At 70.3% G+C, this 83,733-nt stretch carries 66 protein-coding genes and 1 pseudogene; 43 read left to right on the forward strand and 24 right to left on the reverse strand.

What is annotated here, in order from left to right; genetic code table 11:
- Nucleotides 1–133: 133 nt before the first annotated feature.
- The 5 genes from ABZ490_RS40735 to ABZ490_RS40755 form a co-directional block, all read right to left on the reverse strand.
- On the reverse strand, nt 134–1,483 hold the full coding sequence (locus tag ABZ490_RS40735; RefSeq protein WP_359002374.1) for a pitrilysin family protein: 1,350 nt from the start codon (nt 1,481–1,483) through the stop codon (nt 134–136).
- Nucleotides 1,483–2,715 (reverse strand): pitrilysin family protein, encoded by a 1,233-nt coding sequence (locus ABZ490_RS40740; RefSeq protein WP_359002505.1) that lies wholly within the window; start codon nt 2,713–2,715, stop codon nt 1,483–1,485. Before ABZ490_RS40740 ends, ABZ490_RS40735 begins: the two co-directional genes overlap by 1 nt.
- 154 nt (nt 2,716–2,869) lie before the next feature.
- Complete coding sequence (locus ABZ490_RS40745) at nt 2,870–5,956, reverse strand: ATP-binding cassette domain-containing protein (protein WP_359002376.1); 3,087 nt, start codon at nt 5,954–5,956, stop codon at nt 2,870–2,872.
- On the reverse strand, nt 5,956–8,328 hold the full coding sequence (locus ABZ490_RS40750) for an ATP-binding protein (RefSeq protein ID WP_359002379.1): 2,373 nt from the start codon (nt 8,326–8,328) through the stop codon (nt 5,956–5,958). Before ABZ490_RS40750 ends, ABZ490_RS40745 begins: the two co-directional genes overlap by 1 nt.
- A 67-nt stretch (nt 8,329–8,395) precedes the next feature.
- On the reverse strand, nt 8,396–8,902 hold the full coding sequence (locus ABZ490_RS40755; RefSeq protein WP_359002381.1) for a hypothetical protein: 507 nt from the start codon (nt 8,900–8,902) through the stop codon (nt 8,396–8,398).
- A 290-nt stretch (nt 8,903–9,192) separates the two neighbouring features.
- On the opposite strand from ABZ490_RS40755, the gene ABZ490_RS40760 reads away from it, so the two are divergent.
- From ABZ490_RS40760 to pgsB, 4 genes are all read left to right on the forward strand, one after another.
- The gene (locus tag ABZ490_RS40760) at nt 9,193–11,043 is read left to right on the forward strand and encodes a thioredoxin family protein (RefSeq protein ID WP_359002383.1); all 1,851 of its coding nucleotides are present in this window, start codon (nt 9,193–9,195) and stop codon (nt 11,041–11,043) included.
- On the forward strand, nt 11,043–12,386 hold the full coding sequence (locus ABZ490_RS40765; protein WP_359002385.1) for a hypothetical protein: 1,344 nt from the start codon (nt 11,043–11,045) through the stop codon (nt 12,384–12,386). Before ABZ490_RS40760 ends, ABZ490_RS40765 begins: the two co-directional genes overlap by 1 nt.
- Before the next feature lie 174 nt (nt 12,387–12,560).
- On the forward strand, nt 12,561–14,792 hold the full coding sequence (locus tag ABZ490_RS40770; protein ID WP_359002387.1) for a HAMP domain-containing protein: 2,232 nt from the start codon (nt 12,561–12,563) through the stop codon (nt 14,790–14,792).
- 15 nt (nt 14,793–14,807) lie between these two features.
- Nucleotides 14,808–16,091, forward strand: a complete 1,284-nt coding sequence (gene pgsB, locus ABZ490_RS40775) for a poly-gamma-glutamate synthase PgsB (protein WP_359002389.1) — start codon at nt 14,808–14,810, stop codon at nt 16,089–16,091.
- A 67-nt stretch (nt 16,092–16,158) separates the two neighbouring features.
- On the opposite strand, the gene ABZ490_RS40780 is transcribed toward pgsB, so the two are convergent.
- From ABZ490_RS40780 to ABZ490_RS40790, 3 genes are read right to left on the reverse strand one after another with little or no spacing between them, the layout of a single operon-like run.
- The gene (locus ABZ490_RS40780; protein WP_359002391.1) at nt 16,159–18,087 is read right to left on the reverse strand and encodes a glycosyltransferase family 39 protein; all 1,929 of its coding nucleotides are present in this window, start codon (nt 18,085–18,087) and stop codon (nt 16,159–16,161) included.
- A 40-nt stretch (nt 18,088–18,127) separates the two neighbouring features.
- Nucleotides 18,128–19,198, reverse strand: a complete 1,071-nt coding sequence (locus ABZ490_RS40785) for an NlpC/P60 family protein (RefSeq protein ID WP_359002393.1) — start codon at nt 19,196–19,198, stop codon at nt 18,128–18,130.
- Nucleotides 19,199–19,237: 39 nt separating this feature from the next.
- The gene (locus ABZ490_RS40790) at nt 19,238–19,720 is read right to left on the reverse strand and encodes a poly-gamma-glutamate biosynthesis protein PgsC/CapC (RefSeq protein ID WP_359002395.1); all 483 of its coding nucleotides are present in this window, start codon (nt 19,718–19,720) and stop codon (nt 19,238–19,240) included.
- Nucleotides 19,721–20,004: 284 nt separating this feature from the next.
- On the opposite strand from ABZ490_RS40790, the gene ABZ490_RS40795 reads away from it, so the two are divergent.
- The 3 genes from ABZ490_RS40795 (at nt 20,005) to ABZ490_RS40805 (ending at nt 26,015) form a co-directional block, all read left to right on the forward strand.
- The gene (locus tag ABZ490_RS40795; RefSeq protein ID WP_359002397.1) at nt 20,005–22,275 is read left to right on the forward strand and encodes a LuxR C-terminal-related transcriptional regulator; all 2,271 of its coding nucleotides are present in this window, start codon (nt 20,005–20,007) and stop codon (nt 22,273–22,275) included.
- 655 nt (nt 22,276–22,930) lie between these two features.
- A complete protein-coding gene (locus ABZ490_RS40800; protein WP_359002399.1) occupies nt 22,931–23,857 on the forward strand; it encodes a hypothetical protein in 927 nt (308 codons plus the stop codon).
- Nucleotides 23,858–23,933: 76 nt separating this feature from the next.
- Nucleotides 23,934–26,015 (forward strand): RICIN domain-containing protein, encoded by a 2,082-nt coding sequence (locus ABZ490_RS40805; RefSeq protein WP_359002401.1) that lies wholly within the window; start codon nt 23,934–23,936, stop codon nt 26,013–26,015.
- A 359-nt stretch (nt 26,016–26,374) separates the two neighbouring features.
- Here the strand turns inward: ABZ490_RS40805 and ABZ490_RS40810 are convergent, their stop codons facing one another.
- Nucleotides 26,375–27,340 carry an NADPH:quinone oxidoreductase family protein gene (locus ABZ490_RS40810; RefSeq protein WP_359002403.1) on the reverse strand — a complete coding sequence of 322 codons (966 nt, stop codon included), beginning with the start codon at nt 27,338–27,340 and terminating at the stop codon, nt 26,375–26,377.
- 195 nt (nt 27,341–27,535) lie between these two features.
- Here ABZ490_RS40810 and ABZ490_RS40815 point away from each other — a divergent pair, with 195 nt between their 5' ends.
- From ABZ490_RS40815 to ABZ490_RS40870, 12 genes are all read left to right on the forward strand, one after another.
- Nucleotides 27,536–28,204 carry a GntR family transcriptional regulator gene (locus ABZ490_RS40815; protein ID WP_359002406.1) on the forward strand — a complete coding sequence of 223 codons (669 nt, stop codon included), beginning with the start codon at nt 27,536–27,538 and terminating at the stop codon, nt 28,202–28,204.
- Between the two features lie 44 nt (nt 28,205–28,248).
- A complete protein-coding gene (locus ABZ490_RS40820; protein WP_359002408.1) occupies nt 28,249–29,490 on the forward strand; it encodes a cytochrome P450 in 1,242 nt (413 codons plus the stop codon).
- Complete coding sequence (locus ABZ490_RS40825) at nt 29,487–30,347, forward strand: SDR family NAD(P)-dependent oxidoreductase (protein ID WP_359002410.1); 861 nt, start codon at nt 29,487–29,489, stop codon at nt 30,345–30,347. Before ABZ490_RS40820 ends, ABZ490_RS40825 begins: the two co-directional genes overlap by 4 nt.
- A gap of 181 nt (nt 30,348–30,528) precedes the next feature.
- Nucleotides 30,529–31,665 (forward strand): thiolase family protein, encoded by a 1,137-nt coding sequence (locus tag ABZ490_RS40830; protein WP_359002412.1) that lies wholly within the window; start codon nt 30,529–30,531, stop codon nt 31,663–31,665.
- Nucleotides 31,666–31,673: 8 nt separating this feature from the next.
- Nucleotides 31,674–32,087: an OB-fold domain-containing protein gene (locus ABZ490_RS40835; RefSeq protein WP_359002414.1), complete on the forward strand. Its 414-nt coding sequence runs from the start codon at nt 31,674–31,676 to the stop codon at nt 32,085–32,087.
- On the forward strand, nt 32,084–32,875 hold the full coding sequence (locus tag ABZ490_RS40840; protein WP_359002416.1) for an enoyl-CoA hydratase/isomerase family protein: 792 nt from the start codon (nt 32,084–32,086) through the stop codon (nt 32,873–32,875). Before ABZ490_RS40835 ends, ABZ490_RS40840 begins: the two co-directional genes overlap by 4 nt.
- A complete protein-coding gene (locus ABZ490_RS40845) occupies nt 32,875–35,160 on the forward strand; it encodes a CoA transferase (RefSeq protein WP_359002418.1) in 2,286 nt (761 codons plus the stop codon). The genes ABZ490_RS40840 and ABZ490_RS40845 overlap by 1 nt, the downstream gene beginning before the upstream one ends.
- Before the next feature lie 46 nt (nt 35,161–35,206).
- Complete coding sequence (locus tag ABZ490_RS40850; RefSeq protein ID WP_359002420.1) at nt 35,207–35,530, forward strand: 2Fe-2S iron-sulfur cluster-binding protein; 324 nt, start codon at nt 35,207–35,209, stop codon at nt 35,528–35,530.
- 18 nt (nt 35,531–35,548) lie between these two features.
- The gene (locus tag ABZ490_RS40855) at nt 35,549–36,793 is read left to right on the forward strand and encodes an FAD-dependent oxidoreductase (protein ID WP_359002422.1); all 1,245 of its coding nucleotides are present in this window, start codon (nt 35,549–35,551) and stop codon (nt 36,791–36,793) included.
- 24 nt (nt 36,794–36,817) lie between these two features.
- Complete coding sequence (locus ABZ490_RS40860; RefSeq protein ID WP_359002424.1) at nt 36,818–38,353, forward strand: aldehyde dehydrogenase; 1,536 nt, start codon at nt 36,818–36,820, stop codon at nt 38,351–38,353.
- A gap of 34 nt (nt 38,354–38,387) precedes the next feature.
- Nucleotides 38,388–39,830 (forward strand): aldehyde dehydrogenase family protein, encoded by a 1,443-nt coding sequence (locus ABZ490_RS40865; RefSeq protein ID WP_359002426.1) that lies wholly within the window; start codon nt 38,388–38,390, stop codon nt 39,828–39,830.
- Complete coding sequence (locus tag ABZ490_RS40870; RefSeq protein WP_359002428.1) at nt 39,827–41,296, forward strand: CoA transferase; 1,470 nt, start codon at nt 39,827–39,829, stop codon at nt 41,294–41,296. Before ABZ490_RS40865 ends, ABZ490_RS40870 begins: the two co-directional genes overlap by 4 nt.
- A gap of 338 nt (nt 41,297–41,634) precedes the next feature.
- On the opposite strand, the gene ABZ490_RS40875 is transcribed toward ABZ490_RS40870, so the two are convergent.
- From ABZ490_RS40875 to ABZ490_RS40890, 4 genes are all read right to left on the reverse strand, one after another.
- Nucleotides 41,635–41,853 carry an NAD(P)-dependent oxidoreductase gene (locus ABZ490_RS40875; protein ID WP_359002430.1) on the reverse strand — a complete coding sequence of 73 codons (219 nt, stop codon included), beginning with the start codon at nt 41,851–41,853 and terminating at the stop codon, nt 41,635–41,637.
- Nucleotides 41,854–42,459: 606 nt separating this feature from the next.
- On the reverse strand, nt 42,460–43,404 hold the full coding sequence (locus ABZ490_RS40880) for a hypothetical protein (protein ID WP_359002432.1): 945 nt from the start codon (nt 43,402–43,404) through the stop codon (nt 42,460–42,462).
- A 105-nt stretch (nt 43,405–43,509) separates the two neighbouring features.
- On the reverse strand, nt 43,510–44,997 hold the full coding sequence (locus ABZ490_RS40885; RefSeq protein ID WP_359002434.1) for an APC family permease: 1,488 nt from the start codon (nt 44,995–44,997) through the stop codon (nt 43,510–43,512).
- An 81-nt stretch (nt 44,998–45,078) separates the two neighbouring features.
- Entirely contained in the window at nt 45,079–46,734 is a 1,656-nt protein-coding gene (locus tag ABZ490_RS40890; RefSeq protein WP_359002436.1) for an amidohydrolase, read from the reverse strand.
- Between the two features lie 152 nt (nt 46,735–46,886).
- Between ABZ490_RS40890 and ABZ490_RS40895 the strand changes: the two genes are divergently transcribed.
- Together ABZ490_RS40895 and ABZ490_RS40900 are read left to right on the forward strand one after the other, a co-directional pair.
- Nucleotides 46,887–47,498 (forward strand): TetR/AcrR family transcriptional regulator, encoded by a 612-nt coding sequence (locus ABZ490_RS40895; RefSeq protein WP_359002438.1) that lies wholly within the window; start codon nt 46,887–46,889, stop codon nt 47,496–47,498.
- 262 nt (nt 47,499–47,760) lie between these two features.
- The gene (locus ABZ490_RS40900; protein WP_359002440.1) at nt 47,761–48,264 is read left to right on the forward strand and encodes a hypothetical protein; all 504 of its coding nucleotides are present in this window, start codon (nt 47,761–47,763) and stop codon (nt 48,262–48,264) included.
- 71 nt (nt 48,265–48,335) lie between these two features.
- On the opposite strand, the gene ABZ490_RS40905 is transcribed toward ABZ490_RS40900, so the two are convergent.
- A complete protein-coding gene (locus tag ABZ490_RS40905) occupies nt 48,336–49,373 on the reverse strand; it encodes a LacI family DNA-binding transcriptional regulator (protein WP_359002442.1) in 1,038 nt (345 codons plus the stop codon).
- Between the two features lie 334 nt (nt 49,374–49,707).
- Here ABZ490_RS40905 and ABZ490_RS40910 point away from each other — a divergent pair, with 334 nt between their 5' ends.
- The 4 genes from ABZ490_RS40910 to ABZ490_RS40925 all read left to right on the forward strand — a co-directional run bounded on the left by ABZ490_RS40910 (nt 49,708) and on the right by ABZ490_RS40925 (nt 55,960).
- Complete coding sequence (locus ABZ490_RS40910; protein ID WP_359002444.1) at nt 49,708–50,601, forward strand: sugar ABC transporter permease; 894 nt, start codon at nt 49,708–49,710, stop codon at nt 50,599–50,601.
- Complete coding sequence (locus tag ABZ490_RS40915) at nt 50,598–51,419, forward strand: carbohydrate ABC transporter permease (RefSeq protein ID WP_359002446.1); 822 nt, start codon at nt 50,598–50,600, stop codon at nt 51,417–51,419. The genes ABZ490_RS40910 and ABZ490_RS40915 overlap by 4 nt, the downstream gene beginning before the upstream one ends.
- A 61-nt stretch (nt 51,420–51,480) precedes the next feature.
- Nucleotides 51,481–52,752 (forward strand): extracellular solute-binding protein, encoded by a 1,272-nt coding sequence (locus tag ABZ490_RS40920; RefSeq protein WP_359002448.1) that lies wholly within the window; start codon nt 51,481–51,483, stop codon nt 52,750–52,752.
- Between the two features lie 229 nt (nt 52,753–52,981).
- A complete protein-coding gene (locus ABZ490_RS40925) occupies nt 52,982–55,960 on the forward strand; it encodes a family 78 glycoside hydrolase catalytic domain (protein WP_359002450.1) in 2,979 nt (992 codons plus the stop codon).
- A 33-nt stretch (nt 55,961–55,993) separates the two neighbouring features.
- Here the strand turns inward: ABZ490_RS40925 and ABZ490_RS40930 are convergent, their stop codons facing one another.
- A complete protein-coding gene (locus ABZ490_RS40930) occupies nt 55,994–56,635 on the reverse strand; it encodes a TetR/AcrR family transcriptional regulator (RefSeq protein WP_359002452.1) in 642 nt (213 codons plus the stop codon).
- Nucleotides 56,636–56,858: 223 nt separating this feature from the next.
- Here ABZ490_RS40930 and ABZ490_RS40935 point away from each other — a divergent pair, with 223 nt between their 5' ends.
- Nucleotides 56,859–57,629, forward strand: coding sequence for an NAD(P)-binding domain-containing protein (locus tag ABZ490_RS40935; protein WP_359002454.1), 771 nt, complete (start codon nt 56,859–56,861; stop codon nt 57,627–57,629).
- A 119-nt stretch (nt 57,630–57,748) separates the two neighbouring features.
- Nucleotides 57,749–58,645: an alpha/beta hydrolase gene (locus tag ABZ490_RS40940; protein WP_359002456.1), complete on the forward strand. Its 897-nt coding sequence runs from the start codon at nt 57,749–57,751 to the stop codon at nt 58,643–58,645.
- Here the strand turns inward: ABZ490_RS40940 and ABZ490_RS40945 are convergent.
- The 3 genes from ABZ490_RS40945 to ABZ490_RS40955 all read right to left on the reverse strand — a co-directional run bounded on the left by ABZ490_RS40945 (nt 58,582) and on the right by ABZ490_RS40955 (nt 60,269).
- Nucleotides 58,582–58,947: a hypothetical protein gene (locus tag ABZ490_RS40945; RefSeq protein WP_359002458.1), complete on the reverse strand. Its 366-nt coding sequence runs from the start codon at nt 58,945–58,947 to the stop codon at nt 58,582–58,584. The genes ABZ490_RS40940 and ABZ490_RS40945 overlap by 64 nt on opposite strands.
- A 318-nt stretch (nt 58,948–59,265) precedes the next feature.
- Nucleotides 59,266–59,661 (reverse strand): SRPBCC domain-containing protein, encoded by a 396-nt coding sequence (locus ABZ490_RS40950; protein WP_359002460.1) that lies wholly within the window; start codon nt 59,659–59,661, stop codon nt 59,266–59,268.
- A 5-nt stretch (nt 59,662–59,666) separates the two neighbouring features.
- Complete coding sequence (locus ABZ490_RS40955) at nt 59,667–60,269, reverse strand: CGNR zinc finger domain-containing protein (protein ID WP_359002462.1); 603 nt, start codon at nt 60,267–60,269, stop codon at nt 59,667–59,669.
- 21 nt (nt 60,270–60,290) lie between these two features.
- On the opposite strand from ABZ490_RS40955, the gene ABZ490_RS40960 reads away from it, so the two are divergent.
- Complete coding sequence (locus tag ABZ490_RS40960; protein WP_359002464.1) at nt 60,291–60,743, forward strand: VOC family protein; 453 nt, start codon at nt 60,291–60,293, stop codon at nt 60,741–60,743.
- Nucleotides 60,744–60,821: 78 nt separating this feature from the next.
- On the opposite strand, the gene ABZ490_RS40965 is transcribed toward ABZ490_RS40960, so the two are convergent.
- The gene (locus ABZ490_RS40965; protein WP_359002466.1) at nt 60,822–61,001 is read right to left on the reverse strand and encodes a hypothetical protein; all 180 of its coding nucleotides are present in this window, start codon (nt 60,999–61,001) and stop codon (nt 60,822–60,824) included.
- A 221-nt stretch (nt 61,002–61,222) separates the two neighbouring features.
- Between ABZ490_RS40965 and ABZ490_RS40970 the strand changes: the two genes are divergently transcribed.
- From ABZ490_RS40970 to ABZ490_RS40980, 3 genes are all read left to right on the forward strand, one after another.
- Entirely contained in the window at nt 61,223–62,293 is a 1,071-nt protein-coding gene (locus ABZ490_RS40970; protein ID WP_359002468.1) for a LacI family DNA-binding transcriptional regulator, read from the forward strand.
- 108 nt (nt 62,294–62,401) lie between these two features.
- Nucleotides 62,402–63,868 carry a cellulose-binding protein gene (locus ABZ490_RS40975; RefSeq protein ID WP_359002470.1) on the forward strand — a complete coding sequence of 489 codons (1,467 nt, stop codon included), beginning with the start codon at nt 62,402–62,404 and terminating at the stop codon, nt 63,866–63,868.
- Nucleotides 63,869–63,944: 76 nt separating this feature from the next.
- Nucleotides 63,945–65,456, forward strand: coding sequence for a glycoside hydrolase family 43 protein (locus ABZ490_RS40980; RefSeq protein ID WP_359002472.1), 1,512 nt, complete (start codon nt 63,945–63,947; stop codon nt 65,454–65,456).
- A gap of 161 nt (nt 65,457–65,617) precedes the next feature.
- Here ABZ490_RS40980 and ABZ490_RS40985 read toward each other — a convergent pair whose 3' ends face one another.
- Nucleotides 65,618–66,394 carry an alpha/beta fold hydrolase gene (locus ABZ490_RS40985; RefSeq protein ID WP_359002474.1) on the reverse strand — a complete coding sequence of 259 codons (777 nt, stop codon included), beginning with the start codon at nt 66,392–66,394 and terminating at the stop codon, nt 65,618–65,620.
- Between the two features lie 207 nt (nt 66,395–66,601).
- Between ABZ490_RS40985 and ABZ490_RS40990 the strand changes: the two genes are divergently transcribed.
- The 5 genes from ABZ490_RS40990 (at nt 66,602) to ABZ490_RS41010 (ending at nt 72,946) form a co-directional block, all read left to right on the forward strand.
- Nucleotides 66,602–67,609: a LacI family DNA-binding transcriptional regulator gene (locus tag ABZ490_RS40990; RefSeq protein ID WP_359002476.1), complete on the forward strand. Its 1,008-nt coding sequence runs from the start codon at nt 66,602–66,604 to the stop codon at nt 67,607–67,609.
- A gap of 248 nt (nt 67,610–67,857) precedes the next feature.
- Nucleotides 67,858–69,414 carry an ABC transporter substrate-binding protein gene (locus ABZ490_RS40995; protein WP_359002478.1) on the forward strand — a complete coding sequence of 519 codons (1,557 nt, stop codon included), beginning with the start codon at nt 67,858–67,860 and terminating at the stop codon, nt 69,412–69,414.
- A gap of 9 nt (nt 69,415–69,423) precedes the next feature.
- The gene (locus ABZ490_RS41000; RefSeq protein WP_359002480.1) at nt 69,424–70,365 is read left to right on the forward strand and encodes an ABC transporter permease; all 942 of its coding nucleotides are present in this window, start codon (nt 69,424–69,426) and stop codon (nt 70,363–70,365) included.
- A complete protein-coding gene (locus tag ABZ490_RS41005) occupies nt 70,362–72,110 on the forward strand; it encodes a dipeptide/oligopeptide/nickel ABC transporter permease/ATP-binding protein (RefSeq protein ID WP_359002482.1) in 1,749 nt (582 codons plus the stop codon). The genes ABZ490_RS41000 and ABZ490_RS41005 overlap by 4 nt, the downstream gene beginning before the upstream one ends.
- Nucleotides 72,107–72,946: an ATP-binding cassette domain-containing protein gene (locus ABZ490_RS41010; protein WP_359002485.1), complete on the forward strand. Its 840-nt coding sequence runs from the start codon at nt 72,107–72,109 to the stop codon at nt 72,944–72,946. Before ABZ490_RS41005 ends, ABZ490_RS41010 begins: the two co-directional genes overlap by 4 nt.
- 59 nt (nt 72,947–73,005) lie before the next feature.
- Here ABZ490_RS41010 and ABZ490_RS41015 read toward each other — a convergent pair whose 3' ends face one another.
- Nucleotides 73,006–74,004: a LacI family DNA-binding transcriptional regulator gene (locus tag ABZ490_RS41015; protein ID WP_359002487.1), complete on the reverse strand. Its 999-nt coding sequence runs from the start codon at nt 74,002–74,004 to the stop codon at nt 73,006–73,008.
- A 198-nt stretch (nt 74,005–74,202) separates the two neighbouring features.
- Here ABZ490_RS41015 and ABZ490_RS41020 point away from each other — a divergent pair, with 198 nt between their 5' ends.
- The 3 genes from ABZ490_RS41020 (at nt 74,203) to ABZ490_RS41030 (ending at nt 77,567) form a co-directional block, all read left to right on the forward strand.
- On the forward strand, nt 74,203–75,519 hold the full coding sequence (locus ABZ490_RS41020; RefSeq protein WP_359002507.1) for an MFS transporter: 1,317 nt from the start codon (nt 74,203–74,205) through the stop codon (nt 75,517–75,519).
- Nucleotides 75,520–75,812: 293 nt separating this feature from the next.
- Nucleotides 75,813–76,376, forward strand: a complete 564-nt coding sequence (locus ABZ490_RS41025; protein WP_359002489.1) for a DinB family protein — start codon at nt 75,813–75,815, stop codon at nt 76,374–76,376.
- A gap of 363 nt (nt 76,377–76,739) precedes the next feature.
- Nucleotides 76,740–77,567: a class I SAM-dependent methyltransferase gene (locus ABZ490_RS41030; RefSeq protein WP_359002491.1), complete on the forward strand. Its 828-nt coding sequence runs from the start codon at nt 76,740–76,742 to the stop codon at nt 77,565–77,567.
- On the opposite strand, the gene ABZ490_RS41035 is transcribed toward ABZ490_RS41030, so the two are convergent.
- Both ABZ490_RS41035 and ABZ490_RS41040 read right to left on the reverse strand, forming a co-directional pair.
- Complete coding sequence (locus tag ABZ490_RS41035) at nt 77,528–77,821, reverse strand: hypothetical protein (protein WP_359002493.1); 294 nt, start codon at nt 77,819–77,821, stop codon at nt 77,528–77,530. The genes ABZ490_RS41030 and ABZ490_RS41035 overlap by 40 nt on opposite strands.
- A 107-nt stretch (nt 77,822–77,928) precedes the next feature.
- A complete protein-coding gene (locus ABZ490_RS41040) occupies nt 77,929–78,192 on the reverse strand; it encodes a hypothetical protein (protein WP_359002495.1) in 264 nt (87 codons plus the stop codon).
- 391 nt (nt 78,193–78,583) lie between these two features.
- Between ABZ490_RS41040 and ABZ490_RS41045 the strand changes: the two genes are divergently transcribed.
- The 4 genes from ABZ490_RS41045 to ABZ490_RS41060 all read left to right on the forward strand — a co-directional run bounded on the left by ABZ490_RS41045 (nt 78,584) and on the right by ABZ490_RS41060 (nt 83,444).
- Entirely contained in the window at nt 78,584–79,678 is a 1,095-nt protein-coding gene (locus ABZ490_RS41045; protein WP_359002497.1) for an alcohol dehydrogenase family protein, read from the forward strand.
- Nucleotides 79,679–79,692: 14 nt separating this feature from the next.
- Nucleotides 79,693–80,817 carry a mandelate racemase/muconate lactonizing enzyme family protein gene (locus ABZ490_RS41050; protein WP_359002499.1) on the forward strand — a complete coding sequence of 375 codons (1,125 nt, stop codon included), beginning with the start codon at nt 79,693–79,695 and terminating at the stop codon, nt 80,815–80,817.
- 53 nt (nt 80,818–80,870) lie between these two features.
- A complete protein-coding gene (locus ABZ490_RS41055) occupies nt 80,871–81,974 on the forward strand; it encodes a mandelate racemase/muconate lactonizing enzyme family protein (RefSeq protein WP_359002501.1) in 1,104 nt (367 codons plus the stop codon).
- Nucleotides 81,975–82,145: 171 nt separating this feature from the next.
- Entirely contained in the window at nt 82,146–83,444 is a 1,299-nt protein-coding gene (locus ABZ490_RS41060) for an NAD(P)/FAD-dependent oxidoreductase (RefSeq protein WP_359002503.1), read from the forward strand.
- 24 nt (nt 83,445–83,468) lie between these two features.
- On the opposite strand, the pseudogene ABZ490_RS41065 reads toward ABZ490_RS41060, so the two are convergent.
- A pseudogene (locus ABZ490_RS41065) lies at nt 83,469–83,618 on the reverse strand (hypothetical protein); the annotation flags it as partial.
- Between the last annotated feature and the right edge of the window lie 115 nt (nt 83,619–83,733).

The raw sequence follows: 83,733 nt of genomic DNA on the forward strand, positions 1-83,733 counted from the left end.
GGGGGCGGGCATCCGGGGCGGTGGGGGGCTCGCGTCCGTGGGTCTGGCTCACCCGGGGGGGGGTTGGTTGCGGGGGGGGGGACCGGAAATGGGGCTGACACCCCATTTCCGGTCCCCGCCCCTTCCTTGAGCGTCACGCCTCGATGATCTGGATGTCCTCGAAGCCGGCGACGACCAGCTCGGCCTGCAACCTGGCGGCGTCGCCGACGATGACCATGTGCAGCGATTCCGGGATGAGAGAGGTGAACGCCGCGGTGGCGCCGGCCGCGGTCGTCTCCGCGATCCGCCGTCGCCGGGCGTTGATCCAGCCGACGGGCATGCCCATGGCCACCTCCCGACCCATCTCGTGCGCCAGGGAGCCGGTCGTCTCGTACGACAACGGTTCGCCGCCGTTGAGGTGATGCACGGCGTCTTCGCATTCCGCCGCGGTCAACCCGTGCGCACGGAACTCGGCGAGGATGCGGCGGATCTCCGACAGGGCCGGCACGGTCACCTCGGCCGCGACGGTGGTGTCGACGATGAACATGCCACCACGCACGCTCGGGGTGATCCGCGCCGAGATGCCGTAGGTGTAGCCCTTTTCCTCGCGGATGACACTGCTCAGCCGTGACCCCATCGACCCGCCCAGCACATGGGTGGCCACCAGCAGGTCGCAGAAATCGACATGGCGGGCGTCCACCGTCGGTGCGCCTAGGAGCAGGGCGCTCTGCACCGAGCCGGGACGATCGACCAGCCGGACGGTGCACACCGCGGCCTCGGGCTCCTGCGGTTGGCTGACGGTGTGTTCGCCGTCGGCCCAGCCGCCGAAGTATTGCCCGGCCAGTTCCTCGACGCGTTCCAGGGGCAGGTCACCCGCCGTGATCAAGGTGATGTTCGACGGGTGGGCGATGCGCGTCCAGTGGGCCGCGAGTGCGTCGCGTTCGATCCCCTGGATGCTCTCCCCGGTGCCACCCGGTGGGCGCGACATCCGGGTCTCGGCGGTGAAGCACCCCCGGAAGAACTCCACCGTGGCGCGCGCCTCGGCATCTGCCATCGCTCCATTCCAGTAGTCGAGGTGCTGAGCGCGCACCCGCTCGACGGCGTCCGGGGCGAAGGCCGGTCGGCTCATCGTCTCGGCCAGCAGGGCCAGGCCGGCCTCGGCGCGCGAGGCGGGCAGCGACATGCCGACCGCGGGGCCGGCCCACGTCAGCCCCGACTCGAAGTCGGCACCGAGATCGTCCAGATACTCGGCCGACTGTGTCGCGTCACGGCTGTCCGTGCCCTCCTCCAGACAGGCCACCAGCAGTGCCGTGATGCCGTCCTGACCGGCCGGCTCGCCGGACAGTGGGGCTCTCACCTGTGCGGACACGGTGAACAGGCCGCGCCCTGCGACCTCGATGTGGTGGCCGCGCAGACCGTTGGGCAGCTGCCACGACGTCGATTCGGGGAACGCCCACGGCGGAGACGCGGCGACGGACGGGCGAGGGGCGAATCCAGTGGACATCAGTACGAACCCCCGGGGACGTAGACGATCGTGTTGGCTGCCTGCGGGTCCAGCCACTTCCGGGCTGCGGCAGAGATCTGTTCGCCGTCCACGGCACGCATCCGATCGAGGTACTGGTCGGCTCGGTCCACGTCATCGAACAGACAGATACTGCGGGACAGCGCTTCGGCGCGGCCGGCGACGGCCTCCGCCTCACGCAGGTGGTTGTGTTCCAGCCGGGCCTTGACCCTGCGCAACTCCGCCTCGGTGGGGCCGTCGGCCGCCAGCCGGGCGATCTCGGCATCGATGATCGCCTCGCACCGGGCCGGGTCGACGCCGTTGTGCGCGAAGGCCGTGAGAGTGGCGATCGAGTTGCCGTCCTTGAGCCGCAGGACACCGCCGTCGACCCCACCGGCGAGATCGTCCTTACGGACCAGCCGCTCCATGAGACGGGAGCTCGCTCCCTCGGTGAGAACGCTGAGCGCCAGTTCCAGTGCGTCACATTCGGGCATCCCGTCGGCGGGGGCCCGCCAGCAACGCATGACCTGGGGCATCGGTACCGGTTCCTGGTCGACGACCCGGCGCTGTGGGTGTGTCACCGGCCCTGCCGACTCCGCCGCTCCGTGGTCGAACACCACCGGCGGCTGCGCCGGGATACCGCCGAAGTACCGCTCGGCGCTGGAGAGCGCCAACTCCGGCTCGACGTCGCCCACCAGGGTGAGGAAGGCGTTCGACGGCCGGTAGAACCGGCTGAAGAACTCCTGCGCGTCCGTCAGGGTGACCGCGTCCAGGTCGGCCATCGAGCCGATCGGCAGATGGTGGTACGGGTGTCCCGCCCCGAACGTGACCGAGGTCAGCCATTCGAAGGCCGTGCCGTACGGCACGTTGTCCATGGTCTGGAGCCGTTCGTTCTTGACGACATCCCGTTGGTTGTCGAGGCTTGCCTGGTCGAGCGCCTCGAGCAGGCCACCCATCCGGTCTGCCTCCAGCCACAGCGCCAGGTCGAGCGCCTCGGTCGGGACGACTTCCCAGTATTCGGTGTGATCGATGTGTGTCGAGGCGTTGAACATCGCACCCAGCGGCTGCAGCAGGGCGTCGTGCTCCCCAGCCTTCGCATGCGCCGATCCCTGGAACATCAGGTGCTCGAAGAGATGAGCCAACCCGGTCCGGCCCGGCGCCTCATGCTGTGAGCCGACCCGGTACCACAGGTTCACGGCGACGGCAGGCGCCGACGCTCGTCGCTCGACCGTCACGGTCAACCCGTTCGGCAACCTCGTCCGTGTGACTCGCGGAACGGAGAGAGTGGTCACGAAGCCTCCAGCGCATAGTGACGCAGTCAACTCAGACATCTGACGTGAATAGACTACTGTTCTAAACTGGTCATAGCAACCTGCTGATGTGACTGTGTCACTGGGCGGTGCGCCCGGGCTCCGGGGCTTCCCCCGGCAAGCCGGCTGTGATGACGGTCAGGTCCGAGCGATGGATCGTCTCCGTGCGCGTGCCGAGGTAGCAGTCCACGACCTGCTCGTCGGTGACCACGTCTTCCGGTGCTCCGGAGCAGATGACCGAACCCTGGTCCATGGCGATGATCCGCTCGGAAACGGTGGTCACCAGTGGGATGTCGTGTTCGATGATGACGATGGTCATGCCGAACTCGTTCCTCATGCGCATGATCAACTCCGGGTAGTGCTCGACCTCCCGCTGGGCGATGCCCGAGGAGGGCTCGTCGAGAAGCAGCACCTGCGGCTGCAGCGACGTCAGGCATGCCAGCTCGACGATGCGTCGGGTGCCGGTCGACAGTTCGCTGATGCTGCGCCCGAAGTACCGCCCGAGTCCGAAGAAGTCCACCAGCTCCTGGGCGACTTCGCGGCGTCGACGGCGGGAGCGTTCGATGCCGAGCAGACCCCGCAGCGCGCCGCTTCGGCACTGCCGCTCCAGAGCCAGTGACACCACGTCGATCACCTGCATGGTGGGGAACAACGCCGCGTCCTGGAACGAGCGGACGAGCCCCAGATCGGCTCGCCTCTCCGGCGAGAGCCGGGTGATGTCACGCCCGCAGTACCGGACCTCGCCCCGTGTCGGCCGCATGAACCCGCTGAGCATCTCGAACGTGGTCGTTTTCCCGGCACCGTTCGCTCCGATCACACCGACGATCTCGCCTGTGCCGATCGCGAAGTCGACCTGCCGGACCGCGGTGATCGCGCCGAAGTCCACGCCGAGGCCACGCGCCTCCAGGATGACGTCCGGAACGGGTTCGGGCGGGGCCAGCGTCCGCAGCTTCGGCAGCTCCCGCCTGGCCTTCGCCATCTCCTCGTCCGCCGCTGCCGCGGGGCCGTCCTCCTCGACGGTGCCGGTCGGCGTTTCGTCCTCGCCGGTCAGCCCTTCCGGTTCGCCGCGGACGGCCGCTTCCGCCGCCGGGCCGGACCGGCGCGCACGGGTCGGCAGCAGCCGCTCTCCCTCACCGCGCAGGTCGGCCATGCGCAGTCGTACGCCGTGCAGGCGCCCGATCATCACTGCGACGGCGTCGCGGACATACAGCAACAGCCCGCCCACACCGCGGGGATACATCATGATCAGGGCCAGGCCTCCGGTGTACGCGGCGGCAAGCGAGTTGGCCTCGTGCGTGCCTTCCCCCGAGGAGATCATGGGGATACCGATCGCCCACAGTGCGCCCAGCGGCCCGCCGCAGAGCGCGCTGACCCCGCCGACGATCACTCCGAGCATGATGATCGCCCCGCTGTCGCTGGGAAACACCGAAGCTGCCGCACGGCCACGGCCCTGGACGAGCAGTGCGCCGGCGATACCCGCGACCGCGCCGGCGATGGAGAACAGCTGGAGCCGCACCCGGTCGGTTCGGATCGAGTAGGAGCGGGCCGTGAAGACGTTGTCGCGGGCGGCGATCGCCACCCGGCCGAACGAGCCCGACCAGACGTTCCGGACGGCGAGCATGCACAAGGCGGTGATCACAAAGGCGAAGAGGAAGAAACGTCGACCGGGGAGGAACGGGAAGCCGGCGAGGACCGGCTGACCGATGGGGCGGCCCAGGTCGCCGAACAACCAGTTCAACGGGAGTATCGCCTTGTGAATCGTGACCGCGAAGCTTGCCGTGACCACGGTCAGGGTCAGGCCGCCGACGCGCAGCGCCGGGTAGGCGAGCAGGGCGGAGACGGCGCCACTCGCCAACGCCGCGCCCAGCAGTCCGAGAGTCGGGTTGTCCGTTCCGTCGAGAATGAGAAACGCCGTCGCCGCGCCGACGCCTGCGATCGCGTACTGGCCGAGCGAGAGATCCCCGCCCAACGCGATGATCAATCCGGCGGACAGGGCGATCAGCATCGCCAGGATGACCGTCGTCCAGGCGACGGCCGCGTCGTCGGAGCGGAGACCGGCCCAGAGGATCGCGCCGCCGGTCGTGAGCCAGCCGAGTGACGGAACCAGCCGGACACTCCACAGGTTCGTCAGGGCCTTGGGCAACGGACGCGAGATCGCCAGCGCGGACCAGCTCCCGACCGGATCCGCCCGATCCGCGACGCCGCGCAGCAGTAGCAGGGACGGCAGCAGGATGAGCAGGAGTGCGGTCTGGGTCTGCCCGGCGTACCGCGGACTCCAGAGGAGGACCTGCTCGACCATCCCGATCAGGACGCCGGCCACCATCGCCCGGGAATAGCTGCGCATTCCGGCGACCGCGGCGGCGGCGAGCGCCGCGAGGATGCCTGATCCGCCCAGCAAAACGTTGCCCCCCGTGGTGACCGCGTCGTTCGAGAAGAAGATCGACAACACGGTGACGCAGATCCCGCCGATGCCCCACGCCAGTGCGGTCATCATCCGTGGCGAGATCGCCGCGAGCATGGCCGATTCGGGGTTGGAGGCGCTCGCCCGGATCGCCAGACCGTAGGTCGTCCTGGTCATGAAATACGTGAGCGCGATGACAAGTACCGGCGCGGCGATGATGAGGCCGGTGTAGTTCCTGGTGACCAGAAGCGGTCCGATACTGAACTCGAAGAGACCGGGCGGCGCGGGGAACACCGCGGTGTGGATGTTCGCGTTCAACTGGTTCACGTAGGAGTTCAGGGTCACGGCCACGCCGATGGTCGCGGCGGCGGTCACCACACGGGGCATGCGGTTGAGGCGGCGGATGATCGCGAAGTCCACCAGCGTGCCGAGAAGGAATCCCGTGACCACCGCGACGACGGTGGCGATCCAGTACGGGACATCGAGGATGTTGACGAGAAAGGCAAGGGTCGTCGCGCCGAGCGAGCCGATAACGGGCTGGGCGAAGTTGACGACGTGACTGGTCCGGAAGACCAGGACCAGGCAGACGGCCAGCAGCCCGTAGCTCAGACCGATCAGGCCGCCGAGCACAAGGACGTAGGGCGGAGTCGCCAGCCCGAGGGCATGCGCGACCGGCAGCGCGGCCACCGTCAGAAGACCGCCGCCGAGCACCGCTCGCGCCGACTCGGGCAACTGCCGCCACTTGTCGAGGAGCCGTTCCCACATCATGTCGATTCCTCCGCCATCTGCCGCAGGAAGACGGCTCGCAGCAGTTCCGTGTCGTCGATGAGTTCTCGGCTGGGGCCGTCGAACAGAACCTGTCCCTGCTCCATGAAGCAGGCGCGCTGGGTCAGCGACAGCGCCACGTTCACCGACTGCTCGACGACGACCACCGATGTTCCGCTTCTGTTGATCATCCGGACCATGTCCAGCAGTTCCTCGACCACGATCGGTGCCAGTCCGAGGCTGAGTTCGTCGATCAGCAGAAGGCGGGGCCGGGTGATGTACGTGCTCGCCAGGCCCAGCATCTGCTGCTCGCCTCCGGACAGTCGTCCGGCCGGGGAGTTGCGTCTGGAAGCCAGCTTGGGAAACGCCTCGAACGCGTCGTCGAGGAGGCCCTCGACCACCTTGCGGCGGCCCCTGTGCTGGTAGGCGAAGCACCGCAGGTTCTCCACGACGGTGAGATCGGTGAAGACCGCCCGCCCGCCGGGAACCTGCGTGATACCGAGTTGCGACCGGCGATGTGCCTCGAGGTAGGTGATGTCATGCCCGTCCAGGCGAATCGTGCCGCGCTGTGGGAGGTCGACACCGGAAATCGCCCGCAGCAACGTCGACTTGCCGGCGCCGTTGACGCCGAGGAGGGAGACCATCTCGCCCTGTTCGACGTGGAAGTCCACGTCGAACAGCACCTGGGTCTGGCCGTACGAGAAGTCGAGGTTGCGGCAGGCGAGCAGCGGGACCTTGTTGCCCCGGCGGCGCATGTGCTCGATCACCTCCTCCTCGACGACGTCCTCGACCACCTTGTCGAGGTCCGTGCGAATCACGAGCCCGGTGTAGAACTGGTAGACGATGCCGATCAGAGTGAAGAGCGAGATGACGATCATCGCGGTCTGCAGGCTCACCTGGCTCGCCACGACGCCGAAGAGCGCGGTCGAGACGGCTGTGCCCGCCAGGAAAAACGTGCTCTGCACCGCGCCGACGTGCGGGCGCAGCGGCGCGGGTACCACCGTTTGCTGCGCCGCGTTCAGCGCCGGGCCGTTGAGGCCGGCGAACAGGCTGCCGGCCATCGTCCACGCCACCATGAAGGTGATGGCGAGGTAGTAGAACTGGATGACCGACACGACCAGCAGGACGACAGCCAGGATCGCGTTGATATAGAACAGGAGTGCCGGATTTCGCTGGAAGATCCTGTCCGACAGCGGCGCCAGCGCGTAGAAGGAGGCCAGGCCGACGACTTCGGAGGCCATGCTGAGAAGGCCACGCTGCGCGGCGCTGAGGTTGTACACGCCCGTGTAGTAGAACTGGAGGTACACCTGCAACGGCGCCGGCATGGCCACGATGAGGCCGCCGATGAGGGTCAACCGGAAGGTCTTGACCATCCAGACCCGACGGATGGCCTCGAACAGCGTGAGCTTGGTACCGGGCGGGCGGTCGGGACCCTCCAAATCCACGGACGTCCGGGACGCAACGCGCCTCCGGAGCCTGCTCCGCCGATCTCGTCGGATGTCCACCGGCACTGCGGGCTCGGTCCTGTCGCTGTCCGTGGGGCTGTGCTCCTGTTCCTCCTGCCTCCCGGACTTCTCGGGCCTCTCCGACTCGTCCCCGTGTCTGCGCACGACATCGCGCAGCGGCTTGATGTCGTACGTTCCGTAGCCCGGGTCACGCAGGCCCAGCGCCAGCATCGTGCAGACCACGCTGAAGGCGCCGGCCACCAGGTAGGCGCCGCGCCAGTTGAGCCCGAGCGGTCCGACCAGCAGGACGAGGCTGCCCTGTGCGAGCAGGCTCGCGATCGAGGTCGCCGAGGCGATGGCGGCCAGCACCCGGATCCGGACCTGAGGGGGATAGATGTCCATGGACAGCGACTGGTCGACCGTGCTGCTGGCCGAGGTGGTGAGGTTGTCCGCCAAGTAGATCAGCATGTAGGCGGGGGCTGTCATGACCAGCCCCGTCAGCGGCACCACCAGCGCGAACGCGATGGCCGACGTGAGCATCACGAACGCGCGCCGCGCCTTGTTCTGCACGAAGCGTGCGACCCAGACCGGCAACAGGGTGCTCATGGTCATGGTCACCACGTCGAGTGCGGCGAAGACTCCCGGCCCGAGGCCGAGCGAGGCGCCTATGTCGGGGGTGAGGAGATTGTCCACCGCGCCGGGCGCGAGCTGTGCCACACCGAGCGCCGTGATCGCGGTGAGCGGATAGAAGCTGAGGCCTTCCTCGCGCAGCACGCGCCGTAGGGATCGCTTGTCGACGAGGCCACCCGTACCGGTGGCCTCCCGTCCCTCCTGGAGGAGCTTCCGTGTCGTCTCGTGGGCCTCCTGCATGTAGTCGAGCCTGTCATCGGGTTCCGTGGCGTCAGCCGTCGCCCAGCCAGCGGACATGTGGCCCTCCCTCGCTTCTCAGTCGTTTTGCCGTGCGGGCGTCGACCGTGCTCCGCTCGGTCACGGTCTAGCTGGACACCCTGAAACTGATGCGCCAGTAGGCGTCGCCGACCCGCTTGCCGGCGGCGTCGATCAGAATGATCATCGCCGTGTGGCTGTCACCCTCTGCAGCGCCCTGCTGCGAGACGACGGACGGGATCGTCACCCGGCTTCTGGTGGTGAGGTAGGTGTGGTACCCGTCCGCGAGAACCTCGGGATCGGGGCACTGCGGGAAGTCTCCGGCACAGGGGTCGGTCAGGAGGTCCTTCAGGGGATGACCCGGTGGCATCACGTCACGGTCGACCACGACGGCGAACTTCCTGCCGTCCTTGAGGACGGACGGGTCGTTCAGGCGCCACCGCATGACGGTCGGCATGGTGACCGTTGCCAGGTTCCTGGGCGCGGTGATGGTGATCCGGTGATCGAGGGTGTAGCGGATGTCGTGGATGTCCGCGCATCCGGAGACGCCCAGCAGAGTTGTCGCCAGCGCCGATCCGAGGATCACCGTGGCCTTTCTTCGTGCGCGCCATCTCATGGCTCCCATCCTGGGAATCCCGTAAAGTCCAGTCAAGCGTCTTGGTAGGACTAGAACCATCATCTGGCCGACGTTTGCCTTGGCGATGTGCTCCCCATCCCTGGGGCGCAATGGTGCGCAAGTGTCTGCCGGGGCCGGCGCTTGGCACCTGGTGCCTGCCATGTGCGCCCATCCGGCGGGTTGATCATACCAAGCGCAATATTTGATATTGACAGCCTGAATCCCGGCGTGGTGTGCTGACGCCACGTGCCGCGGGTGCCTTCGTTCTCGCGGCGGTTGGGAGTGATGTCATGCCTTCTGCCCCCTACGACGTCGACGGGACTGGTATACGGCCCGGGCCGACCAAGGGTGCCCCGCACATCGGGGCGGCGTCGGAACTGACGCTGCCGCGGTTGCTCGCCGAGCACGAGTGGGTGATCGTGTGGTTCACCACCGAGTGGTGCGGGCCATGCGCCTCGCTGGCGCCGTTGCTCGACGAGTTCGCGGTCGCGCACCAGGACCGCTTCGCGGTCTTCGCGGTCGACGGCGACACCGAGCCGGAGTTGCTCCGCCGCTACCAGGTAAGCGGCTTCCCCACGCTGGCGTTGTTCCACCGGGGTATCCGGGTGTGGCAAGAACCCGGCTTCTATATGGGCAGGGACCTGGCCGAGTTCTTCCACGCGACGGCCGACGCGGTCGCTGAGATCGTCCGTGGGCGCGATGTCGCGGAGTGGGACTGTGAGCCCAAGCCGCCCTCGCCGCAGGGGGAGCGGGTCATCGTGGTGCCCGACGCGCCGGAGGGGCTGCTCCGGTGTGCGGTCGTCATCGGGTCGGAGGAAACGGAGACAGGGGAGGGGACCCACCATCTGCCGGCCGGTGCCGAACTGGCTGTGACCCTCTACGCGGACCACCGGCGGGAACAGCAGGTCGACAGCTCTCTGTTGGCCGGATTCGCGCCGGACAGCATCGACCAGCTGGCCGTCGACGGAGCCTCGGCGTTCCCGCAGGACCTCGGAAGGTATCCGGCGGTCCACCGGGTCTACTCCTTGCGGATCCAGGAATCGGATGCCGAGGTCCTCGCCCCCGAGCTGGCCGGAATGCCCCACCTCTGCATGGTCGGGCTTGAATCCCCCCGCTCCGCCCTGTCCGCTTCCGTGGTCGTCAATGGGTTGTGGGCGCTGCCTGGACTGGACGAGGCGTTGCCGCCCCTCCTGGGTGTCCACAGCGAGGGATCCGAGAGTTCGACGGAAGAACTCGCAGAGGGTGGGACGCTGGTGGTGACCGACGAGGACTGGGACCGGTACGCCGGCTCGGGTCTGGCGCTCGTGGAGTTCACCCTGGCGGGCGCCTCGCGCTGCGAGGCCGTCAGACCGTTGCTGGGCCACCTGGCCGACGAACGCCCGGACCTGGCCGTACTTGCGGTGGACCATTTCGCCACCGAGGAGAACGGCCCGCTCGATGCCCGCTTCGAGAATCTGCGGACCGATCCGGACCGCTTGCCGTTGCTGGTGCTGCTCCGTGACGGCCGGCAGATCTGGCGCTCGATGGACGTCGGTGACGCGCGATCATTCGACGAGGTGCTGCGGCCGGCCCTGCGAAGCGCCGATCAACGGCCCGGCCGCGCCCTCTCCCCGATGCCTGCCCGGCCGGCACGCACGCTCCGGCTTCCCGACGGGGCACTGTCGACCGAGCTGTTCCTCATGCCGCCGGAATCAGCCACGCAGCGGGCGACCCGGATCCGGCGGGGCGGAATCGTCGAGGTGCCGGCGGGATGGTCCGTGCAGGTGAGGTTCCGGCAGAGGGAGGGGGCAGCCCTTGTCGACCGATCGACGCTGGAGTCGTTCGGGCCCGGCGAACTGGACATCGTGATCTGCGGCGGGCCCGCCCTCGCCCCGTCCTCGGTCGCCGAGCTGGCCGCTGCTCTTGACGGTCGGAGTGATCTGCGGGAACTCTTCGTCTCTGCGGAGAACGTGAGCCAGTGGCTGCCGCCGCTGCTGCCGGCGCTGTCCACGCTCACAGGCCTGCGCAGTCTTGAGCTGTCGTCACCCGACGGATATTCAGGTGACGAGTTCGATGCCGGGGTCGGCAAGGACATCGCCGTGCTGCGGCGCGCACTCCCCGACACGATCGTCAACGGATGCTGGAGCGGACTGGAGGCCTGATGACGAAAATCGTCGCGGGGGCGGGTGGGCGGAGCCGTGCGTGCCGGCTGACGGCAGGTCTGCTCGCTCTCACCCTCGCCTTGGCGGGCTGTTCCACCACCGCGACGGCCGGCAAGACGGGCGGCGCCTCCAGCGCGGACGCGTTGACGCGTATTCCGTCCAAGGACGGACCCGGAGTGTCGCCCACCAGCATCCGTCTCACCAGCCCTCTTTTCGTGAGTGGCACCAAGGAGATGACCAAAGCGGTCGTCTCCTATTTCAACAGGACCGGCGGCATCGGCGGAAGGTCGATCGAGTTCGTCCCACCACCGGCTCTGCATGTGGCCGATGACGCCTCTGAAGCGCAGATCTCCGACGCGGAGTGCAGGGCATATCCGGCCGCCGACGTCTTCGCGGTGATAGGCGTGCCGCCGTTGGAAATTCCGTTCGACGGGACCAACTGCGCCCAGAACGCCGGCATCGTGACGGTCGAGGCCCCCGACGGGTTGTCCGACGTCGGGGTTGACGAAGACGACATCAGCGAGAATCCATTCCTGTTCGCACCGTCGGACATGACTTACCCGCGCCTGAACTCGACCTTGACTCAGCGGATTCGGGCGGACGGCATTCTGGCAGGGGTGAAGAAGATTGCTGTCCTCTACGATCCGGACACCGGCACTCCTGACGCGGACTTCCTCGTGGCCAAGCTGAGGGAGGGCAGCCCCGGGTACCGGGTCGACAAGGTGGCTCTCATTGACGCGGGGAATCCGGCAGCGATGCTGAGCCTGATCATCAAGCTGAAGGCAGCCGGGTACGACCTTCTTGTGCCGACCGGGAGCAGCGGCTCGGAGGTTCCGGATCCGGGCACACTGGTGGCACAGAAATACACTCCGAAGATCGCGGGCTTCGGGCTTGGGATCGACAAGGAGAGGATTTCGGGGCTACCGGTCGACTTCCTGCGGAAGATCGTTGCATACGACTTTCGCCCCTACAATGTGTTCCTGCCGGCATACCAGGTGCAGACCTTGCTCACGAGCCTGCCCGGAGCACGCGCCTGCTTCCAGATCCTGAACAAGGCCGGCGTCTCCTTCAGTGAATTCCCTTCTTTCCCGGTGATGATGTGCAGTCAGCTGAGCTTTCTGCGGGAGGCGCTCAAGGCAAGCGGAAGCACACATGTCAACGCTCAGGCCGTGTACGTCGGTTCGGGCCGGCTTGGTGAGAGTTTCCATGGCGCCGACAGTTTCGGTTCGAAGCTGACGCCGACGCGACGCGACGGCGCCAACGCCGTCCGCATGCTCCGCTACGACCCCGAAAGCAAGGGGTTCACCTTCTCCGGCCCGAACCTCTCCGTCGCACAGAAGTGACCCGGTAGGCCCATGCGATCAGCCGGCGCCCGTGGAACTGGGCGTTCGGTGCCGATCGAGAGAGGATCCGCTGCCCTGTACACCGTCTTACGGGCGCCGCGCCGACATCGGGTACGCCGCCGCGCCGATATGCCGCTGCTGGGCGGAGTACGGCCGCCGGTCGCCTCGCTCACCGTGTCACTTCTGGTGATCGCCGCCTTGGTGGTCGTCGCCCTGGGCCGCATCCACGCCGAGCAGGTGCCGCAAGCCGTGCTGGACGGGGAGCGGCAGATCGCCACGGACACCGCGGAGTTGGAGCGCATCGCGATCGACGCCGAGGCGACCTCGATCGGCCGCACTGCCGCGGCGTACACGCCGACGACTCCATCGACACCCGCCACCACGCTCAAGGGGCTGACCTCCGGCAGGAGGGCGGTCCTCGGCAGCGCCCTGCTCGACCCGCTCACCGGCGAACCGCTGGCGGCCGACGGCCGGCCGGTGTCACTGACCGGGGTGGACGTCGTTGCGATGATGTCCGGGCATGCTGCGATCCGGCCGCGCCTGATGCCCTCGGGCAACGGGTGTTGCCTGCTGTACTTCGCGAAGATCATGCTGCCCGCGCAGAGCGCGGACGCCGCCGCCGACCGGATCGGGAGCTCGAGTCCGACCGAGCGGCGCCGGTTGCTCGTGATCTCCGAGAACCTGCCCGGCCTCACGGCATACGGTGACGGGCGCACCGCCGAACTTCTCGGTGCCGCCGGTGGCGTGCTCGTCACCACTGCCCGGGGCACCGTGGCGCCGACCGCCGCAGACCGCGGTCTGCCCGCGGCGGCAACCCACGCGGCGTACGCTCAGCGACACCGAAGTGACGCCTCCGGAAGGATGCTCGGCGCGACCACGGGCGGTCGGCGTACCGTCGCAGGCTGGGCCCAGGTCGCCTCGGCGACCGGGCCGGGTTACACCGACGACCTCGGGCTGCTGGTGCTGACCTCCCGGACGGTGCCCGCGAGGACCGCCTCCGTCGACTACTCGGGGTTCGGGCTGACGGCGGCGGCGGCGCTTGCCGGGATCACGTTGCTGCTGGGGCTGGTGCTGTGGTTCTGCGTGCAACGGCCGCTGCTGGGACTGCGTCTGTCCGCCCGCCGCCTGGTCCGGGGCGCTACCGGAAGCGGGGCGGACACGTGGGTGGAGCTGGTCCGACCGGTTCACGTGTCCGGCTTTGGGGAACCGGCCCGGATCGGTCGGGCCTTGGAGTCCCTGCGTCAACAGTTGGCCGGCGCGAGCGGCCCGCAGGGACCTTCGGTGCGCCACAGGCCAGGATGCAGGGCGCTGGCCTTGGTCGCCGTGGTGCTGCTGGGCGGCTGGGCGCTTCCGATGATCTTCCTCTTGAACCGGGTGGACCCCGCCACCTCGGCTCCGGCTTCGGTCGTCGCGGATCAGCAGGCGCGCACCGAGATCGCGGCGGACCGGGTCCGGCAGTATCTCGACCAGTCGTACACCGGGCTGAGAGAGGTGGCCGGGAGCCTGTCCGGAAGGAGTCCGGCTGCGCAGACCGAGCTTCTGCTGCGTGTTCTCGCCGACCACAAGCAGTACCGCTCGCTGTATGTGCTCAGCCGTTCCGGCGGCATCACGTTGCGGGTGGGCGCGAGGCCGCTGCGCAGCATGATCCACCTGCCCGACGGCAGCGGGATCTGCACGGTCAACACCTCGGGCCGGATCCCGGCGATCGCCGCCTACGTCCCGGTCCCGGGCATCGACGGCGGTGCGCCGACGGCCGGGGCGGTCCTCTTGGGCGAGCTCGACGTGAACACGCTCAACTCCGCGCTGTCCAGGCCCCGGCTGGGGCGCGTCTGGCTGACGGGCGCCGGTGACAGGGTGCTGGCGTCGACCGTCGGCTACCGCGCCTACCAGGCGCTGCCCGAACCCGGCCTGACCCGGCTCGTCCGCGCCGCCCGGGGCGCACCGGGGACCGCGGGCACCGCGACCTCGGCGGTGCACGCCTCGTTCGCCGGCCTGTCGGTGGACGCCGCGGCGCCGCTGCCGCGGAGCGGCCCGACGGTGAGCCTCCCTTGGCACGTGGTGACGGCGGAGGGCACGGCGGCACGCCGGCTCCCCGCGGTGCAGGCGGAGCACCGTACCGCACTCGCCGGAATCCTCGGCATCACGGCGGGCGTGGTCTGCCTGGGCTGGCTGCACGCCCTGGTGATCCGGCCGCTGCGCACGGTCGCCCTGCGCTGCGAGCGGCTCGCCGAAGGGGACCGGCGCACGGTGCTGTACCCGGTCAACCACGACGAGGTCGGCTCGCTCACCCGCAGCCTGGAGCTGATCCGTCAGGCACTGGTGGAAGGTGGCCGAGCGGGCGGGTCCAGTCCCACCGCCACCCCTTCCCCTTCGCGTTCTCGGCCCGAGAACGCCCCCCAGCGTTAGAAGGACGGAATCATCGTGCTCTTCCTCTATGTCGTCCTCCTGCTGTGCTGCGCCGTGCTGCTGGTCGCCGGAATCCTGGAGCAGAAGCGGCACTTCGCCTCGCTGGCGCAGATACCGACGCGGGTCCTGGTGAACGGCATCCGTGGCAAGAGCTCGATCACCCGGCTGTGCGCCGGCGCGCTGCGCGGTGGTGGCCTGGTCACCGTTGCCAAGACCACCGGCAGCGCGGCACGGTTCATCCATCCGGACGCCACCGAGGAGCCGGTGTACCGCAAGTTCGACCTGGCCAACATCGTCGAGCAGATCGGCATCGTGCGGCGCGCGGCGGTATACCAGCCGGACGCGCTGGTGATCGAGTGCATGGCGGTGATGCCCGTGCTCCAGGAGATCAATCAGGAGAAGCTGATCCGCTCCGCCATCGGCGTACTGTGCAACGTCCGCGAGGACCACCTGGAGGAGATGGGGCCCACGCTGGACGATGTCGCCCGCTCGCTCTGCCGCTCCATGCCGGTGGGTGGGGTGTGTGTGACGGCGGAGAGGGACCGGCTGCACATCCTCCAGGAGGAGGCCGACCGACGGAACTGCCGTCTGGTCGTGGTCGACCCGGCGTCGGTGGCCGATGCCGAGCTGCGGGGCTTCAGCTGGTTCACCTTCAAGGAGAACGTGGCGATCGCGCTCGCCGTCGCCGAACTGCTGGGCGTGGACCGGCAGACCGCGTTGCAGGGCATGTGGGACGCCCCGCCCGACCCGGGCGTGCTGTCGGTGCAGCGCTATCTCACGCCGGGGGGCAAGCGGCTGCGGTTCGCCAACGTCTTCGCCGCGAACGACCCCGAGTCGACGCTGATGAACGTCCGGTACCTGGAGCAGCTCGGCGCGATCGGGCGGCCGCTCGACGTGGTCGTCAACTGCCGCCCGGACCGGGTCGAGCGCAACGGCCAGATGGGTGCCATCGTCTCCGACCTCGCTCCCGAGGTCGTCTTTCTGATCGGCCACCCGACCAAGAGCGCGCGCGACGCCATTCCCGCCGGTTTCACCGGGCGGGTGGTGGATCTCGGCGGCGACCGCCGGGACCCCGAGGAGCTGACCGCGGCGGTCCTCGCGGCACTCGGCCGGGCCTCCTCGCTGGTGGCGATCGGCAACATCCACGGCCAGGGTGAGCTGTTCCTGGACTGCCTGGCCGCACTGCCGCCGGACGACTCCTACGACTCCTACGACTGCGACGACTTCGACGACTTCGACGAGGTGCTCGCCGCGGTGGCCGAGGGCCGCCCGCCCGTACCGCGCGGGGAACCGAGCTGATGCGGTGGCCGGCGGCCCCGGAACGGATCAACCGCGACCGGGCGCCGCCCGCACGGCGTGCAGGTCTTCACCGACCTGGCCGCCCCACGACGGCTGTCGGGGGCCGGCAGTCGTAGAGGGTGAGGCTGCCGTTGGTGCGACGGCCGTAGGCCTCGGGGGGTACGGGACTGCACTCCGCCCTCACCCAGAGGGTGGCGAGGGTGGACGGGCGCTGGGAGGTGAGCAGCGCATAGCGCAGCTGGTGGGTGGCGAAGAGGGTGTCGAGCCGCTCGATCGTGGGGAAGGCGGTGTTGCCGGTGAAGCCGCCCATGACGAGCACGGGCTGGGACGCGGCGCGCAGGAGAGGGGCCGCGGTATAGGCGGCTTGGGCGGCGAGCAGATACTTCTCCCCGCGGCGGTGCGCGGTCAGATAGCGGAGCAGGGCGGCGTCCCGGGCGCTGGGCCGGTCGAGCCCGATCCTGCGAAGGGAGGCTCGGTGGCGGACGGCGTCGTGGTAGAAGGTGCCGACCGGACCGCACACCGGTGCCGTGGAGGCACCCGCGTAGAGCGGATCGAGGCAGGAGACGGCCCAGCCGGCTGGTACGACCAGGGTGGCCAGGATCCCGGCGGCGAGGGCCCAGTGGACCATACGGCTGGGGGTTCGCGGCCCTCGGGCCCACAGACCGAGCGCGCCGCACACCGCGAGCATCACGGCGACCGGCAGCAACCAGGAGAGGAACCGGGTCGGCCGGTCGAGCACCAGCGCCCAGGCCACCGTCACCACGATCGCCGAGGGCAGGGCCACGCGCCGCCGGCCACCGGCCTCGTACGCGCGCCGGAAGAGGGCGAGCCCGCCGCCGGCCAGGGCGGCCAGCGCCGGGGCGATGACGGAGGTGTAGTAGGCGTGGTTGCCGTTGGACGTGCTGAACACCGTGACGTGCACGGCCAGCCAGCCGCCCCAGAGCAGAAATCCCGCGCGCGGCAGGTCGGTTCGAGGCTGCCGGGCGCGCCAGGCGACGCCGAGTACCGCGGCGAGCACGGCCAGCGGCAGGAACCAGGCGACCTGCGGGCCGACCGTGTGGTTGATCAGTAGTCCCCAGCCGGTGTTTCCCGTGGTGCGGCTGGCCGCGGTGCCCGCGGCGGCGTCGAACGCGCCGGTGTCGCTGTCGAAGCGGCTCAGGCCGTTGTAGCCGAAGACCAGGCTGAACGGACTGTTGTCGGACGTGCCGTCGAGGTAGGGGCGGTCCGTGGCGGGCGTCGCCAGGACGAGCAGCATCCAGGAGCAGGAGACGACCAGGGCGACCGCACCGCCCAGCAGCGCCCGGAGAGCTCTCCTCGACGGCGTTCCCGGCGCGGCGAGTTGATGGACGGCGGCGAAAACCGGCAGTACCAGCCACGCCTGAAGCATCTTCGCCTGGAAAGCGAGCCCGACCCAGACACCGCAGGTGATCAGCGGGAGCAGCCGCCCGGTGCGCACCGCCTTGTCCAGCGCTCCGGCGGCCGCGACCAGCAGCAGAGTGAGCGTGGTGTCCGGGATGGTGGCCCTGGTGAGGACCACGGTCACCGGGGTGAGCGTGAGGACCAGAGCGGCGATCAGCGCGGCGAACGGCCCGGCCCAGGCCCGTACGACGCGGTGGAGCAGCCAGACGGTGAGCACTCCCTCGACGACCTGCGGCAGCGCCACGGCCCAGGTGTGCGGGCCGAAGAGCCAGACGGCGGCGGCCTCGGGCCAGAGGGCGCCGGGGAGTTTGTCGATGGTGATCGAACCGCTGGGGTCGAGCCCGCCGAAGAGCAGGGCGCGCCAGCTGGTGGCCATGGATCGCACCGCCGCGCTGTAGTACGGGTGGATCGCGGCGTGGTCGATGCCCCAGGCGTACAGCACCGTGGCGACGACGAGCACCGCGGCCAGCGCCGGGAGCTCCCAGCGCGGTGCGGCTTCCGGCCGGCGGAACGGGCGGTTCACCGCCCAGCGGCGGCGGCCGGCGCTGGTGGGCCGGGCGGCCGAGGTGACGATCATGGTGGCCCTTCTCGGATCAGTGGTCGGGTGGGGCGACGGCTCACAGACGGCGGGCGGCACGCAGACCGCGGGCGTAGAAGTCGGTGCCGTCCAGCAGCGCGCGGCCCGAGAGATCGCCCATGGTCGGGCCGTCGGCGGCGGAGCGGCTGGAGTAGAAGCGGTGGCGGCCGTGATTGTCGCGGCCCATGTACATGCCGACGTGGTCGATCAGCTTCGGCCGTTCCTTGATGATGGCGAAGAAGACCAGATCGCCCGGTTGCAGCGTGCTCAGGTCGGTGAGCCGTTCGCCGGTGTGGGGGATCAACAGGCGTCCGGGACCGTGGGCGGCGATGGCGAAGGCGCGGCGCGGCAGGCCGGTGCCCCCGGAGTCGGTGTTCGTGTGGTGCAGCGGAATGCCCATGCGGTAACCCCACAGGAGACGCTGGAAGCCGGAGCAGTCGACCTTGCCGTAGCGGGCCTTGTCCGGTCGTATGCGCGTGCCGTCCGGGAAGGTCCAGGGAATGCCCAGATAGTCGTAGAAGTCGGACTGCTCGTCGTGATAGGCGAAGGCCAAGGGATTGTCGACCTCTTGGTTGCGCGGGCCGAAGTGCGCGGTGCCGCGGTAGCGCACGCCCGCGCTGTTGTACTTGTCGGGCGCTCCGGCGCTGCTGTACTGGAAGGCCACGGCGAAGACGTCCGGGCTGGTGTCGCCCAGCGCCCTGGCGAACCAGTGCTCGAACCAGGTGCGCCTCTCCGCGCCACGCTGCCACGCGTACGGCAGCACCCGCACCCAGGCGCGTGTGGTCACCGTGGCGGCGGTGGTCCGCGGCTCACTGAAGGTGCGGGTGGGCCCGACGAGTACGGCGGTACGGGCGTCGTCGGTGAAGGTGGCGAGGGTACTGCCGTCGGCGGCGCGGACCATGGTGCGGTCGGGGCCGGACAGCCGCTCGAAGACGAAGCCCTCCGTGGGCCGGGTGCCCGGGCCGGCGCTCGTGCCGCGGTCACCGGTGCTGCTTCCAGCGCTGTCGGACCCGAGGTGGCCCAAGGCGTACCCGGCGGCCACCCCGGCGATCGTCCCGAGCGCGGTGCGGCGGACCGGTCCGCCCCTCTTGCTGTCAGGCTCGTGGTGCAAGGCTTGTCCTCCTGCGGGGAAGACTGAACGGGCGGCGGGTCAGCCGGTGGGCAGGGCACCGAGCAGCAGCCCCGCGACCAGCACCACGTACGTGGCCAGCGTCACCGCCGTGGTCGAGACGAGTGTGGCCGTGAGCGGCTGGCGGACCAGCTGGTAGGCGACCAGTCCGGGGACGATGAAGCCCAGCGTCTGTGAGGTGTACAGCAGCGGGAACTCGTGACTCAGGGCGAGCATCACGGTCGTCTGCATCAGCACCGCGGACAGCACCACGGCCGCGAACAGTCGCTTTCCGTAGAGGATCACATTGCGCTGCATCAGCTTCGTGGTGAAGAAGGTGAGTGCCGCGACGACGGCCATCAGTCCGGCCAGCTGCACGTCGGTGATGAGCGTGAGGGCGACCCAGCCCGGGGTGATCATCCCGCCGGGGGAGAGGTTGGTGGTCAGATAGCAGACGAGTGAGAAGACCAGCCCGAGGGCGATCCCGAGCGCGGCTGTCTGGGCGTTGAGGGAGGCGGGGGTCACTTACGGGGTCCTCGATTCGGTAAGGTCAATGCCCGGTCGTGATCAAGTGAAAATGAATAACTGGTCATACTAACCTTGTACCTTGTTGACGACAGTCCCCGCTGGAGAATCGTGAACTCTCCCCGCGGCGCCGGTCGCCGAGTCGGTGGGCTCAACCTGTACCGGGTGCCCGAGGCATACTGATATGTAAAATGTCAGTTGTTTGTCCTGGTGCACATACGGCCGCCGACCAGCAGGCGAGTGAGCGTTCGGGCGAGGTTCGGAGCTGGTGGGAGGCTAGTGGCATGACCGCTCTCGCGTCGCGCACGGGGAACCTGCCCGAGGCGTTCACCACGTTCGTGGGCAGGCGCCATGACATCGCCGAGGTCCGCCGTGTCCTTGGCTCGGCGCGGTTGCTGACGCTCACCGGGACGGGCGGAGTGGGCAAGACGCGGCTGGCGCTGGAAGTGGCCGCTGCGGTGCGGAAGGCCTTCCCCGACGGGACGTGGCTGGTCGACCTGGCACCGGTGCGGGAACCGTCGGCGGTGGCGACCACGGCCGCCGCCGCTGTGGGCATCGCGGACCTGGGCGACAGACCCGCCCTGGACCGGCTTGCCGAGCGCCTCGCCGAACGACGCGCGCTGATCGTGCTGGACAACTGTGAACACCTGGTCGACGCCTGCGCCGAACTGGCGGGCGTGCTGCTGTCGGCCTGCCCCGGACTGCGTGTGCTGGCGACGAGCCGCCAGACGCTGGGCATCGCCGGTGAGCATGTGTTCACGGTGCCGCCCCTGAAGGTGCCGGACGAGGCGGTCGAACTCCTGCGGGACCGCGCCTGCGCCGTACGGCCCGAATTCCGGATCACCGACGCCAACTGGGACACGGTCTCCCGGCTGTGCGCCGAGCTGGACGGGCTGCCGCTGGCCATCGAGCTGACCGCGTCCCGGCTGCGTACGCTCACCGTGGAACAGGCCGTGGACCGGCTGGAGGACCGTTTCGCGCTGCTCACCGGGGGCAGCAGGACCGCGCGGCCGCGGCAGCGCACGCTGCGCGCGGCGATGGAATGGAGTTACGAGCTGTGTTCCCCGGCCGAGCGGCTGCTGTGGAACCGGCTGTCGGTCTTCGCCGGCGACTTCGGCCTGGACGCGGCCGAGGACGTCTGTGCCGGAGAGGGTCTTCCCACGCCGGAGGTGCTGGACGTCCTTGACGGACTGGTCGTCCAGTCCGTCGTCCTGCCCACCGAGGAGGAGGGCCTGCCGCGCTACCGGCTTCTGGCGACCATTCGCGAGTACGGCCGGGAGCGGCTCGCCGAGTCCGGCGAGGAGAAACGCCTGCTGCGCAGGCACCGCGACTTCCACCTCGCCCTCGCCGAGGGTATCGCCGACCGCTGGTACGGCCCGGGCCAGGAGGAGGCACTGACCAGGCTGCGTGCCGAGCACGCCAATCTGATGGCCGCGCTGGCCCATGGCGACGATCCGCAGGCCACCCTCGCGCTGGCCACCGCGCTGCGCTACCACTGGTGCGCCGGCGGATTCCTCGCCGAAGGGCGACGGCAGCTCGACCGTGCTCTCGCCGCCGCGCCCGACCCCACTCCGGCTCGCGCCCGGGCGCTGTGCGCCGCGTCCTGGGCGGCGCTGCTGCAGAGCGACCGTGCGGCAGCCGACCGGTGGCTGGCCGAGGCCGGAGAGCTGGCCGAGCGGCAGGACGACCCGGCGCTGCGTGCGCACGTCGTGGGCCTTCGTGGCATGGAGGCGGCGTTCCAGGGGAGGCTGGCGGAGGCGATGCCGTTGTTCGAGTGTGCGGTCGCCGCCCACACGACGGCCGCGGGGAAGGCCCCGGCGGTGTTCGAGCTGTTCCAACTGGGTGCCGTGCAGATGGACTTGGGAGATCCGCGGGGGCGGGAGACCGGCCGACGCGCGGTCGCGTTGGCGGAGGCGCACGGTGAGCGGTGGGCGCGCGCGCATGCGCTGTGGACGCTGAGCTGCCACGCGTGGAGGCAGGGCGAGCGTGCGGAAGCCCTGGGGCTGATCCGGGCCGCGCTCGAGATCGAGCGGGGCTTCAACGAGCCGCTCAGCGCGGCGCTGATGCTGGAGACGCTCGCCTGGATCCTCGCTTCCTACGGCGAGTGCGAGCGAGCGGGCCGGATACTCGGGTCCACGCGCAAGATGTGGCGCGATGTGGGTGCGGACATCTCCGCGTTCGGTCCGCCGCTGGACGACGACCACGCACGGTGCGAACAGTCGGTCGTACGAGCACTGGGACAGCAGGGGTACGAGAGGGCACTCACGGTCGGTGGCGGCCACGACAACCCCAGGCAGGCCATCGACTGTGCCCTCGCCGACGACGTCGAACCGGCCGCCGCCCCAACACCCGCTCCCGGCCCTCTGACGCGTCGGGAGCTGGAGGTGGCCGCGTTGGTGGCCAGAGGCATGAGCAATCGGCAGATCGCCGCCAGGCTGGTCCTCTCCCTGCGCACGGTCGACTTCCACGTGGGGAACATCCGCGCCAAGCTCGGCTTCGGCAGCCGGGCGCAGGTCGCCGCCTGGTGGGCCACGCAAGCACCACCCACCCAGTGAAGTCACGCCCGGTGGCGTGGGGTGACCGACGGCCACTCGGCCCAGCCTGAGCCCGGGTGATGGGTGGCGCGTCGACTGGGGGCTTCGTACCGCGGCAGGTGGCGAACCGGGTGATCTCGGCATCCGGATGCCGAGGGAAGACCACGTCCACCGTCTCGGCGAGTCGCCCCGTGGCGATGCAGGTGGCACCCGGCTGCCGCAGCGGAGCGAGCATCTGCTCGTCCCAAAGCCGGCGGCGCTACCATCGCGGACTGCGGCGCGTCTCCCGCCAGTCGGCCATGGCCGGCATCCGCTGAAGCCCAGAGTGCCACCGGCTCCACGATCGCAAGCGGGCGCGCTCTCAGTGCGACACGCATCGCGCACTCCGAGCAACTCGGTGATCGCGCAGGGCAACCTGCTTCACCACCTCCAGGATGCAGAGGAACGACCCACCTCGTAAAACTACCGGGTACCGCGAGACCCGCAGAAATACCAGTAGCTGCGGAGGCACCTGCGGACCGACCCTTGTGCCACGTCACAGCGGGTCCAGCCCGGCGCACGGCTCCGCGCCCTCCCCCGCACGAAGACGGTACGCACTGGTCCGCGCCTGAGAGCGCTCTCACCCCGGCGGCGCCGCAGGCGCACAGCCGCAACCACTCCCCGACACGGAGAGCTCATGTTCGATCGAGCAGCAATGCATCTGCCCAGGTGGCGGATGCGATACCGGGTATCGGCGCTCGCGGCGCTCCTCGCCGCCGCCGCCATGCTGACCCAGGCCCTCCTCTGGACCAGTCCGGCGCGCGCCGCAGGGCTCTACTCCTGCTCGTCAGGCTTCGGCAACGGGACCTCGTGTTCCAATGTGGTCAACAACGACGAGGTCAGCCAACGGCAGTTGCCGACCCAGGTGTACCGCGGCGACTCGCGGTCGCCGTACGACATCTTCCGCCACGGCTTCACGGCGGTCGGCACCGACTACAACATCCCCCGCCACGTGCGCGGAGGCAACGCCGCGAACAGCGGCTACATCTCCACGAGCGCGGCGCTGTCGGAGTCGGAGACATTCGCCCGCAGCCAGGGCGGCCGCAATCTCGCCTCGGCGGCGTCGCAGCCCCAATGCCGGGCCGGGCGGTTCGCGCAATGGTCCACCGTTCCAGGACTCGGCTGGTGGCGTTACGAGGACTGCCTCAACGGGTGGGTGGAAGCGGACAGCTACGTGTATGTCATCGATTCCCACATGGCACGCAATGCCCTCTACATCCCCGACGAGGTTCGCGGGGACCCGACGCTGGAGCGCTACGCGAGCCAGCAGGAGTGGGCCTACGTCCACCACATTCCGAACACCGCGGTCATGGGCGTGCGCATCTACCGCATGAGGGCGCGCATGACGAACGGAAGGATCGACTTCCGGACCCAGACGTTCACCTATGACCGCTATGCGGGCAACTCCGCTCACACTCAGGCGCAGATCTCCTATGACCCGGGCGCCGACCCGGCGGCCCATTTCGGCGTGAACACCGACCTCGCCGTCCCCCCCATCCCGGGGAATCCGTATCACCGCGGCTGCGCGACAGTCAACCGGTGCAGGGGCGGCAACGGTGGCTGAGACCGACCCGACTCCCCACGCACCAGGCGACGCGTACGCCACCGTGACCGCTCACCTCCCGCACCCGAGGAAGACCATGCCGGACAACGCATGCACAGCGCGGGGCCGCAGACGCACCACGCCCTGGGGGCGCTCGCGCTTCGCTCTGTTCGCCCTTCTGCCCCTGCTGCTGGGGGCCGGCTCACTGCTGCCGGCCGAGCCCGCACATGCCGACACAGTCAACGGCCTGCTGCTGTGGTATCCGCTCAACGAGGCCTCGGGCACGGTCGCCACCGACTCCTCCGGCCACGGCAACGACGGCACCGTCGGGGGAACCGCCTCCTGGGGCGGCGACCAGGGCCTGACCTTCAACGGCACCGACACCTACATCAAGGCCCCCAACAACATCATGGCCGGGCTCAACTCCATCACCGTCTCCTTCGACACATGGATCGACTCCACCCAGGCCACCCCGTACTTCCTCTACGGCTTCGGCAACACCAACACCAGCAACGGCCAAGGGAACGGCTACCTGATGGCCAGCGGTAACAACTTCCGCAGCTCCATCACCACCACCAACTACACCGGCGAGAAGACCACCAGCCCCGGCACCGCGCTGCCGTCCGGAACCTGGACACACGTCACCTACACCCAGACCGGCACCACCGGCACCCTCTACAAGGACGGCGTGCAGGTGTCCCAGAACACCTCGATCAACGTCACGCCGGGTGCGATCGGCGGCGGCGTCACCACCGCGGACTTCATCGGCCGCTCCCTGTACGCGACGGACCACTACTTCAAGGGCAAGATGCGCAACTTCCGCGTCTACGACCACGCCCTGAACGCCACCCAGGTCCAGGCCGACGCCGGCGCCCAGTGGGAGGAAGTGGAGGAACTCGCCGAAAACAACGGCGCCCTGACCGCGTTCGAAGACCCGAACATCGGTCCCGTCATCATCTTCCCGTCCGACTACACCGGCGACATCAACAACCTGCAACACCCGAGCGGCTGGACCGACTCCACCGGCGCCACCCCGACCAGCTGGCCCACCCCCACCACCGCCAAGAGTGTCGAGTTCACCCTGGACCAGATCGACACCGTGCAGGACGCGGTCGTCAACGCGATCCAGCCCGACGGCGACACCACCTACTCCCTGTCCGTGCACTACGACGGCATGAGCGACCGGATCATCGCGCAGACCAACGCCCCCTCGTCCCTCACCGGCCCGCTGGCCACCCAGTACCCCAACCAGCTCGTCATCCAGGGGCCGCCCGCCAACACCGCGCCCGCCACGTGCGCGCCCCAGGTCTCGCTCGACACCAACCCCGGCAACGCCGGGGGCGCGACCGCAGCGAGCGAGCAGCTGCAGGCCCTGGCCGACTACAACTGCGCCCTGGCCTCCTTCCAGGATCCGAAGATCGGCCCGGTGATCATCTTCCCGTCCGACTACTCGGGGGACATCAACAACCTGCAGCAGCCGACCAGCTGGACCGACTCCACCGGCGCCACCCCGACCAGCTGGCCCACTCCCACCACCGCCAAGAGCGTCCTGTTCACCGCCGCCAAGGTCCAGGAGATCATCGCCGCCGCCGTCGACCAGATCCAGCCCGCCGGCTCCACGGTGTTCTACAGCCTGTCCGTGCACTACGACGGGATGAGCGACCGGATCGTGGTCAACACCGACGCACCGTCGTCGGTCACCAGCCCCCTGCTGACCGCCTACCCCGGCCAGATCACTGTGGCGAGCCAGACGGCCCCGGTCATGCAGATCATCAACAAGAACAGCAACCTCAGCCTGGGCATCACCGGAGCCTCGACCGCTCCCAACGGCGCGGCCGTGCAGCTCGACCGCGACACCACGACCAACGAGCAGTGGAAGCTGGTGGCCGCTGAAACGGGCTACTACAAGATCGTGGATGTGAACAGCGGCCTGCTGCTCGGCATCTCCAGCGCGTCCAAGACCGCGGGCGCCGCCGCCGTGCAGTGGACCGACAACGGCAGCGCGGACCAGCGGTGGCAGGTGGTCGACGTCGGCGGCGGCTACGTCAAGCTGGTGAACAAGAACAGCGGCCTGCTGCTCGGCATCTCCAGCGCGTCCACGACCGCGGGCGCCGCCGCCGTGCAGTGGACCGACACCGGCAGCGCGGACCAGCAGTGGCAGCTCACCCTCGTCAACTGACCACGCAGGGCTTGTCGGTCCGATAAGGCTCTTCCAACCTACCCACGGCCTGGGGCAGTTGGAGTAACAGGACGACGAAGCTCCTGGCAGATGGGTTGTCGACCAAGACCAACCTTCTCCGCCAGGAGCTTCGCCGTGCTTGACCACCCGTCCGGGCTGGATCTGTCCACTTCAGCGACATTCTTGCGAGGAACCCCAGGCGTTTACGCCTGGGAGGAATCGCAAGAAGACCTGTGACGCCTACGCCACGCCGGCGGCGAATCCGAAGGAGAAACCGGTCACGTTCCGGCCCGAGGGCGCACAGATGCGCCCATGCCGACAAGCATCGGGGTGGAGTCGGCCCCCAATTACCGGTAGTTCTACGAAGTCCTCCCCGTCAGTACGACCGCCCGGCCGATGGTCAGGCCGTCGGCGACGCGCTGTACGGCGTCCGCCGCCCCCTCCAGCGGCACGCGCTCACTGACCATCGGCCTGATCGCTCCCCGCGCGGACATCTCGGTGAGCTGTTCATGGCAGTGCTGGACCAGCTTCGGGTTCTCCGTCCTGTACCGGCCGGTGTACAGACCGAGGATGGAGTAGTTCTTGACCAAGGCGTGGTTCAGGGCCGGGCGAGGGACGGATCCGCCGGCGAACCCCACCACCACGATGCGCCCTTCGAAGGCGACGACCTTCGTGGACTGTACGTACGCCTCGCCGCCGACCGGGTCGTAGATCACGTCTGGGCCCCGGCCTCGCGTGGCCTCCTGCACGGTGGCGATGACGTCCTCCGTCAGCCGGTCGATGACGACGTCGCACCCCAGTTCCCGCGCCGCGGCCGCCTTCCGCGCCCCGCCCGCGACGCCGATAACCCTGGCTCCCGCGGCCTTGCCGAGCTGTACGGCGGCGCTGCCGACCCCTCCGGCGGCAGCGTGGACGAGCAGGGTTTCCCCCGCCTGGAGTCGCGCCCGCCGGTGCAGCGCGAACCAGCCCGTCTGATAGCCGACGTGCAGCGCCGCGGCCTCGGCGTCGTCGAGCGCGTCGGGAGCGGGCAGCACGTCGGCGGCGTCCGCGATCGCGTACTCGGCGAACGCGCCGTGCGGCAGCACCGGGGTGGCGATCACCCGTCGTCCGTCCACCGTCTCGCCGCAGAACTCCAGGCCGGGCGTGAACGGCAGCGGTGGTCTGACCTGGTACTGGCCCCGGCACAGCAGCGCGTCGGGGAAGTTGACGTTCGCGGCGCGCACCTTCAACAGCACCTGCCCGGCGCCCGGGGCGGGCCGCTCGACCTCCATGAGCCGCATCACATCGCTCGGCTCACCGCTCCCGCTCACGTGCCATGCCTGCATGCGGACCTCCACGGAACCGCGCCTTCCGCGCTGTGCGGCCAGAGTTGCAGAAGTGCACCTGGGTGACAAAGACGGCGGAGCAGTTTGAGACGTCGACGCACCTCGGTCCCGGCCGACCCATTGACGCCGGTACCCGGTAGACGGCACTCTGTATTCCGTCATACAAAGTTCATCCCCGGGAAGCAGAGGTGTGACGTGGCCGGGCTCGACCTTCGGGTGAAGCAGGACAAGCTCGTACGGGACAAGGTGGTCGATGCCCTGCGCGAGGCCATCCTGGACGGGGCGTTGCAGCCTGGTCGCAGACTCACCGAGCGGGAGCTCACCGAGCTGACCGGCGTGAGCCGCACCTCGGTGCGCGAGGCGCTGAGGCGGCTGCAGGCCGAAGGACTGGTCGAGGAGTCGCCGAGCCGTGGGCTGCGGGTGAGCATCCCGACCGGGGAGGAGATCGAGCAGATCTACGAGATCCGCGCCGAGCTGGAGCCGCTGGCGGTGCGTCTGTTCGTCGAGCGGGCCTCTCAGGAAGAGGTGGACGCACTGGCGTCCGTCGCGCACGAGGTGACCCCGGGTGGCGACGGCAACAAGGACGTGCTGGACCGTTTCGACAAGGTCCTGCTCGACGGCTGCCGCAACCCCATGCTGGCGGACATGCTGGGCGGCCTCTACAGCCGCATCCACGCGCTGCGCCGGGTCTCGGCCGCCACCCCGGGCCGTATGACCGTCACCAAGCAGGAGTACGCCGACCTCGTCGAGGCGATCCGGCGCCGATCCGCCGTCGACGCGGCGGAGGTGGCGCGTCGGCACGTCGCCGCGGCCAGAGCGTCCGCGAAGGTCGCGATGGGTCTGCTGGAGCAGGACGCCGACTGAAGTCGAGGTCGGCGAGAAGACCGAGAGCACAAGGAAGTGCAGCAATGAGTATGGACACCGTCGCCCCGGCGATACCGGACCTGTCGGACCCGGCGACCTTCGCCTCCCGGGTGCCCCATGAGTCCCTCGACACGGTCAGGGAGCAGCCGGGGCTGTACTGGCAGCCCGCAAAGGCGGGCACCCGCAACGGCGGGTTCTGGTGCCTCACCCGGCACGCCGACATCGCCGAGGTCGAACGGAACCCCGAGCTCTTCAGCTCCCGGTGGGGTCCGTTCTTTCCGAGCCTTCCCTCGTCGGAGACCGAGTTCCGGCACAACATCATGTACAATGACCCGCCCGTCCACAGTCGGCTGCGCCGGGCCGCCGCCCGGTCCTTCGGCCCACGGGTCATCGCCAACTTCGACGGCTGGGTACGCGAGATCGTCGTGGAGGTGCTGGAGGACATCTCCGCCCGAGGCGACGTCAACTGGGTGGACGACGTGGCGGCCATCATCCCCTCCCGCGTCATCGCCCGCGTGATGGGAGTGCCGTACGAGGACCGTCAGCGCATCGTGGACTGGACGCTCGCGATCTTCGACGCCGCGGAGCAGCCCGACGGCGGCGAGTCCACCATGGCGCTGCTGCCGGAGGTCTTCGCCTACCTGGACCAGCTACGAGCGGACAAGCTGCGGGCCCCCCAGGACGACTTCGCCACCGTGCTCGCCCAGTGTGTCGAGCGCGGAGAGATCAGTCATCCCGAGTTCCTGCACTACCTCAGCCTGCTTCTCGTCGCCGGATTCGAGACGACGCACACGGTGATCGCGCAGTCGATGCGGCTGATCCTGGAGGACCCGCAGATCGCCGAGGTCACCCGCGAGGCCGTCGCCGCCGGCAACCTGGACGGGCTGGTCGACGAGTTCCTGCGGTTCGTCACTCCGGCCATGAACATGGCCCGCACGGTGACCCGGGACACCGACTTCCACGGCACGCAGATGCGTGAGGGTGATCTGGTGCAGATGTTCTTCACCGCCGCCAACCGCGACCCGGCCGTCTTCACCGACCCGCACCGCTTCGACCCGTCCCGGACCACGAACGCGCACATGGCCTTCGGCGGCGGTCCGCACCACTGCGTCGGCAAGAACCTCGCCAAGCTCGAACTCAAGATCCTCTTCGAGGAGATGCATCGCCGCGGCATCAGCTGCGCCCTGAACGGCGCGCCCAGACGCGGCTGGAGCACCTTCATCAACAAGCTCCTGTCCATGCCCGTCACCGTCGCCACGGCCGACCGGCAGGAGACCCACTCATGAGCACTCTGACCGACGCCGTCGTCGTCGTGACCGGCGGCGCCACCGGCGTCGGCCTGGCCCTCGCCCGCGAAGCCGCGGCCCGCGGTGCCCGGGTGATGATCGCCGACGTGGAGGACGCGAGCGCGGCGGTGGAGGGCCTGCGGGCAGACGGCGCCACAGCGGAGTGGCTGCGGACCGACACAACGGACTATTCGCAGGTCAAAAAGTTGACTGAGGCCACCATTGAGCGGTTCGGTGGCGTCAACGTGGTGTGCAACAACGCCGGCATCGGTGTGGCCGGTGCGCTCCAGGACGTGGACCCGAGCGCGGCGAAACGTCTCTTCGACGTCAACGTGCTCGGTATGTTCCACGTCGTCCACGCCTTCGCGCCGTCGCTGAAGGACGCGGCCGCGCGAGGCGGGCCGGCGTACATCCTCAACACCGGCTCCGAACACTCCCTCGGCGTCCCGCCCCACGTGATGCCCATGAGCACGTACACCGCGTCGAAGTACGCCGCGCTCGGTCTCACCGACACCGCGCGCCGCGACCTGAAGGACTTCGGCGTCGGCGTCTCCCTCCTCACCCCCGGCTGGGTCCGCACCGAGCGGGTCAGGGCGATCGTCGCCGCCGACTCCCACGCGGCAGCCGCCATCGAACCCTTCGCCCAGGAGCCCGCCGAGGTCGCCGCAGCGGCGTTCGACGGCCTGCTCAAGGGCACGGCGGTCATCGCCACCAACCCGCACAGCCGCGCCTTCGCCATGGAGCACGCGCGCGACCTCATGGCCGACATCCAGGCACTTCCCCTCCTGGACGGCCCGGACGACCACGCTCACGACGGCACGGGCGACGCCTCCAAGTGCCCCTTCTCGCAGGGCTGAGCAGCACGTCCTCGCCGCCCGTGCCACTGGACGCGTGACAGTCGGCGCTCGGCACCCCCATCGTTTCTCTGCTTCACCCCTCACCTTCCCGCGATCGGCGGCCGGGCAGCGGAAACCGCGCCTCACGGCCCCTCGCGTCACCCCGTCATTCCCCGAAATGACCAGCACCCAGGACTGAACCATGCCTGAACGAAGGCAAGTGGCGATCGTCGGCGTCGGCCAGACCGACTTCGGCGCGCTCTACGCCAACAAGGACGCCCAGCGCGACGCCTACGCGCTCGGCGCGCAGGCCCTGCGCCTCGCGCTCGACGACGCCGGCCTGCACAAGGACGAGGTCGACGGCCTCCTCACCGCCCGTTTCCACTACGAGCACGGCGCCCATGTGCTCGGCATCCCCAACCCTCGCGTCATCAACGCCATGGAAGGCTCCGGCCGGATGAGCGGCGTCGCCGTCCAGCACGCCGTCTCCCTGATCGAGACCGGTCAGGCCGACGTCGTGGCCTGCGTGTACGGCAACAACGGCCGCTCGGTGAAGATGACTTACGGCGGTGCCTACACCGACAGTCCCACCACCCGGTACGACGCGATGTACGGCATGACGTCCCCGGGCGCGTACGTCGCGATGATGTACCGCCGTTACATGCACGAGTACGGCGTGCCCGACGGCGCCCTCGCCCCGATCGCGATCAACAACCGCCGCAATGCCGCCCTCAACGACGTCGCCGTGATGCGCGACGAAATCACCGAGGAGCAGTACCTCGCCGCCCGCCACATCGCCGACCCGCTGCGCCTGTACGACTACTGCATCATCAACGACGGCGGCGTCGCGCTGATCCTCACCACCCTGGAACGGGCCCGTGACCTGGCCAAGCGGCCGGTGCGGGTGGCGGCCACCGCGGCTCGGGGCAGCGTCAGCAACTTCTACACCAGCACCGACTTCTTCTACTCCGCTTCCCAGGACGTGGCCCGTCGGGTGTACGCCGAGTCGGGTTACGGCCCGCAGGACATGGACTGCCTCCAGATCTACGACAACTTCACCCCCACCGTGCTGTTCAGCCTGGAGGGCTTCGACCACGCACCGCGCGGCGAGGCCTGGAAATGGGCGAGCCCGGATCGCATCGCCCGCGACGGCGAGATGCCCGTCAATACCGCGGGCGGCCACACCGGCGAGAGCTACATGCAGGGCTGGGGCCACCACGTCGAGGCCGTGCGCCAGATCCGCGGCGAGGCCGGCCCGCGCCAGGTGGCGGACTGCGACGTCGCCCAGTACATCTGCGCCTCGCCCATCGTCACGTCGCACGTCCTGGTCGGGGAGTGAGCAAGCCCATGGACAACCAGAAGCTCATCGAGATGCTCCCGCCGGTCACGGACGCCAACCGCGCCTTCTGGGAGGGCACCCTCGCCGGTGAACTCCGGCTCCAGTACGGAGACTCCGGCACCCCCCGCTTCCCCGAGTCACCGGTCGACCCGGTCACCCTCGACGAGGGCTTCGAGTGGCGCGCGGCCAGCGGCAGGGCGACGCTCTGGTCCTGGATCGTCATGCACCAGAAGTACTTTCCCGCCTTCGCCGACGAGGTCCCGTACCTGGTGGCCTTCGTCCAGCTGGCGGAGGGGCCGTATCTGATGACCACGCTCGTCGACCCGCCGCAGGACCTGGAGTGCGGCATGCCGCTGGAGGTCGTCTTCGAGCAGGTCTCCGAGGACCGGGCCATTCCGAAGTTCAGGGTGGTCACCCCGTGAGCGCCCCCGTGACCGAAGAGGTCGTTCTCGTCGAGCATCAGGACAACGGCGTCTCCCGTATCACGTTCAACCGCCCCGCGAAGCGCAACGCCATGAACCGAGCAGCACGTGTCGGCATCGTGCGTGCTCTCGACGAGTGCCGGGGCCGGTCCAAGGTGATCATCCTGACCGGCAACGGCCCCGCCTTCTGTGCCGGCGTCGACCTCAAGGAGGGCGACGTCAGCACCGGGGACACGGAACTCGACCGGCGCAGCGAGTGGGCGGCCGTGCAGGAGGAGATCCGTAACCACCCCGCCGTCGTCATCGCCGCCGTCAACGGCACCGCCCTCGGCGGGGGCTCCACCCTCATCAACGTCGCCGACCTCGCCATCGCGGCAGACGAGGCCCGGATCGGCATGCCGGAGATCGGCTTCGGCCTCTATCCCACCCTCGCCGGGCCCGCCGCCCAGCTGCGGCTCCAGCCGAAGCACGCGGCCTGGCTGGTGCTCACCGCCGACCGCGTCAGCGGTCCCACCGCGGCCGAATGGGGCCTGGTCAACCTCTCCGTCCCTCTGGAGGAACTGGACGCCGCAGCCACCGACCTCGCCAACCGCGTGGCCTCGTTCGACGCGACCGCGCTGGAATGGTCGAAGCGGGCGCTGTGGAAGATCCCCGGAGAGATCTCCGGGTGGAGCGAGGCCATCGCCTACGGGTACGAGGTCGCCGATGAGCTGCGCGCCCGCAGCACCGCTCTGGCCGAGGGCCTGGGCCGGTTCCGGGCGGGCGAGCGCAACCCGGGGCAGGGCTGATGTCCGGGCAGCGCACCTTCCGGGTGGTCGAGGTCACCGAGTCGGTCGCGGGGGCGGCGTGCGGACGGCTGTTCGCCGCCCTCGGCCACGACGTCCTGCTGTGCGAGCCGCCCACCGGGAACCCACTGCGGGCCAGGGAGTTCACCTTCGCGGCCCTCGGCGCGGGCAAGCGCAGTACCGTACTCAGGCCCGAGCAACTGGCAGCCGCCGAGACGAGCCCGCTGGCCGGTGCCGATGTGCTCATCACCGATCTCACACCGGCCGCGGCCGCGGCCGAGGGCCTGGACCTCGACCGGCTCCGGCAGCGGTTTCCCCGGATCGTCGTGGTCTCGCTGACGGCGTTCGGGCTGACCGGGGAGTACGCCGAGATGGTCGGCGACAGCCTGCTGGCGGAGTCGTACGGCGGACTGGCCACCATGATCGGTGAGCCGGACCGGCGCCCGCTCAGCCTCGGCGGCGAACAGACCGCCCACGCCGCCGCCTTCGTCGGCCTGTACGGCGCCATGCTCACCCTGCTCGACCGCGACCGCACGGGACACGGCGATGTCGTCGAGGTCGCCCTGAGCGACGTCGCCGCCTCCATGGACTGGAAGAGCGATGTGCTCCACGACCTCGGCGGAGGCGTTCCCAAGCGAGCCGGCTCGTCGCAGGGCGGCTGGCGAGTCGTGCGCGCCAAGGACGGCTGGGTCGGAGTCATCTTCCACGCGCACCAGTGGCCGGCCGTCGTCGAGCTGTTCGGCGACCCGCGCCTGAGCGAACCCGGCCTCGACGACCCCGAGCAGCGGGCCCGGCGCTCGCAGGAGTGGTGGGCTGTGATCGCAGAGGCGGCCGCGGGCCGTAGGGCCGTGGAGCTCTATACCGAGGCCCAGCGCCTCGGTCTGCCCTTCGGTCACTCCGCCGACGCGGACGACCTGCTGACCGACGAACAGCTCCACGCCCGGGGATTCGTCCTGGCGCCCGGCACGCGCCGTAGGGACGCCCCTGTCGTGGGCCTTCCCTGGGGCACGACCGGCTCCATCCCGCCGGCACCCCGGCTGGGCGAGCACGGTGGTGGCCCCGCCGCATGGTCCCGACCGACTGCCCGTTCGCCCCGAGTCGGTGCGGCCGTCCGGCGCAAGGACGCGGCGCCGCTGCGAGGCCTGGTCGTGCTCGACTTCGGCACCATCACCGCCGGGGCGGCCACCAGCAGACTGCTCTGCGACTACGGCGCGACCGTCATCAAGATCGAGTCACAGGGGCGCCCGGACCCGTTCCGGAAGTGGGTGATGCCCGGCAGCGCCGACCGGGTGGACGGCCCGGTCCCGCCCTCTCCGATGTTCGCCTCCAACAACGCGGGCAAGCGGGGTCTGTGCCTGGACCTGAAGACCGAGCAGGGCAGGGCCACGGCCCATGAGCTCATCCGCCGGGCGGACGTACTGATCGAGAACTTCCGGGTGGGCGTGACCGCCCGTATGGGCATCGACCACGCCACCGCCCATCGGCTCAACCCCGACCTCGTCTATCTGTCCCTGTCCAGCCAGGGCGTCCTGGGGCCCGAGGCCTCGTACGGTTCCTTCGGCTCGACCCTCGACCTGCTCTCCGGCCTCGCGGCCGTCACCGGATACCCGGGGGGGCGGCCCATGTGGTCGGGCGGTGACGTCAACTATCCGGACCAGGTGGTGTCCTTCGTCGGGGCCGCCCTGGTCGCGGACGCCGTCACCAGCGGTCGGCGCGGCACCCATCTGGACGTCTCGCAGCGGGAGACCGTCGCCTGGACGCTGGCCGATCAGCTCGGCGAGTACGTGTGGACGGGGCGTATGCCCGCCCCGGACGGCAACCGCCGCCCCGGCGCCGCTCCGCACGACACGTACCCGGCCGCGGAGCCCGACAGCTGGCTGGCGATCGCCTGCACCAGCGCCGGACACCGAAATGCGCTGGCCGAGGTGATCACTGCCCTGCCCGGCCACGAGCCGGAGGACTGGTGGCTGAGCCACCAGGACACCGTCGACACCGCCATCGCCGCATGGACGTCCCGACGCCCCCGCGACCGGGCCGTGGCGGAACTGCGCCGCGTCGGCGTTCCCGCCGTGCCCGTGAACACCGCCGCGGACCGTGCACGCGACCCCCGCTACCGCGAGCGGCGCGCGGCACTGCACGTCCCCGAGTGGCTGAAGGGATTCCCCATGATCCTCCACGGCCACACCCCGCCCGACCCGGCTCCCGCACCCGCGCACGGCGAGAACGCCGGACACCTGGAAGACCGGGCCGTGGACGAACTCCTCGGCGGCCTTCACCGCGCCCCCTGACCTCCCAGACCCCGTACCCCGTACCGACACCCTCCAGGAGACCGCCATGCCCCGTGTCGTGTTCGTCCGTCCGGACGGCACCAAGCAGGAGACCGACGCCGCCGACGGAGCCACCGTCATGCAGGCCGCCACCGCCAACCTGGTGCCGGGCATCGTCGCCGAGTGCGGCGGCGAGCTGTCCTGCGCCACCTGCCACGTCTTCGTGGACGAGCAGTGGCTCGGAGCTCTGCCCGCGCCGTCGCAGGACGAGGAGGAGATGCTGGAGGCGACGTCCGAGGAACCCACCGAGGCCAGTCGGCTGTGCTGCCAGATCACCCTGGACGCCTCGCTGGACGGCATCGTCGTGCACGTTCCGAAGACCCAGAAGTAGGACCGGTCGGAGCACACCATGCACATCGAACCCCAAACGACCGGACGTGTCGTCGTGGTCGGCGGCGGTCAGGCAGGCGCGGACTTCGTCGCCGCCCTGCGCATGGCCGGCCACCAAGGGCACGTGACCCTGCTCGGCGAGGAACCCGGCCACCCCTACGCCCGTCCGCCGCTGTCCAAGGCGTACCTGTCCGGCAAGGCCACCGCCGAGGACCTGCACATCCGGCCCCCCGCCATGTACGAGCAGCAGGGAATCGACCTGCGCACCGGCACCCGCGTGACCGCGATCGACCGGACCGGCCGGCAGGTGATCCTGGCCGACGGCGAGCGGCTGCCGTACGGCCACCTCGTGCTCGCCACCGGCGGCCGGGCCCGCAGACTGACCACCCCCGGACTCGACGACGCACCCAACGTCCACTACCTCAGAACCCTCGCCGACGTGACCGCCCTGCGGCAGCACTTCGCGCCGGGTGCCCGGCTGGTCGTCGTCGGCGGCGGTTACGTCGGCCTCGAGGTGGCCGCGGTCGCCCGCCGGCTCGGCCTGGACGTGACGGTCCTCGAAGCACTGCCCCGCGTCCTGGCCCGGGTGACCGCGCCGCAGGTCTCCGCCTTCTACCAGCGCGTGCACACCGAGGAGGGCGTGGACATCCGCGTGGACACGGCGGTGACCGGCTTCGCCTTCGCCCACGACGGCTCGGTGACGGCCGTGGAGCTGAAGGGCGGTGAGCGGATCGACGCCGATGTCGTCCTCGTCGGCATCGGACTGGTCCCGAACACCGAACTCGCCGAGCAGGCCGGACTCGCCGTCGACAACGGCATCGTCGTCGACGAGCACTGCCGTACCGAAGACCCCGCCGTCCTCGCCATCGGCGACTGCACCAGCCACCCCTGTGGTGAACACGGCGGTCGCCGCCGGCTCGAATCGGTGCCCAATGCCTCCGAACAGGCGCGGACCGCCGCCGCGACCGTGACCGGGAGCCCGCAGCCGTACACCGCCGTCCCGTGGTTCTGGTCCGACCAGTACGACGTCAAGCTCCAGACCACCGGACTGTCCACCGGCTACGACGACGTCGTCATCCGGGGCACGACCGGGACCGGACGCTCCTTCGCCGCCTTCTACCTCAAGGAGGGCCGGGTCCGCGCCGCGGACGTGGTGTGCAGCCCCCGCGATTTCACAGCCGCCAGAAAGCTGGTCGCGGCCCGAGCCCAGGTCGCCCCCGAGGCGCTCCGGGACCTGTCGGTCCCCCTCAAGCAACTGCTCTGAACCAACCGGATGGGAAACCCAGACATGACGGACCACACGGCGGCCACGACGGCCTCCTCGCGCTCGGAGCGCTTTCCGGCCGGGATGGACCGCGACTACCTGATGCTCGTCGACGGCGAGTGGGTCCCCGCCTCCGGCGGCGAGACCTTCACCTGCCTCGACCCGTACGAGAACCGCCCCTGGGGCCGCGTCCCCGCCGCCACCGCCGAGGACGTCGACCGGGCCGTGCGCGCGTCCCGGCGGGCCTTCGACGAGGACGGCTGGTCCCGCACCCCGGCCTCGCTCCGCGCCGGTCTGCTGCGCAAGCTCGCCGACCTCATCGAGGAGCACGCCGAGGAACTCGCCCTCATCCAGATCCGCGAGAACGGCAAGCTCATCAGCGAGATGCTGCCGGCAGCGAAGGCCATGGCGGCCCATGCCCGCTACGTGGCGGGCCTTGCGGAGAGCCACCACGGCTCCACCCTGCCCGCCCACCCCGGCTTCACCGCCTACACCGTGCACGAGCCGGTCGGCGTGGTCGCTGCGATCACCCCGTGGAACTCGCCGCTGACCCTGTTGTCGTGGAAGCTGTTCCCGGCGCTCGCGGCCGGATGCACGCTGGTCATCAAGCCGTCCGAGGTGACTCCCACCTCCACCCTGCGCCTGGCCGAGCTCTGCGCGCAGGCCGGCTTCCCCAAGGGCGTCGTCAACGTCGTCACCGGCTTCGGGCAACCGACCGGCGCCGCGCTGGCGGGTCACCCCGGCGTCGACAAGATCGCCTTCACCGGTTCCACCGGGGCGGGCAAGGCCATGCTCAGCGCCGCCGCCCCTCGGATCGGGCGGGTCACCCTGGAACTGGGCGGCAAGTCACCCAACATCGTCTTCGCCGACGCCGACCTCGACAACGCCGTGCACGGAGTCATGGGCGGCATCTTCGCGGCGACCGGGCAGACCTGCATGGCGGGATCCCGGGTCCTGGTCGAGGACGCCGTGTACGACGAGTTCGTCGACGCCCTGTCGGCGGCCGCGGACAAGCTGGTCCTCGGCGACCCGCTCGACCCGGGGACCGACGTGGGGCCGCTCGCCTGCCGCAACCAGTTCGACAAGGTCCTCGACTACATCGACATCGGGCAGTCCGAGGGGGCGCGCCTGGCCGCCGGCGGCGTCCGGGACACCACCATCACGGAGCCGGCCGGCGGTCTGTTCGTCTGGCCGACCGTCTTCGCGGGCGTCGACAACTCCTCGCGTCTCGCCCAGGAGGAGATCTTCGGGCCCGTGGCCGCCGTCGTGCGGTTCAGCGGCGAGGACGAAGCGGCCCGGCTCGCCAACGACGTCGACTTCGGCCTCGCGGCCGCCGTCTGGACCCGTGACGTCGGCCGCGCCCACCGTATGGTCAGGCGGCTGCGCGCGGGCACGGTCTGGGTCAACGCCTACCGGGTCGTCCACTACGGCGTGCCGTTCGGCGGGTTCAAGCAGAGCGGAATCGGCCGCGAACTCGGCCCGGACGCACTCGACGACTACACCGAGACCAAGTCCGTCTGGATCGACGAGGGCAACCCGCAGCTGTTCGGCCGCCACTGACGACCGGCATCACGAAGAGGAAGTACCGAACACCGTGCTCGAGCACAAGAACCTCTACATCGACGGCGCATGGCGCCGCCCCACCGGCGACGAGGTGACCGAGGTGGTCGACCCGGCCACCGAGCAGGTCATCGCCACCGTGCCGGAGGCCACGCCCGCAGACGTCGACGCGGCCGTCGCCGCCGCGCTGCCGGCGTGGTCCCGCAGGACCGCGGGGGAACGCAAGGACTTCCTGGACCGGCTTCACCGCGCACTGGTCGAGCGTGCCGACGACATCGCCGCCACCGTCACCGCGGAGATGGGCGCACCCCGCAAGCTCTCGTCGAGTGTCCAGGCGGGACTGCCGATCGCGGTCGCCGAGTCGTACGCCCGGCTGCTGGAGACGTACGAGTTCGAGGAGCGCGTCGGCACCTCGCTCGTCGTCAGGGAACCGATCGGCGTCGTAGCCGCGATCACCCCGTGGAACTATCCGCTCCATCAGGTCGTCGCCAAGGTGGCAGCCGCGTTGGCGGCGGGGTGCACGGTCGTGCTCAAGCCGTCCGAGGTGACCCCGCTCAACGCCTACCTCCTCGCCGAGATCGTCGACGCCATCGGACTGCCCGCGGGCGTGTTCAACCTCGTGCCCGGCACCGGCCCGGTCGCCGGGGAGGCACTGGTCACCCATCCGGACGTCGCCATGGTCTCCTTCACCGGATCGACCCGCGCCGGAAAGCGCATCGGCACACTCGCCGCGGCCACCGTCAAGAAGGTCGCGCTGGAACTCGGCGGCAAGTCCGCCAACATCGTCCTCCCGGACGCCGACCTGGACGCTGCGATCCGTCAGGGCGTGGCCAACGTCCTGAGCAACTCGGGCCAGACCTGCACCGCGTGGACCCGCATGCTGGTGCACCGAGATTCCTACGAGCGCGCCGTGGAACTGGCCCGTGAGGCGGCCGAGAGCACCGTGGTGGGCGACCCCACCGACGAGCGGACCCAGGTCGGCCCGGTCGCCTCGGCGGCCCAGCGCGACCGCGTGCGCGCCTACATCAGCGAGGGAATCGGGCAGGGCGCCCGGCTCGTGACCGGCGGTGCCGAGCCGCCCGCCGGCCTGTCGACCGGCTACTACGTGCGCCCCACCGTCTTCGCCGATGTCACCGAGGACATGACCGTCGCCCGCGAGGAGATCTTCGGTCCGGTCCTCGTCCTCATGCCGTACGCGGACGAGGAGGAGGCCCTGCGGATCGCCAACAACTCCCCGTACGGCCTGTCCGGAGCCGTGTTCTCGGCCAGCGAGGAACGCGCCGTCGCGTTCGCCCGCCGCCTGGACACCGGCATGGTCCACATCAACGGCGCACGACTGAACCTGCTGGCGCCCTTCGGCGGGTACAAGCAGTCCGGCAACGGCCGCGAACTCGGCGTCCACGGCCTGGAGGAGTTCCTCCAGCCGAAGGCGCTCCAGCTCCCGGCGCCGGCGGCCACGGGAAGGACGACACCATGAACGATCCCGAGCACCCCGCCGCACGGCGTTTCCTCGCCGAGATCTGGGACTCCCTCGGAGGGGAGAAGGAAGCGCTGGACCGAGTACGGTTCGAGGGAGACGGCGCCCTGCGGTCCCCGTTCGCGGTCACCGACCTGGCGGCGGCGTCGTTCGGGGCCGCCGGGCTGGCCCTCGGCGATCTCGTCGCCACCACGGGCGGCGGGCGACCGGAAGTCCGGGTGGACCGGGTTCTCGCCAGCGGCTGGTTCGATCTGCCGGTCGGGCCTTCCCAGCCCCTCGACCCGTCGGCACGGCAGGGCGTTCCGCACACCTGGATGTGCGAGTTCCAGACGGCCGACGACCGGTGGCTGCGCGTGCAGGCGACGTTCCCGACCCTGCGTGCGCGTATCGCGCGAGCACTGGGCACGGCGGAGGATCCGGCCGCGTTCGAGGCGGAAATCCGCAGGCACCCTGCGGAGGACGTCGAGCGATCGCTGGTCGACGCGGGTGCCGCTGTCGCCCTCAGCCGCTCGGTCGAGGAATGGCGGCGGCACCCTCAGGGCCGGGCCGTCGCCATGGAACCCGTCGTACACACCGAGACGGGGGACGTGGGCGACGACACCTGGCAGCCGACGCCGGGACGCCCGCTGGCCGGCCTCCGTGTGCTCGACCTGACCCGGGTCATCTCCGGACCGATGGCCACCCGGTTCCTGGCGGCCTGCGGCGCCGAAGTGCTGCGCCTGGACCGCCCCGGTTCGGACGAGAGCAGCGGCGTCTTCGGACGGGGCAGCGACATCATGCTGGGCAAGCGGTGGGCGTTCCTCGACCTGCGGACCGCGGACGGGCGGGAGCGTTTCCTCCGACTGCTGTCCGAGGCGGACGTGCTCGTCCACGGATACCGTCCCGGGGGACTGGACAGCCTCGTCGACCCCGAGGTCCGGGCGACGGTACGGCCCGGCCTGGTGGAAGTAGGCCTCAACGCGTACGGCTGGACAGGCCCCTGGAGGGACCGCCGAGGCTTCGACACCCTCGTCCAGTACAGCAGCGGCCTCGCCGACGCGACGACGGCCTGGGCCCTCGCCGACCCGGAGCACAGGACACCGATCAACGCGCTCGGCCGACTGGTCGACGCCGGCCGGCCCCGTCACCTGCCCGTCGAGGCCCTCGACTTCGCCACCGGATACCAGATCGCCGCGGCGGCGATCCGGGGACTGACGCGGAGAGTGACCACCGGCGAAGGCTCGGTCTCCCGGCTCTCGCTCGCCCGGACCGCTGCGATGCTGGTCGGCGCGGGCCAGGTCACCGAGGAACCGGAGATCCGGCTGCCCCTCGACGGGCCGTACGAGGACCGCGTCCACGTCAGCGGCGACGGCCGCCCGGTGAAGCGGCTGCCGTTCCCCGTCGTCGTCGAGGGGACCCCGCTGTTCTGGGAGCGGCCGTTCGAAGCGGCGGGCTCCTCCGCGCCGACGTGGTGCACCACGGGTTGACCCCGCCCCGCTCGTCCCGAGGCCGGACGAGCGGGCCGCGGCGGCAGGGCACCGGACGTGCGGATGCAGTCGCTGCGCGCACCCGTCGTGGACGGACACGGGCCGGTCGGCTCACGGCGTCGCACGGGGGAAGAGACGTTCCGGGCGGCACGACACCGTCGCCGCCCGGTAAGCGTGCCTCCGGCTCCGTTCACACGAGGTCGATGAGCGACCCGTCGGCGAGAGCCCGGCGCGCCCGCGCCACCGCGCCGTCCTGGAGCGCCCCCAGTGATGTCGTCGAACGCCAGGCGATGTGCGGGGTGAGGATGCTGGTGGGCGCGGTGCGGAGAGGATGCCCGTCAGGCAGGGGTTTCCTGCGCGAAGACGTCGAGGGCCGCGCCCGAGACGTGCCCCGAGTGCAGGGCCTCGGCGAGTGCCGTCGCGTCCACGAGTCCGCCGTGCGAGACGTTCACGACGGCCGCGCCCCGTCGCATGCGCCCCAGCACCCGGGGCGAGACGAGGTGGTGGGGCACGTCGGACTGGTCGGACTGCCCGGACTCGGCTTTCTCGGCGGTCATGTCGGCCTGCGGCCCGCCATGTTCGTCGTTCTGGCTTGTGACGTGTGCGCCGCAATTCCGGCCCCGGTCGTGGAGACCGGGGCCGGCACCGGGGGCCGGGCCGCGGGGCGCGCCACCGATGCCGCTGTACCCGCCACCGCCGACGAGGCGGGCTCGGCGTAGACCGCGATCAACAACCCGGTCGGCGCGGACGCGTGGGTGCTCACTGGCCGGTGTTCGTCAGTGGCGTACGGATGCCGTGCCTCGCCAGGCGAGCGGCAGCGGTCCTGCCGCCAGGGCGATCTTGAGCGCTTCGGTGATGAGGAAAGGGGGTCCAGGATGCCGCGGTCGTCGCCGCGGCGGGCGAGTCCGCCGACGAGGGCCGTGGCAGGACGAAACCTGTGCTGGTGCAGAGCGCTGCTGGATGCCTGCGGGGGCAGTCATGTACGCCTGGTGATCGGCAGACCGGGCCTGATGGAGGGCGCGTCCGGACATGCGCCTCTGTCGAGGAGAGTGTCGAGGCCGTACGGCGCTGGGCCGACGAGCATTCCGCGCCGGGAGGGATCACCGGGGACGGCTTCGACCGGCGGCTGGAGCACGGCCGGGCCGACACGCGCCGGTCGCTGATCAGGCGCTTGCGTCGGCCCACCGTTGGGCGGTGGTGAAGGCGAGGACGGGGTCGCGGCCGTCGTGTGCCCAGGGGAAAGGGGTGACGATGCCGGCGATGGCGCGGAAGACGGGGGCGGCGCGGGTCGGTGCTCTGGCGGCGCAGAGGGCATAGGCCAGAAGGTTGAGGTCGGCGATGGCTCCCGCGTACGGCAGGTGGCCAGGCTCGGGCCAGGCGGCCTGTGCCGGTTCCAGGATTCCGGTGGCTTCGTACCCGCTCCACAGATGGTCGGCCATGAGTGCCTGGACACCGCCTTTGGACCGGGCGGTGTGGTAGCGGTCGATCAACGGCAGCAGCGGGAGGCCGGCTGTCGGTGCAGTGGCCGGGGCCGTGGCCCGCACCTGGTCGACGAAGTCCATGGACTGGGCGAGGGAGCCGCACTCCCGGGGTGAGAGGTAACCGTACATCTGCAGATGAGCCTCGCGGTGCCACGGGTCTCTCGCGACGATCTCCCGCCAGATGGGGAAGACCTCTGTGCGCGGCCTGCGCCACTGGCGGAGCAGCCCGAGGCGCACCACCCAGGGGTTGGGGTCATGGGGATCCAGGTGGGCCGCTGCGGCGCAGGCCCGGAAGGCCTGCTCGAACTCGTCGCGGGGCTGGGGCGTGCGGGTGCCGCGTGCCAGGGTTCCCCAGGCGCACAGGGTCTGTGCGTCGGGGCGGCCCGGCTGCAGTTCGGCCCAGGAGCGCTGGATGCCCGGGCGCGTCACGGCGGCCAGGGCGGCCAGTCGATGGGCCCGGCGATCCCAGTCGCGACCGGTGTCGTTGAGCAGCCGCTCGACAATCGGCGCGGCGAGCGTCCGTGCGGTGCCTCTGCCGGTGAGCTGCCGACAGGCGTGGCCCAGCTCGGCGTCGTCGAGTTCTGGGGCGAGGCGCGGTGTCGGCTTTCTGCCCAGGCCGCGGATCATGACCGCTCACCCTCCTTGTGGCGTGTCTTGTGGTCGGACGTACCGTGCGGGGCGGTCCCGTGTTCCGGCCTGCGGCCGAGCCACGGGACCGCCGCTGTGCACACGTCAGGTGGCGTCGACGTCGGTGGTGGCGAGCTTGGCGTAGACGTCGGGCCGGGTGCGGCGGATGCGTGCGGCGACGGCCATGCCGGCCAGGAACACCACCGGGGTGAGCGCGACCAGCGACCAGTTGACGGCCGGGCCGGCGCCGGTGAACAGGTCCAGGCGCTTGCAGACCAGCACGGTGACAGCGGTGAGGAGAACACCGGCCGCGGCGGGCGCGAGGAGGGTGCGCAGCCGTCCCTCGCCGTGTTCGGCGCGGTTGCGGCGGAAGAAGGCGACCACCGCGAAGGCCGCCAGTGCCTGGAGGACGAGGATGCCGACCACTCCGGGAGTGTTCACCCACAGGAAGAACTTGGTGTACGGGTCGACACCGATCGAGGCGAAGACCGCGACGACCACGACCGCCAGGACGCTCTGGGCGATGCCCGCCACCCACGGCGAACCGTGCCGGGGGTGCACCCGGCCCAGTGCCGCGGGGGCGACCCGCTCGACGGACAGGGCGTAGACGTAGCGGGTGATGGCGTTGTGGAAGGCGAGCAGGGCGGCGAGCACGCTGGTGACGATCAGGGCGCGCTGGACGTCGGTCGCCCAGCCGCCGACGTACTGGGTCATGGCGGTGAAGAACATCTCCGCCGGGTTCTTCGCGGCGACGCCGACGGCCTGGTCGCTGCCGAACGCCTGCACGATGATCCAGCTGATGAAGGCGTAGAAGAGGCCGAGGAAGCCGATCGCGAGGTAGGTGGCGCGGGGCACGGTGCGGTCGGGGTCGCGGGCCTCCTCGCGGTAGATGGCGGTGGCCTCGAAGCCGATGAACGCGGCGACGGCCAGACCGAGCGGTCCGCTCATCCCGGAGACGAACACGTTCGAGGGGGCGAAGGAGTCGAGGCTCAGCCCGCTCGCGCCGCCCTTGACCAGGACCGCGCCGGCCAGCAGCACCAGGATGGCGGTCTCCGCGATCAGCAGGGCGGCCAGGACTTTCGCGCCGAGGTTGATGGAGCGGAAGCCCAGGAACCAGACGACGGCGATCCCGCCGAAGGCGTACACGGGCCAGGGCAGGTCGACACCGAGGAGGTCGTTCGCGGTGGTGGAGGCGAAGAAGCCGAAGGCGCCGAACATGCCGATCTGCAAGGAGTTGTAGGAGAACACCGCGAGGAACGCGGCTCCCAGCCCTGCCGGACGTCCGAGGCCCCGGGCGATGTACGAGTAGAAGGCGCCGGCGTTGCGGATGTACGGCGTCATCGCGGTGAAGCCGACCGCGAACAGGACCAGCAGCACGCCGACGGCGAGATAGGCGACCGGGGCGCCGACGCCGCCGAAGAGGATGGCGAGGGGCGCGACACCGGCCATCACCGTGAGCGGGGCGGCCGCGGCGACGACGAAGAAGACGATGTCGGCGACACCGAGGCTGCCGCGCTGGAGGTGAGGGCTCCGCTCGGTCCCGGCGGCCGGTGGGGGCTGCTGGGGAGCGGTGGGGACGAGGGGCTCGGTCATGGAGGTCTCCACGTGGTGTCTGGTCGAGGAGCGGGCGGAATCTCCGGGAGACGCGGACCGGTCGTGACGACGACGTAGGGTCTATCGTCTCCCGGAACGCGTACTGCGGGGGATGGTGGCGTCGTGGGTACGCCGGCCGGCGAGCCAGGTGCCCAGGACGGGGAGGTGCGCGAGGTCACCGGGGGCGGTCCCGGCCGGGTCGGCGGCGAGATGCACCAGGTCGGCGCGCATTCCGGGACGCAGGGCGCCCCATTCCTTCTCCTCGAACGCCTGGTGGGCGCAGCCCGCGGAGTAGGCGGCGAGAGCGGTGTCGACGTCGATCCGCTCCTCGGGGAGCCAGCCGCCCTCGGGGATGCCCCCGGGCGTCTGGCGGGTGACCGCGGTGGCGATGCCCCGCAGTGGTTCATGGGCGGTGACCGGCCAGTCGCTGCCGAACGAGAGCCGGGTGCCGGAGCGGAGCAGGGTGGCGATCTGGTACTGCCGCCCGCCGCGTTCCGGGCCGATCCTCGGCAGGGTCAGCTCGGTCATCAGGGGGTCGGGCTGCGCCCACAGCGGCTGGAGGTTGGCGATCACGCCGAGTGCGGCGAACCGGGCCAGGTCGGCGGGGTCGATCAGCTGGGCGTGGGCGATGACCGGGCGGCGGTCACGGGCGCCGTTGGCGCGCGCGGCGGCCTCGATCGCGTCCAGGGCGACCCGGACTCCGCCGTCGCCGATGGCGTGCAGGTGTGCGCGGAAGCCGAGGGCGTCGACGGCGGTGACGGCCGCGGTCAGCTCCTGCGGGGACCAGTTGGCGAGACCGTGCGAGTGCGGACAGTCGGTGTAGGGCTCCAGGAGGGCTGCGGTCCCGGCCTCGATGACGCCGTCGGCGAAGAACTTCACGCTCCGCGCGGTCAGCAGCCCGGGAGCGGAGCTCTCCACCTTGTCCCGGTCCGCCGCGAACCGGAGGACGCGCTCGCGCCAGCCGTCGGGTTCCAGGACGAAGGCGAGGTCGGCCCGTACGGGAAGCCCCGGCTCGGTGGTCGCCGCGGTGACCCAGACGTCGGCCTGGTGCGGTTCGACCCAGGCGTCCTGCACCCAGGTCACGCCGGCCGCGGCGAACCGTGCGGCGGCCTCGCGCAGCGCCGCCACCTGTGCCCCGTGGGACGCCGTGGGAACGAGGGCGAGCACCGGGCCGAGGGCGCCGAACTCGCGCAGGGTGCCGAGTGGCTCGGTGGAGCCGTCCCGGCGCAGGATCTCCCCGCCCGCCGGATCCGGGGTCGCGGCGGTGTAACCGGCCCGGCGCAGGGCCACGCCGTTCACCCAGGCGGTGTGGTGGTCCATGGTGCGCAGGACGACGGGACGGTCGGGCACGGCGGCGTCCAGCCACCGGGCGTCGAACCGGCCGTCGGGGGCGAGCCACGGGTCGAACCCGTCACCGGTGATCCACTCCGTCTCCGGGTGTTCGGCGGCCCAGCCCCGGACTACCTCGACGATCTCCTCGACGCTCGTCCGGTCCCGGACCGGAACCCCCGCCAGCCCCAGTCCTCCCATCACGGGGTGCACATGTCCGTCGCCGAACGCCGGCAGCAGGGCGCCGCCGGCCAGGTCGACGACGGTGGTACGCGGTCCCCGGGCGGCCAGCGCCTGTGCGCCGAGCGCGGTGATCCGGCCGTCCGTGACGGCGAGGGCGTCGTCGACGGGGACGTCCGCGGCCCCGGTCCGGACGGTCCCTCCGGTGAAGACGATGTCGGCGTGCATGGCGTGTGGCGGTGCCTTTCCTTCGGCCGGCTGCCTAACTGAAAGGCATTCGGTTTCCGGTAATGTAGGCGCCGTCCAGGCGACTGGGAAGGGTTTTACTGAATGCCTTTCGGTAACGTCTGGGTTACGGCACACGAAGACGAGGAGCCACCGTGGGACGGCCGCGCACACCCCTGCTGGACCGCCGGCGCATCGGTGCCGCGGCACTGCGCCTGGCCGACGAGAAGGGCGCGCTCTCCATCCCGGCCCTGGCCAAGGCCCTGGGCGTCGCCCCGTCCGCGCTCTACCACCACGTCGCCGGCCGCGACGACATCGTCTCGCTGATGCGCGAGGAACTGGCCCTGACGACCGGAGACGACCAGGACTGGTCACAGCCCTGGGAGAAGGCCCTGGAGGGCTGGGCCCGTTCCTACCTCGCCGCGTTCGCCGCCCACCCGGGGGCGGTACCTCTGCTCGCCACCGCCCCGCTGGCCGAACCCTTCATGCACGCGATGTACGAGAAGGTCGCGGAGCTGCTCCTGGCCGCGGGTTTCGCGACGAACGAGGTCATGCCGCTGATCACCGCGCTGGAGAGCTTCGTCCTCGGCTCCGCCCTCGACCTGGTGGCGCCGCCCGTGATGGTCCCCGACGTCGCCCGCGACACGGCTCCCCACCTCAGCGCCGTACTCGACCAGACCCCCGCCGACCGCAGCCGCGCCACCCTGGCCTTCGACCTCGGGCTGCGCGCTCTGCTCACCGGATTCCGCGACCTGCTGCGGCACTGACGGCAGCCCCGTGCACGGTGTCGCGCTCGACCGTCGACGCGGCACCGTGACCTGTCGGCGCAACGGCGGGTGCGTGGTGAGGGCGGCCGTCGAGTGAAACGCGCATCGCCCTCGCAGCGGATCGCCGTACGGCCCGGCTCGCGGACCTGGCTGCGCCACCGCCCGGGAGCCGGTAGGGCCCCGTGGCTCCGTTCGGTTACCCGCCCGGGGACCCGGGGATGCTTCGACGGGGAGACCGGGACAGCGGCGCGGGGGAGGGGCCATGGCGCGGGTACCGTCGGCGGAGGTGGTGGAGCTGGCCCTGTCCCGGGGTTTCGGGTCCCACTTACAGTCGGGCTGTCTGTACGCCATGGAGGACGGCCCGATGCTGGGCCTCGCGCTCGCCGCCACAGCCTGCGGCCTGGGGGCGACCGTCATGGCAGCCCTTCTGATGCCGCCGCTGATCCCCGCCGCTGCACTGCTGGCGGTCGCGCCCGAACCCGTCCGCCGGTGGCGGCTGCGGCAGCCCCGACCGTGTCTGCACTGTTTCGAGGGCGGCCTGGTGTTCGTGAAAGACCAGCGCGACCACGAAGTCGAGGTGTACGTCTGGTCCGAGCTCCGCCTGGAGGTCGTGAGAACCCCCTACGACTCCGACTACGCGCCGGGGGTGAGCTCCGAGAGGATTTCCGTGATCATCCGCACCCGCGCCGACAATGCCACCGTATGCTCCGTCCTCGACTCCGACCTGTGCTACACCTTGCGGACGCTGCCGGGCCACGGGCGCTGACCGCCCGGGCCCGGTCGGATTTCAGGCCGTGGGCGACGGCGCGTACACCAGGGATCGACGTGTGACGTGTTCTACGCCGGTGGCGGGAGCGTGCTCCGGCGTGCGACCAGTTCGGGGGAGAGCGTGACCTGGACCGAAGGCTTGGAGCGGTCCGTGATCCGCTCCAGCAGCAGACGGGCGGCGTTCCTGCCCATCTCGCGGCCCGACTGGTCGACGCTGGTCAGGGAGATCGGGCCGAGCGCGGAGAAGGTCGTGTTGTCGTAGCCGGCCACGGAGAGGTCGTCGGGCACCGACAGCCCGGCCTCGGCGACCGCCTCCAGTACGCCCATGGCCACGATGTCCGCGCCCGCGAAGACCGCCGTGGGCCGCTCGGGACGCGCGAGGAGCTCCTGCGCGCCCTGGTGACCGCCTCGCTGGGTATAGCTGGTGGAGACGACGTCGATCTCCTCGGCGAGGCCGAGGTCCCGCATGGCCTGCCGGTAGCCGTCGGCGCGCCGCGCGTTCGGCATCTCGGCGCTGCGGGTCGGGTCGGTCTCGTGGTGTTCGATGTGCGCGATCCGGCGGTGCCCGAGCCCGGCCAGGTGGCCGACCACCAGGGCCGCGCCCGCCACGTCGTCGTTCGTGACGGTGTCGTACGCCGGGGACCGACCGTGGCGGCCGACCACCACGGTCGGAACGACCGAGGCGATGTGTTCGAGGCGGACACGCGACGAGACGGGAGCGACCAGGACGAGGCCGTCCATGCCGCGGTCGATCATGGCCTCGGTGACCCGGGTTTCTTCCTTCTCCCCGTTGCAGCCCGGGCCCAGGAGGACCTGGTACTCGGTGTCGCCCAGGCAGCCGGTGACACCGTCCAGGATCTCGGGGAAGAACGGATTGCGGATGTCGGGCAGCATCACGCCGATCGTGTACGTCCGTCCGCGCAGCGCCCGAGCGGCCGCCAGGGGCCGGTAGCCCAGCTCGTCGATGGCGCGGCGCACCTTGGCCCGCATCTCCGGGCTGGCCCCGTAGGCGTTGCGCAGCACCTTGGACACGGCGGTGGTGGACACCTGGGCGTGACGGGCGACATCGACGATGGTGACGCGTCGGGGGGCAGCGGGCGGCTTCATCTCGGCTTCCTCCGACGCCGTGGGCAACGTTGGCCGAAAGTGTACGGAGGAATCTGCGCGCGCGTAAGGGCGAGGCTCCGGTTCCCGCCGGTGGGAAGCGGTCCGGCGCCGTCACGATTGCGCAGCATGCGCGACATCTTGACGTCATGCGAAGGGCTCTCTAGGGTCTGGCAACACCCGATGGGAAACGTTACCCATCCGCTCCGGCCGGAGCGCGTCCGTCGGAGTCGTACACGCCCATCGATCCGAGCAGTCGGCAGGTGCCCCATTCCGTCGACCGGTCCCGCCCCGGTCGCCGGGCAGTTGTTGAAACGTTTCATGGAAGCAGGTCCGTATGCCCCTCCCCGCCCTCCGCCGTGCGCGCACCGGTCCGCCGTGGTGGTTCATGGCGCCGGCGCTGCTCCTCTTCGCCTTCGTCGTGCTCGTCCCGAGCGCCCGCGGTGTGTACTACGCCTTCACGGACTGGGACGGTCTCGATCCCCACTACTCCCTCGTGGGGCTGGGCAACTTCGCCGACATGGTCCGCGACGCCGACGCGGTCCGGGCCGTCTGGCACACACTGCTGATCGCTGTCGCGGTCACGGTCGTGCAGAACGCCGTGGGCCTGCTGCTGGCGCTCGGCGTCAACTCGGCCATCAAGTCCCGCAACCTGCTGCGGGTGCTCCTCTTCGCGCCGGCCGTGATCACACCGATCGTGACCGCCTATCTGTGGCGCAACCTGCTCGGTCCGGACGGAGCGGTGAACAGCCTGCTCGCCGCCGTGGGCCTCGGCGCCCGGCAGCAGGACTGGCTGGGCAGCCCGGACCTGGCGCTCTGGTCGGTCGTCGCCGTGATCGTCTGGCAGTTCGCGGGCTACTCGATGGTCATCTTCCTGGCGGGCCTGCAATCGGTGCCGCAGGAGGTCCACGAGGCGGCGGCGCTCGACGGGGCCGGTCCCGTACGGCGCTTCTGGTCGGTGACCCGGCCGCTGCTGGCCCCGGCCTTCACCATCAACCTGATGCTGTCGATCATCGGCGGAATCAAACTCTTCGATCAGGTGTACGCCCTGACCGGCGGCGGCCCCGGCCATGCGACCGACACCCTGTCCACCCTCATCTACAAGGACGCCTTCACCCTCGGTGAGTTCGGCTACAGCATCGCCCTCGCGGTGGTCCTGACGATCATCGTGGCCGTCGCCTCCACCGGACAGTACGTCCTGCTGTCCCGCAGCGAGAAGGCCGCCTCGTGAACCGCTACCGCCCCCGCACCCTCGCGCTCGAACTCACCATGATCGCCGTCGCCATGGTCGTCGGTTTCCCCGTGTACGTCCTGGTCAACCTCGCCGTACGGCCCGCGTCCGACACCTCCTCACCCATCCGCCCGACCGGGTCCCCGACCCTGGACAACTTCACCCACGCCTGGCAGCAGGGCGCGCTCGGCGGAGCGCTCGCCAACAGCGTCCTGGTGACGGTGTGCAGCGTCGCGGTCGTGCTGGCCGTCTCCTCCCTCGCGGCCTTCCCCCTGGCCCGCGTCACGGCCCGCTGGTCACGGGGCACCTACCTGCTCGTCCTCCTCGGCCTGGTGCTGCCCTTCCAGCTCGCCTCGCTCCCGCTCTACCAGACCATGCGCGACCTCGGCCTGCTCGGCACCCCCTGGGCCCTGGTCCTGTTCTACGCCGGTCTCCAGGTGCCGTTCACCGTCTTCCTCTACGTCGGCTTCCTGCGCGCCCTTCCCCGTGACTTCGAGGACGCGGCCCTGATCGACGGCTGCACACCCCTGCAGGGCTTCCGGTACGTGGTCCTGCCGATGCTCAAGCCCGTCACCGTGACCGCTCTCGTCCTCAACGCGGTCGCCGTGTGGAACGACTTCTTCACCCCGCTGCTGTACCTCAGCGGCAGCGCCCGGCAGACCATGCCGGTCGCCGTCGCCGGATTCGTCGGCCAGTACGTCACCGACTGGAACCTCATCTTCGCGGCACTGGTGATCAGCATCCTGCCCGTGCTGCTCGTCTACCTCCTGCTGCAGCGCAGCATCATCAACGGTTTCGCCGGAGGCCTGCGGGGCTGACCCGCGCCTCCTCCTCCGCGAGTTCTCCTCTCCGAGTTCTCCTCTCCGCAAGGGAGCCATCATGAGAAGACACACCGTCACCGCTCTGGTCGCCACGACGACGGCCGCCGCGCTGCTGGCCGCCTGCAGCGGCGGCACCAAAGCGGGGTCCGGCGGATCCGGCGGCGGCTCCAGGACCCTGACCCTGGCCTCGATCGACCAGGGGTCGGTCGAGGACGTCGTCAAGGCCTTCGAGAAGGCCAACCCGGGGGTCAAGGTCCGCTACACCACCAGCGGCGCCGACCAGTACCAGCAGCAGATCCGCACCCAGCTGTCCTCGGGGACGGCACCGGACGTCATGTCCGTCTGGCCGGGCAACGGCAACCCCGGCGCCACCTACGTGCTGGCCGAGCCGGGCTATCTGCGCGACCTCTCCGACCAGCCCTGGGCCGCCGAGCTGCCCGCAGCGATCAAGAGCGTCGCCCAGTACGAGGGGAAGACGTACACCGCGGTCTTCGGACAGAACGGCATCGGCGCGGTCTACAACGAGCAGGCCCTGGCCAAGGCCGGACTCACCCCGCCGGACACCTGGACGGACCTGCTGGCCTTCTGCCGCGCCGCGAAGGCCAAGGGCACCCCCGCCTTCGCCCTGGGCAACCAGGACAACTGGGTGACCCAGCTCGTGCTGTACGCGCTGGTCGCCACCACCGTCTACGGCCCGGACCGCGACTTCGACGAGAAGATGCAGGCCGGACAGGCCACCTTCGCGAAGTCGCCGTGGACCACGGCACTGGACAAGTACCTGACGATGGAGAAGACCGGCTGCTTCCAGAAGAACCCCCTGGGCACCAACTACGAGGCCAGCCAGCAGCTGGCCGCCACCGGCAGGACGCTCGGCATCGTCCAGGGCAACTGGGTGATCGCCCTCCTCAAGCAGAAGAACCCGCAGGGCACGTTCACACTGAAGGCGCTCCCGGCGACCGACGACCCCGCGCAGACCCTCGTGCCCGCCGCGGCGGGCGCCGGTTACGGCATCAACGCCAAGGCCAAGAACCCGGAACTGGCCCTGAAGTTCGTGAACTTCGTGATGTCGCCGGAAGGCATGAACCTCTTCGTCAAGAAGCAGGGCGGCCTGCCCACCCTCCCGGACACCGGCTACCGGGCCGACCCGTCGCTGACCGAGCTCTCCACCTTCATCACCACGGACCGCACCGTGCCGTTCATGGACCAGCGCTGGCCCAACGCCAAGGTGCAGCAGACCATGCTCAGCGGCCTCCAGGAGATCTTCAGCGGGCAGTCGACGCCCGAGAAGCTCCTGAAGGAGATGGACACCGACTACAAGGCCGGCTCGTGAAGGCGCAGCCGGCGAGGGAAAGGACGATGACGTGGACCATGACTTACGGGACGGACACGATGAGCAGCCCGAGAAGCGAGGAAGCGGGCACAGCGGCCCACGGTGGAGGTGGCTCCGCCGCCGCACCCTGCTGGCGGCGACCGCCGGCGCGGCACCGGTGGTGGTCGGCGTGACGGGCGCTGCCACGACGGCCCGAGCCACGACCACCGGCCCAGTGAAGGATGACGCAGTGTACGGACTCACGGTGGAACACCGCACCGAACCGCTGGGGGTGGACGCCACGCACCCCCGTTTCGGCTGGCGCATGCGGTTCGCCGGACGCGGGCGGAACCAGGGAGCGTACGAGATCCTGGTGGCCGGCTCTCCCGGCAAGCTGTCCGCCCATCGAGCGGACCTCTGGAGCAGCGGGCGCGTGAGCTCCTCCGCGTCGGTCGCCGTCCGCTACCGGGGCAAGCCCCTCAAAGCCTCGACCCGCTACTACTGGACGGTCACCGTCTGGGACACCGAGGGACGCCTGCTCGGCAGAGGCCCCGTGGCCTCCTTCGAGACGGGCCTGATGAGCACGGACGGCGTCACCGGCTGGGACGACGCCCAGTGGATCGGCATGGCGGGGAAGGAACCCCACTCGCCCGGAGCGCCCATGCTGCGCACCGAGGTCCCGCTCCGGGGCCGGGTCGGCGAGGCACGGCTGTACGTCTCCGCCCTCGGGGTCTACGACGCGTACGTCAGCGGCCGGCCCCTGACCGTCCCGCAGGACGGCGGAACCACCCGGGAACTGCTGCCCCCGGGCTGGACGAACTACGACGCCCGCGTCAGCTACCTCACCTACGACGTCACGCACCTCGTCGCGAAGGATCCGGTCGTCGCCCTGGCGGCCGTCCTCGGCAACGGCTGGTACAACGGCCGGATCTCCGACGGCAGCACCTACTACTCCAAGAACGGCAATGCCCTCGCCCTGAAGGCCAAGCTGCTCATCCGCTACGGCGACGGGACGACCCACACCGTCGTCACCCGGGCGGACGGCTCGTGGAAGGCCACCGACACCGGCCCCTTCCGCGCCGACGACATCTACGACGGGCAGACCTACGACGCCCGCAAGGAGCTGCCGGGCTGGACGTCCCCCGGCTTCGACGACTCCACCTGGTCGGACACCGAACGGGTCCCCTTCGAGACCCGCCACCCGGGCGCCCGACTCGTCGCCCTTCCGGCCGAGTCCGCCCGCCTGATGAACCGCTGGGACCGCTGGCCCGAGTCGGTCACCGTCGCCGTCGGAGTGGCCGGACGGGCGGACAGCCCCCACGGCAGAGGGCGCGTCGTGGTGGACCCCGACCGGACGGTGACCGACCCGCGCCGGGCGGCCGCCGCGACCGTGACCGTGGATCCGGGCGAGACCGCCGTCTACGACCTGGGCCAGAACATGGTCGGCGTGCTCCGCTACAGCGTGCGCGGCGACGCCGGAACCCAGGTCACCTTCCGGTTCGGCGAGATGCTCAACGACAGCAGCGCCGGAGCCGACGGACCGGAAGGCTCGGTCTACCGGGCCAACCTGCGCAGCGCCAAGGCCACCAGCACCTACGTCCTCAAGGGCGACCGGCACGGCGAGACGCACCAGGACACGCTGACCTTCTACGGGTTCCGCTATGTGTCCGTCACCGCGACCGACTCCGTCACGATCGCCTCCCTGACCGGCAAGGTCGCGACCTCCGCGATCCACGAGACCGGAACGCTCAGCACGGACGACCCCGACACCAACCGGCTGATCGGCAACATCCGCTGGGGCCAGCGCGGCAACTACCTGTGGGTGCCCACCGACTGCCCCCAGCGCGACGAGCGGCTCGGCTGGACCGGCGACACCCAGGTCTTCGCCGTCACCGGCCTGTACAACGTGGACGCCGCGCCCTTCCTCGGTCACTTCCAGGACACGGTCGTCGACTCCCAGGCCCTCTACGGCACGGACCAGGCCCAGTTCACCGGAGTGGCGCCGGGCGGCCGCTACAACTTCCCCGGTGGCGGCAGCGGTTGGGCCGACTGCGGAGTCGTCCTGCCGTGGACGCTGTGGCAGATGACGGGCGATCCGGCCTTCGTCGAGGACAACTGGCCGGCCATGACCCGCTACCTCGACTGGATCCGCCGACAGACCGGCGACACCTACGCGGGTCAGGGCTCGCTCACCGGCGACTGGCTCGCGCCGCAGAAGACGAGCGCCCAGCTCATGAGTGACGTCTACTACGGCCATGTCGCCCGGCTCATGGCGCAGATGGCCAAAGCCCTCGGCCGGCCTACGGAAGCCACCACCTACGAGCAGCTCTTCGCCGACATCAAGCGGGCCTTCGTCACCAAGTACCTCGTCGCGGAGGGCGCCACGGTCACCCTGAGGTCCAGCCTAGGCGACGCCTCCCCGATCGAACCCGGCGCCGACCCGAACGAGAAGACGGAGGACAACAGCCAGACCGCCCTGCTGTGGGCGCTGAAACTCGGCTTCTACGACACGCAGGCCCAACGCCGCGCTCTTGTGGGCCTGTTGGCGGACAACATCGGCAACGACGCGGCCTACAAGGCGGCACACCCGCACAGCAGCCGGGTCAGGTACGCCGAAAACACACTCTCCGTCGGCTTCCTCGGCGTCAACGTCCTCGCCCCGGTCCTCACCGACGAGGGCCGCGCCGACCTGGCGTACGCCCTGCTGCACCAGGACACGCTGCCGTCCTGGCGGTACTCGGTGAAGAACGGCGCCACCACCGTGTGGGAGCGCTGGAACTCCTGGTCCCAGGACGCCGGCTTCGGTCCCGTCGGCATGAACTCCTTCAACCACTACGCCTACGGCGCGATCATGGAATGGATGTACGCCTCCATGGCCGGCATCGCCCGCGACCCCGACAGCCCGGGCTTCAAGCACTTCCTCCTGCACCCCCACATCGATCCCACCGGCAGGATCACGCACGTCGTGGGCGCGCACGAGTCGCCGTACGGCGAGATCAGGAGCGAGTGGCGCGTCGAGGACCGGGGCAGGTCCCTCTTCTACGAGGCGACGGTGCCCCCGAACACCGAGGCCACGCTGCGGCTTCCGGCGGTCTCGGCCGAGACCGTCCGCGAGGAGCGGACCCCGCTGTCCCGCGCGGACGGCGTGCGGTTCCTCGGGCACACGGACGGGACGGCCTCGTACCGCCTGCCGTCGGGCTCGTACCGCCTGACGAGCCGGCTGCGCTGACCCCGCGCGAAGGGAAGAAACAGGGTCCCCTGATCAGTCGCTCCTGGCTGCATCCGAGGGGGTCGCGGGCTCGGGCAGAGGTTCGGTGTTGCGGCTGCTGAGGCCGTCGAGGGAGATGCGCAGGAGGCGGCGCCACTGGCCGGGGTGGCTGTCGCCGGTCGTCAGGACGGCCTGGCTCAGGGAGCCGCTGAGCAGGACCAGGTCGTCGGTGGTGACGTCGGGGCGCAGGAGGCCGGCGTCCATGCAGCGGGTGCGCAGCTCGTCGATGAAGGTGTAGCAGCGCTGGGCGCAGGAGGGAGTGGGGCCGCCTCTGGTGGTGTAGCTCTCGACGACGGCGCGGTTGCCGGCTTGCGTGGTGAGCATCTGCTCGAAGAACCCGGCCAGTGCCTGCCAGGGGTCCTCGGTGGCGGTGGCCTGCTGGTGGGCGGCGGTGAGCCAGGAGCCGAACTGCTGTTCAAGGACGGTGAGGAGCAGGTCGTCCTTGGTCGGGAAGTGGCGGTAGAGCGTACCCATGCCGACGCCGCTGCGGCGGGCGATCTCCCGGACGTCGACGGCGCCGCCGTACTCGGCGAAGACGGCACCGGCCGCCTCCATGATCGCGGCACGGTTGCGTTCGGCGTCGGCGCGGCGGCCGCGCGGCGCGGGTGCGGGGGTCGGCTGCTCGGCGAGGGTCACGGCATTCAGGGTACAGGGAATCGTGCATTTCGGAGCGCCCGCTCCGGTTGTGCCGGACTTAAGGGGAGCGCTCGCTCCGGTTGTGCTACCTTCAAGAGGAGCACTTGCTCCGGTTTGATGGTGCGGAGGGCCCTGGCCTTCGCCTGCCCCATTCCGCCTGAGCCGGCTCCCTACAGCACCCACCGGCGGACCCCACGGTCCGCGAGATGAGGAGACCCCCTCCATGGCAACCCTTGGCTTCATCGGCAGCGGCAACATCGGCACGAACCTCGCCCGGCTCGCCGTCGCGGCGGGAATCGATGTCGTACTGTCCAATTCCCGCGGCCCCGAGAGTCTGGCCGAGACGGTGGCGGAGCTCGGCGAGCGGGCCCGTGCCGCGACCCCCGAGGAGGCGGCCCGGGCGGGCGACTGGATCGTGGTGAGCATCCCGCTGGCCGCCTACCGGCGGCTTCCCGTCGCCGCGCTGGCGGGCAAGGTCGTACTCGACACGATCAACTACTACCCGATGCGCGACGGGCACATCGAGGCCCTCGACACGGGCAGGACCACCACCGGCGAACTCGTCCAGGAACACCTGGCCGGCGCGAGGCTCGTCAAGGCGTTCAGCAGCATCAGCGACTTCCACATCCCCTCACTCGCCCGCCCCGAGGGCGCCGCCGACCGCACCGCCCTGCCCATCGCCGGCGACGACCCCGAGGCCAAGGCGAGCGCCGCCGACCTGATCAGCCGGCTCGGCTTCGACACCGTCGACGCCGGCCCCCTGGCCGACGGCTGGCGCTTCGAACCGGAGACCGACCCCTACGCGGTGCCCTACTCCGCCGACCCCGACGCCATGCGGGCCTTCTGGGCCCAGCTGGGCGAGGCCCTCCGCTCCGGCACCATGCCCCAGACGCCGCCCCCGGCCGACGCGGGCGTCCCGCTGCCCGCAGCGCAGCTGCGCACCCTGCTCGCCGACACCCCCCGCAAGCTCACCGCCGACCGCGCACTCGCCTGACCCCCTGATCAGCCCCCTTGCCGGTCCGACGCACCCGCTCCGCCTGGAGTTCCCGGCCGAGCACGGACCCGGCCGACGGGACTCGATGTGCCATCCCTGTGCCACGAGGAGACCCCACCATGCCGTTCACCGTCACTGATGTGCCGCACCTGCCCGCCGGGTTCGCCGACACGTTCACCAGCCACACCGTCAAGACAAGTGAGCTGACCCTTCACGCCGTGGTCGGCGGCGACGGGCCGCCGCTGCTGCTCCTGCCCGCCTGGCCGCAGTTCTGGTACCACTGGCGCCTGGTCATGCCCGCCCTCGCCGAGCACTTCACCGTCGTCGCCGCCGACGTCCGCGGCCTGGGCGGCAGCGGTAAACCCGCCACCGGCTACACCCTCGGCACGCTCGCCGCCGACATGGCCGACCTGATGACCGCTCTGGGCCACGACCGCTTCGCCGTCGCCGGCTACGACCTCGGCATGAACGTCGCTCACGCCCTCGCCGCAACCCACCGCGACCGGGTCACCCGTCTCGCCGTCGGCGAGTCCGTCCTCCCTGGGCTCTCCCCGTCCCCGCCCCTGATATCGGACGCGGCCACCAACGCGTTCCTGTGGCACTTCGCCTTCAACCGCCTCACGGACATCAACGAACGCATGGTCGCCGGACGCGAGGAGATCTACTTCGGCCACCAGTTCGCCACCAAGGCCGCCCGGCCCGACGCCATCCCGCAGCACGCCGTGGACGTCTACGTCGACCTGCTGCGCGACCCCGCCGCCCTGCACGCCGTCTTCGAGTACTACCGCGGCCTCGACGAATGGTCCGAGCAGGTCCGGCGCTGGCGCGACGAGGGCCCGCTGAGCATCCCCGTCCTGGCCATGGGCGGCGAGTACGCCACCGGCACCGGCCCGGAGGAGGTCATGCGCCTGCTCGCCACCGACGTCACCGGACTGGTCATCCCCGGGACCGGTCACTTCCTGGCCGAGGAGGCCCCGGAAGCCCTGACGAAGGCACTGCTGGCCTTCCTGCGCTGACCGGGCGGCCCGGCAGCCGACCCGGCCGACACCACCCACTCCCCCCGGCGCGGACGTCCGCCCTTGACGGCCCTGGTGAGCATGCCCGTCCTGAAGTGCTTCTGCATGAACGGGTAGACGACCAGCAGCGGCACCAGCGTCAGGACGACCACGGCCATCTGGAGCGACCGGGGCGCGGTCTGCGCGTGCGCGTTCCCGAAGCCGCCGTTGACCGAGCCCGGCAGGCCGTTGCTCCGGTTGACGTACGTGAGCAGCACATACTGCAGCGGCCACTTCTGGCTCTCGGTGGGCAGGTGGAGCATGGTTCTCCCGAAGCTACGGCGAGCGGGTCCGGGCCGATGGGCGCCGGGGGCGGCACCCGCAGTGCCTTCTTCAGCCGGGCCGCGCGTCACACTTCGCACAGGCGTGCTGTTCGACGTGGTCCGCGTCCGACCGGTCGGTTGAGGAAGGCTGCTGACGGTCCGGCACGAGTCCGGATTTTCGCACGATGCAAGTCTCGGAATGGGGTCCGTCCCGGCTCGGCGGTCCGTTCTTGATCTTGCTCTGGTAAAGGGTCGTTTGTGAGAGGAGGCCGACGTCTCGGTACGTGTCGGTCTCCGGTCAGGTGTCGCGCGCCGTTGTCACTGCCGGTCGAGGGCGGTGGCGACCTGGTCCATTACGTGCTGCCAGTGCGCCCGTTGCCGTTCGCGCTCTTCAGCGCTTGCCAGGTGCTCCTGGTGGAAGCGGAGCATCGTCCGCGCTCCGTCGGCTGCGGGGGCGAGGGCGACCTGGACCGTGGTGGTGCCGTGGGTGACGCGGATGCGGTCTGCGAGGCGGTAGCTGCGCACCTCGCCCGCCACTCCTTCGGTCGTCCGGTAGGGGGTGCCACGTTCCGGGGTGAGGACCGCGCCGGTGCCGAGCCAGAGGGCGATGCCTTCGGGACTGCTGATGAAGTCCCAGACGATAACTGCGGGATGGGGCAGGGTGCGGGACACGCCGATCTGCCAGCCGGCGTCCTTGGTGAGTCCTGTGGGCATGACGGTCATCCTTCCTCGGTGTGGCGGGCGCGCAGCGCCCTGACCTTGTGGCGGTTGCCGCAGTGCTCCATGGAGCACCAGCGGCGGCGGCCGGGGCGTGAGGTGTCGACGTAGATGAGGTGGCAGTCCTCGGCAGCGCAGGTGCGGATGCGGTGCGCGAAGGGGCCGGTCAGCAGCTCGACGGCGTCCCGCGCGACGGTGGCCGCCAAGTGCGTGCCGGTGAGGGTTCCGGCCCACTGTCGCTTTCCGTCCGGGGTGATGGCGGGTGCCATGGCCGGACGGGCGGCTGCTTCATTGATGGCCTCCAGGTCGCTGGGCGGACAGGGCTCGCCGCGCGTGTGGGCGATGACCACCCGGAACAGCGCGTCGCGCAGCCCTCGCATGTCGGCCACTTCCGCTTCGGAGATGTCCAGCGCGGGCGTCGGGGTCAACCGCGATCGATCCACCCAGGCGGCCAGGTCGGCGGGCTCGTGCAGGACCTCGTACCGGCGGTAGGGGCCGGGGCCGCCGGTGGTCAGCAGTTCCAGGCACAGCGCGCCGGGGTCGAACCGGTAGGCGACGCCGGCATGGGAGTGCAGCGTCAGCCCCTTGGTTGCAGAGGAGTCCATGTAACCAATATAACTGGTTACATGGCATTGAGTTGGAAGCTGGTCATCGACAGCACGAACGCACTCGTCCTCGCGGACTTCTGGGCTGCGGCCTTGGAGTACGAGGTGGAAGACCCCAGTGCCCTCATCGAGCAGTTGCTGGCCGCCGGCCAGATCGGCGAGAAGGCCGTCACCGAGCATCACGGCCGCAAGACCTTCCGCGGTTATGCCGCGATCCGCCACCCCGAGGACCCATTCGACGAGACCAGCGGCGTCGGCCGCGGTCGACGGCTGCTCTTCCAGGACGTGCCCGAGGGCAAGAGGGGCAAGAATCGCCTGCACCTCGACATCCACAGCGAACCTGGCGGCCTCGACAAGCTGTTGGCCAGGCTGGAAGAACTGGGGGCGACCCGCGTCCGAGAGGTGAACAAGGGGCCGGCCGGGCACTGGTGGATCATGCAGGACCCGGAGGGCAACGAGTTCTGCGTGGCGTAAGTCCGGCCCCGGTCCGCTGCGGAGCATTGGTTCTCCGGCACCGGGGGACGGGTGCAGGGCCAGCGAGGAGTGCCCGGGTCACGGGCGGGTGCCCCAGGAGGTCTCGTCGGGGATGGCGGGGAGGGGATCGGCGGCGTGTGCCGTGGTGGGTGCCAGCGGGAGCAGGGCGATCGCCAGGAGGAGAGCGGCCAGTCTGCTGCGTGGGGGGCGCCGCGATCGATGCCGTCGCCGAAGGAATCCTGCCGAGTTCCTCGTCATCACGTGCACCTTCCGGTGGCTCGGACCCTGCGGGGCCCCTGCCGCGAGCGTTCGACACGTGGGCTGGTCTCTCATCGACTCGAGGCACTCGACGAGAGAAAGTTTCTCTCTGCGCGCCAGAGAAATGAACATGAAGAGGTGTCCGAGGCCACAGGTTCGCCGGTGCGGAGATGCCAGAATGGCCAGGCGCACCCACGCCTCGGCGGGGCGCGGTCGGTTCGATGATCGGGAAGGCGACCTTGGCGGAGCACACAGCAGACGCACCGGCCGACCGTGACGACAAGGAGAAGGGCACGCCCAAGTCCGTCACGATCGCGTACATCGCCGAGTCGGCGGGGGTGTCGGTGCCGACGGTGTCCAAGGTGCTCAACGGCAAGTCGGGGGTGTCCGCGGACACCCGGGCCCGGGTCGAGGAGCTCATCAACCGGTACGGCTACCGCAAGCCGGCCGGGGCGGGCCGGAGCAACGTGGTGGAGCTCGTGTTCCGCGAGCTGAAGGACATGTGGGCGGTGGAGATCATCCGCGGTGTGGAGCGTGTGGCCCGCCGGCACCGTGTCGGCCTCATGGTGTCCGAGTTCGGCCTCCACGACACCACCCCGACCTGGGAGGACACGGTGTCCCGGCGCCCGAACTGCGTGCTGTCCGTGGCGCAGCTCTCCGAGGCCGAGCGGGAACAGCTGACGGCCAAGGGAATCCCGTTCGTCGTGTTCGACCCCATCGTGGAGCTGCCGGACGACGTTCCGTTCGTCGGGGCCACCAACTGGTCCGGCGGCCGGGCCGCCACCCGTCACCTGGCCGAACTCGGCCACCGGCGCATCGCGATGATCGGCGGACCCGAGGAGCAGCTGTGCTGTTCCGCCCGCCTCGACGGCTACCGCTCCGCCCTGCGGGCCGCCGGCCTGCCGTTCGACCCGGAGCTCGTCGTGCACGTCGCTCTCACCCGCGAGGACGGCTGCGCCGCGGCCCGCTCGCTGCTCGCCCTGCCGGAACGTCCGACGGCGGTCTTCGCCTCCAACGACCTCCAGGCGCTCGGCGTGTACCAGGCCGCCCGGGAGGCCGGCCTGCGCATCCCCGACGACCTGAGCGTCGTCGGCTTCGACGATCTGCCGGTCGTCGCCTGGGTGGACCCTCCCCTGACCACCGTCCACCAGCCGCTGACCGAGATGGCCGTGGCCGCGACCGAGCTGGCGCTGACCCTCGGCCGCGGCGAACAGGCACCCCAGCTCGGGCTGGAGATCGCCACGACCCTGACGGTCCGGGAGAGCACGGCTCCGCCGAAGCCGGAGAAGTGACCTCGCGGGGTACCGCGAGGACATTGACCTCTGTGAGGGCTGTCGCTAGATTCCACCGGAAACTGTCCAGGCTGTCTGTGCGAAAGTTTCTCTCCTCGGGAGGGGCTCATGCAGAGGTTGGTCCAGAAGGTCCGTAGACAGCGCACTCGGCTGATCGGGGCGGCGGCCGCCATGACGCTGGCCGCCACCACCGCCACGGGCCTGGCCGCGACGCCGTCGGCGCAGGCCGCCGCGACGGCGATCACCGCGTCCGTCTCGGTCGACGCGGGCCGTGTGTCGGCGCGTATCCCCGCCACGGGCGTCGGCATGAACGTCGCGGTCTACGACGGCACCATGAACCACCCGGCCGTCCCGGGACTGCTCAGAAGTGCGGGCGTCGGCGCGGTCCGCTACCCGGGCGGCGGCTACGCCGACGGCTACCACTGGCAGACGCACACCGTCGAGGGCGGCTACGTCGCGCCCAACACGGAGTTCGACACGTTCATGGGCACGGTACGGGCCACCGGGGCGCAGCCGGTCATCACCGCCAACTACGGCTCGGGAACCCCCGACGAGGCCGCGGCCTGGGTCCGGTACGCCAACCTCACCAAGAACTACGGGGTGAAGTACTGGGAGATCGGCAACGAGGTCTACGGCAACGGCCTGTACGGCGCCACCTGGGAGACCGACCATCACTCCAGCAAGACCGCCACCACCTACGCCACCCAGCTGCTCCAGTACGCCTCCGCGATGAAGGCCGTCGACCCGACCGTCAGGATCGGTGCCGTCCTGACCACCCCGGGCGCCTGGCCGGACGGCATCACCGGCCCCGGCGACCCGGCGGACTGGAACCACACGGTGCTGTCCATCGCCGGGCCGGCGATCGACTTCGTGGTCGTCCACCACTACCCGATCGGCACCAGCCAGGCCGACCTGCTGGGCAAACCCCAGGCCGAGATACCGGGCATGGCCGCCACACTCCGATCACTGATCGCCCAGTACACCGGTGCCCACGCCCCCGACGTGGGCATCGCGGTGACCGAGGCCAACGCCAACGCCTACAAGAACACCTCGCCCAACGGCCTGTTCGCCCCCGACGAGTACCTGACCTGGATGGAGAACGGCGCCTTCACCCTCGACTGGTGGAACCTGCACAACGGCACCGACTGCTCCAAGGTGACCACGGTCGAGGGCGCCACCGACTACGACGACGGCGGGATCCTCTCCAGCGGCGCCTCCTGCGAGCCGCCCCTGAACACCCCGTTCCCGCCCTACTACGGCGTCCAGATGATCACCAAGCTGGGCTCGCCCGGTGACTCCCTGGTCCAGGCCCGCAGTTCGATGCCGCTGCTCTCCGCGCACGCGGTCCGCCGGACGGGCGGCGACCTGGACGTCATGCTCATCAACAAGGATCCCGCCAACGCGGCCACGGTCACCCTGTCGTACAGCGGGTTCACCCCGGCGACGGCCACGCCGACGGTCCACTCGTACCTGAAGAACGCCACCTCGATCGGCTCGGCCGCCCAGGGCAGTTCCGCCCGGCAGACCGTACCGGCCTATTCGATCACCGTCGTACAACTGCACCCCGCTCGCTGACAGTCGGCTGCCGTCGGCCCGAGAACAGGGGCCGACGGCGGCACCGTGCGGGGCCCGTCCCAGGAAAGGACTCGCATTGTCGAGCGCGCCAGAGAAGGGCCACACCCTCAGCAACCCCGTGATCCCGGGATTCCACCCCGATCCGAGCATCTGCCGGGCCGGCGACGACTACTACCTCGCCTGCTCCAGCTTCGAGTACTACCCGGGTGTGCCCGTCTTCCACAGCCGTGACCTGGTGCACTGGACCCAGATCGGCAACGCCCTGGACCGGCCGGGCCAACTCCGTCTGCCGCCGGACTCCTCGTCCTCCGGCGGACTCTACGCGCCGACGCTGCGTCACCACGACGGGCGCTTCTGGCTGGTCGTCACGAATGTCAGCGCCGACGGCAATCTGCTGTTCACCGCCACCGACCCGGCCGGTCCCTGGTCCGACCCGATCCGGCTGCCGGGGGTGCGGGGCATCGACCCCGACCTCGCGTGGGACGACGACGGCACCTGCTGGTGCACCGTGGCGGGGGTGAGCCAGGTCCGTATCGACCCGCTCACCGGGGAGACCCTGGGCGAGCCACGGCGGGTGTGGTCCGGGCCGCCCGGTGCCAAGGCCCCGGAGGCGCCACACCTGTATCGCATCGGCGACTGGTGGTACCTGCTGATCGCAGAGGGAGGCACCGAGCGGTGCCACGGTGTCTCGATCGCCCGGAGCCGCACCCCTGACGGGCCGTTCGAGCCGTGCCCGGCCAACCCGATTCTCACCCACCGCGGGACCGACCACCCCGTCCAGAACACCGGCCACGGGGACCTGGTGCAGGGGCCCGACGGTTCCTGGTGGATGGTGTTCCTCGGGGTCCGGCCGGGCGGTGGCTCGCCCGGCTGGCACGTCCTCGGCCGCGAGACCTTCCTGGCCCCGGTGACCTGGATCGACGACTGGCCGGTCGTCGGCGAGGTGACGACCGACCTGGCCCCGCCCCCCTGGCCGCTGCGGGAGCCCGTCGCCCCGCCGGTCCGTGACGACTTCGAGCTCAGCGACCTCGCGCCGGCCTGGATCTCCCCGCGCTCCCGGTCCGCGGAGGACTGCACGACGAAGGAGCGGGCCGGCTGGCTGAGCCTGCGCGCCCGGGGCGCGTCGCTCGACGACCCGGGGGTCGTCTTCGTCGGCCGCCGCCAGCAGGACCTGTCCTGTCGCGCGCGGACGCTGGCCGACCCGGCGGAGGGGCACGGTGGTCTCGCCGTCCGGCTCGACGAGCGGCACCACTACGGGATCGAGGCGACCGCGGGCGAGGTGCGTGTGATCGCCCGGATCGGACCGCTGCGCTCGGTGGTGGCGTCCCGCCCCTCGGACGGCGGTCCGGTGGTGCTCAGGATCGAGGTGGTGGCCACGCGGGAGGTCACGGAGGCGCGCCAGGGCCCCGACACCGTCGTGCTCGGGGTGGAGGACAGGGAGGGCGGGTTCGTCGAGCTGGCGAGACTGGACGGCCGGTACCTGTCCACCGAGGTCGCGGGAGGCTTCACCGGCCGGGTGATCGGCATGTACGCCTCGGTAGGCACCGTGCACTTCGACTGGTTCGACTACGAGCCAGGCGCGCACTGAGCCGGAGGCCCGGAGGCTCGGCGGCCCGGGCCCCGGCGCCGGCGGGCAGGCCGAGCGGCCCGCCGTGTGTCAGGGCACGGCGGGCCGCGTCCGGGGGACCGGACCCCGGGTGCGGCTCAGCCGCCGGCCGGGTCCGGGGGAGCCACGCAAGCTCGACGTCGTCATGACTGGAGGTGCCTGCGAAGGAATCGCAAGGTCGACCGGTGCAGCGCCGTACGGTGAGGGACACTGCCCCAGGCGTGGTCCGCGCCCTCGACGACCTCGAGTCGGGCGTTGCCGTCGTAGTGGTCCAGGTAGCGGCGGACGTATGCGAGCGGAGCGATCTCGTCCTTGCCGCCGTGCAGGATGTGGACCGGCCCCGCGTAGGCGCCGGACCGTCCGTAGACGTCGAGACCGGCGATGTCCTCGACGAGCGCGGGACTCATCCGGTGGCCGTCGGCGTCGAAGTACCCCTTCTCCTCGATCTCCGCCGCGAGACTGCGCCCCTTGAGCCGGCCCCTGCCGATCTCGAAGGGGGCGACCGCTGCAGGTGACCACAGGCACAGCGCGCCGATGCCCGGATCCTCCGCCGCGACGATGCCGGCGACCACGCCTCCCATGCTCATGCCGACCAGGCCGATCCGCTCGGGGTCGACGAAGTCGAATCCGCGGACGGCGCCCAGGACGGCATGCGTCTCGGTGATCTCGCCGGTGATGGTCACGTCGAAGAAGTCGCCGTCGCTCTCGCCGTGGCCCGAGAGGTCGAACCGGACCGAGGCGATGCCGTGCGCCTCCAGCAGCCGGGACATCGTGACGAAGTCGGGCAGTTCGAGCCGGTTGGAGGTGAAGCCGTGGACGAACACGGCGGTCGGCCATCTGGTTCCGGCCGGTCGGTCCGGGATGTGCAGCGTGGAGCGCAGGATCAGACCGTTGTGGACAAACGCATGAGGGCGGATCACATGGCCGCCTTTCGGGTCGTGTCGGGTACGGGGCGGGTGCGGAGGCCGGTGAACTGCTGTCGCGCCTCGTCCCCTGGGCACCGGAGACGGTGGCGGCCGGAGTCACGGTCCGTTACTTACTCGAGCCACTTAAACGTGTATGTACTCTGAGCGGGGAACCTAGCCGCAGCCGCCGGCTTTGGCAAGACGTCCGCCGGAGGGGGATCCATGAGCGGGGCATCCCGTCGCAGACGCGTCACCAGCGGGGATGTCGCCCGGGAGGCCGGGGTCTCCCGCGCGACCGTGAGCTATGTCCTCAACGACACCCCGCACCAGAAGATCTCCGAGACGACGCGGGAGCGGGTCCGGGAAGCCGTGGCCCGGCTCGGCTACGCCCCCTCGGCGGCGGCCCGCTCACTGCGCAAGGGCCGCTCGGACATCGTGCTCGGTCTGTTGCCGGACTGGCCGATCGAGCATGTCCTCGGCCGCCTCGTCCAGCAGTTGACCAGCGCCTTCGCCGAACACGGGCTCACCTTCCTGGTGCACTCGGCGGCTCGGCCCGCCCGCCCCGTCCGGGAGATCTGGAAAGCCCTGACTCCGGTGGCCGTGCTGGCGCTGGACGAGCTTCCCGAGTCCGAGGCCGACGCCATGAGGGCCGCGGGGATCGACGTCGTCATGGCGGTGCACGGCTCCGGGCGCGGCCGGAACAGTCCCCCTCTCGTGTCGGAGGAGCCGATCGGAGCGGCACAGGCCCGACACCTCGCCGCCTCGCACCATCGGCTCGGCTACGCCTGCCCCGACCTGGCGGGGCTCGGCGTGCTGGCCCGGCCGCGGCTGGACGGGGTGCGCAGGGTGTGTGCCGAACTCGGCCTGCCGGAGCCGGATGTCCGCGTCATCCCGTTCGACCCGGACGGGGCCGCGGCGGCGGTGAAGGCGTGGCGTGCCGCAGAACCGCGGGTGACGGGCATCTGTGCCTTCAACGACGCCGTCGCCCTGTCCGTGCTGGTCGCTCTGCGGTCGCTGGGCCTGCGGGTACCGGACGACATGGCCGTGATCGGGGTGGACGACACTCCCGCGGCGGCGCTGGCGCAGCCGCCGCTCACCACCGTCGCCCGAGACGCCGACGCGCTCGCGCGCGGTCTGGCCCGGCGCCTCGTCGACGCCCTCGACGGACGGCGGATCCCCGTCGATCCGCTGCGGGACCCGCTACGGGTGCTGGTGCGGACGTCCGCCTGACACCGGTGCGGAGGCGCGCGGCGAACCTCCGACGCCGTCTCCCGCGTGAACCCCTTGCGCAATGCGGGCGACGCAGTTACGTTACCCGGCACCGGATTAAACGTGTAAGTGAAACGTGCAAGTTTCCCACCCCGGCGGCGCTCTCCGAAGACGGTCCACGGCATCAGGCCACCGGGATCCGCGCCGACATCACCCCTTTCGAGCAGCGATGCGCCGAGCCGCACCCTGCCGACACAACGGAGACCTCGATGAAGAGAAGAACCGTCCTCCACGCCTCGATCGGAGCGGTCGCAGCGCTCACGCTCGCCGCCTGCGGCGGTGGGAACGGCAACGGCGGCGGCGGTTCCGGACCGGCCACTCTGACGATCGGCATGTCCTCGGCGCCCAACAGCCTGGACCCGGCCCAGATAGCCACCGGCCCCTTCGTGAACTACCTCGACCCGGCCTACGCCTCGCTGCTGACCCGCAACGCCGACGGCGCCCTCGCGCCCGGGCTGGCCGACACATGGGGTTACGTCGGCAGCGGGAACACCACGTTCAAGCTCCACCTGCGCGGCGGCGCGAAGTTCGCGGACGGTACCCCCCTCACCGCCGCGGAGGTCGTGGCCTCCCTGACGTACTTCCAGAAGGGCAGCGGGCCCGCGGCCTCGTACTACCGTCCCCTGACCTTCTCCACGCCCGACGGCTCCACTGTCGTGATCAAGAGCCCCACCCCCAACCCGGACATGGGAGCGCTGTTCACGCCCGCGTTCCTGGGCGGTGCCGTCATCAGCCCCGCGGGGCTGAAAGCGCCCAAGAAGCTGGCCTCCGCGACCTTCGGCGCCGGACCGTACGTCTACAGCGCCGCAGAGTCGGTCTCCGGCGACCACTACGTCTACGTACCGAACAAGAACTTCTACGACCAGTCCGCCATCCACTTCAAGAAGATCACCGTCCGGGTGATCCCGAACATCAACTCCGAGGTGCAGGCGCTGAAGTCCGGACAGATCGACTTCATGTACGGCTCCGCGGACGTGGCGCCCGCCGTCGCCGGCAACTCCTCCATCGCCACGATCAAGAAGCCCACCACCTGGGCGGGCCTGTTCCTCCTCGACCGTGACGGCACCGTCGTCAAGGGCCTGGCCGACGAGCGGGTCCGGCAGGCGCTGAACTACGCCGTCGACCGCACGGCGATCACGAAGGCGGTCTACGGCGCCTACGGGACACCGGTCTCCCAGCCGGCGATGCCCGGCTACGACGGCTACAGCTCCAAGGCCGCGAAGATGTACGACCACGACCCGGCCAAGGCCAGGAAGCTGCTGGCGGAGGCGGGCTACGCCAGGGGGCTGACCATCCCCGTGAACTACGGCTCGTTCGATCCCTCGACGACCAAGCTGGTCCAGGCCGTGCAGGACCAACTCGACAAGGTGGGCGTCCGCCTGAAGCTGAGCGCCGCCACGAACTTCGGAGGCTGGATCAACGACCTGCTGTCGAAGAAGTTCGCGGCCACCGTGCTGTCGCCCGGCCAGGGCGGCGACGAGAACTTCTACGCCCAGCAGGCGGGGTTCACCAAGACAGGCATCATGAACGTCTTCGGTGTGGACGACCCGGACGTCGATGCCGCGTTCACCGAACTCGCCGCGTCCGACAAGCAGTCCGCCGGCCCCGCCGCGCAGGCCCTGACCGACGTCATCACGCGCAAGGCGCTCGCCCTGCCCGTGTCCGGTGCCGACACGATCGTCATGTACAAGGCCAAGCTCAAGGGCGTGACGTTCGTCCCGGGCAGCGGCTTCGTGACCTCCAACACCCTGTGGACCTCCCGGTGACGAGGACCGATGCTTCCGATCATTCTCCGCAGACTGGCCCTGTCCGTACCGCTGTTGCTCGTCGTCTCGGCGATCACCTTCCTTCTCGAGTCGTTCGTACCGGGCGATCCGGCACGCACGCTGCTCGGCCTCAACGCGACGCAGGACCAGTACGACGCGCTGCGGGCCGCACTCCATCTCGACCAGCCCGTCGTCGCGCAGTACGGGATCTACCTGCGCGCCCTGCTGCACGGTGACTTCGGCACCTCCCTGTTCACCGACGAGTCCGTGCTGGGACTGATCGGACAACGCCTGCCGGTGACACTGGCGTTGGTGATCGGAGGCACCGGGCTCGCGGCCCTGGTCGGCGTTCTGCTCGGCGTGTACAGCGCGACGCGTGGCAGGGTCGTCCGCCGCACGGTCGACGTGGTGTCCCTGCTGGGCGGCGCACTGCCCAACTTCTGGATCGCGCTGCTGCTCGTCGCCCTGTTCGCCGTCAAGCTCGCCGTCTTCCCCGCCACCGGCTACACCCCGTTCGCCGAGTCACCCGGGCAGTGGGCGGCCGGTCTGGTCCTGCCCGTGGTGGCTCTCTCGATCGGGGGAATCGCCTTCATCGCCAAGGTCACCCGCGACGCGATGCTGTCCACGCTCGGTCTCGACCACATCAGAACGCTGCGAGCCTGCGGCATCGGGCCCTCGTCCCTCATCTGGAAGCACGCGCTGCGCAGTTGCGGGCTCCCGGTGGTGACCACGATCGGCCTCACGATGATCACGTTCATCCCGGGCACGATCCTCATCGAGAACGTCTTCACCCTGCCCGGCCTCGGCACCACGGTCGTCAACGCCACCAACCAGCACGATCTGCCGGTCGTGCAGGGCGTCGCCCTCACCTTCACGGTGATGGTGATCGCGGTGAACCTGCTCGTCGACGTCCTCTACGGCCTCCTGAACCCCAAGGTGCGTACGGAATGACCACAGTTGAGCCGCCCGCCACGGCGCCGCCGCGGGCGCGGAACCATCCCTTCGCCGGGATCTGGCGCCGTCCTCTCACCGCCGCGGCGCTCGTCGTGGTCGTCGGGATCACCACCGCCGTGATCCTCGCCCCCCTTCTGGCCCCGCACCCGCCGCTCGCGCAGGACCTGCTCCATGCGCAGGCCGGTCCGTCGGCCGGCCATCCCCTGGGCACCGACGGCCTCGGCCGGGACGTCCTGAGCCGGCTGCTCCACGGCGGACGGCCCACGCTCGTCGGGGTCGGCCTGGCCGTTCTCGTCTACGCCGCCGTCGGCTCGACGCTCGGCCTCGTGGCCGGTTACCTGCGCGGCTGGACCGACCGGGTGATCGTCGCCGTACTGGATGTGATGCTGTCGGTACCCGCGGTCATCGTCACGCTGGCCGTCCTGGCGATCTTCCACCAGAGCAACGCCGCCGCCATGATCACACTCGGCTTCTTCGCCTCCGCCAACCTCGCCAGACTCATCCGCGGCTCCTGCCTGGCGCTGCGCGAGGAACTGTTCGTGGATGCCGCCAGGGTCTCCGGGCTCGGCCCCGCACGGATCATGGCACGCCACATCATCCCCGGTCTGACCGGGCAGTTGCTGGTTCCGATCTGCCTCTTCGCGGGCAACGCCCTCGCCATCCAGACCGGCCTCGGCTTCCTCGGCCTCGCCACCCCACCGCCCGCCCCGAGCTGGGGCGGCATGGTCTTCGACGCCGCGCAGGTCATGGAACAGGACCCCTACCTGCTTCTCGTCTCCGGCGGTGTGCTCGGCCTGATGACCCTCGCCTTCGGGCTGCTCGGCGACGGCCTGCGCGACCTCCAGCAGGACCGGCGGCGGGCCACCGGCGGCCGGCTGCGGCGACCGGTGCCCGCAGCGGTCGGCCAGGACGACACCGCCCCCTCGGACGGGGCCGTGCTCACCGTCCGGGACTACTCGATCTCCTTCGCCACCGGGCAGGGACAGCGCGACGTCGTCGACTCCGTCAGCTTCAGCGTGCGCCCGGGCGAGATCTTCGGCCTCGTGGGGGAGTCCGGCAGCGGAAAGACGGTCACCGGGCTGTCGCTGCTGGGGCTGCTGCCCCCCAACGGGGCGGTGACGGGTGGCTCGGCCTGGCTGGGCGGCAGGCGCCTCAGCGGCCTGCCGGAAGAGGAGTTGCAGCGCGTTCGCGGCCGCGAGATCGCCCTGGTGTCCCAGGAACCCATGATGGCCCTCGACCCGTACTTCACCATCGGCTCGCAGCTGGCCGAGGTCGTCCGCCGCACCGGAGACCTCCCCGGCGGGAAGGCCTCGGTCAACGCACGGGTCCGCGAGCTGCTGACCAGCGTCCATCTGCGCGATGCCGACGACGTCGCGCGTCGGCACCCGCACGAGCTGTCCGGCGGCATGCTCCAGCGGATCGCCATCGCCATGGCCCTCGCCGGCTCCCCGAAGGTGCTGATCGCCGACGAACCCACCACGGCACTGGACGTCACGGTACAGGCGGGCATCCTCGACCTCCTCCGGACGCTGCGCGACGAACGCGGCATGGCGATCATCCTGATCACCCACGACCTCGGGGTCGTCGCCGACACCTGCGACCGCGCGATCGTGATGGAAAAGGGCCGGATCGTGGAGGAAGGCCCGGTCGAGGACGTCTTCTACCGGCCCCGGCACCCCTACACCAGGAAACTCATCGACAGCACCCCCAGCATCGCTCGAATCGAGGGCAGGACCGCGTGACCGGACATCCCGTACTCCAACTCGACGGCCTCGCGGTCCGCTACCCGTCCCGCGGCTTCCGCAAGCCCCCGACCACGGTCATCGAAGACGTCTCGTTCGAGGTCGGACGCGCCGAGACGGTCGCGCTCGTCGGCGAGTCCGGCTCGGGCAAGACCACCATCGGCAGAGCGGTCCTGGGACTGACCCCGGCCAGTGCCGGACGGGTGCTGCTCGACGGGCGGGACATCACCCACCTCACCGGCCGTGCCCGCAGACTGCTGTCCACCGACCTCCAGGCGATCTTCCAGAACCCCTACGGCTCCCTGAACCCGGCGCTTCCCGTGGGCCGGACCCTGGCCGAGCCCCTGCTCACCGGCTCGCCGCTGCCGCGCCAGGAGGTCCACGACCGTATCGCCGAGCTGCTGCGCCGCGTCGGTCTGCCGGAGGACGCGGTCGACCGTTACCCGGCCCAGTTCAGCGGGGGCCAGCGTCAGCGGATCGCCATCGCGCGGGCGGTGGCCCGCCGGCCCAGGATCATCGTCTGTGACGAGCCGACCAGCGCCCTCGACGTGACCACGCAGGCCGCCGCCCTGAGCCTCCTCGCCGAACTCCAGCACACGCTCGGGTGCTCGTACCTGTTCATCACGCACGACCTCGCCGTCGTCAAGGAGTTCGCGGCGCGCACCCTGGTGCTCCAGCACGGACGCATCGTCGAGGAGGGAGCCAGTACCGACGTGTGCGACCGGCCGCAGCACGCGTACACCCGCCGACTGGTGGCGGCCGCACCCGTCCCGGACCCCGTTCTGCAACGCGCCCGCCGTCGGCAGCGTGCGGAGCTCGAAGCAAGCGCGCGATGAGCCGGCCGCGTCGCTCGCCGACCAGGGACGGGCTCCACGTGGCGGGCGGCGCCTGACGATCAGGCGGACTGCCTGATGCGGATGCCGAGCTCGTCCTGGACGGGCTCGGCGGGGATCGTCTTCCCGCCGAGGGTGTCGACGACACGGCGGGCCATGTTCCGCGCGATGGTGTCCGTGTCGCGGAAGACAGTGGTCAGGGGCGGTTGCGCCAGCGACGCGTGCGGGATGTCGTCGACGCCGATCACGGCCAGATCCTGCGGGGCGCGCAGTCCGAGGTGCCCCAGACCCGCCAGCACCGCGAGGGCGACGTCGTCGTTGAAGGCGCACACACCCGTCACCACCGGCTCCTCGGCCAGCCACGCCCGCACCGCTTCGGCGGCACCCCGCGCATCCAGGGGCACCGTCCGCACGTCGGGCTCGGGCAGGCCCAGCTCGGCGCAGACCTTGCGGACGCCGTCCAGCCGCGGCTGCGCCAGGACATCGAGTTCCGGCAGGTCGGGGTAGGCGTAGCCGAGCCGCCGGTGCGATGCCGCCAGGTGCCGTGCCTGGACCGAGCCGATCGGCTGCTCGGACACCAGAGGAGCCCGCTTCTCGCCCGGGATCGATCCGTGCATCCCCATGACCACCTCGACCCCGGCGGCCCGCATCGCGTCGGCCTCCGGCTCGGCGAACTCCTGCAGCGCCAGCACCGCGGCCGGTGAAATGGACTTCCACAGCTCCCGCAACGGGCGGGCCGGGCGAGCCGACGAATGCACCACGAACGTCAGCCCGTGCTCGGCGAAGGCGTTGGTCAGCTGCTGGATGAGCCGCCCGAGGACGTGCTCGATGGGCCAGTCCGGCAGCAGGCCGAGCACGATGTCCGAGCGCCCCATCCGCAGGGCCCGCGCGGCAGCCGAGGGCGCGTAACCGAGCCGGCCCGCCGCTTCCCAGACCCGCTGTCGCGTGGCCTCGGCGATCTTCTGGTGCGGGGTGTCGTTGAGGACGTAGCTCACGGTCGCCCGGGAGACCCCGGCTTCCCGCGCGACATCCGCGCTGGTCACCCGTCTGCCTTCGGACACCCCGGTCACCTGCCCCGCCCTCGGTCCCGTCCCTTGTCAAAGCCCACGGCCGCCGTTAGCTTACCTGCCAGATCACCTGACTGGCACGCGTAAGTGAAACGAGTAGGTCGCCATCGGCCGACGCGTCCGGCCCGGGTCGTCACGACTCGAAGCCAGGTGCCCTTCCCCGGTCCCCAGCAAGGAGGCCAAGTGTCCGACATGAAGGCCCGACCGAACAGTCCCTGGAAGCCGGCGGTCCTGGCCGGTATGGCCTCCTATCTGGACGCCGGAGCGCTGGTGACCTCGGGCATGGCGATCAGCGGCTACTACGCGGCTCCCCTCCGGCTCGGTGCCGGGACCGTGGGGACCCTGCTGGGACTGCAGACCCTGGCGTTCGCGGCCGGGGCGCTCCTCGGCGGACGGCTCGGCGACCGGTTCGGCCGCCGGAGGATCTTCACCTTCTCCCTCCTGCTCTACGCCGCCGGCGTACTGCTGCTCCTCGTGGCGGCCGGGCCCGCTGTGCTGTACGTCGGGGTCCTGGCCACCGGTACGGCCATCGGCGCCGACCTGCCCGTGTCGCTCGCGCTCGCCGGCGAAGAGGCGCCACCGGGCAGGAAGGGCACCATGGTGGTGTTCTCCGGCATGCTCTGGCTCGCGGGCATCGTCGTCGTACTCGGCCTCAGCTCCTTCATGGGAGTGCAGGGACTGGCGGGCGGCCGGATCCTCTTCGCCCATCTGCTCCTCGTGGCGATCGTCGTGTTGCTGCTGCGCCTCACCCTCGGTGAATCGGCCGAATGGGCGGCCGCACGCCAGGAAGCCGACGCACGCCCCGCGGCCGCCTCCGAGACCGTCGAGGTCAGCCGCATCAGGGAGCTCTTCCGGCCGCCGATGGCGCACGCCGTGCTCGCGACCGGCCTCTACTACGCCGCCTGGAACCTCGGCGCGAACACCCTCGGCCAGTTCGGTACCTTCCTGTGGACCTCCCTGGCCGACGGAGAGGTCGAGCAGTTCTCCCGGCTGACGTTCCTCGGACTGCCCGTCGGCTTCCTGGCCGGCCTCGCCTTCCTGCGGGTCGTCGACAGGCCCGCCCGGTACGCCTGGTTCGCCGTGGGCTCCGCACTGATCGTCATCGCCTGGGCACTGCCCGCCCTGCTCGGCGTGAACCGGTTCACGCTGGTTGCCGTCGTACTCCTGTCCGGCCTGGGCAACGCCTTCGCCGGCGAGTCCGTCTACAAGGTCTGGACCCAGGAACTGTTCCCCACCCTGCTGCGGGCCACCGCCACGGGCGTGACCATGGCCGTCACACGGGCGGTCGCCGGCCTTGCCGCACTGGGCACGCCCGCGTTCGCCCTCGGCCACACCAGGCTCTTCTTCGGCCTGCTGTTCGGCTTCACGCTGCTCGCCGCGCTGATCGGTCTGGCCTGGGTGCCCCGGCTGCCCCAGGCTCCCCGATCCGCACAGCAGCCCGCACCGACAGCCGATCACCCCGTGCTCGTCGATGCTGCGCCGACTGAACCGACCACTGCGGCGGCCTGACTTGGCGGCCCGACTTGTCGGCCTGCTCGGAACGATCGCGGGCAGTCGCAGATGTGGCCGTGGACGCTGTCGCCGCCATCGCGAGATCACCCACCCGCGCTGTTCGACTGTGAACTCGCCCCTGGGCCCCAGATGATCCTTTCCGGACCAGCGTTGAAGTCGCGATCTTGCAGTGGCTCGCTGTGGCGTCCGCTGTGTCAAACACGGGATTGTCAGCAGACGGAGGATTGCGGGCCGGCGACCCTGTCCGCGAGGGGCACGGCCAGGTCTCCGTTTGTATGTAGTGTGCGGAAATGGCAAGAAGCGAGCGACTCGCGGACCAGCTGGACTGGTACTGGCACAAGAACCTACGGCCGCGGCTGGACGGTCTCACCGATGAGGAGTACTTCTGGGAGCCGGTGCGCGGCTGCTGGAGTATCCGCCCACGTGGCACGTCGGCCGCACCGATGTCGGCAGGTTCGGGGGAATGGACGATGGACTTCGCATCCCCGGGCCCGGAGCCTGCGCCGGTGACCACGGTTGCTTGGCGGCTGGCGCACATCATCGTCTCGTGCCTGGGCTATCGGGTCGGATGGTACTTCGGCGGCCAGGACGTCGACTCCGAGACATTCGCGTACGCGGGGACCTCTGACGAGGCGCTGAAGCAGCTCGATGAGATGTATGGGAGATGGAACGCGGGGGTCCGCGAACTCTCGGACACTGACCTGGAGAATCCGCCCACGGTGGGTCCCGAGCGGTTTCCCTTGGAGAACAGGGTCCTGCACGTCAACAGGGAGCTGATCCATCACGGCGCCGAGATTTCCCTGCTGCGCGACCTCTACCGCTGGCAGGACGGAGCCGTACCGAGCCGAATATGACTTCGCGGTAACCGGCGGTCGAGCTTCGGAAACCTACGTGGACTCCGTGGCGCTACGTGGCTGCGAGCTTCATTGAGTACGGCCCGCCCGGGGCGGGGGTGCGTTGTCGGTGAAGACTGGGCGGTGGCGGCGTCGAGGCTGACCTGGAGTCCTTCGACTTCTCCCAGCCACCGTTGGCGCGGGCCTCGCGGACGCGTTCGCGGAGGTTCTGGATGATGTCGATGAGCCGGGATCGCTGCCGTGGGTCGATCTGGAGAACTGGGCAGCGGATGCAGGCGTCTCTGAACTACCGGCGGCAGCGCGTCAGCGGCTGCCGGAAAACCAGTGGCGTCTCCGTGGACGCGCCTCATACCTTGTGCGTTCGTGACTGATGATCCGAAGTCGCGCCCGAATCGATATGACCTCGGCCGGGTGTTCAACGAGGTGCCGGAGCTCTACGACCGGGTCCGGCCGGGATACCCCGACGAGCTGTTCGCGGATCTTGCCGCCGTCACCGGCATGGACGACAGGTCGTCGGTGCTGGAGGTGGGCTGCGGTACCGGTCAGGCGACGCGCTCGCTGGCAGCGCGCGGGTGCTCAGTGACCGCCGTCGAGCCGGGCGTAGACATGGCCGCACTCGCTCGCCACCGGATCGCCTCCTTCCACAACGTCGAAGTCGAGACGTCGACGTTTGAGGAGTGGGACAACCGCGGTCGCCGCTTCGATGTCCTCGTGGCTGCGTCGTCGTGGCACTGGGTGGACCCGTTGATTGGCTGGCAGCGAGCGCACGACGTGCTCCATCCCGGAGGCTGGATGGCGCTGCTCGGCCACGTCGTTGTCCGCCGGCCGGGAGAGCCGGAGGTGTACGCCGAGACCGCCGATCTCCACGAGCGGTTCAGTCCTGGGAATCCTGATTGGGGTCATCCGCCACTCGAAGAAGACGTGCGCGGCACCGACGAGGGCTGGGGCCTGGTCGATGATCCTGGACGATTGTTCGGCCCAACCATCGTGCGGTGGTATCCAACCGTTCAGTGGTTCGACGGGGACGGCTTTGCCGATCTCCTTCGCTCCCAGTCGCTGTATCGGAGGCTCGACCGTGATGTCCGCGAACCCCTGCTTGACGCCATCGCCGAGCGCATCCGCACGCGAATGGGCGACCGAGCATCACGCCGTTATCTGAGCGTCCTGCGTGTCGGACGGCGCGCCGAGTGAGGCGAGGGACCGAACTCTGAACTACCGACCCCGCCGGGGTGGTGGGCCTCGATGTCGGCCCAGAACACGCCCGCCAGCTCGGGGGCCAATCCGACGAAGGTGCCGTAGTCGACGCCAGGCCGACGCTCTTCGAGATAGCGGACCGGCAGGGTGGGCACGGGTGTGCTCTGAAGGTTGTAGAAGTCGACCAGTTCGGCGGTGAGCCGCTGGCCGTGCCGCAGCGGGTCCTTGAGGGTGTCCTTGGAGTGGATCACCCCGGCTCCGCGCAGCAGGTCCCAGGCGCTGTGAATGCCGTCGTAGGAGTAGCCGATGGCCCGCCGCCCCGAGGCCCGCTCCTCGAAGACGTCCCCGGTATGCAGGATCAGATCATCTTGGAGAGCACACGCAGGCCCTCGTCGACGTGCCGGCCGGTCATGCCCAGCTCGCTGCCGTGGCGTCGCATCTGATCCAGCGTCCCGGACGGGAACATGCGCTGGACGTCCTTGAGCGGCGCCATGGCCTTGTAGTTGCGCATGAACTCGTAGTCGGGCAGCACGATGCGGCTGATGAACAGGCTGTTCAGACCACTCAGCAGCGTCGATCGGCGCCCCTGGTAGCTGTGGCCGTTGTCGGTCTGGGCGAGCACCTGCCAGATCCAGTCCTTGCCGCGGTCGGCGTCGACCGCCCTCCAGCGACCCTGCCAGCCGGTTCCGGCGTGTGTCAGAGGCCAGCCGAGGATCTGCCCCGCCCCGATCAGGCGGTTTCGTCCCGGCGTCCGGCCCGTGCCGCAGGCCGCGCAGTCGCGGGACGCGCGCGCGGCACGGCTGCCGTGGCTCCGCCCGACTGCCGGCGCACGATCCCACCTCGCCCGACGCCGCTGCTCCCGCCGTGTTGTGCACGGGCCGGCCGACGTTCGCCAACGGTGCCGACCCTCCCCAGCGGCTTGGGGCTCTTGACACGTGGAGACGGGCAGCTCACTATCGCCTCGTGCGCATATTGAACGATGTATTCACTATGTGAACGCGAAGGAGTCCCTCTTGTTGCCAAGCACCATGGCCGCCGTCCTGCTCACTGGTCACGGCGGGCTGGAGAAGCTCGAGTACCGGACGGACGTACCGGTTCCCCGGCCCAAGGAGGGCGAGGTCCTCATCCAGGTCGCTGCCGCCGGGATCAACAACACGGATGTGAACACCCGGATCGGCTGGTATTCGAAGGCGGTCACTTCGGACACGGGCGCGGGCGGCGCGGCGGGGTTCGACGACGTCGACGACGTCGACGCCTCCTGGTCGGGTACAGCGCTGGAGTTTCCGCGGATCCAGGGCGCGGATGTGTGCGGCCGGGTCGTCGGCGTGGGCGACGGGGTGCCGCGCGAGCGGATCGGCGAGCGGGTTCTCGTCCGGAACATGCTGCGCACGCCGGTCGGGTACCGGCCGTTCGCGTGCTGGACCCTCGGCAGCGAGTGCGACGGCGGATTCGCGCAGTTCACCGTGGCGCCGTCCCGGGAGACGTACGCCGTGCGCAGTGGGCTGAGCGACGAGGAACTCGCCGCTGTGCCGTGCGCGTACTCGACGGCGGAGAACATGCTGCACCGGGCCGCCGTCGGGGCCGAGCGGGTCCTGGTGACGGGCGCCTCGGGCGGTGTCGGACTGGCCGCGGTGCAGCTCGCCGGGCGCCGGGGCGCGACGGTCGTCGCGGTCTGTTCGGCGGCGAAGGCCCCCGAGGTACTGGCCCAGGGCGCTGAACGGACGATCGACCGCGGCACCGACCTGGTCGGCGCCGTGGGTGCGGGATCGGTCGACGTGGTGATCGATCTCGTCGGCGGATCCCAGAGCGCGGGGCTCCTCGACCTGCTGCGACCAGGGGGCCGGTACGCCATCGCCGGTGCCATCGGGGGGCCGGTCGCGGAGATCGATCTCCGCACCCTGTATCTCAAGGACCTTTCGGTCCTCGGCTGCACGTTCCAGGAGGACGAGGTGTTCGAGAACCTCGTCGCCTACGTCGAGCGCGGTGAGGTACGCCCGGTGGTCTCACGGACCTACCCCCTGGAGGAGATCGCGCGGGCCCAGGAGGACTTTCTCACCAAGCGTCACCTCGGAAAGCTCGTGCTTGTTCCGCCGACCCCGTCGGCGTGAGGGGAAGGGACGACATGAAGATCTCTCGCATCGATCTCTACCAGGCCGAACTGCCGTACTCGGGCGGCCTCTACCGTCTGTCGGGGGGCCGGACGTACGAGTCCTTCGACGCCTCCTTCGTCCGCGTCACCTGCGACGACGGCACGCAGGGCTGGGGGGAGAGCACTCCGTTCGGGTCGACCTACATCGCCGCACACCCCGCAGGTACCCGGGCCGGCATCGCCCTGCTGGCGCCGGCGCTGCTGGGGCAGGACCCCCGCCGGACGGAGCGCATCGGCGACCTGATGGACGGCGCCCTGGTCGGTCACCTGGACGCCAAGACCGCACTGGACGTGGCCTGCTGGGACGCCTTCGGGAAGTCGGTGGGGCTGCCGGTGTGCGAGCTGCTCGGCGGCTCCACAGGCGTCCCGATGTCGATGATCTCCTCGATCCACGCGGGCGATCCGCAGGAGATGCGCGCCCGGGTGGCGGATCACCGGGCCCGGGGGTACCGGGCGCACTCGGTCAAGGTGGGTGCCCTGGACAGTGAGGGTGGTCCCGCGCTCGACGCCGAACGCATCACCGCGTGCCTGGCGGACCGGCGCCCGGGTGAGTTCTTCGTCGTCGACGCCAATGCTGGGCTCATCCCGGAGACGGCCCTGCGGATGATTCAACTGCTGCCGCCGGGACTGGACTTCGCCCTCGAGGCCCCCTGCGCCACGCTGCGCGAGACGAAGTCTCTGCGGGAGCGCTGCCCGTACCCCATTGTGATCGACGAGCTGGCCCAGCTCGACGCGGACATCGCGCTGATCGTGGCTCAGGATCTGGCCGACGGAATCGGGCTGAAGACCTCCAAGGCCGGCGGACTGACCGCGGGGCGCCGCCACCGTGACCTCGCCCGTGCCGCCGGACTCACGATGAGCGTGCAGGACACCACCGGCTCCTCCATCGCCTTCGCCGCGATCGTCCACATGGGCGCCTCCGTCCCCGAGCGGTTGCTGCGCGGCGTACTGAACTGCGAGGACATGGTGACCCTGAAGACGGCGGAATTCTCTCCCGTGCGCACCGGCGACGGCATCCTGCCGCCCGCCGCCCCGGGACTGGGCGTCACTGTCGACGAAGAGGTGCTCGGTGACCCGGTCATGACCTGGGGCCTCTAGGAATCGCTTAGCGTCCCGTACCGGCTCGTGCCGACTCTTTCGGAGGTTGGACCTTGCGGATCGCAGAAACACACATCTACCGGCACGAGCTGCCGGTCAGCAACGGCCCGTACAGGATGGGCCATGCGGACATCCGGTCCCTTTCCACCACGCTGGTCAAACTGGTGGCCGACAACGGGCTGGTGGGCTGGGGCGAGACCTGTCCGGTCGGCCCCACCTACGCCGAATCGCACGCGGCCGGGGCCGTGGCGGCCCTGAGCGAGCTGGCGCCTGGGCTGAGCGGCGTCGAGGTGCTGCCCGTGCCGCTGCACCGGCGAATGGACAACTTGTTGAACGGCCATCACTACGCCAAGGCCGCCCTCGACATCGCTGCCCATGACCTGCTGGGCAAGCATCTCGGCGTCAGTGTGTCCGACCTTCTCGGCGGCGCGCTGACGGATCGGGTGCCGTCCTACTACGCCATCAGTGTCGGCGCGCCGGACGACACCGCCCGGATCGCGGCGCAGAAGCGTGCCGAGGGCTACCCGCGTCTCCAGCTCAAGATCGGCGGTCGGCCGGTCGAGGAGGACATCGAGACCGTCCGCAAGGTCTGGGAGGTCATCCGCGGTGCGGGGACCCGGCTGGCGGTGGACGGCAATCGCTGTCTGACGACGCGCGACGCGCTGCGGCTCAGCCGGGAGTGTCCAGACGTGCCGTTCATCCTGGAGCAGCCCTGCGACACCGTCGAGGACCTGCGGACGATCCGCCCGCAGATCGGCCACGCCCTCTACATGGACGAGAACAGCACCAGTCTGAACGCGGTGATCAACGCGGCCGGCACCGGTCTGGTCGACGGCTTCGGCATGAAGGTCACCCGGATCGGCGGGCTGCACCCCATGCGCGCGTTCCGTGACATCTGTGCGGCCCGCAACCTGCCGCATACCTGCGACGACGCCTGGGGCGGAGACGTCATCGCCGCCGCCTGCACCCACATCGGCGCGACGGTGAGACCCGAACTGCTCGACGGCGTCTGGCTGGCGGCCCCCAGCATCGACGGCCACTACGACCCGGAGAACGGGATCCGGGTCGAGGACGGCCACATCAAGCGACCGGAGGGGCCGGGCCTGGGTGTCGTACCCGACGAGAGCCTTTTCGGCGCCCCGGTGTCCTCCTTCTGAGCCGCAGGTCGAGCGGGGGCGGGGCGCCGGTCCTCGCCGAAGCCCTCTTCCGGGGCTGACCCGCCCCGATGTCCGGGATGACCTCTTGACGATTCCCGGCGGGAAATTTAACTTGAACGACATGTTCAAAATGTGAACGTTGCTGGTGTCGCTGGAGTTCGGAGACCGCCCATGCAGGAGCAGACAGACGTCGTCGTCATCGGAGCCGGGGTCGCCGGTCTGATCACGGCTCGCGAACTCGGCCGCCAGGGGCTGAGCGTCGTCGTCCTCGAAGCACGCGACCGCATCGGCGGTCGCACCTGGACCGATCACCGGCTCGGCCGGGACCTGGAGATCGGCGGGACCTGGCTGCACTGGGTCCAGCCGCACGCCTGGGCGGAAGTGGCCCGCTACGGGCTCGATGTCACCCGGGGCCCCCGCTCCGAGGAGACCTACTGGCTCGCCGGCGACGAAGTGCGCCGCGGGACCCTCGACGACTTCATGGGGCTGATCGACCCGGGCATGACCCGGCTGCTGGAAGACACCATGAAGTGGATTCCCCGCCCCGACGCCCCGCTGACCGTCCCGGAGCTGACCGAGATCGACCGGTTCACCCTCCAGGAGAAGCTGGACGAGCTCGATCTGTCCGTCGAGGAGCGCAACGCCAACGAAGCGGCCTGGGTGGGGCACTTCAACGCACCGCTCGACGAGTGCGCCTACGTCAACGCGCTGCGCTGGACCGCGGCCACCGCCGGATCCTGGCACCTGATGCACGAGGCGTCGGCGATCTTCCGACTGGCCGGCGGCACCCGCGGCCTGGTCGAGGCCGTCGCCGCGGACTCCGGGGCGGACATCCGGCTCTCCTCGCCCGTGTGCTCCCTCACCCATGACGCGGACGGCGCCGAGATCACCTACGGGGACGGGCGGACCATCGGCGCCCGGCGCGTGGTGATCACGGTGCCGCAGAACATGCTGCACCAGCTCGACGTCACCCCCGCTCTCCCGGAGGCCAAGCTCCGCCCGAGCCTGGAGAAGACCGCCTCCCGGGGTGCCAAGGCGTGGATCCGCGTCCGGGGCCCGGTCAAGCCGTTCTTCGCCTACTCCTCCCAGCACCATCCGCTCGCCGTCGTGCGGACCGAGTTCATCGGGAAGGACGACGCGGTCCTCGTGGGCTTCGGTCCCGACGCGAGCCGGATCGACGTCGAGGACCCGAAGGCCGTGGACGCGGCGCTGCGGGTCTGGCGGGACGACCTCGAGGTGCTGGAGGCCGGCGGGCACGACTGGATGGCCGACCCCTGGTCCCAGGAGACGTGGCTCATCCAGCGGCCGGGTCAGCTCACCCGGCACCACCGGGCACAGCAGGAGAACACCGGCGTTCTGCACTTCGCCAGCGGCGATCACGCGAACATCTGGGCCGGGTTCATCGACGGCGCCGTCGAGAGCGGCCTGCGTGTCGCCCGTACCGTCCGTTCCGAACTGGGCCGGCGGTAGTCGGGCACCGCCCGGCGACCCCCTTCAGGATGGCCGGGCGGCGCCCCACCCGCTGCCTGCGGCCCGGCGTTCCGCCGCCTCGACCATGTTCGTGAGCAGCATGGTGCGGGTCATCGGACCTACGCCGCCGACCGGGCGGGTGAGGGTGCCAGCCGCCCGATCGGCGTCGGGGTGTGGGCATGGTGGACGCCTTGCGTGTCAGCTGAAGATGACCGTGCGGTTGCCGTGCAGCAGGATGCGGTTCTGGCAGTGCCAGTTGACCGCCCGGGCGAGGGCGGTGCGTTCGGCG

Origin of the sequence: Streptomyces sp. NPDC005811, from assembly GCF_040630405.1 — a bacterium.
GTDB lineage: Bacteria > Actinomycetota > Actinomycetes > Streptomycetales > Streptomycetaceae > Streptomyces.

Bases quoted from the DNA above. Each gene is read 5' to 3' on its own strand.
- ABZ490_RS40990 (WP_359002476.1), top strand. From the start codon at position 66,602: ATGAGCGGGGCATCCCGTCGCAGACGCGTCACCAGCGGGGATGTCGCC.
- ABZ490_RS40900 (WP_359002440.1), top strand. From the start codon at position 47,761: ATGGCGCGGGTACCGTCGGCGGAGGTGGTGGAGCTGGCCCTGTCCCGG.
- ABZ490_RS40765 (WP_359002385.1), top strand. From the start codon at position 11,043: ATGACGAAAATCGTCGCGGGGGCGGGTGGGCGGAGCCGTGCGTGCCGG.
- ABZ490_RS40850 (WP_359002420.1), top strand. From the start codon at position 35,207: ATGCCCCGTGTCGTGTTCGTCCGTCCGGACGGCACCAAGCAGGAGACC.
- ABZ490_RS40885 (WP_359002434.1), bottom strand. From the start codon at position 44,997: ATGACCGAGCCCCTCGTCCCCACCGCTCCCCAGCAGCCCCCACCGGCC.
- ABZ490_RS41050 (WP_359002499.1), top strand. From the start codon at position 79,693: ATGAAGATCTCTCGCATCGATCTCTACCAGGCCGAACTGCCGTACTCG.
- ABZ490_RS40780 (WP_359002391.1), bottom strand. From the start codon at position 18,087: ATGATCGTCACCTCGGCCGCCCGGCCCACCAGCGCCGGCCGCCGCCGC.
- ABZ490_RS40845 (WP_359002418.1), top strand. From the start codon at position 32,875: ATGTCCGGGCAGCGCACCTTCCGGGTGGTCGAGGTCACCGAGTCGGTC.
- ABZ490_RS40745 (WP_359002376.1), bottom strand. From the start codon at position 5,956: ATGTGGGAACGGCTCCTCGACAAGTGGCGGCAGTTGCCCGAGTCGGCG.
- ABZ490_RS41025 (WP_359002489.1), top strand. From the start codon at position 75,813: ATGGCAAGAAGCGAGCGACTCGCGGACCAGCTGGACTGGTACTGGCAC.
- ABZ490_RS40890 (WP_359002436.1), bottom strand. From the start codon at position 46,734: ATGCACGCCGACATCGTCTTCACCGGAGGGACCGTCCGGACCGGGGCC.
- ABZ490_RS40955 (WP_359002462.1), bottom strand. From the start codon at position 60,269: ATGGACTCCTCTGCAACCAAGGGGCTGACGCTGCACTCCCATGCCGGC.
- ABZ490_RS40830 (WP_359002412.1), top strand. From the start codon at position 30,529: ATGCCTGAACGAAGGCAAGTGGCGATCGTCGGCGTCGGCCAGACCGAC.
- ABZ490_RS41060 (WP_359002503.1), top strand. From the start codon at position 82,146: ATGCAGGAGCAGACAGACGTCGTCGTCATCGGAGCCGGGGTCGCCGGT.
- ABZ490_RS40820 (WP_359002408.1), top strand. From the start codon at position 28,249: ATGAGTATGGACACCGTCGCCCCGGCGATACCGGACCTGTCGGACCCG.
- ABZ490_RS40910 (WP_359002444.1), top strand. From the start codon at position 49,708: ATGCCCCTCCCCGCCCTCCGCCGTGCGCGCACCGGTCCGCCGTGGTGG.
- ABZ490_RS41000 (WP_359002480.1), top strand. From the start codon at position 69,424: ATGCTTCCGATCATTCTCCGCAGACTGGCCCTGTCCGTACCGCTGTTG.
- ABZ490_RS40760 (WP_359002383.1), top strand. From the start codon at position 9,193: ATGCCTTCTGCCCCCTACGACGTCGACGGGACTGGTATACGGCCCGGG.
- ABZ490_RS40995 (WP_359002478.1), top strand. From the start codon at position 67,858: ATGAAGAGAAGAACCGTCCTCCACGCCTCGATCGGAGCGGTCGCAGCG.
- ABZ490_RS40940 (WP_359002456.1), top strand. From the start codon at position 57,749: ATGCCGTTCACCGTCACTGATGTGCCGCACCTGCCCGCCGGGTTCGCC.
- ABZ490_RS40800 (WP_359002399.1), top strand. From the start codon at position 22,931: ATGTTCGATCGAGCAGCAATGCATCTGCCCAGGTGGCGGATGCGATAC.
- ABZ490_RS40970 (WP_359002468.1), top strand. From the start codon at position 61,223: ATGATCGGGAAGGCGACCTTGGCGGAGCACACAGCAGACGCACCGGCC.
- ABZ490_RS40975 (WP_359002470.1), top strand. From the start codon at position 62,402: ATGCAGAGGTTGGTCCAGAAGGTCCGTAGACAGCGCACTCGGCTGATC.
- ABZ490_RS40880 (WP_359002432.1), bottom strand. From the start codon at position 43,404: ATGATCCGCGGCCTGGGCAGAAAGCCGACACCGCGCCTCGCCCCAGAA.
- ABZ490_RS41005 (WP_359002482.1), top strand. From the start codon at position 70,362: ATGACCACAGTTGAGCCGCCCGCCACGGCGCCGCCGCGGGCGCGGAAC.
- ABZ490_RS40750 (WP_359002379.1), bottom strand. From the start codon at position 8,328: ATGTCCGCTGGCTGGGCGACGGCTGACGCCACGGAACCCGATGACAGG.
- ABZ490_RS40795 (WP_359002397.1), top strand. From the start codon at position 20,005: ATGACCGCTCTCGCGTCGCGCACGGGGAACCTGCCCGAGGCGTTCACC.
- ABZ490_RS40870 (WP_359002428.1), top strand. From the start codon at position 39,827: ATGAACGATCCCGAGCACCCCGCCGCACGGCGTTTCCTCGCCGAGATC.
- ABZ490_RS40960 (WP_359002464.1), top strand. From the start codon at position 60,291: ATGGCATTGAGTTGGAAGCTGGTCATCGACAGCACGAACGCACTCGTC.
- ABZ490_RS40735 (WP_359002374.1), bottom strand. From the start codon at position 1,483: ATGTCCACTGGATTCGCCCCTCGCCCGTCCGTCGCCGCGTCTCCGCCG.
- ABZ490_RS40855 (WP_359002422.1), top strand. From the start codon at position 35,549: ATGCACATCGAACCCCAAACGACCGGACGTGTCGTCGTGGTCGGCGGC.
- ABZ490_RS40825 (WP_359002410.1), top strand. From the start codon at position 29,487: ATGAGCACTCTGACCGACGCCGTCGTCGTCGTGACCGGCGGCGCCACC.
- ABZ490_RS40860 (WP_359002424.1), top strand. From the start codon at position 36,818: ATGACGGACCACACGGCGGCCACGACGGCCTCCTCGCGCTCGGAGCGC.
- ABZ490_RS40965 (WP_359002466.1), bottom strand. From the start codon at position 61,001: ATGACGAGGAACTCGGCAGGATTCCTTCGGCGACGGCATCGATCGCGG.
- ABZ490_RS40945 (WP_359002458.1), bottom strand. From the start codon at position 58,947: ATGCTCCACCTGCCCACCGAGAGCCAGAAGTGGCCGCTGCAGTATGTG.
- ABZ490_RS40875 (WP_359002430.1), bottom strand. From the start codon at position 41,853: ATGACCGCCGAGAAAGCCGAGTCCGGGCAGTCCGACCAGTCCGACGTG.
- ABZ490_RS40810 (WP_359002403.1), bottom strand. From the start codon at position 27,340: ATGCAGGCATGGCACGTGAGCGGGAGCGGTGAGCCGAGCGATGTGATG.
- ABZ490_RS40755 (WP_359002381.1), bottom strand. From the start codon at position 8,902: ATGAGATGGCGCGCACGAAGAAAGGCCACGGTGATCCTCGGATCGGCG.
- ABZ490_RS40950 (WP_359002460.1), bottom strand. From the start codon at position 59,661: ATGCCCACAGGACTCACCAAGGACGCCGGCTGGCAGATCGGCGTGTCC.
- ABZ490_RS40905 (WP_359002442.1), bottom strand. From the start codon at position 49,373: ATGAAGCCGCCCGCTGCCCCCCGACGCGTCACCATCGTCGATGTCGCC.
- ABZ490_RS40805 (WP_359002401.1), top strand. From the start codon at position 23,934: ATGCCGGACAACGCATGCACAGCGCGGGGCCGCAGACGCACCACGCCC.
- ABZ490_RS40935 (WP_359002454.1), top strand. From the start codon at position 56,859: ATGGCAACCCTTGGCTTCATCGGCAGCGGCAACATCGGCACGAACCTC.
- ABZ490_RS40920 (WP_359002448.1), top strand. From the start codon at position 51,481: ATGAGAAGACACACCGTCACCGCTCTGGTCGCCACGACGACGGCCGCC.
- ABZ490_RS40835 (WP_359002414.1), top strand. From the start codon at position 31,674: ATGGACAACCAGAAGCTCATCGAGATGCTCCCGCCGGTCACGGACGCC.
- ABZ490_RS41020 (WP_359002507.1), top strand. From the start codon at position 74,203: ATGAAGGCCCGACCGAACAGTCCCTGGAAGCCGGCGGTCCTGGCCGGT.